Raw genomic sequence first — 115343 nt, forward strand, 5'->3', positions numbered from 1 at the left:
CCCAAAGGAACCTCGACCACCCACAGAATTGCAGGCGGACGGGGTATCAACATTTGGCGTTGACTTTTGGCACGCTGTTGAGTTCTCAAGGTACGGACGCTTCCTTCGAGCGGCTTTCACACCAGCCCTCCGGGCGCTTCCTTCGTTTTCTACTCTAGCAGACCGTTTCCGGCTTGCTTTCCGTCCTCCCGGCCCGTGAAGTGTTTGCTTCGCGGCCCGTTCCGACGAGTGAAACTCTAGCGGAATTCCTCGGCCGGAGCCAATTCCACCGCTTTCCCGATAAACGGCATGCCAAAGAAGAGCCATGCCGTCTCATCAGGGGTTTCGCCGCCACCGCTGTCCGCAGGGCAACTCGCAGAACGTTACGCGTCCGTCAAGACCGTGTCAAACCGAGAAGCGGGGAACCGGAGCCCGGAACGGAGAGGGCCCGTGCAGACCAGGTGTCTGCACGGCCGGGCAACGACGTCAGTCGTTGCCCGGCCGGCCTCAGTACTGCTACCTGTCAGGCGTTGGTCGGGAAGCCGAGGTTGATGCCGCCGTGGCTGGGGTCGAGCCAGCGGGAGGTGACGGCCTTGCTGCGGGTGAAGAAGTGGATGCCGTCCGGGCCGTAGGCGTGGCTGTCGCCGAAGAGGGACGCCTTCCAACCGCCGAAGGAGTAGTAGGCGACCGGGACCGGGATCGGCACGTTGATGCCGACCATGCCGACCTCGACCTCGTTCTGGAAGCGCCGGGCCGCGCCGCCGTCGTTGGTGAAGATGGCGGTGCCGTTGCCGTACGGGTTGCTGTTGATGAGCTCCAGCCCCTCCTCGTAGGAGGAGACCCGGACGACCGACAGCACCGGGCCGAAGATCTCGTCGTTGTAGACGGACATGCCCGGCTTGACGTGGTCGAAGAGGGTCGGGCCGAGCCAGAAGCCGTCCGTGGTCTCGGCGCCGTTCTTGTCCGCGCCGGTGATCGGGTGCTTGCGGCCGTCCACCGCGAGCTCCGCGCCGTCGGCGAGGCCGGACTCCAGGTAGGAGGTGACCTTGTCCCGGTGCACTCCGGTGACCAGGGGACCCATGTCCGAGTCGCCGTTGCAGCCCGGGCCGACCTTGAGGGTCGCCATCCGCTGCTTGATCTTCTCGACCAGCTCGTCGCCGATCGGGTCGACGGCCACCAGCACGGACACCGCCATGCAGCGCTCGCCGGCCGCGCCGAATCCGGCGTTGATCGCCGAGTCGGCGGCCAGGTCGAGGTCCGAGTCGGGCAGGACCAGCATGTGGTTCTTGGCGCCGCCGAGGGCCTGGACGCGCTTGCCGTAGCGGGTGCCGGTCTCGTAGACGTAGCGGGCGATCGGGGTGGAGCCGACGAAGGAGACGGACTTGACGTCCGGGTGCTCCAGCAGGCGGTCGACCGAGACCTTGTCACCGTGCACGACGTTGAAGACGCCGTCCGGCAGGCCGGCCTCCTTCCACAGTTCGGCGATGAACTGCGCCGCGGAGGGGTCCTTCTCCGAGGGCTTGAGGATCACCGTGTTGCCCGCCGCGATGGCGATCGGGAAGAACCACATCGGGACCATCGCCGGGAAGTTGAACGGCGAGATGATCGCGACCGGGCCGAGCGGCTGGCGGATCGAGTAGACGTCGACCCCGGTCGAGGCCTGCTCGGTGAAGCCGCCCTTGAGCAGCTGCGGGATACCGCAGGCGTACTCGACGACCTCCTGGCCGCGGGCGATCTCGCCCAGCGCGTCCGAGTGCACCTTGCCGTGCTCGGCGACGATGATCGCGGCCAGCTCGTCCTTTCGGGCGTTCAGCAGCTCGCGGAAGTTGAAGAGCACAGTGGTGCGCTTGGCCAGGGAGGAGTTGCGCCAGGCGCCGAAGGCCGTGACGGCGGCGCCCACGGCGGCGTCCACCTCCGCGATGGTCGCGAAGTCGACCTGGCCGGTGACCTTGCCCGTCGCCGGGTCGAAGATGTCACCGCGGCGCGGGGCGCTGCCCGCAGTGGCGACCTGCTTGCCGCCGATCCAGTGGGTGATGTGCTTGCTCAACGTCTGCCTCCGAGTCCGGGCGGGGCACAGGGATCTCACCATCGGGTGCCGCGCTCTCCACATTCTGTTGCGGCGCGGGCATCCGCTCAATCGGCAGGTTGTCGGGGGAAGCCGATTCGCCCTTACACCTCGTCGGACTCACACCTCGTCTGACTCTCCGGTGAGCAGTGCCGCCGCCTCGTGCATGGCGAGTTCCAGCATCACCGGGTCGTTGAGCGTGCCGCTGCCGTCGGGCGGCACCAGCCAGCGCAGGCCCCTACCCGCCCGGCCGGGGTGGGGGACGGCGAGCCAGGTTCCCGGGCCGGCGGTGCGGACCCCGGTGCCCACCCAGCGCGCCGCGGTACCCGGGGGGACGAAGAAGCCGACCCGGAAGTCTCCGAAGTCCGCGAGTACCGGGCCCGGTTCGGATTCGAGGCGCAGCAACACGTCGACGGTGATCCGCCCCAGCTCGCCGGGCACTATCAGCACGTCCCAGAGACGGCCGGCCGGCAGCAGCACGATCCCCAGGGAGCTGCGCTCCCACTCCCAGCGGCATGCCTCCGGATCGGGGGCGGCGGCGCTCAGCCACTCGACAGCGCCCCGTTCTTCCATGCTCTCCATCGCTCCTCGCCCTCCACGTCCTCCCGACGAGGCCCCGAAGTGGACTCGCTGGTAACAAGAGAGAGCGACATACGGCCCAGCTCTTACACGGTTGTCGGCAACATCCTCAATCCGTGGGAGCGAACACGGGGCGAAAAGGCGCGTACGGGTGCGAAGAGCGGGGCGTACCCGCTATTGGGTACGCCCCGCGAGGCCGGTCAACTGCCGGCTGTCAGCTGTCGAAGCCGAGGCCGAGGGCGTCCATGGCCTTGAGCCAGAGGTTCCGCTTGCCCTCGTTGTGGTCGGCCCGGTCCAGGGACCACTTGGTGATGCCGATCCCGGCCCACTTCACCGGCTCCGGCGGGAAGGGCATCGGCTTGCTCTTCACCATCTCCAGTTCGGTGCGCTCGGTCTGCCTGCCCGTCAGCAGGTCGAGCATGACCTCGGCGCCGAAGCGGGTGGCGCCGACGCCCAGGCCGGTGTAGCCGAGGGCGTAGGAGACCCGACCCTTGTGGGCGGTGCCGAAGAAGGCCGAGAAGCGGCTGCAGGTGTCGATGGCGCCGCCCCAGGCGTGGCTGAACTTCACCCCTTCGAGCTGCGGGAAGGCGGTGAAGAAGTGCCCGGCCAGCTTCTGGTAGGTCTCTGGTCGGTGGTCGTACTCGTCCCGCACCTGACCGCCGTAATGGTAGATCGCGTCGTAGCCGCCCCAGAGGATGCGGTTGTCGGCGGAGATCCGGAAGTAGTGGAACTGGTTGGCGCAGTCGCCCAGCCCCTGGCGGTTCTTCCAGCCGATGGACTCCAGTTGCTGCTCCGTCAGCGGCTCGGTCATCAGCGCGAAGTCGTAGACCGGGGCCAGGTAGGGCCGGACCCGCTTGACCAGGTTGGGGAAGATGTTGGTGCCCAGCGCCACGTGCTTGGCGAAGACCCGCCCGTACGGGGTGCGGACGGCCATCCCGGGCCCGCTCTCGGCGAGCCGGGTGGCGGGGGTGTGCTCAAAGATCCGCACGCCCTGCTCCAGGCAGGCGCGCTTGAGGCCCCAGGCGAGCTTGGCCGGGTGGACCATCGCCACGCCGTCCTTGTCCCAGAGCCCGGCCAGGAAGGTGGGCGAGTCGACCTCGGCGCGGATCGCGTCGGCGTCGAGGAAGTCAACCTCCAGGCCGTGCGCGGCCATCAGTTCGGCACCCTCGCGCAACTCCTCGACCTGGTAGGGCTCGGTGGCCACGTCCAGCTCGCCGCTGCGCTCCCAGTCGCAGTCGATGCCGTAGCGCTTGACGGTGTCCTCGATGGCCTGGAGGTTCTCCCGGCCGAGGCGCTCCAGGGTGTCGATCTCGTCGGGCCAGCGCTCCAGGCCGTTGAAGAAGCCGTGGGTGAGGCTGGCCGCGCAGAAGCCGCCGTTGCGACCGGAGGCGGCCCAGCCGACCTCCTTGCCCTCGACCAGGACGACGTCGAGGGAGGGGTCGCGCTCCTTGGCGATCAGCGCGGTCCACAGGCCGGAGTAGCCGCCGCCGACGACCAGCAGGTCGCAGGAGACGTCACCGACCAGGGCGGGCAGGGCTTCGGGCCTGGCCGGGTCGGCCAGCCAGAAGGAGGTGTACTGGACGTCGGCGAGGGAATGGGCCGGATCCATGTTCTCACTGCTCTCTGATGCACCCTCAGGGGTGCGGTAGGAGGGGGGTTGTCCGACGGACCGCGGCCTACTGCTCGCGGTCGCCGAAGATGGTGCGGTGCCAGTCCTTGCGGGCCACCGCGGTGATGTCCTGCATCACATGCTTGACCTGCGTGTACTCGTCGAGGGAGTACTGCGACATGTCCTTGCCGTAGCCGGAGGCCTTGTAACCGCCGTGCGGCATCTCGCTGATGATGGGGATGTGGTCGTTGACCCAGACGCAGCCAGCCTTGATCTCCCGGGTGGCGCGCAGCGAGCGGTAGACGTCGCGGGTCCAGGCGGAGGCGGCGAGGCCGTACGGGGTGTCGTTGGCGAGCCGCAGGCCCTGCTCGTCGCTGTCGAACGGGAGCACCACCAGCACCGGGCCGAAGATCTCGCTCTGGACCACCTCGGCGTCCTGGGCGATGCCGGTGATCAGCGTCGGGCGGTAGTAGGCGCCCAGGGTCAGGTCGGTGCCGTCGTGGCCCTTCTCCGGGGCGTAGCCGCCGGCCGCGATGGTGGCGCCGTAGCCGCGGGCCCGCTCGACGAAGCCCGCCACGCTGTCGCGCTGCCGGAAGGACACCAGCGGGCCGAGGTCGGTCTGCGGGTTGAACGGGTCGCCCAGCCGGACCTGCTCGAAGAGCTCGGCGACACCGGCCACAAAGGCGTCGTACAGCGGGCGTTGGACGTAGGCGCGGGTCGCGGCGGTGCAGTCCTGACCGGTGTTGATCAGTGCGGCGGCCACGGCGCCGTTGACGGCGGCGTCCAGGTCGGCGTCGTCGAAGACCACGAAGGGGGCCTTGCCGCCGAGTTCCAGGTGGGTGCGCTTGACGCTCTGCACCGCCAGCTCGCCGACGCGCTTGCCGACGCCGGTCGAGCCGGTGAAGGAGACCATCGAGACGTCGGGGTGCGAGACCAGGTGCTCGCCGGCGGTGCGGCCGGCGCCGGTGACCACGTTCACCACGCCGTCCGGGATCCCGGCGTCTGTGCAGGCCTGCGCGAACATCAGCGAGGTCAGCGGGGTGAGCTCGGCTGGCTTGAGGACGATGGTGTTGCCCGCGGCGATGGCCGGGAGGATCTTCCAGCCCGCCATCTGCAGCGGGTAGTTCCACGGCGAGATGGAGCCGACCACGCCGATCGGCTCGCGGCGGATCGAGGAGGTGTGGTCGCCGGAGAACTCTCCGGTGGCCTTGCCCTCCAGGTTGCGGGCCGCACCGGCGAAGAACGCGGTGTTGTCGATGGTGCCGGGCACGTCGAACTCGGTGGAGAGCTTGATCGGCTTGCCGGTCTGGGCGCTCTCCACCCGGGCGAAGTCGTCGGCACGCTCGGCGAGGATGCCGGCCAGCCTGGTGAGGGCATCGGAGCGGGTGCCGGGGGTGGCGTTCGACCATGCGGGGAAGGCAGCGCGGGCGGCTGCCACCGCGTCGTCGACGTCGGCGGTGGAGGCGAGGCGTACCCGCTGCACCAGGCTGCCGTTGGAGGGGTCGACGACGTCGAAGGTCTCCGTCCCGGTGCCTTCGCGCAGCGCTCCGGCCAGGTACTGGGCCCCGGCGTCGAAGCGGGAGCCGACGGTGTTCCGGGTCATGTGTTCCTCCAGCGACGGCGGGGTGCATGCGGCGCACCCGGTGTCGGGCGGCGGCTGCAGGGCGGGGCGCCCACTCTGCGTACGATGCCCCGGTTCGGACGAGAGCGGCAAGCAACAGTGCGCAAGGCAGATCGTTACTGGCATTACACCCTGCCAGCTACCCGAATCCGACACCTCGTTGCCCGCATGTCGGATCCGACTGACACTATGAAGGGATTCCACGATCGTTTCCGGAGGTCCCGTTGTTCCCCACCGTCGCCCGCGTCCTCGACCTGGACGTGGTCACCCGTGGCCTGCCGGAGGTCGTGGCCGGCCGGGAGCACCTGGAGCGCCTGGTGCGCTGGGTGCACGTCAGCGAGCTGCCGGACGTCGCGGGGGTGCTGCAGGGCGGTGAGCTGATCCTGACCACGGGCATCGCCCTGCCGGAGCACCGCGACGGCCTGGCGCAGTACGTCAGGGAGCTGGCCGAGGTGGGGGTGGCCGGCCTGGTGGTGGAGTTCGGGCGGCGCTACTTCGACAACCTGCCGCGGGCCCTGGTCCATGCGGCCGAGCAGCGCGGGCTGCCGCTGATCGTGCTCCGCCGCGAGCTGCGCTTCGTCGCGGTGACCGAGGCCGTGCACGCGCTGGTGGTCAACGCGCAGCTGGAGGAGTTGCGGTCGTCGGAGGAGATCCACCAGACCTTCAACGAGCTGGCGGTCGAGGGCGCCGAACCGGTCGAGGTGGTGCAGCAGGTGTCCCGGATGGCGGGGGCGCCGGTGGTGCTGGAGAACCTGTCGCACCAGGTGCTGGCGTACGACACGGCGGGCCAGAACGCCCAGGTGCTGCTGGCGGGCTGGGAGTCGCGCTCCCGCGGGGTCAGGCCCAAGGGCCGGACCGGGCACGATCCGCGGACCGGCTGGCTGGTCACCTCGGTGGGAGCGCGCGGGCACGACTGGGGGCGCCTGGTGCTGCTGGGCGCGCCGAGTTCGGCGCAGGAGGACGTCGCCCCCGCCGAGGCCTCGCACCGCCACACCATGCTGCTGGAGCGGGCCGCCGCCACCCTGGCGCTGAACCGGCTGCTGGTGCGCGACCGGGAGAGCCTGGAGCGGCAGACGCACCGCACCTTGCTGTCCGGGATCCTGACGCATGCGCTGACGGTGTCGGACGTGGCCCTGCGCGCCTCGGCGCTGGGCGTTCCGCTGGAGGGGCGGCGGCTGGTCGGGGTGGTGCTGCGGCAGCGCCGCGGGACCACCCCGGCGGCGCTGGAGGCACAGGCACGGCTGCGCGACTTCACCGAGACGGCGGCCGCCGCGGTGCGGGAGAAGCGGCTGACCGCGCTGGTCGGCGCGCTGGACGACGAGGCGGTGGGCCTGCTGGTCTCGCTGGGTCCGCGCGACGACGAGCACGCGGCACTGGACGGCTTCGCCTCGTCGCTGCGAAGGCTGGTCCTGGAGGCGGAGCAGCCCGAACCGGTGATCGCCGTGGGCTCCTCGGTCGGCGCGGTCCGCGACGCCCGGCGCACCCTGGTCGAGGCCACCCAGGTCGCCGACGCCGCCCTGCACGACGCCCCCGCCTCCGGTGCCCGCTCGGCCTCCTACTACCGCCTGCCCGACGTCCGGCTGCGCGGCCTGCTGCACCTGCTGCGCGACGACGCCCGGCTGCAGACCTACGTGGAGCGCGAGCTGGGGCCGCTGCTGGCGTACGACGCGGAGCACGGGAGCCAGCTGATCCAGATGCTGCGGATCTACCTGGAGCAGGGGCGCAACAAGTCCGCGGCCGCGGACGCGGCCCATCTGTCCCGGCCCTCGTTCTACGACCGGCTGCACAAGGTCGAGCGGGTGCTCGGGGTCGACCTGGACCAGGTCGAGTCCTGCCTGTCGCTGCACGTCGCGCTGCTGGCGCTGGACGCGGTGCGACGCTAGTCGGACATGCCGCAGGGCCGGACCCGACGGGGTCCGGCCCTGCGGTGTTCCGGGTTCAGCCCTCGATCGAGGTCATCACGTGCTTGATCCGGGTGTAGTCCTCGAAGCCGTAGGCGGAGAGGTCCTTGCCGTAGCCGGACTTCTTGAAGCCGCCGTGGGGCATCTCGGCGACCAGCGGGATGTGGGTGTTGATCCACACGCAGCCGAAGTCGAGCTTCTTGGCCAGCCGCATCGCACGGGCGTGGTCCTTGGTCCAGACCGAGGAGGCCAGGGCGTACTCCACGCCGTTGGCGTTGGCGATCGCCTCGGCCTCGTCGGAGAACTTCTGCACGGTGATGACCGGGCCGAAGACCTCGTTCTGGATGATCTCGTCGTCCTGCTTCAGCCCGGAGACCACGGTGGGGGCGTAGAAGTAGCCCACCTCGCCGACCCGGTGCCCGCCGGCCTCGACCTTCGCGTGCGCGGGGAGGCGCTCGATGAAGCCGGTGACCTGGGCCAGCTGGTTGGCGTTGTTCAGCGGGCCGTAGAGCACGTCCTCGTCGTCCGGCAGACCGGTCTTGGTGTCGGCGGCGGCCTTGGCCAGCGCGGTCACGAACTCGTCGTGGACGGACTCGTGCACCAGCACGCGGGTGGCCGCGGTGCAGTCCTGGCCTGCGTTGAAGTAGCCGGCCACGCTGATGCCCTCGACCGCGGCGGCGATGTCGGCGTCGTCGAAGACCACGACCGGGGCCTTGCCGCCCAGCTCCAGGTGGACCCGCTTGACGTCCTTCGCCGCGGAGCCGGCGACCTGGATGCCGGCCCGGACCGAGCCGGTGATGGAGGCCATCGCCGGGGTGTGGTGCTCCACCATCAGCCGGCCGGTCTCCCGGTCGCCGCAGACCACGTTGAACACACCGGCCGGCAGGATCTCACCGATGATCTCGGCGAGCAGCACGGTGGAGGCCGGGGTGGTGTCCGAGGGCTTCAGGACGACCGCGTTGCCGGCCGCGATGGCCGGGGCGAACTTCCACACCGCCATCATCATCGGGTAGTTCCACGGCGCGACCTGGGCGCAGACGCCGACCGGCTCGCGGCGGATGAAGGAGGTCAGCCCCTCCATGTACTCGCCGCCGGACTTGCCCTCCAGCAGGCGGGCGGCGCCGGCGAAGAAGCGGATCTGGTCGACCATCGGCGGGATCTCCTCCGAGGCGGTCAGCCCCAGCGGCTTGCCGGTGTTCCTGGACTCGGCCGCGACCAGCTCGTCCGCGCGGGCCTCGATCGCGTCGGCGATCTTCAGCAGGGCCAGCTGGCGCACCGAGGGGGTGGTGTCCCGCCAGCCCTCGAACGCGGCTGCGGCCGCGGCCATCGCCGCGTCCACGTCGGCCTGGGCGGACAGCGGCGCGGTGGCGTACGCCTCACCGGTGGTCGGGTCGACGACCTCGGTGGTTCGGCCGTCGGCCGCGTCGGCGAACGCGCCGTTGATGTAGTTGCGCAGCGTCTGAAGCTCGCTCACGGGGACCTCTCCTCGAATCCGGCTCTCCGGCTCCTTTGATGCTGGTGATGCCGGCGACGGCACCAGCCTAGCCCTGTCTCTGCGGTTATCGGCAGACCTGAGCGGAAGCAACGATGGAATCAGTACGTTTTCCGGCTTTGTGCAACGGAATCCCTTGCGAACGGGCGCACGATAGGGCAGGGTGAGGGCGTGGCCAACCGTGAACGGAACGGCAGCGTTCCCCTCGACTCCGTCTCCAAGGCGATCATCGAGCAGCTCCAGGAGGACGGCCGTCGGCCCTATGCCAGCATCGGCAAGGCCGTGGGCCTCTCCGAGGCTGCCGTGCGCCAGCGGGTCCAGAAGCTCCTCGACCAGGGTGTCATGCAGATCGTCGCGGTGACGGACCCGCTCACCGTCGGGTTCACCCGGCAGGCGATGGTCGGCATCACCGTCGAGGGCGACATGGAACCGGTCGCGGACGCCCTGGCCGCCATGGACGAGGTGGACTACGTCGTCGTCACCGCAGGATCGTTCGACCTGCTGGCCGAGCTGGTCTGCGAGGACGACGAACACCTCCTCGAACTGATCAACAAGCGGATCCGCGCGCTTCCCGGCGTGCGGAGAACCGAAAGCTTCGTTTACCTGAAGCTCCGGAAACAGACCTACACCTGGGGTACCCGATGAGCGCCGACCCGGCCACGAAGGACCTTTCGAAGACCGCCTACGACCATCTGTGGATGCACTTCACCCGGATGTCGTCGTACGAGAACAACCCGGTGCCGACGATCGTCAGCGGCGAGGGCACCTACATCTACGACTCCAACGGCCGCAAGTACCTGGACGGCCTGGCCGGTCTGTTCGTGGTCCAGGCCGGTCACGGCCGCGCCGAGCTCGCCGAGGTCGCCCGCAAGCAGGCCGAGAAGCTGGCCTTCTTCCCGATCTGGAGCTACGCGCACCCCTCCGCCGTGGAGCTCGCCGAGCGGCTGGCCAACTACGCCCCCGGCGACCTCAACAAGGTCTTCTTCACCACCGGTGGCGGCGAGGCCGTGGAGACCGCGTGGAAGCTGGCCAAGCAGTACTTCAAGCTGACCGGTGAGCACACCAAGTACAAGGTGATCTCCCGCGCGGTGGCCTACCACGGAACCCCCCAGGGCGCGCTGTCCATCACCGGCCTGCCGGCCCTGAAGGCCCCGTTCGAGCCGCTGGTCCCGGGCGCCCACAAGGTCCCCAACACCAACATCTACCGCGCCCCGATCTACGGCGACGACCCGGAGGCCTACGGCCGCTGGTGCGCCGACCAGATCGAGCAGGAGATCCTGTTCGAGGGCCCGGAGACGGTGGCCTGCGTCTTCCTGGAGCCGGTGCAGAACGCCGGCGGCTGCTTCCCGCCGCCGCCCGGGTACTTCCAGCGGGTCCGCGAGATCTGCGACCAGTACAACGTGCTGCTGGTGTCGGACGAGACCATCTGCGCCTTCGGCCGTCTGGGCACCATGTTCGCCTGCGACAAGTTCGACTACATCCCCGACATCATCACCTGCGCCAAGGGCATGACCTCCGGGTACTCCCCCATCGGTGCGGCGATCATCTCGGACCGGATCGCCGAGCCGTTCTACAAGGGCGACAACACCTTCCTGCACGGCTACACCTTCGGCGGCCACCCGGTCTCCTCCGCGGTGGCGCTGGCCAACCTGGACATCTTTGAGCGCGAGGGCCTCAACAAGCACGTCCTCGCCAACGAGGACGCCTTCCGCTCCACCCTGGAGAAGCTGCACGACCTGCCGATCGTCGGCGACGTCCGCGGCAACGGCTTCTTCTACGGCATCGAGCTCGTCAAGGACAAGGTCACCAAGGAGTCCTTCAACGACGACGAGTGCGAGCGCATCCTGTACGGCTACGTCTCCAAGGCGCTCTTCGAGAACGGCCTGTACTGCCGCGCCGACGACCGCGGTGACCCGGTCATCCAGCTGTCGCCGCCGCTGATCGCCGACCAGTCGACCTTCGACGAGATCGAGCAGATCCTGCGCACGGTGCTGACCGAGGCCTGGAACCGGATGTAGTTCGCTGCATTCCTCCTGCTCTCCGCCACTGGGCGGTCCTGACCTTGTAGGGTCGGGGCCGCCCAGCGGCGTTCCCGGACCACCGGAGCTCCTGGCGTTCGAGTGATCGACACGACAGTTCCAACCGTGCGGTGCGCAACCCCGAAGCGGATCACTCGTTCTAGTCTGTGAGCCACCATCACGACCGGGAGGACCCCAGTGACCGTCGCCCCGCCCGACAACGACGTGCTGTGGGCACGAGGGCTGGTGCACACCATCCGCGGCACCCCCGCACTGCGCGGTGTCTCCCTGGGCGTGCGCGAGGGCGAGGTCCTCGCCGTCACCGGACCGCGCGGCTGCGGGATGAGCACCCTGCTGGACTGCCTCAGCGGCGTGCTCCCCGCCGACGAGGGCGAGATCTGGTTCAACAGCTCCCCCGTGCACACTCTCGGCCGCACCGCCAGGGAGCGGCTGCGGCGCGAGCGCTTCGGCCACGTCGGGCCCCAGCCCCGGCTGGTCCCCGAGCTGACCGCGCGGGAGAACGTGGCACTGCCGCTGCTGCTGGCCGGCGCGGCGCGCAAGGACGCCACGGTCGCCGCCATGGAGTGGCTGGAGCGGCTCGACGTGGCCGACTGCGCCCGGCAGCGGCCGGCCGCGCTGCGGCAGGACCAGCGCCAGCGCATCTCCGTCGCCCGGGCCCTGGCCCACCAGCCCGCGGTGGTCTTCGCCGACGAGCCGACCGCTCCGCTGCACCGCGACGCCCGGGACCAGGTGATGCGGATACTGGTCACCGCATCGCGCTCGCACCGGATCACCCTGGTACTGGCCACCCACGACCCCGGGCTGGCCCGCTACGCGGACCGGGTGGCGACCATGGTGGACGGTCGGCTCGCCGCCCCGGTCCGTGCCCGCCAGGCGGCAGCGGCGACGGCAGCCGCGGAAGAACCGTCCGAGCTGCTGCGGAGGGATGAGGAGCAGTGTTCCCCTACCTCCGTCTAGCCCGCGGCTACGGCTTCCTGGACCTCTGCCGCTGCCTGCTCACCGCCGCCGCCTCGGCCACCGTGGGTGCCCTGCTGCTCAGCGCCCTGGGACGGGCGCTGAGCAGCCCGGACGACACCGGGGCCGCGGTCGAGCGGCTGCTGTGGTGCCTGCCCGCGCTGGCCGCCGTCGGCTACCTCTGCGCCGCCTGGGCCCGCTCGCTGCCGGTGCAGCGGCCCGAGCGCATCGCCGGCCTGGTCGCGGCGGGTGCCGGGCCGGTGCGGACCCGGCTGGTGCTGGCCGGGGAGATCGCGCTGATCTGCGCACTGGGCGCGGTGCTGGCCCTGTTCGGCTTCGTGGTGCTGCGTGAGCACTGGCTGGAGCTGACCCCCGGCGGCCAACTGGACCCGGCGCTGGGCGTCGGCGGGAATCTGCCCGCCGCCGGTACGGTCGCGCTGCTGGCGGTGGTCCCGCTGCTGGGCGGCCTCGCGGCCGGCATCGCGGTGCGGTCGGTCGATCTGCTGCCGGGCGACGACGCGGACCGGGTGCTGCGCCGGCCGCCGGCCGCCTACCTCGTCGCAGTGGGCGTACCCGCCCTGGCCGGTTCGGTGATCGCCGTGCTGGGGATGCGGGGCCATGCGAGCGCCGAGGCCTGGACCGGTGGCGTGCTGGGCCTGCTCGGGCTGGCGGGCGCCGTCCCCGTGCTGCTGTACCTGGTCGGCGGGCTGCTCGCGGCGGGCCGTCCGCGGGCCGTCCGGCTGCTCGGCGGACGCGCGCTGCAGGCCGAGTGCTGGCGGCTGGGCGCGCCGCTGGCCGTACTGGCGGTGGCCGGGGCCGTGGTGGCCACCCTGCTGCTGCGGGACGCCCCCGGCAGCCGCCCCGCGGGACCGCTGGTGCTGGTGGAGGTCCTGCTGCTCGGCGTCTGCGTGCTGGGCGCGCTGCTGGCCCGGCTGGTGGAGCTGGCGCGGGCCCGGCGGGGCTCCTACGCCTCGCTCAGCCGGATAGGAGCGCCGGGGGGACTGCTGGTGCGGTCCGCGGCGGTACGGGGCGGGGGCGCCGTCCTGGTCGCCGCCGCAGTCGCCGCTGCGGCGGCTGCGCTCACTGCGGCGGCGCTGGGCGCCTAGGCGGTTCTTTCAGGTGCGGACCGTAGGGGGTTGGTCGCGCAGTTCCCCGCGCCCCTGGTGGTGCAACTTGCCTGCAGTGGGCCAGTTGCAGCACGTCAGGGGCGCGGGGAACTGCGCGACCAACCAGGCACACGCGGCAGACAGCAGCGCGGGCCTGCGCTCAGCCCGCCGCGGCGAGCTGGCCGCAGGCGCCGTCGATCTCCTGGCCGCGGGTGTCGCGGACGGTGACCGGGACCCCGTGCAGCTTCAGCTGGCGAACGAACTCGCGCTCGTCCTCGGGGCGGGAGGCGGTCCACTTGGAGCCCGGGGTGGGGTTCAGCGGGATCAGGTTGACGTGCGCCCGGTGGTTCTTGAGCAGCCGCCCCAGCAGGTCGGCCCGCCAGGCCTGGTCGTTGATGTCCTTGATCAGCGCGTACTCGATGGAGATGCGGCGGCCGGAGCGCTCCGCGTAGTCCCAGGCCGCGTCCAGCACCTCGGCGACCTTCCAGCGGGTGTTCACCGGGACCAGGGTGTCCCGCAGCTCGTCGTCGGGGGCGTGCAGCGACACCGCGAGGCGGACGCTGAGCTCCTCGTCGGCGAGCCGGTTGATCGCCGGGACCAGGCCGACGGTGGAGACGGTGATGCCGCGCTGGGAGAGGCCGAAGCCGCCGGGGGCCGGATCGGTCAGCCGGCGGATCGCCGCGATCACGCGCTTGTAGTTGGCCAGCGGCTCGCCCATGCCCATGAAGACGATGTTGCTGAGTCGCACCGCGCCGGCCTCGCCCGAGGCGTCGGCGCCGAACTCGCCGGCCTTGATGGACCGCATCCCGGCCGCGATCTGCTCGACGATCTCGGCGGTGGAGAGGTTGCGGGTCAGCCCGGCCTGGCCCGTGGCGCAGAACGGGCAGTTCATGCCGCAGCCGGCCTGCGAGCTGATGCACATCGTCACCCGGTCGGGGTAGCGCATCAGCACCGACTCGACCAGCACCCCGTCGAAGAGCTTCCACAGCGTCTTGCGGGTGCTGTCGTCGTCGCAGGACACATTGCGGACCACGCTCATCAGCTCGGGCAGCAGCCCCTCGGCGAGCTTGGCGCGGGACGCCGCCGGGATGTCCGTCCACTCGTCCGGACCGGACGAGAGCCGGGAGAAGTACTGGCGCGAGAGCTGGTCGGCGCGGAACGGCTTCTCGCCGAGTTCGGCGACGGCCTCGCGCCGCTCGGCTGCGGTCAGGTCGGCGAGGTGGCGCGGGGGCTTGGCGCCGCGCGGCGCGGCAAAGGTGAGTTCACCGGGGAGTGGCTTAGGCATGATTCCTCCAGTGTCTCAGGTCGGCCGAGCAGCCACGCAAACGGCGAGGCCCCGGACCCCGTGGTGGGGGTCCGGGGCCTCGCGTCGGCGTTCGCGCTCAGCCCGCGCCGACGAAGCCGACCAGGACGAGCCAGACGATCGGGGCGGTGGGGAGGAGCGAGTCCAGCCGGTCCATCAGGCCGCCGTGGCCCGGGAGCAGGGTGCCCATGTCCTTGATGCCGAGGTCGCGCTTGATCATCGACTCGCCGAGGTCGCCCAGGGTGGCGCTGACCGCCACGCAGGCGCCCAGCACCAGGCCCTGCCACCAGCTGGCCCGGTCGATCATCAGGTTCATCCCGAGGGCGCCGACCAGCATGCACAGCAGCACCGCGCCGACCAGTCCCTCGCGGGTCTTGCCGGGGCTGATCCGGGGCGCGAGCTTGTGCCTGCCGAAGCGGGAGCCGGCCGCGTAGGCGCCGGTGTCGCTGCAGACGGTGAGCACCAGGAACAGCACCACCCGCTGCGGGCCGTCGTGGGCGGCCAGCATCAGCATCACGAAGGTCGCCAGGAACGGGACGTAGAAGGCGGTGAAGATGCCCGCGGTGACGTCCCGGAGGTAGTCCTCGGGCGGCTCGCTCATCCGCCAGACCAGCACCGCCAGTGCGGTCAGCGCCAGCGCCACCAGTGCCGACTCGGGGCCGCCCAGGTAGGCGGCGACCAGCATCCCGACCCCGCCGACGGCGAGCGGGGGCCGCGGCACCCGGATGCCCTTGCTCTCTGAGAGCCGGCTGGTGAGTTCCCACATGCCGATCACCACGACCGCCGCGACGACCCCGACGAACAGCCACTTCACGATGAAGAGCGAGGCGACCACGAGCGCGCCGAGCCCGAGGCCCACACCGATCGCGGCACGCAGGTCGCGACCGCCCTTGGGGGCCTTGCCGGTCGCGGCGGGCGGTACCGGCGCGGCTGGATCGGGGACCGGTGCTTGGTTGCTCATCGGCGGCGCCTCGGTACGGAGAGGGGGCAGCACCGCGGTCTCTTCCGCGGGCGCGACAGGCGCCGGCGCGGGTGCGTCGTCGCGGAACAGCGGCCCGCTCAGGCGGGCTGCCACCGGCTCGCCGACCGGATCGGCACTCGCCTGCGGCATCTGCCCGCCTTGGGTGAAATGTCCGGAGAAACGTTCCGGTGCGGGATGCTGGGCGGCCATGGGACGAGTCTGCGGCATGCCCCCGTTCCCGTGCATCGGGGACTGCTGCGAGTGGCCGACCGCCGGTCCCCCCCAGTACGGGGGGACCGGGTGGTCGAGCACCGGCGGCATCAGCGCGGTGGCCTCCGCCTCGCCGGGCTGCGCACCGGCGGCCAGTGGTCCGCCGGGGAGTACTCCCCCGTGAGGTCCGTTCGGGAAGGCAGCAGCGTCGTGGCCCTGCGTTCGGGCCCCGGCGCTGCTGTCGCCGGATTCGGGCCCCCAGTAGGAGTCGTCGTTCATCAGACCTCGAGGAGCTCGGCTTCCTTGTGCTTGAGCAGCTCGTCCACCTGCGCGACATAGCGCGCGGTGACGTCCTCGAGCTCCTTCTCGGCGCGGCGCACCTCGTCCTCGCCCGCCTCGCCGTCCTTGCTGAGCTTGTCCAGGGTCTCCTTGGCCTTGCGGCGCACCGCGCGGATGGAGATCTTGGCGTCCTCGCCCTTGCCCCGGGCGACCTTGATGTACTCCCGGCGGCGCTCCTCGGTGAGCTGCGGGAAGTTCACCCGGATGATGGACCCGTCGTTGGACGGGTTGACGCCCAGGTCGGAGTTGCGGATGGCTTCCTCGATCACCCGCAGCGAGCTCTTGTCGAACGGCGAGACGATCGCCATCCGGGGCTCCGGCACCGAGAAGGACGCCAGCTGGTTGATCGGGGTCACCGCGCCGTAGTACTCGGCGACGATCTTGCTGAACATCGCGGGGTGCGCACGGCCGGTGCGGATCGCGGCGAAGTCGTCCTTGGCGACGGCGACGGCCTTCTCCATCTTCTCCTCGGCCTCGAGGAGGGTCTCTTCAATCACCATGTGCTCCTGTCCGGTGCTACCCGGTCTCGACTCCTGCTGTGCGGGCACTACTACGCGTTACCGGGCACGTTCGCCGACGCCCGGTGGATTGTCCATCCCCTGCGAGGACCAACCCCACGGGAGGGTCAGTGCTGCGCCGACTCGCCACTGATCAGCGTGCCGATCTTCTCACTGCGCACGGCGCGGGCGATATTGCCCTCGGCGAGCAGCTCGAACACCAGCATCGGCAGGTTGTTGTCCTTGCACAGGGTGATCGCGGTGAGGTCCGCGATCCTGAGGTCCCTGGCGATCACCTCGGAGTATTCCAGGGTGTCGAACTTCACCGCGTCCGGGTTGGTGCGGGGGTCGGAGTCGTAGACGCCGTCCACCCCGTTCTTCCCCATCAGCAGCACCTCGGCGTGGATCTCCAGGGCGCGCTGGACCGCGGTGGTGTCGGTGGAGAAGTAGGGCATGCCCATCCCCGCACCGAAGATCACGACGCGGCCCTTCTCCAGGTGCCGGATCGCCCGCAGCGGCAGGTACGGCTCGGCGACCTGGCCCATGGTGATCGCGGTCTGGACCCTGGTCTCGATGCCCTCCTTGTTCAGGAAGTCCTGCAGCGCCAGGCTGTTCATCACGGTGCCGAGCATGCCCATGTAGTCGGAGCGGGCCCGGTCCATGCCGCGCAGCTGCAGTTCGGCGCCGCGGAAGAAGTTGCCGCCGCCGATGACGACGGCGACCTCGGTACCGCCGCGGACCACGGTGGCGATCTCGCGGGCGATCGCGTGGACGACGTCGGGGTCGACGCCCAGGCCGCCCCCGCCGGCGAACGCCTCACCGGAAAGCTTGAGCAGCACGCGGCGGCGCGAACTCTCCTCAGCGGTCATCTGCATCGACTCCTTCTGGTGGTGCATGAGCTGGTGCGAGCAGGCGTACGAGAGGAGGCCACCGCCGGGGGCATCGCTACGGATACCTCCACGGCTGTGGCCTCCTCGTCGTACTTCACGACTCACATCGTATGGGCGGACGCCCCGTCCGGGCGGCCACCGCAGACCCCGGTGGGGTCAGGCGCCGACGCGGAAGCGGGCGAAGCGGACCAGCTTGACGCCGGCCTCGTCCAGGACCTTCTGGACGGTCTTCTTGCTGTCCTTGGCGAAGGCCTGCTCCAGGACCGAGTTCTCCTTGACGAAGCCGCTGACGCGACCCTCGACGATCCGCGGCAGGGCGGCCTCGGGCTTGCCCTCCTCGCGCGCGGTGGCCTCGGCGATGCGGCGCTCGTTCTCCAGGGCCTCGGCCGGGATGTCCTCGCGGGAGAGGTACTTCGGGGCGAACGCGGCGATGTGCTGCGCGACGTCCTTCGCGATCTCCGCGTTCTCCTGGTCGAGCTCGACCAGCACGCCGATGGCCGGCGGCAGGTCGGGGTCGGTGCGGTGCATGTAGGCGGCGACGTAGGCGCCACCGGTGAACTGGGCGAAGCGGCGGAAGACGATCTTCTCGCCCAGGCCCGCGTTGGCCTCGTCCACGAACTGCTGGACGGTCTTGCCGGGCTCGATCTCGCTGGCCAGCGCGGTCTCGATGTCGGCCGGGGAGGTGGCGGCGACGTGGGCGGCCAGCGCGTTGGCGACCTCCACGAAGCGGCCGCCCTTGGCGACGAAGTCGGTCTCGCAGTTCAGCTCGACCAGGACACCGGAGTTGCCGCCCTGGAGCAGGGAGACGACGGCGCCGTTGGAGGCGTCGCGGCCCTCGCGCTTGGCAACGCCCTTCTGGCCCTTGATGCGCAGCAGCTCGACGGCCTTCTCGACGTTGCCCTCGGCCTCGTCCAGAGCCTTCTTGCAGTCCATCATTCCGGCGCCGGTGAGCTCACGGAGCTTCTTGACGTCCGCGGCGGTGGTGTTCGCCATTGTTCTTCAGTCTCTTCTCAACGATGTCGGTGGAGGGGGCCGTGCCGACGGCCGAGCACCGGGCTGTTGAGCCCGGAGCCCGGCCGTCGGACACGATGCGAGGGGTACGCCGGCGGTCGCCGCCGTACCCCTCGCCCTGAAGTCGTCAGGCCTGCTCGGCCTCGGCGGCGGGGGCCTCGACAGCGGGGGCCTCGGCGGGCGCCTCGACAGCGGCAGCGGCCTCGGCCGGAGCCTCGGCGGCGGGGGCCTCAACGGCGTCGGCGGCCACGGGGGCCTCGTCGGCCTTCTTCTCGCCCTCGACGAGCAGCTCGCGCTCCCAGTCGGCCAGCGGCTGGTCGGCGCCGGTCTCGACCTTGGCGTCGCCCTTGGCGGCACCGGAACGGGCCATCAGGCCCTCGGCCACCGCGTCGGCGATCACGCGGGTCAGCAGGGTGACCGAGCGGATGGCGTCGTCGTTGCCGGGGATCTTGTAGTCGACCTCGTCGGGGTCGCAGTTGGTGTCGAGGATCGCGACGACCGGGATGCGGAGCTTGCGCGCCTCACCGACGGCGATGTGCTCCTTCTTGGTGTCGACGATCCACACGGCGGAGGGCACGCGCTGCATGTCGCGAATACCGCCGAGGGTCTTCTCGAGCTTGGTGTGCTCGCGCTCGAGGACCAGGAGCTCCTTCTTGGTGAGGCCGGAGGCGGCCACATCCGTGAAGTCGATCTCGCCGAGCTCCTTCATCCGCTGGAGGCGCTTGTAGACCGTCTGGAAGTTGGTCAGCATGCCGCCGAGCCAGCGCTGGTTGACGTAGGGCATGCCCACGCGGGTGGCCTGCTCGGCGATGGCCTCCTGCGCCTGCTTCTTGGTGCCGACGAAGAGGACGCTGCCGCCGTGGGCAACGGTCTCCTTGACGAACTCGTAGGCGCGGTCGATGTAGTTCAGCGACTGCAGCAGGTCGATGATGTAGATGCCGTTGCGCTCCGTGAAGATGAAGCGCTTCATCTTCGGGTTCCAACGACGGGTCTGGTGACCGAAGTGGACGCCGCTCTCCAGCAGCTCCCGCATCGTGACGACGGCCATGGCCGTACTCCTAGGTTTCTCGGTTTCCGCGCCGGCCGGGAGGCCGCCGCGCCTGACGCCCCGACCGTGCCGGACCGTGATGGACCGAGTGGCACTTCACCGGGCGAGGGACTGGCCGAGGCACCGGTGGCGGGGCGTGCGAAGTCGACCCAGCACGCTGGGCCGCGAGTGAAGTGTACGGGAACCGCCGGACACCGGGCGACCTCCGCTGTCGGGGGCTGCTTCCGGCCCGTCCCCACCCGTGCGGGTGAGCGGGTTCTGCACACCCCCCGAGTTGTCCACAGGGGACGGTGCGCACGCTGAATCCCGCGGTGCGGACGAGGAGAGTCACCGCATGACCTCACTCCTCAGCTGTACGACGCGTCCCCCGTCGCCCGACAGCAGGCGGCTGTTGCTGCTCCTCGGCCTGCTGCTGTGGCTCGCCATGACCCTGGCGGGTCCGCCCGGAGGGCAGCGGGCGCTCGCCTGGGGCGGCATCCCGCCGTCGCCACGACTGCCCACCGGCGGCTCGCCGGCCCAGGTGCTGCGACGGTTCGACCCACCGCCGTCGCCCTGGCTGCCCGGCCACCGCGGAGTCGACCTGGCGGCGCCGGTGGGCACTGCGGTACGGGCGGTCCGGGGCGGGACGGTGTCCTTCGCGGGGACGGTCGCCGGCACCGGGGTGGTCGCGATCAGTCTGTCCGGCAGCGGCGACCCCCCGTTGCGGACCACCTTCCAACCGGTGACGGCGGAGGTGGAGCGGGGCGCTTCGGTGGCGGCCGGCACGGTGGTCGGCACGGTCACCACCGGTCCGATCGGCGGCGCCGCGGACCACTGTCCGGTGAGCTGCCTGCACTGGGGACTGCTGCGGGGGCACCGCTACCTGGATCCGTTGGCGCTGGTGGGTCCCGGACGGGCCAGACTGCTGCCGCTGTCGCGGGCTCAGGCCGCCGGTGCGTCCGCGACGCCGCGCAGCACCAGGGCGACGGTCGCCTCGGTGATGGCCTCCGGGTCCTCGGCCGCGCCCAGCTCCAGCCGCTTGACCGCGGCCTGGACGATGCCCTGCACCAGGGACGCGGTCAATCCGGGCCGCGCGTGCCCCAGTTCGGCCAGTGCGCTGACGACCAGGGCGACGAACTGGCCGTGCGAGGCGCGGATCCGCTCGCGGGCGGCGTCGTCCAGCTCGCCGGCCGAGATGGCGGCGAGGGCCCGGTGCCGGGGGTCACCGGCGAGCGCCAACTGGGCCCGCACATAGGCCTCGACCCGTCCAGCCGGGGTGTCGGCGAGGGCCACCGCGTCGACGATCTCCGCGGACCAGGCCGGGAAGTCCACCGCGCAGAGCTCCTCGACCACGGCGGCGCGCGAGCGGAAGTACTCGTAGACGGAGGAGCGGGCCAGACCCGTCCTGGCCGCGAGTGCGGGGAAGGTCAGCGCCTCCATGCCGCCTTCCGAGAGCAGCGCCCGGGCGGCCTCCAGCAGGGCGTCGCGCTGGAGTCGGCGATGCTCGACGAGGGTGGCGGCTCGGATCTTCGGCACGGCGAACAGCTTAGACCGACGGCACGGCGGCACGGACGGCGGTTCTCGGACGTCAGCGGGCGTCGGAGAGTTTGGCGCGGAGCTGCAGTACCGCCTTGGTGTGGATCTGGCTGACCCGGCTCTCGGTGACCCCGAGCACCTGGCCGATCTCGGCCAGGGTGAGGCCTTCGTAGTAGTAGAGGCTGACGACGGTCTTCTCCCGGTCCGGGAGGGTGTTGATGGCGCGGGCCAGCAGCCGTCGCAGTTCCCGGCTCTCGGCGACCTCCACCGGGTTGTCCGCGGCGGGGTCCTCCAGGGTGTCGAGCAGGCTGACCCGGTCGCTGCCCTCGCCGCCGCCGTGCGTCAACTCGTCGAGGGCGACCACGTTGGCGAGGGACAACTGGCTGAAGATGGTGTGCAGATCGTCCAGCGGGATCCCCATCTCCGCTGCCACCTCGGGGTCGTTGGGGGTGCGCCGCAGGGCGACCTCCAGCGTGGCGTAGGCACGTTCGACCGCCCTGGCCTTCTGCCGGACCGAGCGCGGGATCCAGTCCAGGGCCCGGAGTTCGTCGATGATCGCGCCGCGGATCCGGCTGATGGCGTACGTCTCGAACTTGATGGCGCGTTCCGGGTCGAACTTCTCGATGGCGTCGATGAGTCCGAAGACCCCGGAGGAGACGAAGTCGGCCTGTTCCACGTTGGCCGGCAGGCCGACGCTGACCCGGCCGGCCACGTACTTCACCAGCGGCGAGTAGTGCAGGATCAGTTGCTCGCGGAGCCGCGGGTCGCCGTCGGCCTTGTAGGCGCGCCACAGGGCGTCGAGCGCGCGCCGCGGCTGGTCGGCGGCGCTCTGCGCGGGGAGCTTCGCCACCACGGGTGCGGCCGGGACGGTGGTAGGCACGATCGGGGCCGGGGACGGGTTCGGGGACGGGTTCGGTGCAGCGGTCGGGGACGGGTTCCCGGACGGGCTCGGGTTCGGGGACACCGGTTCCGCGGACAGCGAGGCCGCATGCGGCGCCGGAGGCCGCGGTGCTGCCGAGGGGTGCGCGGTGGGCGGTGCCGTCGCGCCGGAACGGGCTCCCGGGATGCACTCGTTGTGGGCCTCCGCATGGGGTGCCGCCCGCCATGTCCGCACCGGCGCCGGGCGCTGGCCGGTGGTGAGCGGTTCGTCCCCAGGGAAGTTCGAGTACGTGGGCATTCGTTGTCTTGTGCCGTTCTGCTGATCCATCGGCCCCGTTCAGCCGAGCGGTTGTGAGCGTAGCGTGACCGGACGCTCTCTGAGTGCTATCCACAACGGGCGCTCGCTCGATCAGGTGGGTCGCAGTGAACATTCAGGAACGCGCCGGGGCGCTCACGCCAGGCGCCAGTGCGAGCCCTCCCGCTCGACCAGTCCCAGCGAACCGAGCTCGTACAGCCTGTGCAGCACGGTGTCGGGCGACAGGCCGGCTCCGCGGACCAGTTGCTCGACCGGGGCGCCGCACGGGCCGGCCGGGATCGCCTCCAGCACCAGCAGCGCCTCCCCTCCGATCGCGTCCAGCGGAACCGTCGGTCCTCGGCGCGTCGGCGCCAGGTCCACGCCGATCCCGCCGACCTGCTCGATGACTTCGGCGGCGTCGGTCACCAGGGCGGCCCCGGCCCGGACCAGTGCGTGCGCGCCCGCCGAGAGCTCCGAGGTGACCGGCCCCGGTACCGCCATCACCAGCCGGTTGAGGTCCCGGGCGCGACGCGCGGTGCTCAGGGCGCCGCTGCGCCGGGCCGCCTCCACCACCACCGTGCCGCGGGTCAGTGCGGCGATCACACGGTTCCGCAGCAGGAACCGGGGCTTGGTGGGGTGGGCGCCGAGGGGAAGCTCGCTCAACAGCAGCCCCTGGTCGGCGATCCGGGTCAGCAGCGCACCGTGCCCTCGCGGATAGACCTGGTCCACACCGCAGGCGAGCACCCCGACGGTGATGCCGGTGGCCGCGAGCGCGCCGCGGTGCGCCGCCGCGTCGATGCCGTAGGCACCGCCGGAGACGACGACCCAGGCGGCGTCGGCGAGGTCGGCGCTGAGCCCGGTGGCGACATGGGTGCCGTAGGCGGTGCAGGCCCTGGCCCCGACCACGGCGACCGAACGCAGGGCGAGCAGTCGCAGCGAGGCGCCTCCGCGCACCCAGAGCGCGATCGGACGGGCCGGACCGAGGTCGTCCAGCTGCGAGGGCCAGTCCTCGTCCCCGGGGCAGACCAGCCGGGCGCCGAGCCGCCCGGCCCGGTCGAGGTCGGCCGCCGGATCGACGCCGGCCGCGCGGGCCTGATAGCCCTCGCTGCGGCGGCGGAGCGCTGCCGGAAGGCCATCGCCCCGGGTGAGCCGCCGGGCGGTCTCGACCGGCCCGTGCTGCTGGATCAGCAGTCCGGCGGCCTCGTCGCCCGGTTCGACGATGCGGCACAGGGTGGCCCGGGCCAGCCGCTCGGCCTCGGGTACGACGCGGACGTCCGCGCGGGTGTCGGTCAGCACGGGCTGTCCTCCGATCGCAGGGTCAACGGGGCAGGCCGCGGCTGATACCGCTGCGCAGGGCGAGGGCGGTGCGGACCTCGTCGCGTTCGGGACGGTCCAGGCCGGCCAGGTCGGCGGCGGTCCAGGCGACCCGCAGCACCCGGTCCAGGCCGCGGGCGGTGAGCAGTCCGCGCTCCATGTCCCGCTCGGCGTCCCGCAGCGCGCCGGGGGCCAGCCGCCAGCGGGTACGGAGCTCGTGTCCGGGCACCTCGCCGTTGGTGCGCCAGGGCGTGTCCTTGAGCCTGGCCGCGGCGCGGTCCCTGGCTGCCAGTACCCGGGCGGCGACCGTCGCGGTGCTCTCGGCGGTGGCGTCGCGCTCCATGAGCTCGACCCTGGTGACCGCGTCGACCTCGACCCGCAGGTCCACCCGGTCCAGCAGCGGACCCGACAGCCGCCCCTGGTAGCGGCTGACCATGGTCGCGGTGCAGTCGCAGCCCTCGCCCCGTCGGGACCAGCGGCCGCAGGGGCAGGGGTTGGCCGCCAGCATCAGCAGGAACCGGGCGGGCAGCCGCAGCGATCCCGCCGAGCGCGCCACCACCACCTCACCGGACTCCAGCGGCTGGCGCAGCGCGTCCAGGACCCGGACCGGGAACTCCGGGGCCTCGTCCAGGAACAGCACGCCCCGGTGCGCCAGCGAGACGGCGCCGGGACGCGGCAGTCCGCTGCCGCCGCCGATGATCGCGGGCATGGTGGTGGAATGGTGCGGAGCGCAGTAGGGGGCCGCGCCGAGCAGCGGCTGTCCGGCGGGGAGCAGGCCCGCGACCGAGTGCACCGCGGTGACCTCCAGCGCCTCCTGCTGGGTGAGCGGCGGCAGGATGCCGGGGAGGCGCTCGGCCAACATGGTTTTGCCGGCACCTGGCGGCCCCTTCAGGTAGAGGTGGTGGCCGCCGGCGGCGGCCATCTCCAGGGCGCGGCGGGCCTCGTACTGCCCGGCGATGTCGGCGAGGTCGCGGTGGTCGGGTTCGTCGGCGGAGCGGCTGCGGACGCCGAGACCGGGGAGGGAGAGCCCGGCCAGGGCGTTGTCCGGGCGCTCGGCGCCGGCCCCGGCGGCGCCCTCGGCGGGCTCCTCCTCGCCCGTGAGGCGCCCGGTGAGCAGGCCGAGCAACTGCGCCAGGGTGCGGACCCCCAGCACGCTCATCCCGGGCACCAGGGCGGCCTCGGCCGCGGTCTGGCTGGGCACCACCACCCGCTCGTAGCCGGCGTCGGCGGCGGCGAGGACCGCGGGCAGCACCCCGCGGACCGGACGGACCCGGCCGTCGAGGCCCAGCTCGCCGATGAGCAGCAGCTTGGCGATGGCGGCGGGGTCGAGCACCTCGGCGGCGGCCAGCACCGCGCAGGCGATGGCGAGGTCGAAACCGCTGCCGCTCTTGGGCACCGAGGCGGGCGAGAGCCCCACGGTGAGCTTGCGCTGGGGCCACTTCTCGCCGGAGTTCACCACCGCCGCCCTGACCCGGTCCTTGGCCTCGCTGAGGGCCTTGTCGGGCAGCCCGACGATGGTGAAAGCGGCGACACCGGGCTCCAGGTCGGCCTGGACCTCGACCACCACGCCGTCCACCCCGAGCAGGGCCACCGAGCCGGTGTGGGCGAAGGCCATCTCAGCCCACCGCCCCGGGGATGTGGTCGACCCGGGCGGCTCCGCGCGGCGCGTGCACCACGCTGACCAGGTCGATCCGCACCCCGCCCGGGGGCGCGGGCGCCTGCCAGCGCTCGGCGAGCCAGCGCTCCGCGAGCAGCAGCAGCCGGTCCGCCTTGACCGGGTCGACGGCCTCGGCCGGGCTCTGGAAGCCGCGCTCGCTGCGGGTCTTGACCTCGCAGACGGCCAGGGTGTCGCCGTCCATGGCGACGATGTCCAGCTCCCCCTCGCGGCAGCGCCAGTTGCGGTCCAGCACGGTCAGTCCGGCGGCTGCCAGGGCGCGTGCCGCGGCGTTCTCGCCGTAGCGGCCCAGGGCCTGTGTGCGTGCGGTCATCACGATCACCTCCGGTCGGCAATCTGCCGGTTCCGGGGGCGCCGGGCCAGGGGCGGTCCGCAGCCTGTGGACAGCTCGGGGGGTGTGAAAAACTCCGCCGCCCGGCAGAGTGAACCGGACGGCGGAGTGTTGACGGGAGGCGGGACGGGCCGACCGTCAGGGGCCGAAACCGGCCTCGTCGGAGGGGAGTTCCAGGTCGCTCTTGGCCAGTTCCTCCACGTTCACGTCCTTGAAGGTCAGCACCCTGACCTTGCGGACGAACCGGGCCGGTCGGTACATGTCCCAGACCCAGGCGTCAGCCATGGACACCTCGAAGAACACCTCGCCCTGATCCGAGCGGACGTTCAGCTCGTAGTCATTGGTGAGGTAGAAGCGCCGCTCGGTCTCGATCACGAACTTGAACAGCCCGACGACATCGCGGTACTCCCGGTAGAGCTTGAGCTCCATCTCGGTCTCGTACTTCTCGAGGTCCTCGGCACTCATCCCCACGTTCCCCTCAGCTGTGCGTATGTTCGTCCATTGTGGACCACGGGGTGGGACACGGGAGCCGGACCGGACGGTCCGGCGGCCCAGCGGCGAGCAGTGAGGCCAGCAGCGACCCCAGGCCCTCCGGGTAGACGGTCTCGGTGCTGGCCAGCAGTTCCGGCAGCGACCACCACCGCATCTCGTCGACGGTGCGCAGCTCCAGCTCGGTCTGACCGGAGGCGTCCAGCGCCGTGGTGCCGGTCCTGGCCAGGTAGTACCACTCGTCCTGGTCGAAACTGCGTCCGTCGAAGCTGAAGACGCTGGAGCGGCGGGCCACCAGCGGTCCCAGCGCGATGCCGGTGATCCCGGTCTCCTCGGCGACCTCGCGACGGGCGGCGTCGGCGAGTTCCTCCTCGCCCTCCACTCCGCCGCCGGGGGTGAACCACCAGGTGCGCCCCGGCACCAGTGGGTCGAAGCCGTGCAGCAGCAGGATCCTTTCGGCAGGGTCCAGCAGCAGCACCCGGGCCGCCCTTCGGCGCAGCACCGCCACCGGTCACCTCCGTACGGTCAGGAGCTGCGGCCCCTCTTGGCGGACCGCTTCCGCAACTGTGCCACGACCGTACCCGCCGCCGCGCTCAGCAACACCAGTGCGGCGCCCCCGATGATCGTCCACTCCAGTTCGGGCAGCGGGCCGTGGGCGGTGGCGGCCGGCCCCGGCACTGCGTCGAAGGCGCTGGTGCGGCCGATGGTCCTGGCCGTCGACAGCGGCCAGACGGTGCCCTCGACCCTGGCCTTGACCTCGGACTCCGGGATGGTCCCCTCGGTGATCTCCAGATGCGAGCGCGAGTCCAGCGAGACCGAGCGGTTGTCGCCCATCAGGAACAGCCGGCCGGCCGGGACCTTGGCGCTGAACGGCTTGTCCCCCAGCAGCACCGCGCTCGAACTGGAGGTGTTGACGTAGGACTCGGTGACCGGCTTCCCGTTGACCGTGGTGCGCCCGGCCGAGTCGCAGCAGGCGACGGTGTCGCCGCCGACCCCGATCACCCGCTTGACCATCGCCGAGGTGCCCCAGACCGGGTCGTTGAAGACGATGATGTCGCCGCGGCCGACCTGGCTGCCCTTGACCGGGTGGGCGAGCACGGTGTCCCCGGGCTGCACCGTCGGCGCCATCGAGTCGGTAGGCACCGAGTACGGCCGGTACTGGACCGCCAGCAGGACGAACCCGCCGACCAGCGCCAGCAGGCCGACGGCTATCCCGATGCCCTGCAGCACTCCGTCGACCCGCAGTCGCCGTACCGCCATCTCGCCGCTCCCCAGCCTCGTTGCCCGAACCACCGGCACGGCACCCGTACCGCACCCGTACAAGCGGAAGGCCGCAGGACGTCCCAGCAGATTACTGGTCGGTACCGCGGCCTTCGCAAGGGCTGCCGGCGATCAATCCTGACCGCGGCGCCGGCGCAGCCGGATCCGGCGCTGCAGGTAGGTGAGCGGGACGGCGCCGATCAGCCCGGCCACGGCCGGCTCGTTCACCAGCAGGGCGCCGGCCTGGGTGCTGATGCCGGACTGGCTGAAGGTGGACGGGATGGGCAGGGTCGCCCAGTGCGAGATCGGCCAGGCGATGGTGAAGGCACGGCCGACGACGTCGGAGTCCGGCACCGAGCCGCCGCCCGGCTCGTCCATGTGGTACCGGGAGTCCAGCGAGTCGTTGCGGTGGTCGCCCATCACCCAGATGGAGTTGGCGGGGACCTTCAGCGGGCCGAAGTTCTTGTCGCCGCACGGCGTGGCGCCGGGATAGATGTAGGGCTCGACCAGGGCCTTGCCGTTGACGTACACCGGCCCGGTGCCCTGGCAGCTGACGGTGTCTCCGCCGACCGCGATGACCCGCTTGATCAGGTCCTTCTCATTGGCGGACGGCATCAGGCCGATCCAGCTGAAGACGTCCTGGATCCCGCGCACCAGCGAGTTGCTGCTCTGCTGCTGTGACGGCTCGTCGGAGAGCCAGTTGCCGGGGTCGTGGAAGACGACGACCTCGCCGCGCGAGGGCTTGCTGCCGAAGTGCGGGGTGAGCTTGTCCACCAGCACCCGGTCGTTGATCCGCAGGGTGTTCTCCATGGACCCCGAGGGGATGGAGAAGGCCTGCACCAGGAAGGTCTTGATGAGCAGGGCCAGGACCAGCGCGACCACGATCAGGATCGGCAGCTCCTTCCAGAAGGAGCGCTGCTTCTTCTGCTTGCCCGCCTTGAGCGGCCCGGGCTCTCCCTGTGTCCCGTTCTCCAAGAAATCGTCCGCGCCGTCCCCGTGGGGGTCCGCCGCTCCTGCGGTCTGATCGCTGCCCGCGTCTCCACGTCCGGTGTCGTCCACGGACCCAACGGTAGTGGCCGCCGAATCCTTGGGCTCGCCGACACCCGCGCGGGCACCGATCCCCAGTGGTCCTTCGGGCAAGACCGGCTCCCCCACGTCGTCTCCTCATGTCGCCAGGCGGGCGGGTCGCGCCCACGCGTGTCGCTGAACCGAACCCGTCACCGCTCGGGCCGGGTGCGGCCGCGGCGGCGTCCCGGGAAGCGGGGCACAGTCGCAGCCAAACCCATAACGAGCGGAAGTTCCCCAGGAAGCGGTCCGGACGCTGCTGCGGACGATACTTGACGAAGACTTTGATCTGACGCGGGGGCCGCCGCGGTCGGGGACGCCACCGGGAACGACTGCACCGGCAGGCTCCGCCAGTGCGAGATCGGCCAGATCACCGCGACGGCGCGGCCCACCACGTCGGATTCCGGGACGAACCCCCCGTCCGGATCGGACAGGTGGTAGCGCGAGTCCGCCGAGATGTCCCGGTGGTCGCCCATCACCCAGAGCTTGCCGGCCGGGACGGTCACCTTGAAGGCGATCCGGGAGGGGACCTCGCCGGCGAAGACGTAGGGCTCGTCCAGCGCGGTGCCGTTGACGGTCACCCGGCCCTTGCTGTCGCAGCAGGCGACGGTGTCGCCCGGGACGCCGATGACCCGCTTGATCAGGTCCCGGTCCGAGGGCAGCAGGCCGACGAAGGTGAACACGTTCTTCACCGCGGTCAGCACCGGTCCGCTCTTGGGGACCGGGTCGTCCTTCAGCCAGTTGTCGGGGTCCTTGAAGACCACCACCTCGCCGCGCTGCGGCTTGGCCCCGAACCAGGGTGAGAGCTTGTTGACGACCACCCGGTCGCCGATCCCGATGGTGGTCTGCATCGATCCCGAGGGGATCGAGAACACCTGCACGAAGAAGGTCTGCAGGGCCAGGGTTATCACCAGGGCCACCACGATGATCAGGGGTATCTCGCGCAGCAGCGAGCGCTTCCGGCGGCGCTTGGCACGCTTGGCGGCGCGACGGCGCTCCGCCCGCCCCCGCTCCGCGCGGTTGCCGCCCGCAGCTCCGGCGGGGGCCGCCTCGACCCTCGGTGCCTTGTTCTTACCCCTGCTGCCCATGACCGGCGCCCTTCCGCAGTTCCGACGCCAGCGTCGCGAACGCCGCGGGACGGTCCACCGAACGCCAGTGTCCGACCGGGAGGACCACCCAGTCGACCCTTCCGATCACTTTGTCGACAGGAACGAACCCGCCGCCGGGGTCGCCGAGATGGTCCCGCGAGTCGCTGGAGTCGGACCGGTGGTCGCCCAGGACGAACAGCCGCCCGGCCGGCACCTTGATCGAGAACGGCACCTGTGACGGGGCGTCACCCGGGTAGAGGTAGCCGCTCTCGTCCAGCGGTACTCCGTCGACGCTCAGCCGCCCCTTGCTGTCGCAGCAGGTCACGGTGTCGCCGCCGACACCGATCACCCGCTTCACGAAGTCGTCGCCGTTGGCGTCGCCGCTGCCGGACGCCCCGTCGTCGATGAAGGAGCCGCGGCCGTCGAACACCACCACGTCGCCGCGCTGCGGGCTGCCGAAGCGGTATACCGCCTTGTCGACGATCACCCGGTCACCGATCCGCAGAGTGCCCTCCATCGAACCGCTGGGAATCCCGAACGGCTGGGCCACGAACATGTTCACCAGGAACAGCACCACGGCGCAGACCACTGCCAGCAGGGCCACGTCCCGCAGCACTCCGCGCACAGCAGAGGACCGCGGCCGGGCCTCCGAACCCTCGGGTTCGGAGGAGCAGTCGCGGTCCTCGGGTGCTTCTTGGGTTTCCATCGCCGCAGCAGCCTAAGGCACCGCGGTATGAAGGAGACTCAGCGGTCGCGCTTCTCCTTGATCTTCGCGGCCTTGCCACGCAGGTCACGGAGGTAGTACAGCTTGGCGCGACGGACGGCGCCACGGGTCACGACCTCGATCTTCTCGACGATCGGGGTGTGCACCGGGAAGGTGCGCTCGACACCGACGTTGAAGCTGACCTTGCGGACCGTGAAGGTCTCGCGGATGCCGTCGCCCTGGCGGCGGATGACGACGCCCTTGAACTGCTGGACACGGGAGCGGTTGCCCTCGATGACGCGGACGTGCACGTTGACGGTGTCACCGGCGCGGAACGCGGGGATGTCGGTGCGCAGCGAAGCCGCGTCGACAGCGGTGAGCAGGTTGCTCATGATGTGTCTCCATCGCAGGCGCCACGGGCCACCCACGGAAATCGTGTGAAATGGTTGCGCTGTGTGCCGCTCGGTTGGCGGTGTCTCCCCCGTGGCAGGGGCACCGTGCCGGCTACTGCGACGGTTGGGTCGCGGGCCGGCCGAGGACAGGCAGCAATCGCCTATTGTTCCACACCGTCGGGGGTGCGGAGAAATCGGCCGTCGGACTCGCTCCAGCGCAGGCCCATCTCCTCCAGCGCCCGCAGGTCGTGCTTGTCCATGCCGTCGCGCCGCCAGCGCTCCACCAGGTCCGGACGCATCGCCAGGGTGCGGGCGAAGGCCTGCTCCCGGCGCCAGCGGGCGATCTTCCCGTGGTTGCCGCTGAGCAGCACCTCGGGGACCTCCCGACCGCGCCACTCGGCGGGCTTGGTGTACACCGGGCCCTCCAGCAGGTCGGTCATCCGCCCCGGTGCGAAGGAGTCGTCCTGGTGCGACTCGGCGTTGCCGAGGACCCCGGGCAGCAGCCGGGCCACCGCCTCCACGATCACCAGCACCGCGACCTCGCCGCCGGCCAGCACGTAGTCGCCGATGGAGACCTCGACCACCGGCATGGTCTCGGCGGCCTCCTCGATCACCCGGCGGTCGATGCCCTCGTAGCGGGCCGGGGCGAAGGCCAGCCAGGGGCGTCCGGCCAGCTCCTGGGCCAGCTCCTGGGTGAAGGGACGGCCGCTGGGGGTCGGCACCACCAGGGTCGGCACGGCGCCGTCCTCGGGGCCGGCCGAGGCCACGACGCCCTCCAGGGCGGCCGCCCAGGGCTCCGGCTTCATCACCATGCCGGGGCCGCCCCCGTACGGGGAGTCGTCGACAGTGCGGTGCACGTCGCTGGTGTGCTCGCGCAGCCCGTGCAGCCGCACGTCCAGCCGGCCGCTGGCGCGGGCCTTGCCGACCAGGGAGACGTTCAGCGGTTCGAGGTACTCGGGGAAGATCGTGACCACGTCGATGCGCACGGCGATCGCCCTACTCGGAGGCTTCGGCGTCGTCGCGGGCGGAGGCGACCTCGGCCTGGTCGGTGTCGATCAGGCCCGGGGGCGGGGTGAGCACGATCCGGCGCCGCTCCATGTCGATCTCAGGGACGATCTCGGTGACGAAGGGCACCAGCACCTCGGAGCCGTCCGGCCGCCGCACGGTCAGCAGCTCCTGCGAGGGCAGGTGCGCGATCTCGGTCAGCTCGCCGACCGGAGTGTCGTCGGCGAGCACCACGGCCAGGCCGATCAGCTGGTGGTCGTAGTACTCCTCCGGGTCGTCCGGACGGTCCTCGGGGTCGATCTCGGCGATCAGCATGGTGCCGCGCAGCGCCTCGGCCCCGTTGCGGTCGTCGACGCCCTTGAAGCTGAGCAGCAGCCGACCGCTGTGGTAGCGGCCGTCCGCCACGGTGAGCGGTCCGGCCGTGGCCGGCTCGGTCAGCAGCACGGCGCCGGGGGCGAGCCGCAGGTCCGGCTCGTCGGTGCGTACCTCCACCGTTACCTGGCCCTTGATGCCATGGGCACGGCCGATCCGGCCGACGACGAGCTGCACGGTGCGATCTCCTGTTTGGAACTGCGGATTGTCGGTGGAAAAGGCTCGGGGCCGGTCAGGACGATGTCCTGACCGGCCCCGAGTGGTGCCCTGTGCCTAGCGCACGCCGTCGACGTCGACCAGGTCGACGCGGACGCTGCGACCGCCGAGGGCGGTGACCACGGTGCGCAGAGCACGCGCGGTACGGCCGCCCCGGCCGATGACCTTGCCGAGGTCCTCGGGGTGCACCCGCACCTCGAGGATGCGGCCCCGGCGCAGTTCACGCGAACGCACCTGGACCTCGTCCGGATTCTCGACGATGCCCTTCACCAGGTGCTCGAGGGCTTCCTCGAGCATGATCAGGACTCGGTGGCCGGAGCAGCGTCGGACTCGGCGGCGGCCTCGTCCTTCTTGTCCGACTTCTTGGCCTTCGGGGTGATGGCCACACCGGTGGTGGAGTCCTCGAAGCCGGCGACGGCCTTCGCGAACAGGTGCGAGAAGTCGGTGACCTTGGGCTCGGCGACCTTGAGCGGCGCCGGGGCCGGCAGGCCCTTGAACTGCTGCCAGTCACCGGTCAGCTTGAGGATCGCGAGCACGGCCTCGGTCGGCTGCGCGCCGACACCCAGCCAGTACTGCGCGCGCTCGCTGTCGACCTTGATGATCGAGGGGTCGTAGGTCGGCTGGTAGATGCCGATCTCCTCGATCGCGCGACCGTCACGCTTGGTGCGGGCGTCGGCGACGACGATGCGGTAGTGCGGGGAGCGAATCTTACCGAGACGCTTCAGCTTGATCTTGACTGCCACGGGAGTGGTTCTCCTGGATTTGACGTGGGTGAGCAGCCGCGCATTCCACGTGGGGTTGCGGCTGCTGGCTGCTCGACGGACACGTCAGCCGGAGGAGAGAGGGGTCCTGCTCGGCTGCCGAGTACTCAGCTGTCCATTGTGCCATAGCGCGGCGGACCGGCTTACCGCCGGTGCCGCCCGCAGCTACGTACGGAAGCCTCAGCCCCGGGGTGCGACGTCGGCGATCCGGAACGGCTGGCCGCAGGCGCCGCAGACGATCGAGGCCTGGGCCAGGACCGACGGCACCACCCGGACGTTGCGCCCGCAGTCGCAGACCGCCTTCACCCGCACGCCGCCCCCGGAGGAGCCGTGCCTGGTGGCGGGGCCGCGGAAGTTGCGGGCCCGGTCCAGCACCGGACCGCTGGTCGCGGCGGCGTGGGCGCCGAGGGCGAGCTGCAGCCGCTCGATGGTGCCGGCGTACTGCTCACGCGTCTCCGGCCGCATCGTGACCAGCGAGAAGCCGCTGCTGGGATGGGGATCCGCGGTGTGGTCCAGGCCCAGCTCATCGGCGAGGGCCAGGAAACGGCGGTTGTGGTAGCGCCCTGCCCGCGAGGTGTCGCGGATGCCGCGCGCGGCGGCCAGGCCGTGGGCGGCCTCGTGGAGCAGTCGCTCAAAGCCCAGTTCAGTGCCGCAGGCCGAAGAGGATTCGCCGATGAGCGATTCCGGGGCCGCGAGACTGGGCAGGTCGGAGTGGTGGCGCTGGATGTCGCCCCAGGCGAGGGCCAGCTCGGCCGCGAGGACCAGTGGTTGTTGTGTCGTGCTCACGCAACGCCAACGAGGGAGAGCCCCTCGATGTTCCGGCGAATGCGGTTTCTCCAGGACACGGCTGGGTCACCGGCTTGGGAGCGCTCCGAGCGCGGTCCGCACCGGATCCCTGACGGATTGTCATCTTGCTGGTCAGAGAGGGAACTTGAGCGAGGACATACAGAAGTGAAAAGCCGGTCCGCCACTTCGCGGGGAAGCGGCGGACCGGTCGGACTACGTAAATTGACTTGCCCGAATCTCAACAGGCGAGACGAAGCGCTCTCCGCCCGGTACGTCAGGTGCTGTCTCGGGCGGCGCCTCGGGCACCGTCCCGGGCGGCGCCCCGGGCAGTGCTCAGTAGGCCCGGGCCACGATGGCGACGTTGCCCGGCTGGTCGTCGGCGTCCGGCACCGAGCCGTCCTCGGCGACGATGCAGCGCACCGACACCCCCTGCTCGGCCAGCTTGCGCTCGCCCTCGGGGCCGAGCTCGGCCCAGGAGATCCGGCCCCAGCCGGTGGCGGCCGCCTCGGCCGCCTCCTCGATGTTCTTCACCTCGACGGTGCGGGACTCGCGGCGCTCGCGGGACTGGCGCAGCAGCAGCGCCTGGTCCTCCTCCAGGATGCCGGGGACCAGCGCCGCCAGGGCGTCCACCGAGACCGGCTCCTTGCCGCCGGGGATGCGCCGGGCCAGCATCGCCGTCCCGCTCTCCAGGTCGCGCGGGCCGACCTCGATGCGGACCGGGACGCCCTTGAGCTCCCAGTCCACCGCGCGGCGGCCGAACGGGGTGTCGGTGCGGTCGTCCACGACCACGCGCACCCCGGCGGCCTCCAGGGCCGCTCCGATCTCGCGGACCTTGGCGATGACCGCGTCGTCGCCCTTGATCGCCAGCACGACCACCTGGGTGGCCGCCAGCCGCGGCGGGACCCGCAGGCCGTTGTCGTCGCCGTGGGACATGATCAGGCCGCCGACCATCCGGGTCGAGGTGCCCCAGGAGGTCTGCCAGACGTACTCCCGCTCGGAGCCGTTGGACAGGTACTGGGTGTTGAAGGCCTTGGCGAAGTTCTGGCCCAGCTCGTGGCTGGTGCCCATCTGCAGCGCCTTGCCGTCGCCCATCATCGACTCGAGGGTGAGCGTGTTGATCGCGCCGGCGAAGCGCTCCTTGGCGGTCTTGCGGCCCAGCACCACGTCGATGCCGAGGACGTTGGTCATGAAGTCGCCGTAGACCTCGGTGTGGATGTGCGAGGCGTACGCGCGGGCGTCCTCGTAGGTGGCGTGGGCGGTGTGGCCCTCCTGCCAGAGGAACTCGGTGGTGCGCAGGAAGACCCGGGGCCGCAGCTCCCAGCGGACCACGTTGGCCCACTGGTTGATCAGCAGCGGGAGGTCGCGGTGGCTCTGCACCCACTTCGAGAAGTACTCGTTGATGATCGTCTCGGAGGTGGGCCGGACCACGACCGGTTCGTCGAGCTCCTTGCCGCCGCCGTGGGTGACCACGGCGAGCTCGGGCGCGAAGCCCTCGACGTGCTCGGCCTCGCGGGTGAGGTAGGACTGCGGGATGAACATCGGGAAGTAGGCGTTCTGCGCGCCCGCCTTCTTGATGCGCGCGTCCATCTCCTGCTGCATCCGCTCCCACAGCGCGTAGCCGTACGGTCGGATGACCATGGTGCCGCGCACCGGACCGTTGTCGGCCAGCTCGGCCTTGTTGATCAGATCCTGGTACCAGCGGGGAAAATCGTCCGCCTGGGGTGTGAGAACGGGAGCCTTTGCCATGGGCGAATCGTACGGGTCGCACGGGCTTGACCCGTAATCCCGAGGGCGCCCGGAGGTAAGTGAGGGAATCTCGGAGTCAATACCCGCGCGCTCTGGACTCCGGGGCCTCGGCGGAGTTGGCTGTAGTCAGCCGGAGACTGTGAGTGATCATCATCGCCTGATCGCCCAGGCTCCCGGCGCGACCAAGCGCGGGGCGACCCTCACGCCCCGCGACAGGCCCGATCGAAGGAGCCTGGATGATGGCTTCCGTATCAGTGGCGAGTGGCGTGGCGAACGGCCCGGTGCCGGAGCGCACCCGGGCACGGCAGCGGGCACGGGACTGGGCGGAGATCCAGGAACGCATGCTCGTGCCGCTGTACGAGGCGGTGTACGAGCGGCTGGAAGTGGGGCCCGCGACCAGTGTGCTCGGCCTCGGCTGCCGCTCTGGGCTGGCACTGCTGCTGGCCGCCGGACGGGGAGCCGAGGTGGTCGGCCTGGAACCCGAGGCCGAGTTGCGCTCGCTGGCCCAGGACCGCTCGCTGCGGGTGATGAGCGACGTCTACCGGGACCTCGCCCCGGAGGGGCAGGCCGGGACGCAGCCGTCGGCGCACTCCCTGGTGACGGCCTTCGAGCACCTCTCCTGCACGGCCGATCCGCTGGCGCTGGTCCGTGACGCGGCCCGGCTCACCCTGCCCGGGGGGCATGTGGCGCTGGCCACCTGGGGCCCGCCGGAGCGGTGCGAGAGCGCGGGAGTCCTGCGGGTGGCACGGCGGTTGGCCGATCCGCTGCGGCGGGCGCCGTACGCGCCGTTCGCGCTGAGCGAGCCGGGCGCGGTGGAGCGGATGGTGGCACGGGCCGGGCTTCGCCTGGGCGGCGGCGGGCGGGTGCTGTGCCCGTTCGCCTATCCGGACCTGGAGAGTGCGGTGCGGGGGCTGCTGTCGATGGGCGTCTTCGACGCGGCGGCGGACTACTCCGGGCTGCGGCAGGTGGAGAAGGAGGTTGTGGAGGCGTTGCACCCGTACCGGCGGGGGGACGGGTCGGTGCGGATGCTGAACGTGTTCCGGTACACGGTGGCGGAGCGGGTGCGGTAGGGGCTCGGGGAGCGGTGCGTGCGGTCGGTGCGTCGGAGCGTGCGGGTAGTGGGTGGTTGGTCGCGCAGTTCCCCGCGCCCCTGGGGTGCCTGCACGGTGGCTGTCCGCGTCAGGTGCACCTGGGTGCGTGGCCTGTCGCGCAGTTCCCCGCGCCCCTGACGGGTGCTACGCCGGCTTGGGGAGGCGGGGCATGTCGGCGGCTCGGTAGGCGGCTTCCTCGTCGAGGGTCTCGTGCTCCATCAGGGCGTCGGCGAGGGCGTCCAGCCTGGTGCGGTGCTCGGCGAGCTTGTGGCAGGCCTCCTCGTAGCACTCGGCGACGATGCGGCGGGCCTCGCCGTCGACGGCGTCCAGGGTCGCCGGGGCGGCGGAGAGGCCGTAGGCGCCCTGGCTGTCGCTCGGGATCGCGGTGAGCCGGCCGACCACGCTGCTCATGCCCCAGCGTCCGGCCATGCCCCGGGCGATGTTGGTGACCTGCTCCAGGTCGCTCTCGGCACCGGTGGTGATCACCCCGTAGACCACCTGCTCGGCGGCCATGCCGCCGAGTGCCCCGATGATCCGGCCGCGCAGGTACTCCTCGGTGTAGGCGTAGCGGTCGGCGTCGGGGGTGGACAGGGTGACGCCGAGGGCCCGGCCCCGGGGCACGATGGTGATCTTGCGGACCGGGTCGGCGCCCGGCTGCAGCATGCCGAGCAGGGCGTGCCCGGACTCGTGGTACGCCGTGCGGCGGCGCTCCTCGTCCGGCATCACCAGCGCTCGGACCGCGCCCAGCTGCACCTTCTCCAGGGCCTCGGAGAAGTCCCCGGCGCTGACCTCCTTCGCCTTGTGCTTGACCGCGAGCAGCGCCGCCTCGTTGGCCAGGTTGGCCAGCTCCGCGCCGGTCATGCCCGGGGTGGTCCTGGCGACCTGCTCCAGGTCGACGTCGTCGGCGAGCGGGATCTCCCTGGTGTGGATCTTCAGGATGGCCTCGCGCCCGTCCCGGTCGGGCGGGCTGACCACCACGGTGCGGTCGAACCGGCCGGGGCGCAGCAGCGCCTTGTCGAGTACCTCGGCCCGGTTGGTGGCCGCCAGCACCACGACGCCCTCGGAACCGGAGAACCCGTCCATCTCGGTGAGGATCTGGTTGAGCGTCTGCTCGCGCTCGTCATGGCCGCCCATGGCGTTGCCGCCGCCGCGGGCCCGGCCGATGGTGTCGATCTCGTCGATGAAGATGATCGCCGGGGCGACCTTGCGGGCCTCGGCGAAGAGCTCGCGGACCCGGGAGGCGCCGACGCCGACGATCATCTCGATGAACTCGGAGGCCGAGGCGGAGAAGAAGGGCACCCCGGCCTCGCCGGCGACGGCCCGGGCCAGCAGCGTCTTGCCGGTGCCGGGCGGACCGGCCAGCAGCACCCCGCCGGGCATCTTGGCGCCCATCGCCCGGTACTCCTGCGGCCGCTTCAGGAAGTCGACCACCTCGGTCAGCTCGGCCTTGACCTCGTCGATGCCGGCCACGTCGTCGAAGCTGGTGCGCCTGCTCCCGGGCTCCGCGGTGACCGGCTTCGGCGGGGCCTTCCTGGCCAGCGCGCCCATCCCGCCGCCGCCCATCCTGCGGGCGATGAAGATCCACAGCACCACCAGGAGCAGCATCGGGGCCAGCGAGATCAGCAGGTTGGCGAGGAAGCTGCGCTCCTGCACCACCGGCTCGGCGTCGACGGTGACGCCCTGCTTGGTCAGCGTGGACCAGAGGCCGTCGTCGGCGAAGACCGGCCGCTGGGTGGTGAACTCGGTGTAAGTGCCCTTGCCGCCGTCGGGCTTGGGCTGGGCCTCCTTGAGCTTGCCCTGGATGCTGTCGCCCTTGGCGTAGATCTCGGAGACATGGCCCGCGTTCAGCTGCTTGCTGAACTCGGTGTAGGTGACATTGGTGCTGCCGCCGCTGCCGAAGATACTGAGCAGGGTGTCGACCAGCAGGAACACCACCACCGCGGTGAGCACCATGCTGACCCAGCCGCCGCCGGTGCGCTTGCGCCGGGGCGGGGGCGGCGGGGGCGCCCCCTCGGAACGCCAGATCTCGTCGGGGTTCTGACGGGGCGGCACAGGAGTAGTCACATTTTGGATGTTATGGACATATCGGGTCGGTCACCACCGCAGCTGAGCGTTGATCCCCCGTTAGATACCGGGCCACTCCTCGGCCGTCATCGCGAAGCGCTCATGGTCACGCCAGGCGTCCTGGAGGAAGAGCATCCGCGGGGTGTAGCCCTCGTGGCGGAAGCCGAGCCGCTTGGCCATCCGGATCGACGGCTCGTTCTCGGGCTGGACGTTGATCTCCAGCCGGTGCAGCCCCAGGCCGCCCGCGCTCTCCGGGGCGAAGCAGCGGTCCACCACCAGCCGCATCCCCTCGGTGGTACGGCCGCTGCCGTTGTAGGGGAGGTAGGCGTTGTAGCCGAGGCTCGCGTTGCAGAAGCGGCCCTTGACGATGTTGGCGACATTGCAGCTGCCGGCCAGCCCGCCGTCCTCGGTGTCGAAGAAGAGGAAGGTGCGCAGCCCCTCCCCCTGACGCCGCACCAGGTCGACCAGGCCGTCCGGCTCGACCGGGTTCCAGCGGCCGACGTGCTCGGCGGAGCGGCGGACGGCCGCGGCGTAGACGGCCGCGTCGGACAGTCGGGGGGCTCGGATCTCCACTCGCATGCACAACATCATCGCGCATCCGGGCGGGGCCCCGAGCCCGTTCCCCACAGAGAGTCCGTACAGGGAGCAGAGCCGACTACAGCAGGTCCTTGAACTCCTTGGGCAGCTCGAAGTTGTCCGGCAGCTTCGCCGCACCGGGGCCGAAGGCGGCCCCTTCCTGCGGTCCTGCGGCCTTGCGCTCCAGCGCCGCCTTCTGCTCGGCCGCCCGCTTCAGCGGGTTGCCGCTCTGCTTCCTGCCCTTGGCCTGCTTCTGCTGCTTGGCCTTGCGGGCCCCGCCGCCGCCCATGCCGGGCATGCCCGGCATCCCGGGGATGCCCTTGCCGCCGGCCATCGCCGACATCATCTTGCGGGCCTCGAAGAAGCGCTCGACCAGGCTGCTGACCTCGGAGACGTGCACCCCGGAGCCCTTGGCGATACGGGCCCGGCGGGAGCCGTTGATCAGCTTGGGGTCGTCCCGCTCGGCCGGGGTCATCGACTTGATGATCGCGCCGACCCGGGCGACGTCCCGGTCGTCGATGTTGTTGATCTGGTCCCGCATCTGCCCCATGCCGGGCATCATCCCGAGCAGCTTGGACAGCGAGCCCATCTTGGAGACCTGCTCCAGCTGGGACAGGAAGTCGCCGAGGCCGAACTCCTTGCCGCCCTTGCTGGCCAGCTTGGAGGCCATCTTGGCGGCCTCGTCCTGACTGAAGGTCTTCTCGGCCTGCTCGATCAGGCTGAGGATGTCGCCCATGCCGAGGATGCGCGAGGCCATCCGGTCGGGGTGGAAGGCGTCGAAGTCGGTCAGCTTCTCGCCGTTGGAGGCGAACATGATCTGACGGCCGGTGAGGTGCGCCACCGAGAGGGCCGCGCCACCGCGGGCGTCGCCGTCCAGCTTGGAGAGCACGACGCCGGTGAAGTCGACGCCCTCCAGGAAGGCCTGGGCGGTGGTGACCGCGTCCTGGCCGATCATGGCGTCAACGACGAACAGGACCTCGTCCGGGTTGACCGCGGCGCGGATGTCCGCGGCCTGCTGCATCAGCTCGGCGTCGATGCCCAGGCGGCCGGCGGTGTCGACGATGACCACGTCGTACTGCTTCTGCTTGGCGAACTCGATGGAGTCCTTGGCGACCTTGACCGGGTCGCCCACGCCGTTGCCCGGCTCCGGCGCGTAGATCGCGACACCGGCCCGCTCGGCCACCACGCTCAGCTGGGTGACCGCGTTGGGGCGCTGCAGGTCGCAGGCGACCAGCAGCGGGGTGTGCTTCTGCTCCTTGAGCCAGTGGCCCAGCTTTCCGGCCAGGGTGGTCTTACCGGCACCCTGGAGGCCGGCGAGCATGATCACGGTCGGGCCGGACTTGGCGTAGCGCAGCCGACGGGTCTCCCCGCCGAGGATGTTGACCAGCTCGTCGTTGACGATCTTGATGACCTGCTGGGCGGGGTTCAGCGCACCGGAGACCTCGGCGCCGAGGGCCCGCTCCTTGACCTGCTTGATGAACGCGCGCACCGCGGGCAGCGCGACGTCCGCCTCCAGCAGGGCGATGCGGATCTCCCGGCAGGTGGCGTCGATGTCCGCCTCGGACAGGCGTCCCTTGCCGCGGAGGTTCTTGAACGTCGCTGCGAGGCGGTCGGAAAGGGTATCGAACACGTCGGTCGCGGGTCCTCGTGGCTCGGGAACGGATGGAGTCGTCGCCCCCCAGGGTATCCGCCCGCGCGCACTCCTCGGCCTCGGCCGACGGGAACCGGTTCGCAACGGCCGGCGACGCCGGGTTTCGCGGGGGTACGGGGGGTCGCTCCCCGGGAGACCGGAGCGGGTTCACCCACGTCCCGGATCATCCGATGGACTGACGGCGGCGCGTCCGGCCCCCGCCGTCGGCCCGCAGTGCGCAGCATGGATCCATGTCGCTCGTCGCATCGCTGATCCAGCGCCGCCGCCACCCGCTGCTGCGCCGCGCCGTCCAGGAAGTCCTGGCCCTGTACGGGGTGGAGGTGCCCGCCGCCGCCGAGATCGGCCCCGGGCTGATCGTCTTCCACCGCGGCTTCGGCACGGTGCTGCACCCCTTCACCACCCTCGGCGCCGGGGTGACCCTCTACAACGGGGTCACCATCGGCCGCGCCGACCCCTGGGTCCCGCAGGAGCAGAGCCTGATGGAGCGGGTGGTGGTCGAGGACGGCGCGGTGATCTGCTCCGGGGCCAAGGTGCTCTGCAAGAAGGGCGTGCTCACCGTCGGCCGCGGCACCGTGGTCGGCGCCAACGCGGTGCTGCCCACGTCCACCGGCCCCTACGAGATCTGGGCGGGCGCGCCCGCGCGCCGGATCGGCACGCGGGCGCAGCTGCCGGGGCCGAGTCAGGAGAGCGCGCGCTCCACCGAGCGGGCCACCTCCACGGCGCGGGAGGGCGGCAGCGGCAGGTCGTCGGGCCCGGTGACGTAGAAGGCGTCGACCGCGTCCGCGCCGAGCGTGGAGATCCTCGCGGTGCGGACCCGTACGCCGGTGTCCTCCAGGGCGCGGCCGATCCGGTGCAGCAGCCCCGGGGCGTCATGGGCGCGCACCTCCAGGACCGTGGCGCTGGCCGAGCCGCCCTTGGCGACGGTCACCCGGGGCGGCGGGGCGGCGATGCCGCGGCGGCGCGGGGCGGCCGCGTCGCGCTCCGCCAGCCGGCGGGTGACGTCCATGCCGCCGTCCAGGGCCCGGCGGATGTCGGCGCGCAGCCTGGCCGCCTCCGGAACCTCCCCGTACTCCGCGGCCACCTGCCAGGTCAGCGCCAGCACGGCGCCCGCCCCTATCGGGTCCAGCTCGCGGATGGCGGCCGAACGGACCGTCAGCCGGTGCAGCGCCAGTACCCCGGCCACCGTCGGCAGCACGCCGGGACGGTCGTGCAGGGCCAGGGTCAGGGTGACCCCCATCGGCTCGGCGCCCGGGTCGGACGGGTGCTCGGCCTCGGCGTGGACGGAGAGCACCGGGCCGTTGGTCCGGGCCGCCTCCACCGCCAGCCGCTCCTCCTCGGCGGACGGCTCGGGCGCCGCGGTGTCCTGGTGGCCGCCGTCGCCGACCAGGGCGGCCGCGGCCCGGTCGGCCAGATCGGAGACCAGGGTGGCCCGCCAGCTGCTCCAGGCAGCCGGCCCGGTCGCCAGCGCGTCGGCCTCGGTGAGGGCGTGCAGCAGTTCCAGCACGCCGGTGCTGCCGACCACCGCGGTGATCGCGGCGACGGTGGCCGGATCGTCCAGGTCGCGCCGGGTCGCGGTCTCCACCAGCAGCAGATGGTGACGGACCAGCAGCGCCAGCGTCTCCACGTCCTCCTTGGGGAAGCCCAGCCGCACCGCGACATCACGGGTGATCACCTCGCCGGCCTCGGAGTGGTCCCCGGGCCAGCCCTTGCCGATGTCGTGCAGCAGCGCGGCGACCAGCAGCAGGTCGGGGCGGGCCACCCGGCGGGTGAGCGCGGCCGCCCGGACCGCGGTCTCGACCAGGTGCCGGTCCACCGTCCAGCGGTGCACGGCGTTGCGCTGCGGACGGCAGCGGACCCGGTCCCAGTCCGGCAGCATCCGGGCGATCAGGCCCTCGGCCTCCAGCGCCTCCCAGACCGGGACGGCGCTCTCGCCCGCGCCGAGCAGGGTGACCAGCTGGTCCCTGGCCTCGTCCGGCCAGGGCACCGGCAGCGGCCTGGTCTCGGCGGCCAGCCGGCGCACCGTGGACGGCGCCAGCGGCAGGCCGGCCTGGGCGGCTGCCGCCGCGGCGCGCAGCGGCAGCGCCGGATCGGTGGCCGGACGGGCGGCGTGCGCCAGCACCGCCTCGCCGTCCTGCTCCACCACGCCCTCGGCCAGCGGGCTGCGTTCGGCGGTGCCGCGGGCGACCGGGGTGTTGGAGCCGAAGCCGAAGCGGACCGTGCGGCGGATCTTGCTGCCGCTGCGGGAGCGCAGCACCCGGTCCACCTCGCGCCAGGTCACGTCCGAGGCGTAGGCCACCGTGCGGGCCGCCTCGTAGACCTGGCGCAGCAGGATGTCGGCGTCCAGGACCCCGAGTTCCAGGGCGACCGCGTCCTGCTCCTGCAGGCTGAGCCGGTCGGTGGCGCGCCCGGTGACCAGGTGCAGGGTGTCGCGGACGTCGCGGAGCCTGGCGCCGGCCTCGGCCAGTCCGGTGCGCGGGGCGTCGGCGATCCAGGATGCGGCCACGGCGTCCAGCGCGGTCAGATCGCGCAGGCCGCCGCGGGCCTCCTTCAGGTCGGGCTCCAGCAGGAAGGCCAACTCGCCGTGGCGTTCCGCGCGTTCGCGGCACATGGCGTGCAGTTCGGGCAGCCGCTTGGCGGCGTCGGCGCGCCAGTCGGCGAGGATCGCCGAGCGCAGGGCCGCGGTGAGGCCCGGGTCCCCCGCGATGTGGCGGGCGTCCAGCAGGCCCAGCTGCACCTTGAGGTCGTCGGCGGCGACCTTGCGGGCGGTGGCGAGGTCGCGGACCGAGTGGTCCAGCGCGATGCCGTTGTCCCAGACCGGGTACCAGAGCTGCTCGGCCAGGGCGGCGACACCGGACTTGGCGCTGCCGTCGTGCAGCAGCACCAGGTCCAGGTCGCTGCGCGGGGACAGCTCGCCCCGGCCGTAGCCGCCGACGGCGACCAGGGCGACACCGGTCATCGAATCGGCGGCGGTGGAGAACAGGCCGGCCAGCCAGCGGTCGGTGAGTTCGGCCAGCGCGGAGCGCCGGGCGGCACCGGTGCGGCCGTCCTCGCGGAGCAGGTGCAGCCGCTGGGCCGCGTAGCCACTGGGCTCGGGCTGGGCCGAGGGTCGGGGTGACGGTTCGGTAGGGGTGTGGCCGGGCGTTGCCTGCTGCCGATCCGTCAACGGTGCTCCCTGATACGAAGATGAACGCCGGAAGGGGAAGCCGGGCCAGAGCCCGACTCCCCCGCCCCTTGCGAGTTGTCTCGTTGTCGTTGCGCCTTGCTTGTCCGTCGTGCTGCTGGATCCGCCGCGCTGCAGGTCGCCTTACAGCGCGTCGGGCCCGCGTTCCCCGGTGCGCACCCGGACGGTGGTCTCCACCGGGACGCTCCAGACCTTGCCGTCACCGATCTTGCCGGTTCTGGCGGCCTTGACCAGCACATCTATCAGGCCTTCGGCGTCGTCGTCCTCGACCAGGACCTCGACACGAACCTTGGGCACCAGGTCGACGGTGTACTCCGCGCCCCGGTAGACCTCGGTGTGGCCGCGCTGCCGACCGTACCCGCTGGCCTCGGTGACGGTGAGTCCGTGGACTCCGAAGGCCTGCAGGGCCTCCTTGACGTCGTCCAGACGGTGCGGCTTGATCACTGCGGTGATGAGCTTCATGCCTCGACCTTCGTTCCTGCGTCGGCCGCCTCGGCCTCGGCCTCATCCTCGGACACGGTCGCCGACGGCGCCAGGGCCTTCGACAGGGCCGCGCCCACCGCGCTGAAGTCGTAGGCGGACTCGGCGTGCTCGGCCTGGTCGATACCGGCGACCTCGACGTCCTCGGCGACCCGGAAGCCCATGGTCTTCTCGATCCCCTTGCCGATGACCCAGGCACCGATGAAGGAGAAGGCGCCGACGACACCGACGCCGACCGCCTGCTTGCCGAGCTGCTCCAGGCCTCCGCCGTAGAACAGGCCCTTGGCCGGGGAGTAGAGGTGGCCGGTGGAGAGCAGGCCGATCAGCAGGGCGCCCAGGGCACCGCCGACCGCGTGCACCCCGACGACGTCCAGGGAGTCGTCGAAGCCCAGCTTGTACTTGAGGCCCACGGCCCAGGCGCAGACCGCGCCGCAGGCGATACCGAGGAAGATCGAGCCGAGCGGGCTGATGAAGGCACAGGCGGGGGTGATGCCGACCAGACCGGCCACCGCGCCGGAGGCCGCGCCCAGGGTGGTGAAGGAGCCGTGCCTGATCTTCTCGAAGGCCAGCCAGCCGATCATGGCCGAGGCCGTGGCGATCTGGGTGTTGATGAAGGCGACGCTCGCGATGCCGTCAGCGGCCAGCTCGGAGCCGGCGTTGAAGCCGAACCAGCCGAACCACAGCAGACCGGAGCCGAGCATCACCAGCGGGAGGCTGTGCGGACGCATCGGGTCCTTCTTGAAGCCGACCCGCTTGCCCAGCACCAGGGCCAGCGCCAGACCGGCCATACCGGCGTTCAGGTGGACCGCAGTACCGCCGGCGAAGTCGAGCACGCCCACGGTGGTGCCGAGCCAGCCGCCCGGGCCCCAGACCATGTGCGCGACCGGGAAGTAGACGATGGTGACCCAGAGCGCCACGAACAGCGCCCAGGCCGAGAACTTCGCGCGGTCGGCGATGGCGCCGGAGATCAGCGCCGGGGTGATCACCGCGAACATCAGCTGGAAGGCCGAGAACGCCAGGATCGGGATGCTCCCGTGCAGGGCGTCGGTGCCGATGCCCCGCATGCCCAGCCAGTCCAGGTTGCCGATCAGGCCGATGCCGCCGGCGTCCTTCCCGAAGCTGAGGGCGAAGCCGTAGAGCACCCACAGCACCGTGACGATGCCGAGAGCGATGAAGCTCATCATCAACATGTTCAGTGTGCTCTTGACCCTGACCATGCCGCCGTAGAAGAAGGCGAGGCCTGGGGTCATCAGCATGACCAGTGCCGCACTTATGAGTACAAAAGCGGTGTCCCCGCCGCTGAAGCCGGTAGGCATCGGCGTCTCCTCGGTTGTTGTGCCGCTCCGTCCCCCGGGTATCCGTCCCGTGCCCCCGGAGGCGTCGGCTGTTGTTGAGGAGATTGACGGAGACCGGTTTCGGCCGATGCGTGAGCATGTTTCGCGGGGGTGACGAACCTCACGAGCGTGTTACACCCCGGTGAACGCCCGAACCAGGACGCACACGTATGGCTACGCTGGCGCCCCACACCAGCACCGACCGCGGAAACCCCGTGCAGATCTGGCGTGGGGGAGCCGAGTGCGGGGGGTTTCCGCGGTCGGAGTCACTGCCGCCGAGCGGCGGATGGCCGGAAACCGTCGGTCAGACGGCCTGCGGGCGGGTGAATTCGGGAAGCTCGGTGTCGATGCGGTCCCGCAGCCGGACCACGTCGCCGACGTCGCGGAACTCGCCGAGGGCGGCCTCGGCGGTCTTGCGGATCCGGGTGTTGACCCGCTCGGAGCGGATCCGGGTCGCGATGTCCACGGCCTGCTGCGCCGAGGAGGCGGCGGCCTCCGGCTCCTTCTGCAGCAGATGGACGCTGGCCATGCCGATCAGGTTCAGCGCGTAGGAGCGCTGGTGCTTCTCGTCGTGCGAGAAGAGTTCGACGGCGCGCTCCATCACCGGTTGTGCCTGCAGCGCGTACACCTCGCTGCGGCCGGCGTGGTAGCTGAGGTCGCGGTAGGAGTGCGCGTTCTCGGCGTTCAGCTCGGCCTCGGAGAAGAAGCCGAGCCAGTCGGGCTCCTCGGCCGAGGTGGTGGCGATGTCGCCGAAGGAGTCCTCGGCCAGCCGGGCCGCGCGGTAGCACTTGTTGACCTCGCCCAGGTTGGCGTAGGCGCGGGCCTCCATGGCGTGCAGCAGGGCCTGCTGCCGTGGTCCCGCGGACTCGCGGCTGCCGTACTGGGCGAGGTGGATCAGCTCCAGCGCGTCGCTGCTGCGGTTGAGGTGGATCATCTGCCGGCACATGTCGGAGAGGATCAGCGCGCCGAAGGGCCGGTCGCCGGCCTCCTTGGCGGCGTGCAGCGCCAGCACGTAGTACTTCTGCGCACTGGGGTGCATGCCGATGTCGTAGGACATCCAGCCGGCCAGGTGGGCCAGTTGCGAGGTGGTCTGGAAGAGCCGGCGGGTGGTGTCCGCGGGGTAGGTCTCCTGCAGCAGGTCGCAGACCTCGTGCAGCTGCCCGACCACGGCCTTGCGGCGCAGCCCGCCGCCGTTCTGGGCGTCCCACTCGCGGAACATCCGCACGGTGGACTCCAGCAGGGCGAGTTCGGGGCCGGAGATCCTGCCGGTGGGCGCGCGGCCCTCGCGGGCGGCGGTGAGGGCGGTGGTGGGCATGGAACTGGGGGTGGGGGCGAGCCACCGCTGCATGGGCTCGATCAGGGCGGAACCAGCGGTGAGTGCGAGCGAGGTGCCGAGGAAGCCCCGGCGGTTGAGCATCAGGTCGCTGCGGGAGTAGTCGGAGATCAGCTGGACGGTCTGGCTGCCGTTCCAGGGGAGGTCCACCCCGGAGCCGGGGGCGAGGTTGGGCACCGCCTTCAGGCCCAGGTCCTCGATGGCGACCAGGGAGCCGAAGCGCTCGGAGAAGAGGTCGGAGAGGATCTTCGGGATGGGTTCGCGCGGACTCTCGCCGTCCAGCCAGCGCCGCACCCGCGAGGTGTCGGTGCTGATGTGGCTGGCGCCGATCTGCCGGGCCCGCCGGTTGACCTGCCGGGCGAGTTCGCCCTTGGACCAACCGCTTCTCACGAACCACGTCGTCAACTGCTCGTTGGGTTGCTTCTCGCCCACCGGAACGCCCCCATCCCGGGCTCACCCGCTTGTGGTGCCCTTCACGGCCCGGCTGACCGGGACGCCCAAGGCCTGCTCCTGCCAGCCGGTCGAACTTCCGAACGATCCGTCCGAACTCCCGGACGATCCGTCAGGGATCTTGCCCCGTAAGCGGATTGCCATTGGCATAACCGCTCGGACGGCGAGTCGACCGCCTGCGGAGCGAACGTAGCGCGGTTTCCGCCATCCGGGGGAGTAAGCCCGGGGAAACGCCACCCTTCGCCACCCCTGAGGGTGAACTTCGGCTCTCTCCCAGGCGCTTCACTGGATCTCGGAGCCCTTCCGCTCCCGGACACGACCATCCCCCATTCCCGGGGCACCGGCAATCGAATCCACGATTCCCGCCCCCGGGAGCGGGCGCACGACCGACAACTGCACGCCCCGCCGCGCCCCGCGGCGTAACCATCGGGACCTGATTCTGGTTGGTGGTGAGTGGACTTGGACAGCCTGTTCGGAAACCCGATCTTCAACGGACGGTCGCTCGGCCCGCGCGGACGGTCCCGCGCCACCCGGTGCCAGACCGCTGCCGAGTACACCCTGCGCTGGGGCTGGACCGTGGCCCTGACCGACGCCGGGGCCGGCCCCGGCGTCGGTCCCGGATCCGGTTCCGTCGAACTCCCGCCCGGCAGCGGCCCCACCGAGCTGCGCGACGCCTGGCTGCGGCGGCCCGGCGCGGAGCTGCGGCTGCGCACCGGCCTGCGGTTCGACGCGCTGGACGTCCCCGAGACGGCCGGCTACCAGGCGCTGGTCCGGCTGGAGCGGATGGGCGTCAGGCCGGGACCGGTGCTGCTGACCCCGAACGCCCGGGCGCTGTTCCTGGTCGCGCCGCAGACCGCCGAGGCACTGCCCGACCTGCTGTACCGCACCGGCTGGGACGACGCCCAACTCGACCTGGTCTGCCACGGCTCCGGCGGGTCGGTACCGGCGCCGCCCACCCCGCAGACCCGCTGGCTGCGCCGTCCCTCGCTGGACACGGCGGCCCGGCCGCCGGAGGGCCGGCTGCTGCTGGGCACCCTGGCCTACGCCTGCCACCGGGGCGTGGCGGAGCTGGTCGGACGGCACTGACGGTCGGACGGCACTGACGGTAAGGCAGCACTGACGGTCGGGCCGGAACGACTGTGGCCGCCGCCCCCGAAGGGCGGCGGCCACAGCACCGGTTCCTCGACCTGCCCGGACGTCAGCCGATGAGCGCGTCCACGAAGCCGGCCGGGTCGAACGGCGCCAGGTCGTCCGCGCCCTCGCCCAGGCCGATCAGCTTCACCGGGACGCCCAGCTGCCGCTGGACCGCGACCACGATGCCGCCCTTGGCGGTGCCGTCCAGCTTGGTCAGCACGATGCCGGTGATGTCCACCACCTCGGCGAAGACCTTCGCCTGCACCAGCCCGTTCTGGCCGGTGGTGGCGTCCAGCACCAGCAGCACCTCGTCCACCGGGCCGTGCTTCTCGACCACCCGCTTGACCTTGCCGAGCTCGTCCATCAGGCCGGTCTTGGTGTGCAGCCGTCCGGCGGTGTCCACCAGTACGGTGTCGGCGCCCTCGGCGATGCCCTGCTTGACGGCGTCGAACGCCACCGACGCCGGGTCGCCGCCCTCGGGGCCGCGCACGGTACGGGCGCCGACGCGCTCGCCCCAGGTCTGCAGCTGGTCGGCGGCGGCGGCCCGGAAGGTGTCGGCGGCGCCGAGCAGCACGGTGCGGCCGTCCGCGACCAGCACGCGGGCCAGCTTGCCGCTGGTGGTGGTCTTGCCCACCCCGTTGACCCCGACCACCAGCACCACGGCGGGACGCGGGGCGTCCCCCTCGGTGTGCCGGGCGGTGTGCAGGGTGCGGTCCAGGGTCGGGTCGACCAGGGTGGTCAGCTCCTCGCGGAGCAGGGCGCGCAACTCGTCCGGGGTGCGGGTGCCGAGCACCTTCACCCGCGAGCGCAGCCGCTCCACCAGCTCCTGGGTGGGGGCGACGCCCACGTCGGCGGTGAGCAGCACCTCCTCGATCTCCTCCCAGGTGTCCTCGTCGAGGTGGTCCCGGGAGAGCAGTGCCAGCAGGCCCTTGCCCATGGAGTTCTGCGAGCGGGAGAGCCGCGAGCGCAGCCGGACCAGCCGTCCGGCCGTGGGCTCCGGCACGTCCAGTTCGCGGACGGCGGGTGCCTCGGGGGCGGCGACCTCAGCGGCGGCCTCCGGTAGCGGGACCTCCTCGACGGTCCTGGTCGGCGCCTCGCGCGGGGCCGCAGCGTCCTCGCCGACCTGCGGCTCACCGATCCGGGCCGGGGTGGACGGCGGCGGCAGCTGCCGGCGCCGCCTGCCGTTGACGACGAGACCGCTGGCGGCTCCGAGGAGCACCACGGCGATGACTACAGCGATGATGATGTATTCCATGACGCTCCCAGTATCGGGTACGGCTGTGCGAAGACGTGCGAAGACCGGGGGACAGCGCCCAACCGGGGACATTTGTCACTGAATGTCACCGGCCGGAACCGGTATGCCCGCAACCGGCATCATCTCCGTCATGCCGACCTCCTCCGTACACGGCGCTCTGCGCCACCGGCTCCTGCTGCTGCGCTCCGTCCGCGCGGCCGGGACACCGGTGGTGGCGTCCCTGGCCGCGGTCCGGCTGCTGACCGCGGTGGCACCCGCGCTGACCGCGGCCGTGCTGGGGATGCTGGTCGGCCGGGTCGACGGGGCGTCGGGCGGCGGCGTCTTCCGGGCCGCGCTTCTGCCGCTGGCGCTGTTCGGCGCCGTACTGCTGCTCGGCTACCTGGCCCAGTCGGCCACCGCCCCGCTGGAGTACCTGCTGCGCTGGCGGGTGGACGGCGCGCAGCGGACCAGGATCGCCCGGCTGGCGCTGGCCGGTCCCACCGTCGGCGCGCTGGAGAGCCCCGAGGTGCAGACCCTGCTGCGCGGCGCCGTCGGCGACCCCGACCACGGCCCGGACCGCACCGTCGGCACGGGCGCGCTCGCCCTGGTGCAGCAGCTGGCGCAGCTGACCGGAGCCGCTGCCGCCTGTGCCGTGCTGGCCCGCTACGCCTGGTGGACCGTGCCGCTGCTGCTGATGACCGCGGCCGGCTGCGGCGCGCGGCACTACCTGACCGGCCGCACGGCCAACGGCACCTGGCGCTTCGCCGACCGGGAGGAACTGCACGCGGACATGTGGCGCCGGGCCGTGGTGTCGCCGAGCGAGGGCAAGGACATCCGGGTCTTCGGCCTCGCCGACTGGCTGGTGCGACGACTGCGGCACCACATCGACGTCGCCAACGCGCCGCTGTGGTCCTGCACCGACCGGATGCTGCGCGGCGAGTGGATCACCCTGCTGCTGGTCTGCGCCGGCCTGGGCCCCGCCTACGTCGCGGTCACCCTGGACGCGGTGCACGGCCGCACCTCGGTGGCGGTGCAGACCGCGGTGCTGGCCGCCGGCTACGCGCTCTACCAGGCCCTGGGCAGCGGTTCGCAGCTGCTGCGGATCTCCGGCGCGCTGAACGCGGTCCGCTGCTTCGAGGAGGTGCGGGACCTGCTGGCGTCCGTACCGCAGACCGGCCCGGACCTCCCGCGCACCGCGGAGCCCCCGCTGGTCCGCTTCGAGCGGGTCGGCTTCCACTACCCGGGCAGCGAGCGCACCGTGCTGGACGGCCTCGACCTGGAGATCCGTCCCGGCGAACTGCTGGCCGTGGTGGGCCTCAACGGGGCCGGCAAGTCCACCCTGATCAAGCTGCTCGCCGGTCTGTACCGGCCGTCCTCGGGGCGGATCACCGCGGACGGCGTGCCGCTGACCGCCGCCGGCAGCGCCGCCTGGCGCGAGCGGCTGACCGTGGTGTTCCAGGACTTCGTCCGCTACCAGCTGTCCGCCGCCGAGAATGTGACGCTGCGTCCGGTCGACCGCGCGGCGCTGGGGGCGGCGGCCGACGACGCCGGGTTCACCCCGGTCCTGGAGCGGCTGCCTGCCGGCTGGGACACCCCGCTGGCCCGGGCCAGGAGCGGCGGGGTGGACCTCTCCGGCGGCCAGTGGCAGCAACTGGTGCTCACCCGCGCCCTCTACGCGGTACGGACCGGCGCCCAGCTGCTGGTGCTGGACGAGCCGACGGCCCATCTGGACGTCCGTACCGAGTTCGAGGTGTTCCGGCGGCTGGCCGAGCACCGGGGCCGCACCAGTGTGGTGCTCATCTCGCACCGGCTGTCGACGGTGCGTCAGGCCGACCGGATCGTACTGCTGGACGGCGGCCGGATCACCGAGTCCGGCACCCATGACCAGCTGATGGCGCTGGGCGGCGGTTACGCCGGTCTGTTCACCGTCCAGGCGGAGCGGTTCGCCGCGGCGGGGGCGGCCGAATGAACCGGATCAGCAGGTACCCGGCGCTGTGGTGGGAGTTCATGGCGCTGTCCTGGCGCCGGATGCCGGGGCTGACCCTCGCGTCGCTGGCGTCCGTGGCCGGATCCGTGCTGGTGGTGGCCGCGACCGGGCTGACCCTGCGGGCCGCCGTGGACGCCACCGTGCGCGGCGCGGCGGGCACGGCCGTGGCGGCCGCGGCCGGTGCGGCGCTGGCGTACGCGCTCAGCCATGTGCTGGCCGGCACCACCCTCCAGCTGACCAGCACCACGGCCGACCGGCTCGGGCGGCTCGTGCTCAAACCGGAGGTGCACCGGGAGATCGCCGCACTGGAGGGGCTGGAGCACCTGGAGCGCAGCGACTTCCTGGACCGGCTGTCCCTGGTCGTCACCGGGACCTCCCGGCTGGCCCAGTCGCCCTGGAACGCGCTGATGACCCTGGCCGGGGTGCTCCGGCTGGGCACCACCCTGCTGCTGCTCGGCACGGTCAGCCCCTGGCTGCTCCTGCTGCTGCCACTGGCCGCCGGGCTGACCTGGGCCGACCACCGGGGCCAGCGGCTGGTCCGGGCCGCCGACGCCGCCTCCGCCGAGGGGTACCGGCTGCAGCAGCACCTGCTGGAGCTGGCGGTGCAGCCGGCCGGGGCGAAGGAGGTGCTGACCGCCGGGTCCGCCGCCGAGCTGATCGACCGCCAGGCGCAGGAGTGGGACCGGGCGATCGCGCTGCGGGCCGGTGCCCGGGCCCGGGCCGCGCTGTGGAAGGCCGGCGGCTGGTCGCTGTTCTCGGCCGGCTTCGTCGCGGCGCTGGCGCAGGTGGCCTGGCTGACCGCGCACGGCCGCGGCTCGATCGGCGACCTGGTGCTCACCGTCACGGTGGCGGCGACCGTCAAGGACAGCCTGCAGACCCTGGTCGGCGCCACCGCCGAGACCGCGGGATCCGCGCAGGTGATCGAGCCCTACCTGTGGCTGCGCGACTACGCGGCCGGGGTACTGGCCCGGGCGTCCGGCAGCCTGCCCGCCCCTTCCGAGCTCCGGGACGGGATCACCCTCACCGACGTCGTCCACACCTACCCCGGCACCGACCGCCCGGCCCTGGACGGGTTGAGCGTCCGGCTGCCGGCCGGCTCGGTGGTGGCCGTGGTCGGCGAGTACGGGTCCGGCAAGAGCACCCTGGTCAAGCTGCTGGCGAAGTTCTACCGCGCCGACAGCGGCTCCATCCTGGTGGACGGCACCGAGCTCGCCGATCTGGACACCGAGGGCTGGCGGGCCCGCTCCAGCGCGGCCTTCCAGGACTTCGGGCGGTTCCGCACCACCTTCGCCGACACCGTCGGCCTGGGCGACACGGGTGCGCTGACGGACCGTGAGCGGATCGCCGAGGCGGTCGCGTCGGCCGACGCCGCCGGGATCGTCGCCGGCCTGCCCGACGGCCTGGACACCCAGCTCGGCGTGGAACTGGGCGGTGTGGAGCTGTCCGAGGGGCAGTGGCAGCGGGCCGCGCTGGCCCGCGCCTCGATGCGCCGCGATCCGCTGCTGTTCGTCCTGGACGAACCCACCGCCTCCCTGGACGCCCCCAGCGAGCAGGCCATCTTCGAGCGCTACATGGCCAGGGCCCGCGAGCTGGCCGCGCGGAGCGGCGCGGTCACGGTGATCGTCTCGCACCGCTTCTCCACGGTGACCGGGGCCGATCTGATCCTGGTGCTGCACCAGGGCCGGCTGGTCGAGTCCGGGGACCACCACCAGCTGACCGCCCTCGGCGGCCGCTACGCGGAGCTCTACGGACTGCAGGCCACCGCCTACGCGCTCGACGGGCCCGCTACGGCTGCGCCCCCGCGCGGAAGGCCCCTGGGGTGATGCCGTAGCAGCGCAGGAACCAGCGGTTGAGGTGGCTCTGGTCGGTGAACCCGGTCGCCGTGGCCACCTCGGCCAGGCCCTCGCCGCGCAGGATCAGCCGCCGGGCCTCGCGCAACCGCAGCTGCCGCTGGTAGTCGCTGGGCCCGAGCCCGTACGCGGCCTTGAAGCCCCGGTAGAGCGCGAAGCGGCTGCAGCCCGCCGCGGCCGCCAGTTCCTCGGGCGACACCGCGCGCGGGCCCGCATCGACCAGCAGCGCCCGGGCCCGGGCCAGGGCTCCCCCGGCGGCGCCGACGCTGATCCGCTGCCCGGTGCCGCGGCCGACCAGCGCCAGCACGGCCTCGGTCAGCCGCTCGTCGCGCACCAGGGCGTCGGCCCCGCCGGTGAGGCCGTGGTGCAGCCTGCGGATGGCACGGGCGGCCCGGACGTCGTCCAGGACCGGTTCGGTGAACAGCGGCAGCGGTCCGCTCCCCCGCCCCGCCGCGTCGGCCAGCACCTGGCCGACCAGCTCGGGGCCGATGTGGACGATCCGGTAGGTGAAGCCGAGCTCGTCGGCGGTGCGGCCGTCGTGCGGCTCGTCCGGGTTGAAGGTCATCACCAACCCGGTGGCGCTGGTGTGCGCTCCGCCGCGGCAGCTGAAGCTCTGCGCGCCCTCCTCGGTCACGCCGAAGGAGTACGCCTCGTGGCTGTGGCGGTGGTAGACGTGCTCCCGCAGGTGCGCGTGCATGGCCTCCAACGGCCGCTGTCCGTCCCGCCAGTAGCTCACCCAGTCGCCACGACCGATCACAAAGTCGCTCACGCCCGCCATTCTGCCGCGCACCAGCGTCCAAGACAGCGGGACGACGGTGGGCGCAGGCTGGTCCAGGGCCTGCCGCTGCTGCACCCCTGATCCGCCGTCAACCACCGTCGACCACCGGGAGAAGAAGGCACATGATCGACCTCGACGCCGCACTGGACGCCATCCCCGACCACTGGTCGCCGCACATCGCCGCGACCGTCAACGACTACGACGTGAAGATCGCCAAGCTGGAGGGCGCCTTCGTCTGGCACTCCCACCCGGAGACCGACGAGTTCTTCCTGGTCCTGGCCGGCAAGCTGACGCTCGAACTGGAGGGCAGGGATCCGGTGGTGCTCGGCCCGCACCAGGCGTTCACGGTGCCGCGCGGCCTGCAGCACCGCCCGGTCGCCGACCCCGGGACCAGGGTCGTGCTGCTGGAGCCGCAGGGCACCACCAACGCCGGCGACGCCGGCGAGGTGCCGGGCATCCCGACCACCACCGGTTTCACTCTGCCGGAGTGACGTCGGGCAGCGCCTCCGGCGCCGGGGACGGCACGGACTCGGCGGGCACGGCCTCGGCGGCCACCGTCTGCTGGGCCGGCAGTATCCGGCGCGGGGGCCGCCGCGGTTCGTCCCGCAGCCGCTGGCTGATCACTTGGGAGATGCCGTCGCCGCGCATGGAGACCCCGTAGAGCGCGTCGGCGCACTCCATGGTGAGCTTCTGATGGGTGATCACGATCAGCTGGGAGCTGTCCCGCAACTCCTCCATCAGACCGATCAGCCGGCGCAGGTTGGTCTCGTCCAGGGCCGCCTCGACCTCGTCCATCACGTAGAACGGGCTGGGCCTGGCCTTGAAGATGGAGACCAGCAGCGCGACGGCGGTGAGCGAGCGCTCGCCGCCGGAGAGCAGCGACAGCCGCTTCACCTTCTTCCCCGGCGGCCGGGCCTCCACCTCGATGCCGGTGGTCAGCATGTTGTCGGGGTCGGTGAGGACCAGCCGGCCCTCGCCGCCCGGGAACAGCCGCGAGAACACGCCCTCGAACTGCGCGGCGGTGTCGTGGTAGGCGGCGGTGAAGACCTGCTCCACCCGCTCGTCCACCTCCTTGACCACGGTGAGCAGATCGCGCCGGGTGGACTTCAGGTCCTCCAGCTGCTCGCTGAGGAACTGGTGCCGCTCCTCCAGCGCCGCGAACTCCTCCAGCGCCAGCGGATTGACCTTGCCGAGCTGGGTGTAGGCCTTCTCGGCGGCGCGCAGCCGCTTCTCCTGCTCGGCCCGGTCGTACGGGCGCGGCTCCGCGCCCTCGGCCTGGTCCGTCGGCGGCACCGGCTGGTCCGGGCCGTACTCGGCGAGCAGCCCGTCGGCCTCGATGCCGTGCTCCTCCAGCGCCTTGGCCTCCAACTGCTCTATCCGCAGCCGCTTCTCCGCGCGCAGCACCTCGTCGCGGTGCACCGAGTCGGTCAGCCGGTCGAGTTCGGCCTTGAGCTCGCGGCTGCGGACCCGCTGCTGGGACAGCTCGGTGTCGTGGACCGCGCGCTCCTGCTCGGCCTGCTCGCGCTCGCGGGCCGCCGTCCCCAGCGACAGCTCGACGGCAGCGAGCAGCTGCCGGGCACCGTCGCCGACCGCGGTGGCGACCAAGGCCTCGGCCTGCAGCCGCTGCTGCCGCTGGGCGGCGCGGGCCCGCGCCTCGCGCTCGGCGCGGGCCCCGCGGTCCAGCGAGTCGGCCCTTCCGGCGAGGCCGCGCACCCGCTCCTCATGGGTCCGGACCGAGAGCCTGGCCTCCATCTCGGCCTGCCGGCACTGAGCTGAGGCCTCGGCGAGCCGGTCCCGCTCGCCGGTGTCGGGCTCCTCGTCGGCCGGCACCTCCTCGGCGGTCAGCAGCCGCTCGCTGAGTTCGGCGAGCTCGGCCTCGGCCTGCTCCAGCGCGGACTCGGCCTTGTCCGCGGCGGCTCCGAGCCGCTCGGCCTCGCCGGCCGCGCCGCGGGCCTGCCCGCCCAGCCGCCCCAGCTGCTGGGCCACCGCGGACTTCTCCTTCTCCGCCGCCCGGCGGCGCGCGGTCAGCGCCTCCAGCGCGGACGCCAGCTCCCGACGGCGCGCGGTGGCCTGCTCCAGCGCGGCCGCCAGTGCCTCCCGACGCCCGGACAGCTCCTCCAGCGCGGCGCTCGCCTCGTCCACCGCGGCCTGGGTCTCCAGCAGGCTCGGCGCGGCGGCGGAGCCCCCGTAGCCGAACCCCCGTCCCAGCAGATCGCCCTCGGCGGTCACCGCGGTCAGCCCCGGGCGGGCGGCGACCAGCGCCTCGGCCTCCGCCAGGCCGGCGACCAGCAGATAACCGCGCAGCAGCCCGCGCACCACGCCGACCAGCTCGGCCGGACCGTCCACGCACTGCGCCAGTCCGTCCGCCTCCTCGTCCCCCACTACCTCTGCTGCGCCTGCCTCGGCGGCGATCAGCAGACCGGCCCGGCCGGCGTCCTCCTTGCGCAGCAGCCGCAGCGCCTCGACCGCCGTCGCGACCCCGTCCACCGCGACCGCGTCGGCCGCGTGCCCCAGCGCCGCCGCGACCGCCGCCTCCGCGCCCGGACGCACCGACAGCAGCGAGGCCGCCGAGCCGAGCACGCCGACCAGCCCGCCGCCGGCGCCCCGCTCCCCCGCCGCGAGCAGCGCGCCGCTGCCGTCCTTGCGGCGCAGTCCCAGGGCCAGCGCCTCCCGACGCGCCGTCAGCCCGGCCCGCTCGCGCTCCACCGAGGCCAGCTCCTCGCGGGCCCGCGACTGCGCCTCCTCCGCCGCGGCCAGCTCCGCCCGTACCTCGCCCAGCTGCGCCTCGGCCTCCTCGTCGCCCGCGTCGAGCCCGTCGACCTGTGCCTTGAGCAGCTCGTACTCCTCGGCGGCGGCCTCGGCCCGCTCCCGGGCGGCGTCCCTCGCCTCGGCCAGCCTGCCGATCTCCTCGCCCGCACCGACCGCGCGCGAACGCGCCGCGGCGACCTTGCCCTGCAGCCGGGCCAGCCCCTCCCGGCGGTCGGCCAGCGCCCGCGCGGCCGCGCGCAGCCGCTGCTCCTCCCCCGCCAGCTCCCGCTCCAGCTCCCCGCGCCGTTCCACCGTCTCGGCGAGCGCGTAGGACGCCTCCTCCAGCGCCTCCTTGAGTTCGGCCTCCTCCTCGCGGATCCGGGCCGCCTCGCGCTCCATCTCCTCCGGGTCCCGGCCGCGCCGCTCCTCGGTCTGCGGGCTGCGGGCGTGCCGGACCCGGGCCTCGGCCAGACCGACCGTGCCGCGGACCCGCTCAGCCAGCGAGGACAGCTCGAACCAGGTCTGCTGGCACTGCTCGACCCGCGGGCCCAGCTGGGCGACCTGCGCCTCCAGCACCGCCTCGCGCTGCTGAACCGCCGTCAGCTCCTGCTCGACCCCGGAGCGCCGCAGCCGCAGCGCCATCTCGTCGGCGACCTCCTCCTCGACCGCCCGGCGCAGCGTCACCAGGTCGTCGGCGAGCAGCCGCAGCCTGGCGTCGCGCAGGTCGGCCTGGATGGTCGCGGCCCTGCGGGCGATCTGGGCCTGCCGGCCGAGCGGCTTGAGCTGCCGCCGCAACTCGCCGACCAGGTCCTGCACCCGGGTCAGGTTGGCCTGCATCGCGTCCAGCTTCCGCAGCGCCTTCTCCTTGCGCTTGCGGTGCTTGAGGACGCCGGCGGCCTCCTCGATGAAGGCGCGCCGGCCCATCGGATCGGCGTGCAGCACCGAGTCCAGCTGGCCCTGGCCGACGATGACGTGCATCTCGCGGCCGATGCCGGAGTCGGAGAGCAGTTCCTGGATGTCCAGCAGCCGGCAGGTGCTGCCGTTGATGGCGTACTCGCTGCCGCCGTTGCGGAACAGCGTCCGCGAGATGGTGACCTCGCTGTACTCGATGGGCAGCGCGCCGTCGGCGTTGTCGATGGTGAGCGCGACCTCGGCGCGGCCCAGCGGGGTGCGCCCGCTGGTGCCGGCGAAGATGACGTCCTCCATCTTGCCGCCGCGCAGCGACTTGGCGCCCTGCTCGCCCATCACCCAGGACAGCGCGTCGACGACATTGGACTTGCCGGAGCCGTTGGGGCCGACCACGCAGGTGATGCCGGGCTCGAAGCGGAGCGTGGTCGCCGAGGCGAAGGACTTGAACCCACGCAGCGTGAGGCTCTTGAGATGCACGCCCTGAACCTTCCGCCGGGAGAACCACGCTTCTGCCTGTCCGAAACTCTATCCGGGCGCACTGCCCCGACCGGAGGACGCGCCAGCTGGTTTCACCTGCGCAGGCAGGGGGCATCCCAGAATCACGAGGGAACGGGCAGCGGGGGTACGGGGTCGGAACATGACGAAGGGACGCCACGATGGGCGTCCCTTGCACTATCTGTCAGCGGTGCCGCCGGATCGGACCGGACCGGGGAGTTGCGGACCCTGGGCCGGAAAGAGGATCAGGAGTAGGCGGGCACCGGCTGGGCTGCGTCGATGCTGCGGAGCAGCTGCTCGTGGTCCGCGACGGCAGACAGCGCGTCGTTCTCGGCCTGCATCCGAACAAGCTCGGATTCCAGGTCCTGGACTCGCTGCTGGAGACGTCGCATCTCGGAGAGCACGCGGGGGTCGGGGCCACCGACGTAACCGAGAAGCGCCTTTGCCATGATGGATGGTCCTCCACGCTGAGTGACCGACCGATGAAGGTGGGGTCGTGGTTGGGTTCACGCACTCGATGCCAGCCCTAGCAAGGCGGAACGGGGCCGAACGCCTTGGGCTGTACGTGCGGGTGCGCGGGTTTCCAGCGTCTCACCAAACGCGAAAAGGGTCAACACGATCACAGCGTGCTACGCCGACCACATCGCCGGGGCAGTGGATTTACCACACTGCGCGCTGTGGTGCCGGTCGAGTGACCGCCGGTGGCCGGTCGATCACTGCTCGGTGCGGAGTCAACCACGGACCGGCCGCGAACGCAACCACATGACGGCGGCACGTGCGTCTTTCCGGCAGCGCCGGGAAGCCGTCGGCGTCAGCGGATGGCGAAGCCGGGGTAACCGCCCTCGGCGCCGCCCCATATCTCGGTGACCCCGTCGACCCTTCCGGGCGTGTCGCCGTGGCGGAGCAGTTCGAGCAGTCGCTCGCAGTCCTCCCGGCTGCCCTCCGCGACCACCTGCACCCGGCCGTCGCCCAGGTTGGAGGCGTATCCGAGGAGTCCGATCTCCAGCGCCCTGGACCGCGTCCACCAGCGGAATCCGACCTGCTGCACGGCGCCGCGCACCCAGGCGGTCATCCGGACGTCCTCGCTCATATGCGTGATTCTCTCACCGCCGTCTGCACGCACTTCCCACGCGACGCACCCCTATGCTCTACGCTCCCCATCATCACCCGTTCGGGTGAGCAGTACCGCAAGCCGCAAGTCCAGCATCCGGTCGGGGGGCCGAGGAAGAGGGACGGCACCTGCCATGCCCCGTCACGCCCAGGGATCCCAGACATCAGGATCCCAGACACCGGGACCTCAGACGCAGAGCCCTGAGCCGGCTTCGCACCGCCGCGGTGCGCACGCGGCGAGATCGCACCGCCGGGCCGCGCCCGCGTCGCGCAGGCGGCGGAACAGCGGGGTGCCGCGCGCCCTGTTCGCCGTCAGCGCCACCGCCCTGGCGGTCGGAGCAGGCGGGGTGTTCAGCGGCGTGCTGCCGCTGCCGCCCGGTATGCCCGCGAGCCTGGTGGTGGCCGGCGATCCGGCCAGTGCCAAGCCGCTGGCCACCATCGGCGCCGCACGGACCCCGCAGCCGTCCGGCAGCAGCTTCCGGGCGACCGGCGGGACCAGCACCCGGGACACCGCGCGGCCGTCGCTCTCGGCCGGCACCGGCAGCCCCTCGGCGAGCGCCTCCGCCAAGGCGTCGGCCCCGGCCAGCGCCACGGCATCGGTGAGCCCCAGCGCCTCGGCGACGCCGTCGGCCTCCGCCAGCCCCTCCGCGTCGGCCAGTGCCTCCGCCTCCGCCTCGTTCCCGGTCGCGGCCGCCACCGGTGGCGCGACCTCGGCCATGGCGACCGCCGAGGCCCAGGTCCTCTCCCTGGTCAACGTGCAGCGCGCGGCCAACGGCTGCGACGCCCTCAGCTACTCCGGTCCGCTCACCGTGCTGGCCCAGAACTTCAGCGCGGAGATGGCCACCCGCGACTTCTTCGACCACACCGACCCGGACGGCAAGACGCCCTGGGACCGGGCCGCGGCTCTGGGCATCACCAACCTCGGCGGCGAGAACATAGCCATGGGGCAGCAGACCCCGCAGGACGTGATGACCGCCTGGATGAACAGCGCCGGCCACCGCGCCAACATCCTCAACTGCTCCTACCACTCGCTGGGCGTCGGGGTGTACTACGGCACCAGCGGCGGCCCGTGGTGGACCCAGGACTTCGGCTACTGAGACCGGCTGCGGATTCCTCCGAGCACCCCGTCGCATGAAAGGCTGGGCGCGGGTCGACAGCTGACGGAGGAACGGTGCAGATCAGTCACACCAGTGAGGCGAGTCCGGACGCCGCCGCGAACGAGGACTTCGTCATCGCCTCGGAGCGGTTCGCGGTGGTCCTGGACGGTGCCACCGACAGCGGGCTGCCCAACGGCTGCGTGCACGGCGTGGCCTGGCTGGCCCAGCGGCTCGGAACACAGCTGGCCGCGGTGCTGGTCACCGAGCCGGAGTCGGACCTGCGCGGGGTGCTGCGCCGCGCGATCCTCGACACCCGCGCGCTGCACGCCGACTGCGATCTGAGCAATCCCAACAGTCCGTCCGCGACGGTCGCGATCGTCCGGGAGCGCGGCGGGATGCTGGACTGCCTGGTGCTCGCCGACGCCGCCGTGCTGGTGGAGCGGCGCGACGGCGAGGTGGTCGAACTCACCGACGACCGGGTGGACCACCTCCCCGCGTACGACCGCGAGTCGGTCAGCCGGCTGCGCAACACCGAGGGCGGCTTCTGGGTGGCCGGCGCCGAACCCGCCGCCGCCGAACAGGCCCTGACGATGAGCCTGCCGCTGGCCGGGATCAGCCGCTTCCTGCTGGTCAGCGACGGGGTGTCGCGACTGGTGGAGCGCTTCGGCTGGGGCCGGCGGGATCTGCTGGACCTGGTCGAGAAGCAGGGCCCGGCCGCCGCCGTGCGCGCCGTGCGGGAGGCCGAGCGGGCGATGCCCGAGGGCGGCTTCCGCGGCAAGCGGCACGACGACGCCACCGCGGCGTTCGGGACGACGTGGACGCGGCCGTTCGCGGCGTGAAAACGTGGGGCACGCGCACCCCGGCCCCCTCACGGCAGGTGCCGCGAGACCGGATCAGGAGTCCTGCCCTTGCTGTCCTCAGCCCAGCCCCAGTCGTCCCAGCCGCACGCCCCGGTGCGCGAGAGCTTCGGCGCCCTCGCGGACGGCACCCCGGTGCACCGGTGGATCCTCACCGACGCCCGCGGTACCAGCGCCGCCGTCCTGGAGTACGGCGCGGTGCTGCACACCGTGCACCTGCCCGATCCGGACGGGGGCACGGGGGAGGCGGTGAACGTCGTGCTCGGCCACCCGGACCTCGACGGCTATCTCGCGGAGCGGCCGCCCTTCTTCGGCGCGACCATCGGCCGCTTCGGCAACCGCATCGCCGACGGCCGGTTCACCCTGGACGGCCGCACCCACCAGGTGCCGCTGAGCGACACCCCTCGCGCCAACGCCCTGCACGGCGGCGACCAGGGGTTCGACGCCCGGCTGTGGTCGGCCGAGCCGGTCGAGGTGGTCGGCGGCAGCGGCGTGGAGCTCTCCCTGGTCAGCCCGGACGGCGACCAGGGCTTCCCCGGGACGCTGCGGGCGACGGTGCGCTACAGCCTGGCCGAGGGGCGGCTGCGGATCGACTACCGCGCCACCACCAGCGCGCCCACCGTGGTCAACCTGACCAACCACTCCTATCTGAACCTGGCCGGCGAGGGCTGCGACAGCGTCCTCGACCATGAGCTCACCCTGGCCGCCGCGGGCTACCTGCCGGTGGACCAGGAGCTGCGCCCGCTCGCGGGGCCGCCGGCCCCGGTCGCCGGGACGCCGTTCGACTTCACCGCGCCCCGGCTGCTGGGCGAGCGCATCCACGACGAGGACGGGCAGCTCGCCATCGCCGGCGGCTACGACCACTGCTGGGCGCTGGAAGGCGGCCGCACGGACGCTCCGCGGGTGGTCGCCGTACTGCGGCACCCGGGCTCGGGGCGGGTACTGACGCTCTCCACGACCGAGCCCGGAATCCAGGTCTACAGCGGGAACGGCCTGGACGGCAGCCTGACCGGCCCCTCCGGGCGCGGCTACGGCAGGTACTCGGGCGTGGCCCTGGAGACCCAGCACTTCCCGGACTCCCCCAACCGCGGGGACTATCCGTCCACGGTGCTGCGGCCGGGCGAGGAGTACCGGTCCTGCACGGTGTACGACTTCGGTGTGGGTGGTTACTGACGAGCGTTCGACTGCGGACCGTAGCTGGCTGGTCGCGCAGTTCCCCGCGCCCCTATCCAACTGCAACTGACCCACAGCGGTTCAGTTGCAGCACCTCAGGGGCGCGGGGAACTGCGCGACAAGCCATGCAGGAGCCGCAGCCGAACAACCGGCAGAAGGGCTAGCCTCGGGGGCGGGGAAGGCGCTGGCAGCGGGGGCAGAAGTAGCTGGAGCGGTTCATCCAGGCGGCCCGGCGCATCGGGGTCGCGCAGCGGTTGCAGGGTTCGTTCTCGCGGCCGTAGGCGTCCAGTGCACGGGAGAAGTAGCCGGACTCGCCGTTGACGTTGACGTAGAGGCTGTCGAAGCTGGTGCCGCCCACCGCCAACGCCGCGCCCATCACCTCGCGGGCCGAGGCCAGCAGCAGTGCCGCCTGGGCCCGGGAGAGGGTGTCGGCGGGGCGTTCGTAGTGCAGCCTGGCGCGCCACAGCGCCTCGTCGGCGTAGATGTTGCCGACGCCGCTGATCAGGGTCTGGTCCAGCAGCGCGCGCTTCACGCCCGAGCTGCGGCGCCGCAGTGCGGCGAGGAAGGCGTTGTCGTCGAAGCGGGGGTCCATCGGGTCGCGGGCGATGTGCGCCAGCGACAGCGGGGCCGCCTCGGGATCGCTGGGGTCGGCGTCCTCGACCGCCAGGCCGCCGAAGGTGCGCTGGTCGACGAAGCGCAGCTCGGTGTCGACCGCGTCGGCGAAACGGATCCTGACCCGCAGGTGGGTCTCGGCGGGGGCGGCCTCGGGCTGGATCAGCAGCTGGCCGCTCATGCCGAGGTGGCCGATCAGCGAGCTGCCGGTGCCGGGCATGGGCAGCCACAGGTACTTGCCGCGGCGCTGCGCCGGGCCGAGGGTGCGGCCGGCCAGCTGCGCGGCGAAGTCCTCGGCGCCCGCGGTGTGCCGACGCACCGCGCGCGGGTGCAGGACCGTGACCGAGCTGACGGTCCGTCCACTGACCCACTGGTCGAGGCCGCGGCGGACCACCTCGACCTCGGGGAGTTCAGGCACCTGCGGCGGGGTCCGCGGGAGTGGTCGCGGTCTGCTCCGGAGCCGGCTGCGGCTCGGCCAGACCGTGCTTCTCGCGGATCGAGTGCCAGGCGTTCTGCGCGGCCTTCTGCTCCGCTTCCTTCTTGGAGCGGCCGGTGCCGGTGCCGTAGTCGTCGCCGGCGACCCGGGCCGCGGCGATGAAGGTCTTCTCGTGGTCGGGACCGGACTCGGAGACCACGTACTCGGGGACGCCGATGCCGACGGAGGCGGTGAGCTCCTGCAGGCTGGTCTTCCAGTCGAGCCCGGCGCCGAGGTTGGAGGACTCCTCGATCAGCGGGTCGAACAGCCGGTGCACCAGCTCGTCGGCCGCCTGCAGGCCCTGGTCCAGGTAGACCGCGCCGATGATCGCCTCAAGGGTGTCGGCGAGGATGGAGGACTTGTCGCGTCCACCGGTACCCTCTTCGCCGCGCCCGAGGCTGATGAAGGAGCCGAGCTCCAGACCGCGGGCCACTCCGGCGAGGGCGCGCGAGTTGACCACCGCGGCGCGCAGCTTCGCGAGCTGCCCCTCCGGGAGGTCGGGGTGGATCCGGTACAGAGTGTCCGTGACCACCAGGCCCAGCACCGAGTCGCCCAGGAACTCCAGGCGCTCGTTGGTGGGCAGGCCACCGTTCTCGTACGCGTACGAGCGGTGCGTGAGAGCACGTACCAGGAGGGCCGGCTCGAGTTCGTACCCGAGCCGCCCCTCCAGGACGGCATACCCGGTGTCGGCGTGTTGCAGCGCAGACGCTGACATCGTGTGTGTCACCAGCCGATCAGACCGAGAGGACCTGACGGCGGTTGTACGTGCCGCAGCTCGGGCACGCGATGTGGCCCAGCTTGGGCTCGTGGCAGCGGTCGCAAGCCACCAGGGCGGGGACCGCAGCCTTCCACTGCGAACGGCGGTGGCGCGTGTTGCTGCGCGACATCTTCCGCTTCGGAACAGCCACGGCTACTTCTCCTGGTTCTCGGCAGCACCCTCACGGGTACCGCTGTCTTCGCTACCGGCCTCAGATGCGAGAGCCGAGAGTCCCTGCAGAGCCGCCCACCGGGGGTCGACGGCCTCGTGATGGTGGTCCGGGTCGTCCGTGAGCCGCGCCCCGCATTCGGAGCAGAGGCCCAGGCAGTCTTCCTGGCACACCGGCTGCAGCGGCAGTGCGAGCACCACCGCGTCACGCAGCACCGGCTCGAGGTCGAACAGGTCGCCCTCGAGTCGGGAAGCTTCTTCGTCCTCGTCGTCGTCCTCGGAGGTCTTGGACGTGCCACCGAAACGGTCCGCGGCCTCCGGGTAGTAGTACAGCTCCTGGAAGTCCGCTTCGAGCTCCTGCTCGATCGGCTCCAGGCAGCGCACGCACTCGCCCTTGAGATCCGCCTCGACCGTACCCGTGACGAGTACGCCCTCGACCACCGACTCCAGTCGGAGGTCCAGCTCGACAGCGCTGCCTACGGGGACGCCGATCACCTCGATGCCGAGGCCCTCCGGCGCCGGGAGGGAACGGGAAACCTTGCGCATCGACCCAGGCCGACGTCCCAGCTCGTGTGTGTCAAACACAAGCGGATCGCGGTGGTCGAGGCGGTTCAGGGTTTCCTGCTCTCTACGGCGCACGTCGTCTGCCACGACTGCGGTGATCTGCGCATCGGCTACGCACGCGAACGTACGGGACGTTCGGGGCAGCCGACACTCCCCGGCGCTGAACAGGCCGGAGAGGTCAGACTACCGGAGGTCGGGCCCAGGTCCCAATCCGCCTGCTCGGCGCCTGCTCAGTGGTGCTGTCCGCCGCCGAGCTCGCGCAGCTTGCTGACGTCGATGAAGCCGGTGTCGAAGAAGCTGGTCTCGTCCAGGCCGGCCTGCTGCGGCACGTACTGCGGCGGCACCGGCTGCCCGTAGGCGTCGTACTGCTGCACCGGCTGCGGGGCGTACCCGGTGTACGGGTCGTACTCCTGCGACTGCTGCTGCGGGACCTGGGGCTGGTAGCCGTACTGGTCGTACTGCGGCTGCTCCTGCTGGTACACCCCGGGCTGGACGTAGGGGTAGCCGTTGGCGTCCACCTCGACCGGCTGCCAGTACTGCGGCTCGGCCTGCTGCTGGTGCTGCGGGTCGAAGTGCTGCTGGTCGTACTGCGGCTGCTGGTGCGACTGGTGCTGCTGCTCCGGCGGGAGCAGGCCGGCCTGGGCCAGCTCGGCGGCGACCGCGGCCTGCCGCTCGGCGCCCTGGTTGACCCCGGTGGCCTCGTCGGCCGCGGCCAGGTAGGCGCCCAACTCGTCGATGGGGCGCTTGCCGAGGAGCTTGTCCCGGCCCCGGCCGACCGCGTCCAGGGTCTTGCTGAGCGCGGTCTCCAGGGCGGCGAGCTTGACGTCGACGTACTCGTCCACCTCCGGGCTGGGCGAGCGGAACTGGTCCTGCTCGAACTCCTCGCCGTCCTCGCCCTCGACCGGGGCGCCACCGGTGCGCAGCTTCGCCCTGCCGCGGCCGATGGCACCGAGCGTCTTGGTGAGCACCACCTCGAAGTTGGCCAGCTTGCTGTCGACGTAGTCGTCGGCCTCCCGGCGCTCCTCCTCGGACTCGGCCTTGGCCTCGGCCAGGATCCGGTTCGCCTCCGCCTGGGCCCGCATGGCCACCTCGGTGCCGGAGATCAGCCTGGCCCGCTCCCCCTGCGCCTCCTGGACGATCCGCTCCGCCTCACGGCGGGCGTCCTCGACCACCTGGTCGCCCTGCTGCACGGTCTGCTGGGCCTGCGCGAGCTCGGTCGGCAGCGCCTCCCGCAGTTCGGTGAGCATGGCGATCAGCTCGGCCTTGTTGACCACGATCGACGCCGACATGGGCATCGAACGGGAGTTCTCGACCGTCGTGGCGATCTCGTCGAGCTTCTGCTGCACGTCCACCTGAGCTCACCTGTTCGCGGGTGCGGGGGTCGCCCCCCGAGGAGTGGAGCCAGGAGGCAATGGACCGGAGCTAGGAACTCTACTGCCCGTCACTTCCGTTCGGCGATCCTGGCGACCAGACGACGGTGCACCAGCGCGGGCACCAGGTGCGAGACGTCGCCCCCGTAGGCGGCGACCTCCTTGACGAGGGAGGAGGACAGGAAGCTGTAGGTCGGGCTGGTGGGCACGAACAGGGTCTCCACCCCGGACAGGCCGATGTTCATCTGGGCCATCTGCAGCTCGTAGTCGAAGTCGCTGACCGCGCGCAGGCCCTTCACGATCGCCGGGATGCCGCGGTCGCGGCAGTAGTCGACCAGCAGCCCGTGGTGGGACTCCACCACCACGTTGCCGTACCCGGCGGAGACCTCCTCGATCATCTGGATCCGCTCCTCCACCGTGAACAGGCCCTGCTTGGACTTGTTGATCAGCACGGCGATGTGGACCACGTCGTAGAGGCGCGAGGCCCGTTCGATGATGTCCAGGTGCCCGTTGGTGATCGGGTCGAAGGAACCCGGACAGACAGCACGGCGAACAGTGGTCTTCTCTTGCACGGCCATACCTCACTCGCTCCCGACGTCGCTGGCGGCGGCGCGACCGTACCAGAGAGTAGCCTCGCCGTAACGGCGCTCCCTGAGCGGTGTGAAGCCCTCGGGCCACCCGAACTCCCCGCCCCTGGTGCCGCGCTCCACGGTGGCGAGGGTGCCCTCGGCGAGCCAGCCCCCGGTCCGGAGTGTGATCAGGATCTCGCCCAGTTCGGCGTCGGCGACGGCGTACGGGGGGTCCATGAAGAGCACGTCGTACGGGCGCGTCGGGGCGCCCGCGGCGAGCACCTTCTCGACCTGTCCGGAGCGGACCTCGGCGCCGGGGAGGGAGAGGGTGCGGACATTGGCCAGGATCGTCTTCACGGCGGCCTGGTCGGCCTCGACCAGCAGGGCGGCGGCCGCACCGCGGGAGAGCGACTCCAGGCCGACGGCGCCGGATCCGGCGTAGAGGTCGAGCACGCGCGCGCCCGCGAGGGAGCCGCGGAGGGATTCCCAGGTGGAGAAGAGGCCCTCGCGGGCGCGGTCGGAGGTCGGGCGGGTGCCCTCGCCGGGCGGGACGGCCAGGCGGCGGCCTCGGGCGGAGCCGGCGATTACGCGGGTCATTGCGGGGTCCTTCGTGGCGTGGATGTTGTGGACAACGCTAGCCGCCCGGGGGCTGGAGCACTGTTCGCGGAGGGCTCTACCACGTGGGGGGCTTGTCGCGCAGTTCCCCGCGCCCCTGTGGGGCTGCGTGGTTCAGCCCTTTTCCAGGTACTCCGCTCGGTCGTCGTCGACGAGGGCGCGGAGGGCGGCGGCGAGGGCGGGGTGGTCGGTGAGGTCCGGGTCGTCGGCGACCAGGTGGGCGGCCTCGTCGCGGGCCTCGGTGATGACGTCCTCGTCCTCCAGGACGGAGAGCAGCCGGAGCGAGGACTTCACGCCGGACTGGGCCGCGCCCAGGACGTCGCCCTCGCGGCGCTGCTCCAGGTCGATCCGGGAGAGTTCGAAGCCGTCCAGGGTGCCGGCCACCGCGTCCAGCCGCTGCCGGGCCGGGCTGCCGCCGGGCATTTCGCTGACCAGCAGGCACAGCCCGGGGGCCGAGCCGCGGCCGACCCGGCCGCGGAGCTGGTGCAGCTGGGAGACGCCGAAGCGGTCGGCGTCCATGATGACCATCACGGTGGCGTTGGGGACGTTCACGCCGACCTCGATGACGGTGGTGGCGACCAGGACGTCCACCTCGCCGGCGGTGAAGCGGCGCATCACGTCGTCCTTGGCGTCCGGCTGCATCCGCCCGTGCAGCACCTCGACCCGCAGCCCGGACAGCGGGCCGCCGGACAGTTCCTCGGCGACGTCGAGAACGGCGAGCGGGGGGCGGCGTTCGTCGTCGGCGGAGGGCTTCTTCTTCTGGTCCTCGGCGTCGCCGATGCGTGGGCAGACCACATAGGCCTGGTGGCCCTTGGCGGTCTCCTCGCGGATCCGCTCCCAGGCCCGGGCTAGGAAGTTGGGCCGTTCCAGGGCCGGGACCACGTGCGAGGCGATGGGCGAGCGTCCGGCCGGCAGCTGGTCCAGCACCGAGGTCTCCAGGTCGCCGAAGACCGTCATGGCCACCGTGCGCGGGATCGGGGTGGCGGTCATCACCAGCAGGTGCGGCGGGCGTTCGGCCTTGGCGCGCAGGGCGTCGCGCTGCTCCACGCCGAAGCGGTGCTGCTCGTCCACGACCACCAGGCCCAGGTCGCGGAACTGCACCTTGTCCTCGATCAGGGCATGGGTGCCGATGACGATCCCGGCGTCCCCGGTGACCATGTCCAGCATGGCCTGCCGCCGCGCCGGGACGCCCATCGAGCCGGTGAGCAGCACCACTTTGGTGCCCAGATCGGATCCGCCGAGCATGCCGCCCTCGGCGAGGTCGCCCATCATCTCCACGATGGAGCGGTGGTGCTGCTGGGCCAGCACCTCGGTGGGCGCCAGCATCACCGCCTGGCCGCCGGTGTCCACCACCGCGAGCATGGCCCGCAGCCCGACCAGGGTCTTGCCGCTGCCGACCTCGCCCTGGAGCAGCCGGTGCATCGGGTGGGCGGTGGCCAGCTCGGCGAAGATCTCGGCGGAGACCGTCTGCTGACCCTCCGTCAGCGTGAACGGCAGCCGGGCGTCGAAGGCGTCCAGCAGGCCGTCCTTGACCGGGACCCGGGGGACGGCGGGCTGGGCGGAGTCGGCGGCGCGGCGGCGGGCCAGGGCGACCTGGAGCACGAAGGCCTCGTCCCACTTGAGCCTGGACTGCGCGGCGACGCGCTCGGCGTGGTTGGCCGGGCGGTGGATCTGCCGCAGCGCGTCGGCCAGCGGCAGCAGTCCGCGCTGCAGCCGCAGCGGGTCCGGCAGCGGGTCCTCCAGCGCCTCCCAGTCCAGGCCGCCGAGGAGGGTGTCGACCGCCAGCGAGACCTTCCAGGAGGGCAGCTTGGTGCTGGCCGGGTAGACCGGGATCAGCCGCCCGGCGAAGGCCGCCGCCTGGTCGGGATCCTCCTCGTCCATCAGCTGGTAGTCGGGGTTGATCAGCTGGCGGACCCGGTTGAAGACGCCGACCTTGCCGGCGAACAGGCCCTGGCGTCCGGGGCGTAGCTCGTGCACCCGGTGCGCCTGGTTGAAGAAGGCCAGGGTGAGCCGGCCCCGGCCGTCGGTGACCACGACCTGCAGCCGGTTGCCCTTGCGGCCCTTGAACGGGATGACCTCGGCCTTCTCGATCCTGGCCATCACCGTGACGTGCTCGTCGAGTTCCAGCTCGTCCAGGCTGGTGAGCTCGCCTCGTTCGACGTAGCGGCGCGGGTAGTGGTGCAGCAGGTCACCGGTGGTGTGCAGGTCGAGGCTGTCGGCGAGCGCCTTGGCGCTGTTGCCGCCGACCAGCTTCTTCAGTGGTTCGTCGAGCGTGGACACGGTCGCCGGTCTCCCTTCCGCGTCAACCTGTACACCGCGGCACTGACAGCACGGCTCATTCGACACCGATGAGCAGCGGTGATGTCGGCTGGCCGCCCCGGTAGACGACGGTGTCGACCACCGGGTGGGCCCGTCGCACATGCGCCACCAGCCGGTCGGCGACGGCGTCCTCGGCGCCCGTGCCGAGGATCAGGGTGACCATCTCGCCGCCGGCCGCGAGCATCCGGTCCAGCACCACGGCCGCGGTCTCCCCGGTGTCGGTGCCGATCACCGCGACGTCCCCGTCGATCAGGCCGAGCACGTCACCGGCCTGGCAGACCCCGGCCATGGTCCAGGACTCGCCCTCGGCCACCGCGATCTCGGCGTAGCGGGTGGCCCCGGCGGCGGAGGTCATCGCGACGACGTCCTCGTCGAAGCGCCGGCCCGGCTCGTGCACGGCGAGCGCGGCGAGGCCCTGCACCGCGGAGCGGGTGGGGATGACGGCGACCCGCACGCCCTCCTTGCGCAGCTGCTCGGCGGCGGCCCCGGCGGCGGCGCGCAGTTCGGTGTCGTTCAGCAGCACCACCACCTCGCGCGCGTGCGCCCGGCGGACCGCGGCGGCCAGTTCGGTGCTGGAGGGCGCCCGGTCGGGGTCGGCGTGCAGGACGGTCGCGCCGGACTCGGCGCAGAGCCCGGCCATCCCCTCGCCGTGGACCACGCTGACCACGCCCCGCGACCTGGCCGGGGCGTCCTCGTCCGGGCCGGAGGCGGCGGTGGCCGTCGCGGCGGCCGAGGCGAAGTGGGTGATCCTGATCCGGTGCGGACGGCCCGCCACTATGCCGGCCTCCACCGCGGCGCCCGGGTCGTCCACATGCACGTGGACGTTCCACAGGCCGTCGCCGCCGACCACGACCAGCGAGTCGCCCAGGGCCCCCAGCGACTCCCGGAGCGCCGGCAGGGTGCCGTCCTCGGCGTCCAGCAGGTAGATCACCTCGAAGGCCGGGCCGCCCTCGACCGCGACGTGCTCGCCGTGCGGCCCGGGCTCGGCGGCCCTGGTGCCGGCCAGCGCGAGCGGACCCATCGGTGTGTGCCCGGTCACGGCGTCGGCCAGCGCGCCGAGCACGGTCACCAGCCCGCGGCCGCCGGCGTCCACGACGCCTGCCCTGGCCAGCACGTCCAGCAGCAGCGGGGTGCGGATCAGCGCGGTGCGGGCGGCCTCGTAGGCGGCCTCGGCCACGGCGGCCAGCGCGATCCGCGGGTCCGCCCGCAGCGCTGCCTCCGCCGCCTCGGCGGCCGCGGCGGCGACGGTGAGCACCGTCCCCTCCACCGGTTTGGCGACCGCCTCGTAGCCGGCGTCGGCGGCGCGGCGCAGCGCCCGGCAGAGCGCCGGGCCGTCGGCGGGGCCGGCGCCGATGGCGGAGGCGATGCCGCGCAGCAACTGGGCCAGGATCACCCCGGAGTTGCCCCGGGCGCCGAGCAGGGCGCCATGTGCCATGGCCCGCAACGCCTGCGGCAGCGAGGGGGCTTCGGCCCCGGCCCCGAACAGCCCGTCGACCTCCTCGGCGGCGGACTCCACGGTGAGGTAGAGGTTGGTGCCGGTGTCCCCGTCCGGCACCGGGTACACGTTGAGCGCGTCGATCTCCTCGCGGGCCTGCCCGAGCGCGGCCAGCGACAGCCGGCACCAGGTGCGCACGGCGGGAGCGTCGAGGGTGTCCAGCACCGTGGTGTCTCCTTGGCTGCGCGAGGGGTGTGCAGGCAGGTTACTCGGCTTCACCCGACGGATTCCGTTCCGTGACCCCCGCCGCCTCGCAGGTTGGAGCTCGGCGCCGGTTCCCGGACGGATGCGGAGCCTGCGGTGGTCACGTGGTAGTTTCGTTGTACGGAGTGAGCCGATGTATGCTGCTCCGGTTGCCTGGATCCCTCCGGGCCACCCCTGGGTAAGCAGCGCAGTCGTCAGACGGCACTGCCATCACACGGCCACTGCGCCTCCGGGGTTGTCAACGTAAGTGCATCTGAAGTCTTTGGAGTGACTCCCGTGGCTGCCAACTGCGACGTCTGCGGCAAGGGGCCGGGCTTCGGCAACAACATCTCCCACTCGCACCGCCGTACCCGTCGTCGTTGGAACCCCAACATCCAGACGGTGCGCGCTGTGGTTGGGCGGACGCCGAAGCGGCTCAACGTCTGCACCTCGTGCATCAAGGCCGGCAAGGTGTCGCGCTGACGCGGCCACCTGCAGGCTTCCAGAAGGCCGGTCCACCTCACGGTGGGCCGGCCTTCTGCATGCCTCAGCGCAGCCGCCAGCCGTGGTCGACCGGGCCGATGCCCGCGCCCAGGGCGAAGCCGCCGGCGATGGCGCCGGTGACGTACTCCTTGGCGGCGGCCACGGCCTCGGGCACGTCCAGGCCCAGGGCCAGCTCCGAGGCGATGGCGCTGGCCAGGGTGCAGCCGGTGCCGTGGGTGTGCCGGTTGTCGTAGCGGGCGGCCCGGAACCAGTGCTCGCTGCCGTCGGGCCCGCGCAGCAGATCGGCGGCCTCGCCCTCCAGGTGGCCGCCCTTGATCAGGGCCCAGGACGGACCCAGGTCCTGCAGCGCCCTGGCCGCGTCCGGCATCTCGCTCTCGCGGCTCACCTCGAGGCCTGTGAGCTGCGCCACTTCGTGCAGGTTGGGCGTGGCGACGGTGGCCACCGGCAGCAGCCGGTCCCGCAGCACCGAGACCGCGGAGTCGGCCAGCAGCGCGTCGCCGTGCTTGGAGACGCCCACCGGATCGACCACGACCGGCGCGTCCACGCCCGCGAGCAGTTCGGCGACGGTGCGCACCAGTTCGGCCGAGGCCAGCATCCCGGTCTTCACCGCCTGGACGCCGATGTCGTCGACCACACTGCGGAACTGGGCCCGCACCGCCTCCGCCGGTAGCTCCCAGTAGCCCTGCACCCCGACCGAGTTCTGCGCGGTGACGGCGGCGATCACGCTCATGCCGTGCACGCCCAGCGCCAGCATGGTCTTGAGGTCGGCCTGGATGCCCGCGCCGCCGCCGGAGTCGGATCCGGCGACGGTGAGCACCCGCGCCGGTGCGGCGGCCCGCGGTGAGGTGGCCTGCGGTGCGGTGGTCGGTGTCGGCATGGGACCAACCTATCCGGCGCCCGCTAGAGCACCGCCTCGGCCTCCGACCAGCGGTCCTCGGGGACGGTCTTCAGCCGGGTCACCGCGTCCACGATGGGGACCAGCCGGATCTCGGTGCCGCGCAGCGCCGTCATGTGGCCGTAGGCGCCCTTGTGGACGGCCTCCACGGCGTGCCAGCCGAAGCGGGTGGCGAGCACCCGGTCCTGGGCGGTGGGGGTGCCGCCGCGCTGGACGTGCCCCAGGATCACCGGCTTGGACTCCTTGCCGAGCCACTGGGCGATCTCGCCGGCCAGCCGGGTGCCGATGCCGCCGAAGGTCTGGTGGCCGTAGGCGTCGGTCTCGCCGTGCTCGAAGCGCATGGTGCCCGGGCGGGGGGCGGCGCCCTCGGCGACGGCCACGATGGCGAACTTCTTGCCGCGGGAGAACCGCTCCTCGACCATCCGGCAGACCTCCTCGACGTCGAAGGGCCGCTCCGGGATGAGGATGCCGTGGGCGCCGCCGGCCATTCCGGCGTGCAGGGTGATCCAGCCGGTGTGCCTGCCCATGAGTTCGACCACCATCACCCGTTGGTGTGACTCGGCGGTGGTCTTCAGCCGGTCGATGGCCTCGGTGGCGACGTGGACGGCGGTGTCGTGGCCGAAGGTGACGTCGGTGGCGTCGATGTCGTTGTCGATGGTCTTGGGCACCGCGACGACGGGCAGCCCGGCGTCGCTGAACAGCTGGGCGGCGGTGAGGGTGCCCTCGCCGCCGATGGTGATCAGGGCGTCGATGCCGAGGGTCCCGGCCAGCTCGGCGGCGCGGGCCACCCCGTCCCGCATCCGGTCCCTGGCCACCCGGGCCGAGCCGAGGATGGTCCCGCCGCGGGTGAGGATGCCGTGGACGTCGTCCAGGGCGAGCGGGCGGCCGCGGCCCTCGATCAGCCCCAGGAAGCCGTCCTCGATGCCGACCACGGTGTCCTGGTGGTCGGCGACCGCGCGGTGCACCACCGAGCGGATCACCGCGTTGAGTCCCGGACAGTCGCCGCCGCTGGTCAGCACACCGATTCGCATGGATCAAGCCTATGCAGAAACCGGCGGTCGACGCCGCTCCGTCCAGCTCCTGACACGCCCGGAATCAGGCGCCGAAGTGGTCCCAGCCGCCGACCCGGTCCCAGACGGCGCCGTCGACGGTGACCGTCCCGGTCTTGGAGAGCCCGGCCGGCCGGGTGACCTCACCGACGATGCGCCAGCGCGAGGGGAGGTGGGTGTCCGGCGGGAAGGTGGCGACCAGGGCGTGGTCCTCGCCGCCGGAGAGCACCCAGGTCAGCGGGTCGACGCCGACCGCCTGGCCGATGTCGGCCATCTGCGCCGGGATGTCGAAACCGGCCGCCCGCAGGTCGATGTGCACGCCGCTGGCCTCGGCCACGTGCCCCAGGTCGGCGACCAGGCCGTCGCTGACGTCGATCATCGAGGTGGCGCCGAGCTGCGCCGCCGCCGGGCCCGCGTGGTACGGGGGTTCCGGGCGCCGGTGCGCCTCAACGAAGGCGCGCGGCGAGCGGAAGCCCCGGGAGAGCACCGTGAAGCCCGCGGCGGACCAGCCGAGCCAGCCGGTCACCGCCACCACGTCGCCGGGGCGGGCGCCCGAGCGGGTCACCGCGGCGCGACCCTGGAGGTCGCCGAGGGCGGTGATGGCCACGGTGATGGTGTCGCCGCGCACCACGTCGCCGCCGACCACGGCGGCCCCGGCGACCTGGCACTCGTCCCTGATGCCGTCCATCAGCTCCAGCGCCCAGGTGGCCGGCAGTTCGGCCGGCGCGACCAGGCCCAGCAGCAGGGCGGTCGGCGCGGCGCCCATGGCGGCGATGTCGGCGAGGTTCTGCGCGGCCGACTTGCGGCCCACGTCGTAGGCGGTGGACCAGTCGCGCCGGAAGTGCCGGCCCTCCAGCAGCACGTCGGTGGTGGCGACGACCCGTCCGTCCGGGGTCGAGACCACGGCCGCGTCGTCGCCAGGGCCGAGTTCCACGGCCCTGGTCCGGGGCAGCCTCGCGGTCAGCTCACGGATCAGCCCGAACTCGCCGAGCTCGCCGACGGTGCCCTGCATGTGTGTCCTTCCGGCGCGGTGATGGATACTCCCGCGCGCAGCGTACGCCCTCGGCTGCGGCCGCACGCCTCCCCCTCGCGGTGGTGTGCGTGACAACATGCGGCTCCGCCGGGGATTCAGCGGGGCGCTCGCGGGGAACCACAGCCCTCGCACCGTCCCCACTCGCACGATCGCCGTCATACCCGCAATTGCAGAGCCGCCGGGAGGTCCACCGTGGTACACGCCTACATCCTTGTGCAGACCGAAGTCGGAAAAGCGTCCGCAGTCGCCGGCGTGATAGCCGGCATCACGGGCGTACTGCAGGCAGAGGACGTCACCGGGCCCTACGACGTCATCGTCCGGGCCGAGGCCGGGACCATGGACGACCTGGGCCGGATGGTCGTCGCCCAGATCCAGCAGGTCGAGGGCATCACCCGAACCCTGACCTGCCCGGTGGTCAATCTGTAGCCGCGTCTAGCATCACGGGGTGACCACTCGCCCCGTACGCCGTGCCCTGGCGGCGCTGCTGCCTGCGGCGGCCCTGCTGCTGGCGGGCTGCTCCTCCGGCAGCGGCGCCGTGCGTGTGGCCGCGCCCACGCCGAGCGGGAGCGCGGCGGCGCAGTGCGGGGCGCTGGTGGCGGCGCTGCCCGGGACGCTGCTGGGGCAGCGCGCACGCGCCGTCTCGCCGGCGTCCAGGACCACCGCGGCCTGGGGGGATCCGGCGATCACGCTGCGGTGCGGGGTGGGCGTCCCCGGCGCACTGGACCCGTCCTCCGGCGAGTACGACCCGGACCTGGCCCACCACGACGCCCAGGACGTCAACGGCGTGTGCTGGCTGATCGGCACGACCGGGGGCGGGGGGTATGAGTTCACCACGATCGTCCAGAGGACGTACGTCGAGGTGACCGTCCCGGGGTCCTACGCGGGGCAGCAGTCGCCGCTGGGGGGGCTGGCGTCGGCGGTGCTCGCGCATGATCCTGCGGATCCGGCGCGGGCGCGGTTCAACTGCATCTAGGGATTCTTTGCTGCGGGCCGTAGGTGGCTTGTCGCGCAGTTCCCCGCGCCCCTGAGGTGCTGCAACTGAGCCAGTTGCAGACCCATAGGGGCGCGGGGAACTGCGCGACAAGCCATGCAGACGCGGAAGCTACCGCAGGCCCGTGCTGCGCCGGAGCGCCGCCTTGATCAGACGGTCGATCAGTTCCGGGTAGGCGACGCCGGTCGCCTCCCACATCCGCGGGAAGGCCGAGATCGGGGTGAAGCCCGGCATCGTGTTGATCTCGTTGACCACGAAGGTCCCGTCGGCCAGCAGGAAGACGTCCACCCGGGCCAGGCCCTCGCAGGAGAGCGCCTCGAACACCTCGACCGCCAGCGCGCGCAGCCGCGCGGTCTCGTCCTCGGTGAGCGCCGCGGGGATCTGCACATCGCTGGAGTCGATGTACTTGGCCTCGAAGTCGTAGAAGTCGTAGCCCTCGCCGACCATCACCTCGGCCGGCAGGCTGGCCCGCGGGCCGTCCTCGAACTCCAGGACCCCGCACTCCAGTTCACGGCCGACCAGCCCGGCCTCGATGATCAGCTTGGGGTCGTGCCGGCGGGCCTCCGCCATCGCGGCGTCCAACTGCTCCGGGCCGGCGACCTTGGTGATGCCCATGCTGGAGCCGGCCCGGGCCGGCTTCACGAACACCGGGAAGCCCAACTCGGCGATCCTGGCCCGGACCGCGGGCCGGTTGGCCTCGTCCGCCCACTCCCGCGGGCGGACCACGGTGTACGGGCCGACCGGCAGGCCGAAGGCCTGCAGCACCCGCTTGGTGTACTCCTTGTCCATGCCCACCGCGCTGGCCAGCACGCCGGAGCCGACGTAGGGCACCCCGGACAGCTCCAGCAGGCCCTGGACGGTGCCGTCCTCGCCCCAGGGGCCGTGCAGCAGCGGCAGGACCACGTCGACCTCGCCCAGCGCCTTGGGGACGGAGCCGGGTTCGGTGTAGACCAGCTCGCCCTTGGAGACCGGGTTCACCGGCAGGGTGACCTGTCCCTCGGTGGACTCGGCCACCTGCTCGACGCTGGGGAGGTTCCCGTCGGTGATGGCCATCCTGGCCGGCTCGTCGGCGGTCAGCGCCCAGCGGCCGTCGGTGGTGATGCCGATCGGCAGCACCTCGTACGCCTGCCGGTCGATGGCGCGCAGCACGCTGCCGGCCGTGATCGTGGACACCGCGTGCTCGGAGCTGCGACCGCCGAAGACGATCGCCACACGCGGCTTGCGGACGGAGGCTGCGGCGAGGGAGGAGTCGGCAGCCGGGACTGGGGAGGAGGACTCAGTGCTCATATCCCCATGGAGACTACCGTTCGGTCGTTTCGGTTGCGCTCCCGCCTCCGCCGACCGGGCGCAACCGCGGCACCCGGGCTAACGGCGCTCGGGCTTCGCCGAACGGGACATCAGTTCCTTGACGGCGACCAGCGGGGGCTTCCCGCCGTGCACGATGTCCACCACCGTCTCGGTGATCGGCATGTCCACCCCGTGCCGCCGGGCCAGGTCCAGCACCGACTCGCAGGACTTGACGCCCTCGGCGGTCTGCTTGGTGGCCGCGATGGTCTCCTGCAGCGTCATCCCCCGGCCCAGGTTGGTGCCGAAGGTGTGGTTGCGGGACAGCGGCGAGGAGCAGGTGGCGACCAGGTCGCCCATGCCCGCCAACCCGGCGAAGGTGTACGGGTCCGCGCCCATCGCGAGGCCCAGCCGGGTGGTCTCCGCCAGCCCGCGGGTGATCAGCGACGCCTTGGTGTTGTCGCCCAGGCCCATGCCGTCGGCGATGCCGACGGCCAGTCCGATCACGTTCTTCACCGCGCCGCCGAGCTCGCAGCCGACCACGTCGGTGACGGTGTACGGGCGGTAGTAGCCGGTGTGGCAGGCCGCCTGGAGCCGCCGGGCCACCTCCTCGTCCTGGCAGGCGACCACACCGGCCGCGGGCTGCCTGCGGACGATCTCCCCGGCCAGGTTGGGCCCCGACACCACGGCGATCCGCTCCGGACCCGCCTCGGCGACCTCGGCGATGACCTCGCTCATCAGCTTGGCGGTGCCGAGTTCGACCCCCTTCATCAGGCTGACCAGCACCGTCCCCGGCTCGATCGCGCCGCGCCAGGCCCGCAGGTTGGCGCGCAGCGTCTGCGAGGGCACGGTCAGCACCGCGAACTCGGCGCCGGCGGCGGCCTCTGCAGCGTCACTGGTCGCGGTCACCCCCGGCGGGAGCTCCAGGTCGGGGAAGTAGTCCGGGTTGGAGCGGGTCCGGTTGATGGTCTCGGTCAGTTCGGGGCGGCGGCCCCAGAGGGAGACCTCGCAGCCCGCGTCGGCGAGGATCATGGCAAAGGCGGTTCCCCAGGACCCGGCTCCGAACACGGCACAACGGGTCGTCACCGACCGGCCTCCCTCTCCTTGCGCTGCTCCGTCGCGGCGCGCTGCACGTCGTAGCGTACGGGCGGAGCCTTCTCGTCGCGCAACTGCTCCAGCAGCGCGGTGATGGCGTCCATGATCGCTTCGGTGGCCTCGCGGAGCACCGGGCCGGTGATCGGCTTGCCCTGAAAGGCGCTCAGGTCCACCGCGGGGCCCGCGGCGACCTTGACCGTGTGCCGGGGGAAGGGCTGGAACCTGCGGTCGCCCTTACCGCCCTTGGCATAGCGCGGGATGATCTCGTGCGCGCCCCACTGCGCCACCGGGATGACCGGCGCACCGGTCATCAGGGCGACCCTGGCCGCACCGGTCTTGGCCGTCATCGGCCACAGGTCGGGGTCGCGGGTCAGCGTGCCCTCGGGGTAGAACGCCACGCACTCGCCCTTGTTCACGGCCTCGACGGCGGCCCGGAAGGCGTGCGCGGCGTCCGCCGAGCCCCGGTAGACCGGGATCTGTCCGGCACCGTGCAGGATCCGGCCGATGACCGGCACCTTGAAGACGCCGGCCTTGCCGAGGAAGCGGGCCGGGCGCCCGGAGTCGTACTGGAAGTGGCCGTAGACCAGCGGGTCCAGGTAGGAGTTGTGGTTGATCACGGTGAGGAATCCCCCGGTCTCCGGGAAATTCTCCATTCCGCTCCAGTCGCGCTTGGTCAGCAGGAACAGCGGCGGCTTTCCGATGGCCGCCGCGAGGCGGTACCAGAATCCGTATCTGCGACGGGCCGCCTTCGTACTCCTGCCGGGCACGCGCACTCCTCCTTGCACAGTTTCTGCTGATCCTGACCGTACAAGTGTCTCCCGCGGCCGGACAGGCTGTCGAGGCACCCCCCGTACCGGGCGGCGCGAGCGGGCAGAATGGCGTGCTGTGAGCCCCCTCCGCTGGACCCTGGTCGTGCCGCTGAAGCCGCTGGCGCGCGCCAAGAGCAGGCTGGCCGACGCCACCGGGGCGCTGCGGCCCGAACTCGCCATGGCCTTCGCCCAGGACACCGTGGCGGCGGCACTGGCCTGTCCGTCGGTGGCGCGGGTGCTGGTGGTCTCCGACGACGCGGTGGCCGGCGCGGCGCTGGCCCTGCTCGGCGCGGAGTTGCTGCCGGACCTCCCCGGGGCGGGACTCAACGCCGCACTGGCCCACGGCGCCGAGGCGGCCCGCAGGCACTTCGGGGCGGGGCGGGTGGCCGCGCTGTCGGCCGATCTGCCCGCGCTGCGCCCGGAGGAGCTGGACCGGGTGCTGCGCGCCGCCGCCGGGCAGCGGCGGGCCTTCCTGGCCGACGCCCAGGGCGTCGGCACCACCCTGCTGGCGGCCGCCGCGGGCGTGCCGCTGCAGCCGGGCTTCGAGGGCGGCTCCCGGCTGCGCCACGCCCGTTCCGGCGCCCACGAGCTGACGCTCCCTGACGTCCCCTCGGTCCGCCGGGACGTGGACACCCTGGACGACCTCCGCGAGGCGCTGGCGCTGGGCACCGGGCCGCGTACGGCCGCCCTGGCGGCGCTGGTCGGCCGCTCCGGCGGGACGCCCGGCTGATCTAGGCTGAGGCCATGCAGGCAACGGCGTTCACGTACTCCCCGGAGACCCGCAGCGGTTCGGTGCTGCTCGACGACGGCACCCCGCTGGCCTTCGACGCCCCGGCGTTCGACGCCGGCGGGCTGCTGCTGCTCCGGCCGGGGCAGCGGGTCAGGATCGAGACCGAGGGCGACGGGGACGCGCGCCGCGTGGTGTTCCTGACGCTGCAGACCTTCTGAGGGTCCTTCGGGAGCCTCCCGGAACGGCTGCGCTCGGAGCGCATCCGCACGGAAGACGACGGACGGGCCGGGCGCCAGGGGGATGGTCCCTGGTACCCGGCCCGTCGGCCAGCGCCTGCGGGTACTGCTCGGCCTGCGGTCAGGCCTTCTTGACGGCCCGCTTTGCGGGGGCCTTCTTGGCGACGGCCTTCTTCGCCGTGGTGGCCTTGACGGCCGTCTTCTTCGCCGCGACGGCCTTCTTGGCCGTGGTCGCCTTCTTGGCGGCCGGACGGGTCGCCGAGGCGGTGACCGTCTTCTTCGCCGGGGCCTTGGAGGCGGCCGAGGTCTTCTTGGCCGTGGTGGTCTTCTTGACGGCGGCCTTCTTGGCGGTCGTCTTCTTCGCCGGGGTCGTCGCCTTCACGGCCGTGACCTTCTTGGCAGCCGCGGCGGCGGAGGTCTTCTTGGCCGCTGCCTTCTTCACCGTCGCGGTGGCCTTCTTGGCGGTGGTCTTCTTCGCCGCCGCCTTCTTGGCCGCCGGGGAGCCGGCCGGGGCCGCCATCCCGCTCTTGCCCGGGGTCAGCGAGCCCTTGGGGGCCTTCTTGACCGACGGGCCGGTCTTCGGAAGCTTCTTCGAGCCGCTGACCAGGTCCTTGAAGCCCTGACCCGGACGGAAGCGGGGCACCGCGGTCTTCTTGACCTTGACCCGCTCGCCGGTCTGCGGGTTGCGGGCGAACCGCGCGGAGCGGTCCACCTTCTCGAAAGTGCCGAACCCGGTGACGGATACGCGGTCTCCCGCGGTCACCGCACGGACGATGGTGTCGAGCACAGCGTCCACTGCTTCTGCGGCGGCCCGACGGCCACCCAGCTGCTCGGCCACCGCTTCAACAAGCTGCGCCTTGTTCACGTCTTCCCCTTCGGAAACCAGTGCCCGGATGATTCTTTTTCGATCCGGGCTTTTCGCACGTTAGGCATGTATATGCGGCAATTCAAATACCAAACCTGCGAATCACCCTTGTGTCGCAATGGATTCGGCGTTCAGGACCCGGGTGGCAGCGGGAGCTCCCCACTGTCCAACGCGTCCGTGAAACGGGCCAACCTCCGTGCCGCTTCCGGGAGATCGCGCTTCGCCGCCTCGGTTACCAGGAGCAACGAACGGGTCAGCGCGGCCCGGATGGGCTCCGACACGTCCAGGGCACGCACCTGGGCGTGTGCCACCTTCAGCCGCGTGGCCACAAGCCTGTAGAGCTCGGCCTCGACAGCCTCCATCGCGTCTCCCGGGTCGGGGTCGCGAGGGGGTTGGTCGGCCGGACTCATGTGCTGATTGTGCCATCTGCGGGGAGTTGCACCTTCCGGAGCCTCAGTTCGACCTTACACAGAGTCACCGGAGGCAAGCCAACGGCCCCCCGGTTCGGTCGCTTGGACCGTTCCGGGGGGCCGTTGTGACGAACGCTCAAACTTCAGCCGTACGGCCGCGAGGTGGGCCGCGACTTGGGCCGCAGGAGTGGCTAGCCGACGGGCTGGGTGCGCGGCTTGAAAGCGGGCCGCTCGGACTCGAACGCGGCGATCTCGGACTCCTGCTGGAGCGTGATGCTGATGTCGTCCAGGCCGTTGAGCAGCCGCCAGCGGACGTTCTCGTCCAGGTCGAACGAGGCGGTGACGCCCTCGGCGCGGACCTCGCGGGCCTCCAGGTCGACGGTGATCTCCGCGGTCGGGTCGGCCTCGACCAGGGCCCAGATCCGCTCCACGGTCTCCTGCGGGAGGATGACCGTCAGCAGGCCGTTCTTCAGCGAGTTGCCCCGGAAGATGTCGGCGAAGCGGGAGGAGATGACGGCCCGGAAGCCGTAGTTCTCCAGCGCCCAGACGGCGTGCTCGCGGGACGAGCCGGTGCCGAACTCGGGTCCGGCGACCAGGATGCTGGCCCCGGCGTACTGCGGCTGGTTGAGGACGAAGCCGTCGTCCTTGCGCCAGGCCTCGAACAGGCCGTCCTCAAAACCGGTGCGGGTGACCTTCTTCAGCCAGTGCGCCGGGATGATCTGGTCGGTGTCGACGTTGCTGCGGCGCAGCGGGACGGCCCGGCCGGTGTGGGTGGTGAACTTCTCCATGGTGCTCAGGCCTCCACGAGCTGCTGGGCGTCGGTCAGGTCGGACGGCGAGGCCAGGTGGCCCAGGACGGCGGTGGCGGCGGCCACCTGCGGGGAGACCAGGTGGGTCCGCCCGCCCTTGCCCTGGCGGCCCTCGAAGTTGCGGTTGGAGGTCGAGGCGCAGCGCTCGCCCGGGGCCAGCTGGTCCGGGTTCATGCCCAGGCACATCGAGCAGCCCGCGTGCCGCCACTCGGCGCCGGCGGCGGTGAAGACCTTGTCCAGGCCCTCCTCGATGGCCTGCAGGGCGACCCGGACCGAGCCGGGGACGACCAGCATCCGCACCCCGTCGGCGACCTTGCGGCCCTCGACGACGGCGGCCGCGGCGCGCAGGTCCTCGATCCGGCCGTTGGTGCAGGAGCCGACGAACACCGCGTCGACCTGGACCTCGCGCAGCGGGGTGCCGGCGGTGAGGCCCATGTAGCGCAGGGCGTTCTCGGCGGCGATGCGCTCCTGCGGGTCCTCGTAGGAGGCCGGGTCGGGCACGTTGGAGCCCAGCGGGGCGCCCTGGCCGGGGTTGGTGCCCCAGGTGACGAAGGGGGTGAGCTCGGCGGCGTCGATGAAGACCTCGGCGTCGAACACCGCGTCCTCGTCGGTGGCCAGCGTGTTCCAGTAGGCCACCGCGTCGTCCCAGTCGCCGCCCTTGGGGGCGTGGTCGCGGCCCTCCAGGTAGGCGTAGGTGGTCTCGTCGGGGGCGATCATGCCCGCCCGCGCGCCGGCCTCGATCGACATGTTGCAGATGGTCATCCGGGCCTCCATGGAGAGGCTGCGGATGGCCGAGCCGCGGTACTCCAGGACGTAGCCCTGGCCGCCGCCGGTACCGATCTTGGCGATCACCGCCAGGATCAGGTCCTTCGCGGTGACGCCCTCGGCCAGCTCGCCCTCGACCGTGATCGCCATGGTCCTGAACGGGGCCAGCGGCAGGGTCTGGGTGGCCAGCACGTGCTCGACCTGGCTGGTGCCGATACCGAACGCCAGTGCGCCGAAGGCGCCGTGGGTGGAGGTGTGCGAGTCGCCGCAGACCACCGTGGTGCCGGGCTGGGTCAGTCCCAGCTGCGGGCCAACCACGTGCACCACGCCCTGCTCGACGTCGCCCAGCGAGTGCAGCCGGACGCCGAACTCCGCGCAGTTGGCGCGCAGCGTCTCCAGCTGGACCCGGGAGACCGGGTCGGCGATGGGCTTGTCGATGTCCAGGGTGGGGGTGTTGTGGTCCTCGGTGGCGATGGTGAGGTCGGTGCGGCGGACCTTGCGGCCGGCCAGGCGCAGCCCGTCGAACGCCTGCGGGCTGGTCACCTCGTGGAGCAGGTGCAGATCGATGAAGAGAAGGTCGGGCTCGCCCTCGGCTCGCCTGACGACATGGTCGTCCCAGACCTTCTCCGCGAGTGTGCGTCCCATCACTGTCCCTCCGACCGGCTGCATCGTCGGTCTACGTGTTGTCATTGCGTGCCCCTGACGGGGTCCTGGGGGCTGCTGTTCCCAAGAGTGGCGCAGATCCCAGAGAATTGAACTTGCGTCTCGCGATCTGAGACTGCAATATCAGCGCATGGACAACTCTAGTGGCGTCGGCGTTCTCGACAAGGCTGCTCTGGTGCTGAGCGCGCTGGAGTCAGGCCCCGCAACCCTGGCCGGACTGGTGGCCGCGACCGGACTGGCGCGGCCGACCGCGCACCGGCTGGCCGTCGCGTTGGAACACCACCGACTCGTGACCCGTGACATGCAGGGTCGTTTCATTCTCGGCCCGCGACTGTCGGAACTCTCGGCGGCGGCCGGCGAGGACCGGCTGCTGGCGACGGCGGGACCGGTGCTCACGCATCTGCGCGACGTCACCGGCGAGAGCGCGCAGCTCTACCGCCGCCAGGGTGACCTGCGCATCTGCGTGGCCGCGGCGGAGCGGCTCTCCGGGCTGCGGGACACCGTGCCGGTCGGCTCCACGCTGCCGATGAAGGCCGGCTCCGCGGCCCAGGTGCTGCTGGCCTGGGAGGAGCCGGAGCGGCTGCACCGCGGCCTGCAGGGCGCGCGGTTCACCGCGACGGCGCTGTCCGGGGTGCGGCGGCGCGGCTGGGCCCAGTCCATCGGCGAGCGCGAGCCGGGGGTGGCCTCGGTCTCCGCGCCGGTGCGGGGGCCCTCCAACCGGGTGGTGGCCGCGGTGTCCGTGTCCGGACCGATCGAGCGGCTGTCCCGGCACCCCGGGAGGCTGCATGCGCAGGCCATCATCGAGGCCGCCGGACGGCTGACCGAGGCGCTCCGTAGGGCTTGAAGCCCAGCGGCGTCTGTCGGATTTCGACTGCAGACCGTAGGTGGTTGGCCGCGCAGTTCCCCGCGCCCCTGGCGGGCTGCAACTGGCTCAGTTGCAAACGTGCAGGGGCGCGGGGAACTGCGCGACAAGCCAGGCACAGCGTCAGGACGGTGCGCCGCCGTAGAAGACCACGAACGCCCCGTACAGGCCCGAGACCAGGGCTGCGGCGGCGAGTACCACCAGCAGGGTGGCCCGGGAGCGCAGTCGGGACAGTGAGGCCGCCAGCGGGAAGAGGAGCGGGATCGCCGGCATCAGGAAGCGGGCCAGTGGGGGGTACGGCGAGCCGTTGCCGAGGTCGATGGCCAGCAGGCCCGCGCTGAACACCAGCAGCACCAGCGGCTGCCGCTGCAGCACGGCGATCGCGAAGAGCAGCAGGTAGGCGAAGACCGTGAGCGCCATCACGGCGTAGGCCAGCGGGATCCCGGTGGCCGCCCGGTGGCTCAGGAACACCTGCTCGAACCACTTCACCGTGGCCGCGCCGCCGTCGAAGCTGGAGCCCCAGGCCCGCTGTATCCGGAAGTACGCGCCCCAGGAGTGCTCCACCCGGCCCACGTACAGGATGTAGCCGACCCAGCCGAGCGGCGCCAGCACCGCGGCGGTCAGCGGCCGCCACCAGCGCACCGAACCACGGCCGCGCAGGCAGCGGTACAGCTCCACCGCAGCCGCCGCGGCCACCGCCGCGGTGAGGGCCATCGCACTCGGCCGGCTCAGCCCGGCGAGCAGGCACAGCAGTCCGGCCGTCAGCCAGCGCCGGTCCAGCACCGCGTACAGGGTCCACACCGCGAGGCAGCTGAACAGCGCCTCCGAGTAGGCCGTGTTCTCCAGCACGGCCAGCGGCAGCACCCCCCAGAGCACCGCGGCGACCACACCGGCCCGGTGCCCGTGGCAGCGCGCGGCCACCGCGTACGCGCCCCAGGCCGCGCCGATCCCGCTCAGCGAGGCGACCAGCACCAGCGCGGTGCCCGGCGCCACCGGGAGCACCGCCCTGACCGCCTCGGCCAGCCAGGGGAACAGCGGCAGGAAGGCACGCGTGCTGTAGGCGATCCCATGACTGCCGACCAGCCCGTTGGTCGACCCGTACCCGTGCTCGACGATGCGGACGTACCAGCCCGCGTCCCACAGGGTTCCGAGCCGGTGCAGCACGGGGCGGTGCCGGCTCGACCCGACGCCCAGCAGCATCAGCACCCCGAGCACCCGGACCGCGCAGTAGCCGAGCAGGGCCGGCGCGGCGGCGCGGAGCAGCGGGAACGACCGGACCGCGGTCCGCGGCGAGAGCCACTGACGGGGGATCTGCGGTCGGGTTCCGGCCGGGGCGGTCGCTGTCATGGTCGACAACGCTAAGCGAATGCTGTTCGAATTCAGGGAAGATTCTGGGACTCAGCCCGAATTCTTGTCCGGCTCGTGATTTCTCAGTCCTTCGGGCGATGCCTGCCCGACAGGGTGAGCGCCCGCTGGTAGGCCCAGTAGAGCAGCACCGCGGCGAACACCAGGCACCAGCTGACGGCCAGCGGCGCGCTGGGTCCACGGCCCAGGCCGAACACCAGGGCGAGGGCCGGGACCAGGGTCACCGGCCCGGCGGCGTACCAGGCCAGGAAAATGAACGGCCCCATGCTGCCCATCCCGGTCGGCGAGTACATCAGCTCCTGCCGGGACGGGCCGCGGCAGGCGTTCACCATCGCGGCTGCGGTGAGCGGCAGCGCGACCAGCGGCGCCAGCCACACCGCCGCGCCGGCCCCGGCGAGCACGGCCACCGCGGCGCCGACCGCTCCCAGGCCCACGCTCGCCAGCGCCGGGACCACCGCGTGACGGAGCATCAGCTCGCCGTACGGGTACGGCGACCAGCCGGCCCGGCGCGGATCGTCCGCCTCCACCCGGGCCGGTTCCGCGAGTTGGGCCGCCGCCAGGTAGCCGAAGGACACCGAGCAGGCGGTGATCAGCAGCCGGTCCACACCGCTCGCCGCCACCGCCGCGGGCGCCAGCAGCAGGGCCGGCGCCGAGAACAGCACCGCCCGGCCGAGCCGCGACGGCGCCCGGAGCAGGGCGGTGAGGTCCCGCCAGGGGACGGCCAGCCAGGGCCGGGTGGGCGGCGGGATCCGCAGCCTGACCCGGCGGGCCCGCTGGTCGGACTGCGCCATCACCATCCGGGCCGAGCGCAGTTCGGCGGTGCGCAGCGCCGCCGCGACACCGGCCGCGGTACGGGCCCGGTGCCGCAGGCTGCTCAGCGGGATGTACGCGGCCGCCCGGTAGGCCAGCACCATGGCCACCGCCGTCAGCAGCACCAGCGGGACCAGCGCCGCCCAGCCGCCGGGGACCGCGGCCGTGGTGGGGGTGAGTCCGACCAGCGCCGGCCAGCCCCAGGGGCCGGACCACATCTCGACCCGCTCCAGCGGCGTGAAGCGGTGCCCGTTCCAGGCCAGGGCGCTCTGTGCGGCCAGCAGCAGCACCAGCACCGCGACCACCGGGGTCGCCCGGCGGACGAAGCGCGCCACCCGCTCGTAACGCTCGACGGCCACGGCGCAGCAGGTCGCCAGCAGCGGCACGCACACTCCGCCGCCCAGCGCCCAGCCGAAGGCGGGCAGGAAGCCGGTCCGGTCCATCAGCCCCAGCGCCACCCCCGACGCGGCGGCCGCCAGCATTCCGGGGACCAGCGCGACCGCGCAGGAGGTCCAGAGCCAGGGCCGCAGCACCGGCCCGGGCCGCAGCGGCTGCGCCAGCAGCCAGTCCACGGTGGCCCTCGGGGCGACCACCGGGCCGCGCCACAGCGCGTCCCTGGCCACCACCAGGATCAGGCCGAGGCTCAGCGCGCACACCCCGGCGGGCAGCGCTGCGAGCAGTTGGGCGCCGTGGGCGGTGTAGTCGGTGCCCATCGAGGCGTTGGCGAAGGCGCCGATGGAGAACATCCCGCCCCAGGCGAGGACGATCATCATGCCGACATAGACGGTGTAGCCGATCTGGCCCGCCCGCGAACGGCGGTGCGGGGCGCGCAGGGCGCGCAGCAGGGCCAGGGTGTCGCCGGTCCAGTCGACCCACTCGCTCTCGGCGGACTCCGGCGGGGCGCCCCCGTCGGCGAGGCTCACCGCGCTCCCCCGACGGCGGTCCCCGGGAAGGCCGTCGGCAGCACGGCCTCCGGGGTGCCCTGGGCCAGCAGCACGCCGTCCTCCAGCAGCAGCACCCGGTCGGCGACGTGCATCGCCAGGTCGGGGTGGTGGGTGGCGAGCAGGACCGCCACCCCGTCCGCGAGTTCGGCCTTGAGCAGGTCGGCCAGCCGCTGCCGGGCGCCGGGGTCGAGCCGCTGCTCGGGCTCGTCCAGGATCAGCAGGTCGCGCGGGCGGACCAGGGCCGAGGCCAGCAGCAGCGACTGCAGCTGGCCGGAGGAGAGCGATCCCGGCAGTGCCTCGGCGTGTTCGGCCAGGCCGCGGTCGGCCAGGGCGCGGTCCACCCAGTGCAGCGGCTCCTCCACCCCGTGCGCCACGGCCACGAGGGCCAGGTGCTCACGCACCGTCAGATCCGGGTAGCAGGCCGAGACGTCGCCGACGACCGCGAGCCTGGCCCGGACCCGGGGGTCGTTCTCGTCCATGGGAACGCCGTCGAGCTTCACCGTCCCGCTGGTGGGGGTGTCCCGTCCGGCCGCCAGCCGCAGCATGGTCGACTTGCCCGAGCCGTTGTGGCCGACCAGGGCGACGCACTCACCGGCCGCCAGGTCCAGGTCGACCGGCTGCAGGGCGACCCTGCCGCCGTAGCGCCGGCTGACCTGATGCAGCGCCAGCAGCGGCGGACGTGCGGCTTTCCTGCTGCTCTGCTTCTTCGCCTGAGCCATGCGCGCTGCCGGCCTCTCAGAATGCGCTCGCAGGCATACGCTCGCCTGCATACTCTCGCCCGGATACAAAAAATGGCCCTTTCGGGCCTTCAGTTTGCCTTGCTGGGGTACCAGGACTCGAACCTAGACTAAGTGAACCAGAATCACTCGTGCTGCCAATTACACCATACCCCAAGGGGGGTTCAACCAGTTCCCCGGTGAACACTCCGGGGAGAACAATACCTGACCAGCGGCATGATCCACACCAGCAACGCAGCAGGCCCCCGGCCGGAGCCGGGGGCCTGCTGTGACGTACCCCCGACCGGATTCGAACCGGCGCTACTGCCGTGAGAGGGCAGCGTGCTAGGCCGCTACACAACGGGGGCAAGCGTTGGTGATCCTGCTTCGTCGCCTCGGGGACCGGAGCCTTCCGGACCGTGTCCGGTGCGCTGGGTCGACCCGATGGTGAGGGTGGAGGATCTGGTACCCCCGACCGGATTCGAACCGGCGCTACTGCCGTGAGAGGGCAGCGTGCTAGGCCGCTACACAACGGGGGCTTGATCTTCTTCAACTCGGTGGTGCGTACCCCCGACCGGATTCGAACCGGCGCTACTGCCGTGAGAGGGCAGCGTGCTAGGCCGCTACACAACGGGGGCTCACGAGAACGGATCTCGTAAGGGAACTGCGCTGGGGTACCAGGACTCGAACCTAGACTAAATGAACCAGAATCACTCGTGCTGCCAATTACACCATACCCCATTGGCTGTCCAGGTGATCTTGGTGAGAGTTTCTGGTTCTCTCCCCGTCCCTCCCGGGCGGCGCAACAAGAAGAACGTTACCCGATGGGGGGCATCGCACCAAAATCGATAAGCCCAGCCCCCGGCGGCGGTCGCTCCGCCGGGGGCGGGACCCGGATCAGGCCCGGGTGCGCTCCAGCGCGGCCCGCAGCCGGCGCAGGGTCTCCTCCCGGCCCAGCAGTTCCATCGACTCGAACAGCGGCGGCGAGACCCGGCGGCCGGTGACCGCGACCCGCAGCGGGGTGAAGGCGAACTTGGGCTTGATGCCCAGGCCGTCCACCAGGGCGGCGCGCAGGGCGGCCTGGATGTCGTCCGGGTCGAAGCCCGGCAGCGCCTCCAGCGCCGCGATGCTGGCCTCCAGCACCGGGGCGGCGTCGGGGGTGAGCACCTTCTCGGCGTCGGCCGGGTCGAGCGCGAAGTCCTCGGGGGCGACGAAGAGGAAGCCGAGCATGCCGACCACCTCGCCGAGCACCACCATCCGCTCCTGGGTCAGCGGGGCGGCCGCGATCAGCAGGTCCAGCTGGGCGTCGGTCGGGCCCTCGGCGGCGAACAGGCCGGCCGCGGTGAGGTAGGGGACCAGCCGGCGGACGAACTCGGCGGGGGCCAGCGCGCGCAGGTGCTCGGCGTTGATCGCCTCGGCCTTCTTCAGGTCGAACCGCGCCGGGTTGGCGTTCACCTTGGCGATGTCGAAGGCGGCGACCATCTCCTCCATGGAGAAGCGGTCCCGGTCCTCGGCCAGCGACCAGCCCAGCAGCGCCAGGTAGTTGAGCAGCCCCTCGGGCAGGAAGCCGCGCTCGCGGTAGAGGTTGAGCGAGGCCTGCGGGTCGCGCTTGGACAGCTTCTTGTTGCCCTCGCCCATGACGTAGGGCAGGTGCCCGAACTGCGGGGTGGGCCCGGTGGCGATGCCCAGCTCGGCCAGTGCGGCGTAGAGCGCGATCTGACGGGGGGTGGAGGAGAGCAGGTCCTCGCCGCGCAGCACGTGGGTGATCCCCATCAGCGCGTCGTCCACCGGGTTGACCAGGGTGTAGAGCGGGGCGCCGTTGGCCCGGACGATGCCGTAGTCGGGCACGTTCTCCGGGGTGAAGGTCAGCTCGCCGCGGACCAGGTCGGTGAAGGTGATCGGCGCGTCGGGCATCCGGAAGCGGACGATCGGGCTGCGCCCCTCGGCCTGGTACGCCGCGATCTGATCGGCGCTCAGGTCACGGCAGTGGCCGTCGTACCCGGAGGGCTTCCCGGCCGCGCGGGCGGCCTCGCGGCGGGCGTCCAGCTCCTCGGTGGAGCAGTAGCAGTGGTACGCGCGGCCGGACTCCAGCAGCCTGGCGGCCACGTCGGCGTAGATGTCCATCCGCTGCGACTGCCGGTACGGCGCGTGCGGCCCCCCGACCTCGGGCCCCTCGTCCCAGTCGAAGCCCAGCCAGCGCATGGCGTCCAGCAGCTGGTTGTAGGAGTCCTCGGAGTCCCTGGCCGCGTCGGTGTCCTCGATCCGGAACACCAGGGTGCCGCCGTTGTGCCGGGCGAAGGCCCAGTTGAACAGGGCGGTGCGGACCAGGCCGACATGCGGGTTGCCGGTCGGGGAGGGACAGAAGCGGACCCGGACGGTGGGGTCGAGCTCGCTTGCGGTGTTAGCCACGCTTGATCACCTTGTTGGTGAGAGTGCCGATGCCTTCGATGGAGACGGCGACCTCGTCGCCGACGTTCAGGGGTCCGACGCCCGCGGGGGTGCCGGTGAGGATGACGTCGCCGGGCAGCAGCGTCATCGCCTCGGTGATGTGGACGATCAGGTCCGCGACCGAGCGCACCATCTGCGAGGTGCGGCCGGCCTGGCGCAGCTCGCCGTTGACGGTGCAGGTCACCGCCAGGTCGGCCGGGTCGAGGTCGGTCTCGATCCAGGGGCCGAGCGGGCAGGAGGTGTCGAAGCCCTTGGCCCGGGCCCACTGGCCCTCGCGCTGCTGGACGTCGCGCGCGGTGACGTCGTTGGCGCAGGTGTAGCCGAAGACCACCTCGGGGACCCGCTCGTGCGGCACGTCGCGGCACATCCGGCCGATGACCACGGCCAGCTCGGCCTCGTACTGGACGTCGGAGGAGAACGGCGGGTAGGCGATGTTCTCGGTGGGGCCGACCACTGCGGTCGAGGGCTTGAAGAAGGTGAGCGGGACCTCGGGGACCTCGTTGCCGAGCTCCGCCGCGTGGGCGGCGTAGTTGCGCCCCACCGCGACGATCTTGTTGGGGAGCATCGGCGGCAGCAGCCGCACGTCCTTCAGCGGCAGCACCTGGCCGGTCGGCTGCAGGTCGCCGAAGGGGTGGCCGGAGAGCACGTGCAGGGTCAGCGACTCCGGTCGGGCGGCGTCCCCTTCCACCACACCGAAGGAAACGGTCCCCTCACTGGAAAACCTGGCGATACGCACGGTGGCTGCTGTCCTCTTCGGGCTCGCGGATGCTGACTCCGCCAGCCTATCCGCCGATACGCCGAGGGCCCCGCCGGTTCCTGGCCGGCAGGGCCCTCGGTGTGCTCGGTCCGCTACTCCTGGTCGGTCCGGACCGGTGCGACCATCAGATTGGTGCGCCGCGGGTTGGCGGTCTGCTGGGGCAGTTCGGCCTGCTCGGTCGCGGAGCTGCGGAGCGCGGGGGCCCCGTCGACGGGCAGGGAGGCGAGAGTCGTCCGGCGCGGGTTGGCGGTCGGACGGAAGCTCATCGTCGTCTTGGTGGACACGCGGACTACCTCACAGGGGCAGAAGGACGGAAGATCGGATGCGCATCAGGATCTCATTCCACACAGGAGCCTCTTCGCACTACCTCAACTCCTGTGAGTTTGCTCACTTCTGGCTCGCGAAGTTCCGACAGTTACGACATTGTGCCCTGTTGAGACAAACAGACATCCTGTGGCAGACCGGACAAAATCATCACGGGGCGTGACACTGTTCGAACACGCGGCACGCTACTCCTGTCCGAAACGTGCGGTATTCCAGGGGGATCGACCCACAATCTGTCAAGAGGAAGCGGCAGAGAGTAACCAAAATGGCTACCCTGTGTCGCCCCTTGTTGCACGTGCGGCACTGTGCTGAAATTCCACGGACCGCCGGAGGCCGCCCCTCCACTGCGCTACTGCCAGCGCCGGGGCCCACTCCTACGGCGGCACGGGCACACAACAGGGTCTGTTGAAACAGGACCCGGGCCCGCCCGAAACTCGACACCGTCCTGCTTCCGCGTACGCGTGGACAGGGCGCCTGGTCCAGAGGTTGCGACGCTAGTGCAGGGACGTATCAAGAGGGGTGGCGGCGGCCCGGGCGACCCGGCGGACCGCGAAGCAGCCGTTCGTCAGCAGCAGGCGCCCCCGGCGCCGGCTGGTGACCCGGGCCGGGAGGGCGGCGGTTCCACGAGCAGCCGACAGCGGACCGCGGACGCCGCGAAGGCCCGAATAGGACGGCTCACGCCGACCCGGGTCACCGGTATGCGGCGGTACGCGCTGAGCAACTGGCGCATCCGGACCAGGCTGACCGCACTGCTGATCCTCCCGGTGATCGCGGCCATGGTGCTGGGTGGATTCCGCATCCAGGCCTCGCTGCAGACCCAGCAGCAGCTCTCCAAGGCCTCCCAGCTCGGTGAGCTCGCCCAGAGCGCGACCCTGCTGGCGACCGCGCTGGAGGACGAGCGCGACACCTCGGCGGGTATCGCCACCGCCAAGGGGGACAAGACCGCTGACGCCATCGCGGCGGCGTTCAAGATCACCACCACCCGGCAGATCAACTTCACCAAGCTGACCAACAACCTGAACTTCGCCGACCTGCCCGGCAACGGCGTCGACATCAAGAGCATCGACAAGAACCTGGACGGGATCGCCCTGATCCGGCAGGAGTCGTTCGCCCACGGCGGCAGCAACATCCTGCAGTCGGTCAACGCCTACGACGGCCTGATCAAGCCGCTGCTGACGCTCAGCCAGGACATCGCCCTGGCCTCCAGCAACTCCGCGCTGATCCAGAGCACCCGTGCGCTCCAGGAGTTCTCGCAGTGGAAGGAGGACCAGTCGATCATCCGGGCGGTGATCAGCGCCTCCCTCGCGTCGAACCCGGTGGCACTGCAGCCCGGCGACCGGGCCTACGCCGCCGCCGCGCAGACCGACGCCCAGAACGCGGAGAGCACCTTCGAGGGCCTCTACAGCGGTGGCGTGGCAGCCGCCAAGACGTTCTCCGCGACCTGGGCCAACAACATCAACGTCAAGCGGGCGACCGCGTTCTCGAACACCGTCCTCTCGACCGGCGAGGGCTTCGCCGCCGTCCAGAACGTCCCGCAGTACAGCGACTGGGACGCTGAGGCCACCACCCAGATCAGCCTCATGGGTCAGGCCGAGAACGTCCTGGTCCTCGGCCTGAACGCGCAGACCAGCAGCCTGTCCAGCGCGGCCAAGACCGACGCCATCGTCAACTCGGTGCTGATCGGCCTGGTCCTGCTGGTCGCCATCGTCGGCGCCGTGATCGTGGCCCGGTCCATGGTCCGCACGCTGAGCCGGATGCAGCACGCGGCCGAGGACGTCGCCGAGAACCGGCTGCCGGAACTGGTCCGCACGCTCTCCGAGTCGGACCCGCAGGACGTGGACACCTCGGTCGCACCGATCGGCATCAACACCACGGACGAGATCGGCCACGTGGCCCGGGCGTTCGACCAGGTGCACGCGCAGGCCGTCCGTCTGGCCGCCGAGCAGGCCCTGCTGCGAGGCAACATCAACGCGATGTTCACCAACCTCTCGCGCCGCTCCCAGGGCCTGATCCAGCGCCAGCTGTCGATGATCTCCGAACTGGAGAGCCGCGAGGCCGACCCGGACCAGCTGGCCAGCCTCTTCAAGCTGGACCACCTCGCCACCCGTATGCGCCGCAACGGCGAGAACCTGCTGGTCCTCGCGGGCGAGGACCCCGGCCGCCGGTGGACCCGCCCGGTCCCGCTGGTCGACGTGCTCCGCGCCGCCGCCTCCGAGGTGGAGCAGTACGAGCGCATCGAGCTGGCCTCGGTGCCCACCGCCGACGTGGCCGGACGAGTCGTCAACGACCTCGTCCACCTGCTGGCCGAGCTGCTGGAGAACGCGACCTCGTTCTCCAGCCCGCAGACCCGGGTCCGGGTCACCGGCCACGCGCTGCCGGACGGCCGGGTGCTGGTCGAGATCCACGACACCGGCATCGGCCTCTCCCCCGACGACCTGGCCGAGATCAACGAGCGCCTGGCGAACCCGCCGGTGGTGGACGTCTCCGTCTCCCGCCGCATGGGCCTCTTCGTGGTCGGTCGACTCTCGCTGCGTCACGGCATCCGGATCCAGCTGCGCCCCAGCGACTCCGGCGGCACCACCGCGCTGGTCATGCTGCCCGTGGACGTCACCAACGCGGCCGAGCGCCGCGGCGGTGCGGCCGGCCCCGGCCAGCAGCGTCCGCAGGGCGCGCCCGGCCAGAACCCCGGCGGTCCCGGCGGCGTGGGCATGCAGCAGCAGCGCGGCGCGATGCCGCAGACCCCCGGTCGTGCGCCGCTGAGCGGCGGCCCGGCCGGCGGTCCCGGTGGACGGCCCTCGCTTCCCCCGCAGCCCGCTCCGCAGCCGGGCCTGCCCCGGCGCAGCGACACCCCCGGGCTGCCCCAGGGCTCCTCGCCGATGGGCGCCCCGGCACCCGGCGGCCGCCCCGGCGGCCAGCAGCAGCCCGCGCACGCCCAGCAGGACCCGACGCTGCAGAGCATGGCGCAGCAGGGCGGCCCGCAGCAGCGCGGTCCGCAGGGACCCTTCGCGCCGCAGCAGCCGCAGCAGCAGGGCATGCAGTCCCAGGGCCTGCAGCCGCCGGTCCCGCTGGACGAGCAGGGCCTGTGGGCCGAGCAGCCGCAGCACGGCTCGCCCGCCCCGACCGGCCGCCCGGCCGCACGGCCCCAGGGCCCGGACGCCATGGACAGCACCGCGCAGTTCGCCCGGCCGCACTTCGACGAGGAGCCGGCCCGGCCGATCCCGCCGCAGCCGACGCCGCCGCGACCGGTCGAGCCGCAGTCCTTCGCCCCGCAGCAGCCGCAGCAGCCCCAGCGGCCGCCGCAGGCCCCGTCCCAGCCGGTCCCGCCGCAGCAGCAGGTCCCGTCGCAGCCGGCGGCGCTTCCCGTCCCGGACGCGGCGAGCCACCCGCTGACCCGGGCGCTGCCGCCGGCCGAGGCCGGTGCGGGCAGCTCGCCGATCTTCGAGGCGATGGAGTCCAACTGGTTCCGCAGCGGTCGTGCCGACCGGATGCGGGCGGTGCAGGTCACGCCGACCGGCCCGGACAGCCCGGAGCAGGCGCCCGCGCAGGCCCCGGCACCGCAGCGGCCGTCGCAGAACCGCTTCCAGCGCCCCGGCACCTCGGCGCCGCAGCCCCCCGTCCAGCAGGGGCCGGGCTCGGTCCAGCCGCCGCAGCAGTCCCAGTACCCCCAGCGTCCGGGGACCTCCGCCCCGTCCGTCGACGCGCCGTTCGGTGCGCCGCCGCAGCGGCCGATGCCGCAGCGCGGAGTCGGCGAGGGTATGCCCTCGGGCGCCAGCGCCACCGGCCAGTGGCGGACCTCCGCCAACGACGAGGTGTGGCGCCGGGCCGAGCAGGTCCGCGAACCCAGTGCCGGCGGGGTGCTCCCCTCCGGCCTCCCCCGCCGGGTGCCCAAGGCCAACCTGGTCCCGGGCACCGCGGAGTCCGCCCCGGCGGAAGGTCCCCAGCCCCAGGTCTCCCGTTCCCCCGAGGAGGTGCGCGGCCGGCTCACCAACCTGCGCCGCGGCATCCAGCAGGGACGCCAGGCCGGAGCAGGCGGCTCGAACCAGCCCAACCCCGGCGGCAACGCGGGCCCGTACGGCACCAACCCCCAGGAGCGTTGATTCAGATGAGTCAGATGTCCCAAGCGGCACACAATCTGAACTGGTTGATCACCAACTTCGTGGACAACACCCCCGGGGTGTCGCACACGGTGGTGGTCTCCGCCGACGGCCTCCTGCTCGCGATGTCCGAGGGCTTCCCGCGCGACCGCGCCGACCAGCTGGCCGCGGTAGCCTCCGGGCTGACCTCGCTCACCCAGGGCGCCTCCCGCATCTTCGAAGGCGGCCGGGTCACCCAGACCGTCGTCGAGATGGAACGCGGCTTCCTGTTCATCATGGCCGTCTCCGACGGATCCTCCCTCGCCGTCCTCGCCTCCCCCGACAGCGACATCGGCCTGGTCGGCTACGAGATGGCCCTCCTCGTCGACCGCACCGGTGACGTGCTGACCCCGGCACTCCGGACGGAGCTCCAAGGCAGCCTGCTCCACTGAGGCCTGACGGCACCCCCTCGCACCATCACCACGCCGCGGAGAGGCACGACGGACCGCTGCAGCTCAAGGAGGACAGATGACCCCGCCCCAAGGCTCCACCGGTCCGTACGGCAGTAGTCCGTACGGCGGCGGCTCGTACGGCGGCCAGCAGGGACCGCACGGCTCACAGCCGCCCCAGGGCGGCGCCAGGCAGCCACTCGTGCGCCCGTACGCCATGACCGGCGGACGGACCCGGCCGCGCTACCAGCTCGCCATCGAGGCGCTGATCTCCACCACGGCCCAGGCGGACCGGGCAGGAACGCTGCTGCCCGAGCACGCCCGGATCGTCCAGCTGTGCCACGAGGTCAAGTCGGTCGCGGAGGTCAGCGCGCTGGTCCCGATGCCGCTGGGCGTGGCCCGCATCCTCGTCGCCGACCTGGCCGAAGCCGGCCTGGTCGCCATCCACCAACCGGCCGCCGCCTCCGATTCGGGCGGCACCCCGGACGTCACACTGCTCGAAAGGGTGCTCAGTGGACTTCGCAAGCTCTAGGCCCGCGGCGCCCTTCGCGCCGGCCCCGCCCGCCCCGCACCGGGCCACCACCTCGGCGAAGATCGTTGTGGCCGGCGGCTTCGGGGTGGGCAAGACGACCCTGGTCGGTGCGGTCTCGGAGATCAACCCGCTGCGCACCGAGGCCGTCATGACCAGCGCCTCCGCCGGCATCGACGACCTGACCCACGTCAGTGGGAAGACCACCACCACGGTGGCCATGGACTTCGGCCGCATCACCCTGGACGAGGACCTGATCCTCTACCTCTTCGGCACCCCCGGCCAGGACCGCTTCTGGTTCATGTGGGACGACCTCGTCCGCGGCGCCATCGGCGCCGTCGTCCTGGTCGACACCCGCCGCCTCGCCGACTGCTTCCCCGCCATCGACTACTTCGAAAACAGCGGACTCCCCTTCGTCGTCGCCCTCAACGCCTTCGACGGCAACCAGACCCACAACCCCGACGAAGTCCGCGAAGCCCTCCAACTCGGCCCCGACACCCCCGTCATCACCACCGACGCCCGCCGACGCGACAGCGCCAAATCCGCCCTCATCACCCTCGTCGAACACGCCCTACTCGCCCGACTCCGCTGAGGGTCTGCATAACAGTTCGACACGCAATTCATTCACAAGAATCACCACGGGTGAGCGGATGCACACGGAACGCCTACCGGCAGTTGAGCATTCGCCGCAATGGGGTTCTTATGTCCCATTTATCGTCAGTAAGCGGACCCACCAGGGGTGTTTGGCCCGTACCGCGCGTACGTGCTGAAATTCCAGCGATCCGCGCAGATCAGTAGCACGTCAGAAATGGCCGCCCCGGCCGAGAGGTTGTTGTCGAGTGAGGCAGAAGCAGGCAGACCCAGGACCGCGGCAGGCCGAGTCCCAGCCCGTGGACGGCGGTGGCTCCAGCTGGGCCTTCCGCCACTGGCGCGTGCCCACCCGGCTGACCGCGATCGTGCTGGTCCCGGTGGTCACCGGACTGGTCTTCGCGGGACTGCGCGTCAAGGACCAGCTGGACCTCGCCAGCACGGCCGGCCAGAACGAGAAGATCGCCGTCCTGGTCCGCGACGCCACCACGGTGGCCGAGGACATGCAGAACGAGCGCGACCTCGCGGTCATCCCGCAGATGCAGGGCATCCAGAACGACGCCAAGGTGCTGGCCGCGCGCAAGCAGACCGACACGGACATCGCGGTGATGGACGCCGACGCCGCACAGGTCAAGCCCGACCTGCAGATCACCACCGACCTCAAGAACTTCCACGACCAGGCCGCCAAGAACCTGGCCACCCTCCGGGCCAAGGGCAACGACGTCCGGAGCACGACGTTCGACCCGGTCTCCACCGAGGTGGCGTACTCCAACATCTACCTGGGCCTGCTCGGGCTGGACAACGAACTCGCCTTCGGCGACAAGAACATCAACAGCCGCGGCCGTGAGCTCTTCGCGCTGAGCCTGGAGAAGGAGTCCACGGCCACCGAGCGCAACCTGGTCACCATCGCGCTGATGTACGACAAGATGCCGTCGCAGCTCGCCGACGCGATCCAGGTGGCCGCCCGGCTCACCCAGGTCAGCGAGGGGCAGGTGCTGCTCTCCGGTGTGCCCGCGGACCTCAAGCTCTACCAGCAGACCGTGATCGGCCAGGGCGTCTCGGCGGCCGAGAACACCCTGCTGGGCATGGCCGGCAAGTCCTCGCTCAAGTCGTCCGGGATCACCCCGGCGAGCTGGTACTCCCTGGCCAGCCAGAAGACCAGCGAGGAACGCAAGGTCGAGACGACCATCACCGACCAGGTCGTCGCCGATGCCCACCAGGCCAAGCAGGACGCCAACCAGCAGGCCATCACCATCAGCGCCGAGGCGCTGGCGCTGGTCCTGATCGCCGGCGCGCTGGCCTACCTGATGGGCCGCTCGATGGTGCGCGGTATGCGCACCCTGCGCGACAGCGCCACCGACATCGCCTCCGAGCGGCTGCCGGACCTGGTCCGCAAGCTCTCCAAGACCGACCCCGAGCGCGTCGACACCACCGTCCGGCCGATCCCGCTGAGCGGCCGCGACGAGATCGGCGAGGTCGCCCGGGCCTTCGACGACGTCCACCGCGAAGCCATCCGACTGGCCTCCGAGCAGGCCATGCTCCGCGGCAACGTCAACGCGATCTTCACCAACCTGTCGCGCCGCTCCCAGAGCCTGATCGAGCGTCAGTTGTCGCTGATCACCGACCTGGAGAACAACGAGGCCGACCCGGACCAGCTGGAGAACCTGTTCAAGCTGGACCACCTCGCCACCCGTATGCGCCGCAACGGCGAGAACCTGCTGGTCCTCGCGGGCGAGTCGGCCGGACGCGAGTGGAGCGACCCGATCCCGCTGGTGGACGTGCTCCGCGCGGCCGCCTCCGAGGTGGAGCAGTACGAGCGCATCGAGCTCAGCGGCATACCCGAGACCGACGTCATCGGCCCGGCCGTGACCGACCTGGTGCACCTGCTCGCCGAGCTGCTGGAGAACGCCACCACCTTCTCCAGCCCGCAGACCCGGGTGAAGGTCACCGCCACCCGGCTGCCGGACCAGCGGGTGCTGGTCGAGATCCACGACAAGGGCATCGGCCTCACCGCCGCCGACTTCGCCGAGATCAACGCCAAGCTGGCCGACCCGCCCACGGTGGACGCCTCGGTCTCCCGCCAGATGGGCCTGTTCGTGGTCGGCCGGCTGGCCGAGCGCCACGCCATCAGGGTCCAGCTGCGCCCGTCCGGCGAGTCCGCCGGAACCACCTCGCTGGTCATGGTCCCGGACCACCTCACCCAGCTGCCCCGGGCCGCCGAGCCCGAGGAGCAGTTCACCGTCTCCCGGATCTACGGCGAGCCCGAGGCCGGTCCGTACGCCGAGACCGACCAGCGCACCGCCAGCGAACTGGGCTTCGACGACAGCCGCTACGACCGCCCCGCCGTGGGCGCTCCGGGCGCCGGCGCCCCCGACCTGATGCAGCGCACCATGCGGCTCGGCCAGCGGCGCGAGCAGGCGGCGCTGGAAGGCCCGGCCGAGGGCGCACCGGCCGCGCAGCAGCCCCAGCAGCCGACCGCGCCGCAGCAGCCGGCCGCCCAGCAGCCCGGCCCCGCGCCGCAGCCCGCGGGGGCGTACGAGCCCTACCCGGACTCCTACGTCCCCGAGTTCGACGGCTTCGACTCCCGGCCGACCGCGGCCTCCTACCCGGCGCCGGACGCCGGCTACGAGGCCGGCAGCTACACCGCCGCCGACTTCGACTCGTACGGCCCCGGGAACGGCGCCGTGAACGGCCAGCAGTACCAGCCGGAACCGTCGTACGACACCTCGCAGTTCAGCACCGCCCAGTACGGCCAGGACCCGTACGTCCCCGAGCAGTACCCGGCGTACCAGCAGGACCAGTACGGTCACCAGCAGTACCCTGACAACCCGTCCGAGACCCAGTACGGGCACCCGTACTACTCGGAGACCCCGCAACCCGCCCCAGCACCTGCCCCCGAGGCGCCCGTGGCCCCGCTTCCCCCCACGTCCCGTCCAGACGCAGCCCGCCCGGCAGCGGCCAACGCACCGGCGGCCCTGCCCCAGCGACCCACCTCCCCGGTGCCGTCCCCCTCGGCCAACCCCGCGAACGGCGCGCTTCCCACCCGCCGTCCCGGCCAGGCCCTGGGCGGCGGCCGGGCGATCGGCGACCGCGAGGCCGGCGAACGCCCCAACTGGTTCACCGGAGCCCGCGAGGACGGCGAGCCGGGCGCACCGGCCATGCCCAGCGCCCCGCTGCCCCCGGTCACGCCCGCGGAGCCGGTCGCCGGGGGCACCACCCCGGCCGGCCTCCCGCGCCGCGTACCCCGCCAGAACCTGCTTCCCGGCAATGTCCAGGAGTCCAGCAGTGCAGCACCGGATGCCTCCCCGCAGCTGTCCCGTTCCCCCGAGGAGGTGCGCGGCCGGCTCACCAACCTGCGCCGCGGCATCCAGCAGGGACACAACGCAGGCGACACCCCTTCCCCCGACCAGCACGGGGCAGCCGGACTCTTCGGCGGCCCGAACCACCCGGAGCGTTAGATGAGCCAGATGTCCCAGGCGGCACAGAACCTCAACTGGTTGATCACCAACTTCGTGGACAACACCCCCGGGGTGTCGCACACGGTGGTGGTCTCCGCCGACGGCCTCCTGCTCGCGATGTCCGAGGGCTTCCCGCGCGACCGCGCCGACCAGCTGGCCGCGGTAGCCTCCGGGCTGACCTCGCTCACCCAGGGCGCCTCCCGCATCTTCGAAGGCGGCCGGGTCACCCAGACCGTCGTCGAGATGGAACGCGGCTTCCTGTTCATCATGGCCGTCTCCGACGGATCCTCCCTCGCCGTCCTCGCCTCCCCCGACAGCGACATCGGCCTGGTCGGCTACGAGATGGCCCTCCTCGTCGACCGGGCGGGGACCGTACTCACCCCGGCACTCCGGGCCGAGCTCCAAGGCAGCCTGCTCCACTGACTGCGCACCACAGCACCGCCCCTGCACCGCCCGCACCGCCCGCACACGTTCAGCAAGAGCTCCGAAAGCCCCTGTCGCTCAACTGTGAGGAGGACCCGTGACACCGCCCGAGGACCAGAACGGCCAGTACGGCACCGGCTATCCCGGTACAGGCCACGATGCGTTCGGTGGTCCCGGCGGCGGCTACGCCCCCGGCTACCCCGGCTATGAGCAGGAGCAGCGCAACGGCTACGGCGGCAACCCGTACCAGGAGAACCCCTACTCCAACGGCTCGGGTCCGGCACCTCGGGGCAACCCCGAGCCCAACGCGCCCACCACCAGCGGCACCGGCTCCGGCTACAACAGCCGTCCGTCGTACGCCGACGACTGGAGCCGGCCGCCGGCCCAGGAGCCGGAGATGGACGAGGAGCCGCTGATCCGGCCCTACGCCATGACCGGCGGACGGACCCGGCCGCGCTACCAGCTCGCCATCGAGGCCCTGGTCTCCACCACCGCGGCGCCCGAGCGGATCGGCTCGCTGCTGCCCGAACACCAACGGATCTGCGGTCTCTGCCTGGAGATCAAGTCCGTCGCCGAGATCTCGGCTCTGCTCTCCATGCCCCTGGGCGTGGCCCGCATCCTCGTCGCAGACCTGGCCGAATCCGGCCTGGTCGCGATCCACCAACCCGCTGCCGGAGGCGAATCCGGCGGCACGCCAGACGTGACACTGCTCGAAAGGGTGCTCAGTGGACTTCGCAAGCTCTAGGCCCGCGCCGCCGGCGGCCGCCACCGGAGCCCGCACGACCACCTCGGCGAAGATCGTCGTGGCCGGCGGCTTCGGGGTGGGCAAGACGACCCTGGTCGGTGCGGTCTCGGAGATCAACCCGCTGCGCACCGAGGCCGTCATGACCAGCGCCTCCGCCGGCATCGACGACCTCAGCCACGTGGCGGACAAGACCACCACCACGGTGGCCATGGACTTCGGCCGCATCACCCTGGACGAGGACCTGATCCTCTACCTCTTCGGCACCCCCGGCCAGGACCGCTTCTGGTTCATGTGGGACGACCTCGTCCGCGGCGCCATCGGCGCCGTCGTCCTGGTCGACACCCGCCGCCTCGCCGACTGCTTCCCCGCCATCGACTACTTCGAAAACAGCGGACTCCCCTTCGTCGTCGCCCTCAACGCCTTCGACGGCAACCAGACCCACAACCCCGACGAAGTCCGCGAAGCCCTCCAACTCGGCCCCGACACCCCCGTCATCACCACCGACGCCCGCCGACGCGACAGCGCCAAATCCGCCCTCATCACCCTCGTCGAACACGCCCTACTCGCCCGACTCCGCTGATCCCACCGATCATCCGGAGCCGGACGAACTGAGGGGCCGTCACGCAGTGCGTGACGGCCCCTCAGTTGTCGCCCCGGCCTCAGCGGTCAGGGCTCCAGGCCGGCGCGGAGCAGGCCGAAGGTGTAGGCGTCCTCCAGCGCCTGCCAGGAGGCGCCGATCACGTTCTCGGCCACCCCGACCGTGGACCACTCGTCCTGGCCGTTGCTGGTGGTCACCAGGACCCGGGTCTGCGAGCGGGTGCCGTGCTCGCCCTCCAGGATGCGGACCTTGTAGTCCACCAGCTCCAGTGCGGCCAGCTGCGGGTAGAACCGCTCCAGCGCCGCGCGCAGCGCCATGTCCAGGGCGTGCACCGGGCCGTTGCCCTCGCCGGTGGCGATGATCCGCTCGCCCTTGGCGTGCAGCTTCACCGTGGCCTCGTTGGCCTGGCTGCCGTCCGCGGCCTGCTCGACGATGGCGCGCCAGGACTCCAGGGCGAAGAAGCGCTCCCGGTTGCCGTTGATCTCGTCCCGCAGCAGCAGCTCGAAGGAGGCGTCGGCGGCTTCGTAGGTGTAGCCCTGGAGCTCGCGGGCCTTCACCGTGTCGACCACCCGGCCGACCGTCTCCCGGTCGGCGGAGACGTCGTAGCCGAGCTCCTTGGCCTTGAGCTCGACCGAGGCGCGGCCGGCCATGTCGGAGACCAGCATCCGCATGGAGTTGCCGACCAGGGCCGGGTCGGTGTGCTGGTAGAGGTCGGGGTCGACCTTGATGGCGGAGGCGTGCAGCCCGGCCTTGTGGGCGAAGGCGGAGACCCCGACGTAGGGCTGGTGGGTGGAGGGCGTGAGGTTGACCACCTCGGCGATGGCGTGCGAGATCCGGGTCATCTCGGCGAGCCGGCCTGCGGGCAGCACCCGGCGGTCCAGCTTCAGCTCCAGCGCGGCGGCCACCGGGAAGAGGTTGGCGTTGCCGACCCGCTCGCCGTAGCCGTTGGCGGTGCACTGCACATGGGTGGCCCCGGCGTCGACCGCGGCGAGGGTGTTGGCCACCGCACAGCCGGTGTCGTCCTGGGCGTGCATGCCCAGGCGGGCTCCGGGCTTGTAAGTGTCGCAGTCCGCGAGGACGTCCGCGACGATGTCGCGCACCCCGGCCGGGAGCATCCCGCCGTTGGTGTCGCAGAGCACCACCACGTCGGCCCCGGCCTGGTGCGCGGTGCGGACCACGGCGAGGGCGTACTCGCGGTTGGCCTTGTAGCCGTCGAAGAAGTGCTCGCAGTCGATGAAGACCCGGCGGCCCTGGGCGCGCAGGTACTCGACGCTGTCGCGGACCATCTCCAGGTTCTCGTCCAGGGTGGTGCGCAGGGCCAGCTCGACATGGCGGTCGTGCGACTTGGCGACCAGGGTCACCACGGGTGCGCCGGAGGCGACCAGGGCGGCGAGCTGGGCGTCGGTGGCGGCCTCGCCGCCGGCCCTGCGGGTGGCGCCGAACGCCACCAACTGGGCGTGCTGCAACTGCAGCTCGTCGGCGGCGCGGGCGAAGAACTCGGTGTCACGGGGGTTGGCGCCGGGCCAGCCGCCCTCGATGAAGCCGACGCCGAAGTCGTCCAGATGCCGGGCGATGGTCAGCTTGTCGGCGACGGTGAGGTTGATGCCCTCGCGCTGCGCGCCGTCGCGCAGGGTGGTGTCGAAGACGTGGAAGTCGTCGCTGAGGGTCATTGCCTGGGGTCTCCTGTCCGGGGGCTGGTTGGCCCCCAGCAGGGTCTGCCTGCTGGGGGATCCGACTCCACTGTCCACCATCGCCGCGAGCTGCTCGCTTGTCGGTGTGCTCCCGGTGGGGAGCGCGTCGGCAAATAAAAAGACCCCTCGCGGGTGCGAGAGGTCTGCGCGCGGGTCATGTGACACGGTGTCCGTTCCTGCCACGGGTCTTACGTGGTGGAGCGGTCACTGCGGACCGGCGCGCCTGCTGCCAATAATGAGCGCGAGCGAGGACACCTGTGCAGTCTGGCACAGCACGGGGCCCTCCGGGGTACAGGTCTCAGCATTCGGGACCCCCCTCACTACCAAGGGGCGCGGGGAACTGCGCGACCAGCCCTCTACGGAGGTGCATGGTTGGCAGCGCAGTTCCCCGCGCCCCCATGGATCCCTAGGCGATTCGGTGCATCCAGTTGTGGGTGTCCTCGCGGTGGCCGGTCTGGAGCGCCAGCAGGGACTCGCGGAGGCGCATGGTGACCGGGCCCGGGGTGCCGTCGCCGACGGTCCAGTCACCGCGGGCGGACTTGACCGAGCCGACCGGGGTGATCACTGCGGCGGTGCCGCAGGCGAAGACCTCGGTGAGGGTGCCGTCGGCGTTCCCGTCGCGCCACTCGTCGGTGGAGATCTTCCGCTCCTCGGTCGCGTAGCCGAGGTCGGCCGCGATGGTGAGCAGCGAGTCCCGGGTGATGCCGGGCAGCAGCGAGCCGGACAGCTCGGGGGTGACGATGCGGGCGTCCTCACCCTCGCCGAAGACGAAGTAGAGGTTCATCCCGCCCATCTCCTCGATCCAGCGGCGCTCGATCGCGTCCAGCCAGACCACCTGGTCGCACCCCTGCTGCGCGGCCTGGGCCTGGGCCACCAGCGACGCCGCGTAGTTGCCGCCGCACTTCGCCGCGCCGGTGCCGCCGGGCGCCGCGCGGACGTACTCCTCGGAGAGCCAGACCGAGACCGGCTCGACGCCGCCGGGGAAGTAGGCCCCGGCCGGGGAGGCGATCAGCATGAACAGGTACTCGCTGGCGGGGCGGACGCCCAGCCCCACCTCGGTCGCGATCATGAAGGGGCGCAGGTAGAGGCTGGCCTCTCCCCCGGTCGGGACCCAGGCCTGGTCCTGCTGGACCAGGGCCTCGACGGCGGCCACGAAGGTCTCCTGCGGCAGCTCGGCCATGGCCAGGCGGCGGGCGGAGGCCTGGAAGCGGGCGGCGTTGGCGTAGGGGCGGAAGGTCTGGATGCCCCCGTCCGCGGTGCGGTACGCCTTGAGGCCCTCGAAGATCGACTGGCCGTAGTGCAGGATCGCCGTGGCCGGGTCCAGCTCGATCGGTCCGTACGGGACGAGCTGGGCGTCGTGCCAGCCGCGGCCCTCGGTCCAGCGGATGGTCACCATGTTGTCGGTGAAGTAGCGACCGAAGCCCGGGTTGGCCAGGCGGGCCTGGCGCTCGGCGTCGGAGAGCGGGTGGGCCGAGGGCTTCAGCTCGATCTCGATGTGCTCGTTGGGGGAGGTCATGGCCGTTACGTCCTTCACCGTGTCGTCATGGCGGACATCCCCCATTGTCCGATGAGGGCGTCCAAGGTTGATAGTCGCATGTCCTTGTATCTCGCAGCCGAGCCGGTCCGGCGGTCCGGATACGCCGAAGCGGCCCGGAAGGCTCGTGCCGGTGTTGACCGGCAGTGCTGCTTCCGGACCGCTCGTGGAGGTCCTGCGCTGTGCCGGCGGGTCAGCCGGCTACTCGCGCCGCGAGGGCGTCGCCGACCTCGCTGGTGGATCGGGCCGGCTTGCCGACGCGCTCGGCGAGGTCCGCGGCGACCGCGGTCTCGATCCTCGCTGCCTCGTCGGTCAGGCCGAGGTGCTGCAGCAGCATGGCGACGGACAGCACGGTGGCGGTCGGGTCGGCCTTGCCCTGTCCGGCGATGTCCGGGGCCGAGCCGTGGACCGGCTCGAACATCGACGGGAATGCGCCGCTGGGGTTGATGTTCCCGCTGGCGGCGAGGCCGATGCCGCCGGTGACGGCCGCGGCCAGGTCGGTGATGATGTCGCCGAAGAGGTTGTCGGTGACGATCACGTCGAAGCGCTCGGGCTGGGTCACGAAGAAGATCGTGGCCGCGTCGACGTGCAGGTAGTCGGTGCTGACCTCGGGGAACTCGGTCGCGACCTGGTTGAAGATCCGGGTCCACAGGTGGCCGGCGTGGACCAGCACGTTGTTCTTGTGGACCAGGGTGAGCTTCTTGCGCGGACGGGCCTGCGCGCGGGCGAAGGCGTCGCGGACGACGCGCTCGATGCCGAACGCCGTGTTCAGGCTGACCTCGGTGGCGATCTCCTGCGGCGTACCGGTGCGCAGGGTGCCGCCGTTGCCGACGTAGGGGCCCTCGGTGCCCTCGCGGACCACCACGAAGTCGATGACCGGGTCGCCGGCGAGCGGGGAGGCGACGCCCGGGAAGAGCTTGCCGGGGCGCAGGTTGACGTGGTGGTCGAAGGCGAAGCGCAGCTTCAGCAGCAGCCCGCGCTCCAGCACCCCGGAGGGCACGGACGGGTCGCCGATGGCGCCGAGGAGGATGGCGTCGTTGTTCTTCAGCTCCTCCAGCACGCTGTCCGGCAGGGTCTCGCCGGTGGCGTGGTAGCGGCGTGCGCCGAGGTCGTACTCGGTGCTCTCCACCTTGGTGTCGGCGGGAAGGACGGCGGTCAGGACCTTGAGCCCTTCGGCGACGACTTCCTGGCCGATGCCGTCACCGGGGATCACTGCGAGGCGGAGTGTGCGAGACATGCCTGCGACCCTACTCCGGAGCCCAACAGGTGGGCAGTTGCCGTCCGGAATGTGGACTTCGCTACTGGTGGCCGGTGACGCCGCCGTTGTCGCGGCGGTCCAGGGCCCGCTGGAGGGCGGCCATGGCCTTGGCCCGGTCGCTGGTCGGGGAGGGGCGGTTCTGCTGGGGGCGCGGCTGGTCCATGGGGGACTCCGTTTCGTGCGCGGAGGTTTCATGCGCGGAGAAAGGCGATGGAGGGCCGCGCGGGGATCACCCGCGACAGGGGCCGGTCGGAACTGGCCGAGGATACGGCGGATCGTCCGACACCCTCACGGTACGACAGTGGGCCGCGACTGTCTGCAGAACTACTTGGATTTCCTACTATCTGAGACGGAGCTCACCCGGACATACCAAAGCCCCGTCCGTCGCGGACCGCGACGGACGGGGCTTTGCGCAGCTCAGGGCTCAGGAGGCGCTGAGGTTCACCGAACGGGCGAACTTGGCGCCGATCTCAGCGGCGATCTCGGTCAGCAGCGGCTGCGGGATCTCGCTGTCGACGGTGAGCGACACCAGGGCGTCGCCGGCCTCGTCGTCACGGGAGACCTGCATGCCCGCGATGTTGATACCGGCCTCGCCGAGGATCCGGCCGAGCGAGCCGACCACCCCCGGGCGGTCGTCGTAGCGGAAGAAGGCCATGTGGTCGGTGAGCACCACGTCGACGTCGAAGGTGTCCACGCCGACGATCTTCTGGACCCGCTTGGGGCCGGTGAGCGTCCCGGAGACGGCGACCTCGCGGCCGTCGGTCAGGGTGCCCTTCACGGTGATGACGTTGCGGTACTCGGGGCTCTCGCTGGTGGTGGTCAGCCGGACCTCGAGGCCGCGCTCCTGGGCGAACAGCGGAGCGTTGACGTAGGAGACCGTCTCGGCGACGACGTCCTCGAAGACGCCCTTGAGGGCCGACAGCTCCAGCACCTTGACGTCGTGCTGGGTGATCTCGCCGCGCACCTCGACGTCGAGGCGGACCGCGACCTCGCCGGCCAGGGCGGTGAAGATCCGGCCGAGCTTCTCGGCCAGCGGCAGGCCGGGACGCACGTCCTCGGCGATGACGCCGCCCTGGACGTTGACCGCGTCCGGCACCAGCTCGCCCGCCAGCGCGAGGCGGACCGACTTGGCGACCGAGATGCCGGCCTTCTCCTGCGCCTCGTCGGTGGAGGCGCCCAGGTGCGGGGTGCAGACCACGTTGTCGAAGGAGAACAGCGGGGAGTCGGTGCACGGCTCCTTGGAGTAGACGTCGAGGCCGGCGCCGGCCACCCGGCCCTCCTTGAGGGCGGCCGCGAGGGCCTCCTCGTCCACGATGCCGCCGCGGGCGGCGTTGACGATGCGGACGGTCGGCTTGACCTTGTGCAGCGCCTCGTCGCCGATCAGGCCGATGGTCTCGGGGGTCTTCGGGAGGTGCACGGTGATGAAGTCGGAGACCTCCAGCAGCTCGTCCAGCGACATGAGCTTGACGCCCATCTGCGCGGCCCGGGCTGCCTGGATGTAGGGGTCGTAGGCGACGATCTTCATGCCGAAACCGGACATCCGCTGCGCGACCAGCACGCCGATGCGGCCGAGGCCGACCACGCCGAGGGTCTTCTCGGCCAGCTCGACGCCGGTGTACTTGCTGCGGGCCCACTTGCCGGCCTTGAGCGCGGTGTTGGCGGCCGGGATGTGCCGGGCGGTGGAGATCAGCAGACCGCAGGCCAGCTCGGCGGCGGTGACGATGTTGGAGGTCGGGGCGTTCACGACCATCACACCCGCCTTGGTCGCGGCGGGTACGTCCACGTTGTCCAGGCCGACGCCGGCGCGGGCGACGACCTTGAGCTTCCCGGCGGCGGCGATGGCCTCGGCGTCGACCTTGGTGGCGGAGCGGATCAGGATCGCGTCGACGTCGGCGATGGCGGGCAGCAGCTGGGCCCGGTCGGCACCGTCGCAGTGGCGGATCTCGAAGTCGGGGCCCAACGCGTCCACGGTCGCGGGGGAGAGCTCTTCCGCGATGAGAACGACAGGCTTGTGGGTGGGTGCAGCGCTCACGACAGTTGTCCTTACTGTCCGGATCTCCCCTGCCGCATGGGTGTGGGTGGCACCCGTGTAGGGGCGGCATGGTGGGAACGGTGGCATGCCGCGTTGGAGACGCACGACGCTGTGGGCCTGACGCGCAATCGGGAGTCTAGCGAGGGTTGGGCCTGTACCACGCGCCCCTGCGGAGGAATCACCCGCACGGGACCTTACGAACCGTACAAAGATGCGGGGGCGCCCCGTCCGGGACACCCCCGCAGCAGAGGTGGGGGGAAGCTTACGCCTCCTCGTCCACCCAGCTCATCAGCTTGCGGAGCTTCTTGCCGGTGGTCTCCAGCAGGTGCTCGCTGTCGGCCTTCTTGTACTCGTTGTACTTCGGCAGGCCGTTCTTGTACTCGGCGATCCAGGCGTTGGCGAAGGTGCCGTCCTGGATCTCGGCCAGGACCTGCTTCATCGCGGCCTTGGTGTCGGCGGTGATGATGCGCGGGCCGGTGATGTAGTCGCCCCACTCGGCGGTCTCGGAGACCGACCAGCGCATCTTCTCCAGGCCGCCCTCGTACATCAGGTCGACGATGAGCTTCAGCTCGTGCAGGCACTCGAAGTAGGCGATCTCCGGCTGGTAGCCGGCCTCGACCAGGGTCTCGAAGCCCGCCTTGACCAGCGCGGAGGTGCCACCGCAGAGGACGGCCTGCTCACCGAACAGGTCGGTCTCGGTCTCCTCGGTGAAGGTGGTCTTGATGACGCCGGCGCGGGTGCCGCCGATGCCCTTGGCGTAGGAGAGCGCCAGCTCCAGGCCCTTTCCGGTGGCGTCCTGCTCGACGGCCACGATGCAGGGCACGCCGCGGCCCTCCTCGTACTGACGGCGGACCAGGTGGCCCGGGCCCTTGGGGGCGACCATGCAGACGTCGACGTCGGCCGGGGGCTTGATGAAGCCGTAGCGGATGTTCAGGCCGTGGCCGAAGAACAGGGCGTCGCCGGCCTTGAGGTTGGGCTCGACGACCTCCTTGTACACGTCGCCCTGGATGGGGTCCGGGACCAGGATCATGATGACGTCGGCCTCGGCGGCCGCCTCGGCCGGCGTGACCACGCGCAGGCCCTGCTCCTCGGCCTTGGCGCGGGACTTGGACTCCGGCAGCAGGCCGACGCGGACGTCGACGCCGGAGTCGCGCAGGGAGAGGGCGTGGGCGTGGCCCTGGCTGCCGTAGCCGAGGATCGCGACCTTGCGGCCCTGGATGATGGACAGATCGGCGTCGTCGTCGTAGAACAGCTCGGCCATCGCTGGCTTCTCCTTGCGGGGGGTTGCTTCGGTTAGGGACACCGTACGCCGGTCGGCGGCGCGCGGGTTTGCTTCTCGGATGCTGAGATTAGCGTCTCAGGGACGGTGCACGTGGGCGCGGGGTTCTCGCGCAGTTCCCCGCGCCCCTATGGGTCTGCAACTGGCTCAGTTGCACTCAGCCAGGGGCGCGGGGAACTGCGCGAGAACCAGCTACGGAGGACCAGTCAGGCGCTGCGGTCCAGCGCGCGGAGGGAACGGTCGGTAATCGACCGTGCGCCGCGGCCCACGGCGACCATCCCGGACTGGACGAGTTCCTTGATGCCGTACGGTTCCAGCATCTTGAGCATCGCCTCCAGCTTGTCGCTGCTGCCGGTGGCCTCGACCGTCACCGCGTCCGGGGAGACGTCCACGGTCTTGGCGCGGAAGAGCGTGACGATCTCGGTGATCTGGGAGCGGGTCTCGCTGTCCGCGCGCACCTTGACCAGGACCAGCTCGCGGCGGACCGCCGCGTCCGGGTCCAGCTCGACGATCTTTATGACGTTGACCAGCTTGTTGAGCTGCTTGGTGACCTGCTCCAGCGGCAGGTCCTCCACGTTGACGACGATGGTCATCCGGGAGATGTCTGGGTGCTCGGTCGGTCCGACCGCGAGCGAGTCGATGTTGAACCCGCGGCGGGAGAACAGCGCGGCGATGCGGGCGAGCACGCCTGGCTTGTTCTCGACCAGGACGGAGAGGGTGTGCTTGGACATGGTTCCTATTCCCTTGGTCGCTGGTCTAGTCGAGCTGGTCGCCGAAGTCCGGGCGGACGTCGCGCGCCGCCAGGATCTCGTCGTTGCTGGTTCCGGCGGCGACCATGGGCCAGACCATGGCGTCCTGGTGGACGATGAAGTCGATGACGACCGGGGCGTCGTTGATCGCCATCGCCTGCTGGATCACCGCGTCAAGGTCCTCGGGGCGCTCGCAGCGCAGCCCGACGCAGCCCATCGCCTCGGACAGCTTGACGAAGTCCGGGATCCGGGTGCCCTGGGCGGGCTGGGCGACGCCGTCGTGCTCGGGACCGCTGTGCAGCACGGTGTTGGAGTAGCGCTGGTCGTAGAAGAGGGTCTGCCACTGGCGGACCATCCCCAGCGAGCCGTTGTTGATGACCGCGACCTTGATCGGGATGTTGTTCAGGGCGCAGGTGACCAGTTCCTGGTTGGTCATCTGGAAGCAGCCGTCGCCGTCGATGGCCCAGACCGGGGTGTCCGGCATCCCGGCCTTGGCCCCCATCGCCGCCGGGACGGCGTAGCCCATGGTTCCCGCGCCGCCGGAGTTCAGCCAGGTCGCCGGCTTCTCGAAGGTCAGGAACTGGGAGGCCCACATCTGGTGCTGGCCCACGCCCGCCGCGTAGATCGCGTCCGGGCCGACCAACTGGCCGATCCGCTCGATCACCTGCTGCGGGCTCAGCATGTTGTCGGGGGCGGCGTCGTAGCCGACCGGGTAGGTCTTGCGCCAGCCGTTGAGCTGCTGCCACCACTCCGTGTAGTCCGCTGTGGTGCCGCCGGCGAACTCGGCCTGGACGGCCTGGATCAGGTCGGCCAGGATCTCCCGGGCGTCACCGACGATCGGCACGTCGGCGGTGCGGTTCTTGCCGATCTCGGCCGGGTCGATGTCGGCGTGGACGATCTTGGCGTGCGGGGCGAAGGTGTCCAGCCGACCGGTGACCCGGTCGTCGAAGCGGGTGCCGACCGCGAACAGCAGGTCGGCCTTCTGCAGCGCGGTGACGGCGGCGACGCTGCCGTGCATGCCGGGCATGCCCAGATGCTGGTCGTGGGTGTCGGGGAAGGCGCCCAGCGCCATCAGCGTGGTGACCACCGGGGCACCGGTCAGCTCGGCCAGGATCCGCAGTTCCGCGGTCGCGCCGGACTTGATGACGCCGCCGCCGATGTAGAGGACCGGGCGCTTGGAGGTGGTCAGCAGCCGGGCGGCCTCGCGGATCTGCTTGGCGTGCGGCTTGGTCACCGGGCGGTAGCCGGGCAGCTGGTGCTCCGGCGGCCACCGGAACACGGTCCGGGCCTGCAGCGCGTCCTTGGCGATGTCGACCAGCACCGGTCCCGGGCGGCCGGTGGCGGCGATGTGGAACGCCTCGGAGATCACCCGCGGGATCTCGGCCGGGTCGGTGACCAGGAAGTTGTGCTTGGTGATCGGCATGGTGATGCCGCAGATGTCCGCCTCCTGGAAGGCGTCGGTACCGATCGCGGCGCTGGCGACCTGCCCGGTGATGGCGACGATCGGCACCGAGTCCATGTAGGCGTCGGCGATCGGGGTGACCAGGTTGGTGGCGCCCGGGCCCGAGGTGGCCATGCAGACCCCCACCTTGCCGGTGGCCTGCGCGTAACCGGTGGCCGCGTGGCCCGCGCCCTGCTCGTGGCGGACCAGGATGTGACGGACCTTGACGGAGTCCATCAGCGGGTCGTAGGCGGGGAGGATGGCACCGCCGGGGAGGCCGAACATGGTCTCGACACCGACGGCTTCGAGCGAGCGGATGAGCGACTGGGCCCCGGTCATGGGCTCGGCGACGGGGGACGTCTCGCCTCGCTGCGGGGCGGCGGCTGCCTGCTCAGTCATCTGCTGATTCCTTCTCGGAGGGGTACGTGGCGGGGTTGCGGACTTCGGGGCGTGGGCAACAAAAAACCCCTCGTGCCCGTGGGCATGCGAGGGGTGGCGCGTCGACCTGAGTGATTCCGTGGACCGGGTGAGACCGGATTCCTGCGGATCAGCCGACGCGCCCGCCAAGTACGAGAATTCGGGTGCTCATGGCTCGACCTTCCTCCGGCGGTGACCGGGGTGTCAAGCCGGTGGGATCGATGTCTCATCATGCGGACCGAGGCCGAGATGACTGCCACGGGAGCGTCCTTGCTGGTCAGAGTTGGTGCGGGGGTGGCCGGGGCGGTGAAGCCGCAGGTCACTGCGGGACTCACCCGAAGGGTGGACGAGCCGCTGCGACCCCTCCGCCGGGGCATCGGGAACGTCGAATCCGGGGCCGCAGAGTACCGCGTCCAACTCCTCCTCGGGGAGCGGGCCGGAGAAGTACCGGCCCTGGCCGCGTTGGCAGCCGAGCCGGCGCAGCAGCGCCGCCTGGGCCGCCTGGTCGACGCCCTCGGCCGCCGTGGTGAGGCCCAACTCCTGTCCCAGCCGGAGCACCGAGGTGGTCAGGGTCTGCAGGAACGCCGACTCGACCAGCCCCTCGACCAGACCGCGCTCCACCTTGATCATGTCGACCGGCAGCAGCCGGAGCCCGCTGAGCGGGGCGCCCGGACCGCCGAACCCGTCCAGGGCGAGCCCGATGCCGAGCTTGCGCAGCGCGGTGAGCCGACGGACCAGCTCGTCGGAGTGGTGCGGCCGGCCGTCCGCGGCCTCACCCTCGGTGATCTCCAGGAGTAAGGACTCCGCGGGCAGACCGCTGCGCAGCAGCATGGCCTCGATGGTCTCGCACAACCCCGGAACGGCCAGTCTGCGGGCCGAGAGCCGGACCGCCACCGGGAGCTGGGACACCGTGGCGCCCAGCCGCTCCCGGCGCTCCCTGGAGAGCTGCAGCGCCTGCTCGACCATCCAGCGGGTGAACCGCGCCGCCCGGTCGCCGCCCTCCGAGGCCCGCTGGAACTCGGCCGGGGTGAGCAGCAGCCCCTGCGCCGAGCGCCAGCGGGCCTGCGCGGACAGCGCGACCACCTCACCTGACCCGAGGTCGACCACGGGTTGGTGCAGCAGGGCGAACTGGCCCTCGCGCACGGCGAGCCTGAGCCGCTGCTCCAGCTCGGTGCGGCGGTGCAGCTCGGTGCGCAACTGGGGGTCGTAGACGGCGACCCGGCCCTTGCCGTTCTTCTTGGCCCGGTACATCGCCAGGTCGGCGTTGCGCAGCAGCCGGGCCGGGGTGATGCCGGGCTCGGCGAAGGCGATGCCGATGCTCGCGGCCACGCCGAGCTCCTCGCTGCCGATCCAGTACGGCGCGGACAGTGCCGCGCGCAGCCGCTCGGCGACCTCCGCCGCCTGCTCCTGGTCGAGCCCCACCAGCAGTACGGCGAACTCGTCGCCGCCCAGCCGGGCGACGGTGTCCCCGGAACGGACCGTGTCCTGCAGCCTCCGGGCCGCCTGGACCAGCAGCTCGTCGCCGACCTGGTGCCCCGCCGTGTCGTTGACGGCCTTGAAG

At 71.7% G+C, this 115343-nt stretch carries 103 protein-coding genes, 5 tRNA genes and 2 pseudogenes (1 of these 110 running past the window's edge); 29 read left to right on the forward strand and 81 right to left on the reverse strand.

Features of this window, described 5'->3' with window-relative positions; translation table 11 throughout:
• Positions 1-502 precede the first annotated feature (502 nt).
• The 4 genes from ABUW04_RS22260 to ABUW04_RS22275 form a co-directional block, all read right to left on the reverse strand.
• Complete coding sequence (locus tag ABUW04_RS22260; protein ID WP_051726418.1) at positions 503-2068, reverse strand: CoA-acylating methylmalonate-semialdehyde dehydrogenase; 1566 nt, start codon at positions 2066-2068, stop codon at positions 503-505.
• Positions 2069-2164: 96 nt separating this feature from the next.
• Complete coding sequence (locus ABUW04_RS22265) at positions 2165-2626, reverse strand: hypothetical protein (protein ID WP_030263770.1); 462 nt, start codon at positions 2624-2626, stop codon at positions 2165-2167.
• A 211-nt stretch (positions 2627-2837) separates the two neighbouring features.
• Positions 2838-4232 carry an NAD(P)/FAD-dependent oxidoreductase gene (locus ABUW04_RS22270; protein ID WP_380566374.1) on the reverse strand — a complete coding sequence of 465 codons (1395 nt, stop codon included), beginning with the start codon at positions 4230-4232 and terminating at the stop codon, positions 2838-2840.
• 67 nt (positions 4233-4299) lie between these two features.
• Positions 4300-5835, reverse strand: coding sequence for a gamma-aminobutyraldehyde dehydrogenase (locus ABUW04_RS22275; RefSeq protein WP_380566375.1), 1536 nt, complete (start codon positions 5833-5835; stop codon positions 4300-4302).
• A gap of 242 nt (positions 5836-6077) precedes the next feature.
• Between ABUW04_RS22275 and ABUW04_RS22280 the strand changes: the two genes are divergently transcribed.
• Positions 6078-7736, forward strand: coding sequence for a PucR family transcriptional regulator (locus ABUW04_RS22280; protein ID WP_380566376.1), 1659 nt, complete (start codon positions 6078-6080; stop codon positions 7734-7736).
• 55 nt (positions 7737-7791) lie between these two features.
• On the opposite strand, the gene ABUW04_RS22285 is transcribed toward ABUW04_RS22280, so the two are convergent.
• Positions 7792-9228 (reverse strand): gamma-aminobutyraldehyde dehydrogenase, encoded by a 1437-nt coding sequence (locus tag ABUW04_RS22285; protein ID WP_030263781.1) that lies wholly within the window; start codon positions 9226-9228, stop codon positions 7792-7794.
• Positions 9229-9417: 189 nt separating this feature from the next.
• Here ABUW04_RS22285 and ABUW04_RS22290 point away from each other — a divergent pair, with 189 nt between their 5' ends.
• The 4 genes from ABUW04_RS22290 (at position 9418) to ABUW04_RS22305 (ending at position 13345) form a co-directional block, all read left to right on the forward strand.
• On the forward strand, positions 9418-9891 hold the full coding sequence (locus tag ABUW04_RS22290) for an Lrp/AsnC family transcriptional regulator (RefSeq protein WP_030263784.1): 474 nt from the start codon (positions 9418-9420) through the stop codon (positions 9889-9891).
• Complete coding sequence (locus ABUW04_RS22295) at positions 9888-11264, forward strand: aspartate aminotransferase family protein (RefSeq protein ID WP_030263787.1); 1377 nt, start codon at positions 9888-9890, stop codon at positions 11262-11264. The genes ABUW04_RS22290 and ABUW04_RS22295 overlap by 4 nt, the downstream gene beginning before the upstream one ends.
• Positions 11265-11462: 198 nt before the next feature.
• On the forward strand, positions 11463-12242 hold the full coding sequence (locus tag ABUW04_RS22300; protein WP_380566377.1) for an ABC transporter ATP-binding protein: 780 nt from the start codon (positions 11463-11465) through the stop codon (positions 12240-12242).
• On the forward strand, positions 12221-13345 hold the full coding sequence (locus ABUW04_RS22305; protein WP_380566378.1) for a hypothetical protein: 1125 nt from the start codon (positions 12221-12223) through the stop codon (positions 13343-13345). The genes ABUW04_RS22300 and ABUW04_RS22305 overlap by 22 nt, the downstream gene beginning before the upstream one ends.
• Before the next feature lie 160 nt (positions 13346-13505).
• Here the strand turns inward: ABUW04_RS22305 and rlmN are convergent, their stop codons facing one another.
• From rlmN to rpsB, 6 genes are all read right to left on the reverse strand, one after another.
• Entirely contained in the window at positions 13506-14630 is a 1125-nt protein-coding gene (gene rlmN / locus ABUW04_RS22310) for a 23S rRNA (adenine(2503)-C(2))-methyltransferase RlmN (RefSeq protein ID WP_030263803.1), read from the reverse strand.
• Between the two features lie 97 nt (positions 14631-14727).
• Complete coding sequence (locus ABUW04_RS22315; protein ID WP_380566551.1) at positions 14728-15930, reverse strand: phosphatidate cytidylyltransferase; 1203 nt, start codon at positions 15928-15930, stop codon at positions 14728-14730.
• 167 nt (positions 15931-16097) lie between these two features.
• Positions 16098-16655: a ribosome recycling factor gene (gene frr, locus ABUW04_RS22320; protein WP_030263808.1), complete on the reverse strand. Its 558-nt coding sequence runs from the start codon at positions 16653-16655 to the stop codon at positions 16098-16100.
• A 128-nt stretch (positions 16656-16783) separates the two neighbouring features.
• Complete coding sequence (gene pyrH, locus ABUW04_RS22325) at positions 16784-17524, reverse strand: UMP kinase (RefSeq protein ID WP_232242717.1); 741 nt, start codon at positions 17522-17524, stop codon at positions 16784-16786.
• A gap of 177 nt (positions 17525-17701) precedes the next feature.
• Positions 17702-18538, reverse strand: a complete 837-nt coding sequence (gene tsf / locus ABUW04_RS22330; RefSeq protein WP_030263814.1) for a translation elongation factor Ts — start codon at positions 18536-18538, stop codon at positions 17702-17704.
• Positions 18539-18683: 145 nt separating this feature from the next.
• Positions 18684-19604, reverse strand: a complete 921-nt coding sequence (gene rpsB, locus ABUW04_RS22335; protein WP_380566379.1) for a 30S ribosomal protein S2 — start codon at positions 19602-19604, stop codon at positions 18684-18686.
• 424 nt (positions 19605-20028) lie between these two features.
• Between rpsB and ABUW04_RS22340 the strand changes: the two are divergent.
• Positions 20029-20415: pseudogene (locus tag ABUW04_RS22340) on the forward strand (peptidoglycan DD-metalloendopeptidase family protein); the annotation flags it as partial.
• A gap of 110 nt (positions 20416-20525) precedes the next feature.
• Here the strand turns inward: ABUW04_RS22340 and ABUW04_RS22345 are convergent.
• From ABUW04_RS22345 to proS, 18 genes are all read right to left on the reverse strand, one after another.
• Positions 20526-21119 (reverse strand): TetR/AcrR family transcriptional regulator, encoded by a 594-nt coding sequence (locus ABUW04_RS22345; RefSeq protein ID WP_030263823.1) that lies wholly within the window; start codon positions 21117-21119, stop codon positions 20526-20528.
• 52 nt (positions 21120-21171) lie between these two features.
• Entirely contained in the window at positions 21172-21972 is an 801-nt protein-coding gene (gene whiG, locus ABUW04_RS22350) for an RNA polymerase sigma factor WhiG (RefSeq protein WP_051726431.1), read from the reverse strand.
• A 477-nt stretch (positions 21973-22449) separates the two neighbouring features.
• Entirely contained in the window at positions 22450-23589 is a 1140-nt protein-coding gene (dprA, locus tag ABUW04_RS22355; protein ID WP_380566380.1) for a DNA-processing protein DprA, read from the reverse strand.
• 22 nt (positions 23590-23611) lie between these two features.
• A complete protein-coding gene (locus ABUW04_RS22360) occupies positions 23612-25222 on the reverse strand; it encodes a YifB family Mg chelatase-like AAA ATPase (protein WP_380566381.1) in 1611 nt (536 codons plus the stop codon).
• A gap of 1 nt (position 25223) precedes the next feature.
• Entirely contained in the window at positions 25224-25595 is a 372-nt protein-coding gene (locus tag ABUW04_RS22365; protein ID WP_380566382.1) for a YraN family protein, read from the reverse strand.
• 156 nt (positions 25596-25751) lie between these two features.
• Positions 25752-26078 (reverse strand): DUF2469 domain-containing protein, encoded by a 327-nt coding sequence (locus ABUW04_RS22370; protein ID WP_030263837.1) that lies wholly within the window; start codon positions 26076-26078, stop codon positions 25752-25754.
• Between the two features lie 13 nt (positions 26079-26091).
• Positions 26092-26601, reverse strand: coding sequence for an NUDIX hydrolase (locus tag ABUW04_RS22375; protein ID WP_380566552.1), 510 nt, complete (start codon positions 26599-26601; stop codon positions 26092-26094).
• Between the two features lie 26 nt (positions 26602-26627).
• On the reverse strand, positions 26628-27362 hold the full coding sequence (lepB, locus tag ABUW04_RS22380) for a signal peptidase I (protein ID WP_380566384.1): 735 nt from the start codon (positions 27360-27362) through the stop codon (positions 26628-26630).
• Between the two features lie 132 nt (positions 27363-27494).
• Entirely contained in the window at positions 27495-28421 is a 927-nt protein-coding gene (lepB, locus tag ABUW04_RS22385; protein WP_380524863.1) for a signal peptidase I, read from the reverse strand.
• Positions 28422-28579: 158 nt separating this feature from the next.
• Positions 28580-29515 (reverse strand): signal peptidase I, encoded by a 936-nt coding sequence (lepB, locus tag ABUW04_RS22390; protein WP_380566385.1) that lies wholly within the window; start codon positions 29513-29515, stop codon positions 28580-28582.
• Positions 29499-30221 carry a signal peptidase I gene (gene lepB, locus ABUW04_RS22395; protein ID WP_030263850.1) on the reverse strand — a complete coding sequence of 241 codons (723 nt, stop codon included), beginning with the start codon at positions 30219-30221 and terminating at the stop codon, positions 29499-29501. Before lepB (ABUW04_RS22395) ends, lepB (ABUW04_RS22390) begins: the two co-directional genes overlap by 17 nt.
• Positions 30222-30259: 38 nt before the next feature.
• A complete protein-coding gene (gene rplS / locus ABUW04_RS22400; RefSeq protein ID WP_030263853.1) occupies positions 30260-30610 on the reverse strand; it encodes a 50S ribosomal protein L19 in 351 nt (116 codons plus the stop codon).
• 161 nt (positions 30611-30771) lie between these two features.
• The gene (gene trmD / locus ABUW04_RS22405; RefSeq protein ID WP_030263855.1) at positions 30772-31596 is read right to left on the reverse strand and encodes a tRNA (guanosine(37)-N1)-methyltransferase TrmD; all 825 of its coding nucleotides are present in this window, start codon (positions 31594-31596) and stop codon (positions 30772-30774) included.
• A gap of 10 nt (positions 31597-31606) precedes the next feature.
• Complete coding sequence (gene rimM, locus ABUW04_RS22410; protein ID WP_380566386.1) at positions 31607-32164, reverse strand: ribosome maturation factor RimM; 558 nt, start codon at positions 32162-32164, stop codon at positions 31607-31609.
• Positions 32165-32260: 96 nt separating this feature from the next.
• Complete coding sequence (locus ABUW04_RS22415; protein WP_030263860.1) at positions 32261-32500, reverse strand: RNA-binding protein; 240 nt, start codon at positions 32498-32500, stop codon at positions 32261-32263.
• Positions 32501-32502: 2 nt separating this feature from the next.
• A complete protein-coding gene (gene rpsP / locus ABUW04_RS22420) occupies positions 32503-32946 on the reverse strand; it encodes a 30S ribosomal protein S16 (protein ID WP_030263863.1) in 444 nt (147 codons plus the stop codon).
• Between the two features lie 198 nt (positions 32947-33144).
• A complete protein-coding gene (locus ABUW04_RS22425) occupies positions 33145-33750 on the reverse strand; it encodes a hypothetical protein (RefSeq protein ID WP_030263866.1) in 606 nt (201 codons plus the stop codon).
• A gap of 333 nt (positions 33751-34083) precedes the next feature.
• Positions 34084-35496 (reverse strand): proline--tRNA ligase, encoded by a 1413-nt coding sequence (proS, locus tag ABUW04_RS22430; RefSeq protein WP_030263869.1) that lies wholly within the window; start codon positions 35494-35496, stop codon positions 34084-34086.
• A 239-nt stretch (positions 35497-35735) separates the two neighbouring features.
• Here proS and ABUW04_RS22435 point away from each other — a divergent pair, with 239 nt between their 5' ends.
• The gene (locus ABUW04_RS22435) at positions 35736-36566 is read left to right on the forward strand and encodes a class I SAM-dependent methyltransferase (RefSeq protein ID WP_030263871.1); all 831 of its coding nucleotides are present in this window, start codon (positions 35736-35738) and stop codon (positions 36564-36566) included.
• Positions 36567-36731: 165 nt separating this feature from the next.
• On the opposite strand, the gene ftsH is transcribed toward ABUW04_RS22435, so the two are convergent.
• The 3 genes from ftsH to ffh all read right to left on the reverse strand — a co-directional run bounded on the left by ftsH (position 36732) and on the right by ffh (position 40857).
• Positions 36732-38651: an ATP-dependent zinc metalloprotease FtsH gene (gene ftsH, locus ABUW04_RS22440; RefSeq protein ID WP_380566387.1), complete on the reverse strand. Its 1920-nt coding sequence runs from the start codon at positions 38649-38651 to the stop codon at positions 36732-36734.
• 60 nt (positions 38652-38711) lie between these two features.
• Positions 38712-39230, reverse strand: a complete 519-nt coding sequence (locus ABUW04_RS22445; RefSeq protein WP_232242718.1) for a GNAT family N-acetyltransferase — start codon at positions 39228-39230, stop codon at positions 38712-38714.
• A gap of 76 nt (positions 39231-39306) precedes the next feature.
• Positions 39307-40857, reverse strand: coding sequence for a signal recognition particle protein (gene ffh, locus ABUW04_RS22450; protein WP_030263878.1), 1551 nt, complete (start codon positions 40855-40857; stop codon positions 39307-39309).
• Between the two features lie 251 nt (positions 40858-41108).
• Here ffh and ABUW04_RS22455 point away from each other — a divergent pair, with 251 nt between their 5' ends.
• On the forward strand, positions 41109-41642 hold the full coding sequence (locus ABUW04_RS22455) for a serine O-acetyltransferase (protein ID WP_380566388.1): 534 nt from the start codon (positions 41109-41111) through the stop codon (positions 41640-41642).
• Here ABUW04_RS22455 and ABUW04_RS22460 read toward each other — a convergent pair.
• The 4 genes from ABUW04_RS22460 to nsdA all read right to left on the reverse strand — a co-directional run bounded on the left by ABUW04_RS22460 (position 41558) and on the right by nsdA (position 47638).
• Positions 41558-43942 carry a [protein-PII] uridylyltransferase gene (locus tag ABUW04_RS22460; RefSeq protein ID WP_232242721.1) on the reverse strand — a complete coding sequence of 795 codons (2385 nt, stop codon included), beginning with the start codon at positions 43940-43942 and terminating at the stop codon, positions 41558-41560. The genes ABUW04_RS22455 and ABUW04_RS22460 overlap by 85 nt on opposite strands.
• Before the next feature lie 240 nt (positions 43943-44182).
• Positions 44183-44521 carry a P-II family nitrogen regulator gene (locus tag ABUW04_RS22465; RefSeq protein WP_030263887.1) on the reverse strand — a complete coding sequence of 113 codons (339 nt, stop codon included), beginning with the start codon at positions 44519-44521 and terminating at the stop codon, positions 44183-44185.
• On the reverse strand, positions 44518-45855 hold the full coding sequence (locus tag ABUW04_RS22470; RefSeq protein WP_030263890.1) for an ammonium transporter: 1338 nt from the start codon (positions 45853-45855) through the stop codon (positions 44518-44520). The genes ABUW04_RS22465 and ABUW04_RS22470 overlap by 4 nt, the downstream gene beginning before the upstream one ends.
• A gap of 322 nt (positions 45856-46177) precedes the next feature.
• Positions 46178-47638, reverse strand: coding sequence for a transcriptional repressor NsdA (nsdA, locus tag ABUW04_RS22475; protein WP_030263893.1), 1461 nt, complete (start codon positions 47636-47638; stop codon positions 46178-46180).
• A 486-nt stretch (positions 47639-48124) separates the two neighbouring features.
• Between nsdA and ABUW04_RS22480 the strand changes: the two genes are divergently transcribed.
• Positions 48125-48742, forward strand: a complete 618-nt coding sequence (locus ABUW04_RS22480) for a bifunctional DNA primase/polymerase (protein WP_449341755.1) — start codon at positions 48125-48127, stop codon at positions 48740-48742.
• A 112-nt stretch (positions 48743-48854) separates the two neighbouring features.
• Here the strand turns inward: ABUW04_RS22480 and ftsY are convergent, their stop codons facing one another.
• Complete coding sequence (ftsY, locus tag ABUW04_RS22485; protein WP_380566390.1) at positions 48855-50045, reverse strand: signal recognition particle-docking protein FtsY; 1191 nt, start codon at positions 50043-50045, stop codon at positions 48855-48857.
• Positions 50046-50175: 130 nt separating this feature from the next.
• Here ftsY and ABUW04_RS22490 point away from each other — a divergent pair, with 130 nt between their 5' ends.
• A complete protein-coding gene (locus ABUW04_RS22490) occupies positions 50176-51993 on the forward strand; it encodes an ABC transporter ATP-binding protein (protein WP_380566391.1) in 1818 nt (605 codons plus the stop codon).
• Positions 51990-53834 (forward strand): ATP-binding cassette domain-containing protein, encoded by a 1845-nt coding sequence (locus ABUW04_RS22495; protein WP_380566392.1) that lies wholly within the window; start codon positions 51990-51992, stop codon positions 53832-53834. Before ABUW04_RS22490 ends, ABUW04_RS22495 begins: the two co-directional genes overlap by 4 nt.
• On the opposite strand, the gene ABUW04_RS22500 is transcribed toward ABUW04_RS22495, so the two are convergent.
• A complete protein-coding gene (locus ABUW04_RS22500) occupies positions 53797-54558 on the reverse strand; it encodes a helix-turn-helix transcriptional regulator (protein ID WP_380566553.1) in 762 nt (253 codons plus the stop codon). The genes ABUW04_RS22495 and ABUW04_RS22500 overlap by 38 nt on opposite strands.
• A gap of 203 nt (positions 54559-54761) precedes the next feature.
• On the opposite strand from ABUW04_RS22500, the gene ABUW04_RS22505 reads away from it, so the two are divergent.
• Positions 54762-55130, forward strand: coding sequence for a cupin domain-containing protein (locus ABUW04_RS22505; protein ID WP_380566393.1), 369 nt, complete (start codon positions 54762-54764; stop codon positions 55128-55130).
• Here ABUW04_RS22505 and smc read toward each other — a convergent pair.
• From smc to ABUW04_RS22525, 4 genes are all read right to left on the reverse strand, one after another.
• Positions 55114-58773: a chromosome segregation protein SMC gene (gene smc / locus ABUW04_RS22510; protein WP_380566394.1), complete on the reverse strand. Its 3660-nt coding sequence runs from the start codon at positions 58771-58773 to the stop codon at positions 55114-55116. The two genes, ABUW04_RS22505 and smc, sit on opposite strands and share 17 nt — an antisense overlap.
• Before the next feature lie 263 nt (positions 58774-59036).
• Entirely contained in the window at positions 59037-59240 is a 204-nt protein-coding gene (locus tag ABUW04_RS22515; protein ID WP_030263916.1) for a hypothetical protein, read from the reverse strand.
• 362 nt (positions 59241-59602) lie between these two features.
• The gene (locus tag ABUW04_RS22520) at positions 59603-59881 is read right to left on the reverse strand and encodes an acylphosphatase (RefSeq protein ID WP_030263919.1); all 279 of its coding nucleotides are present in this window, start codon (positions 59879-59881) and stop codon (positions 59603-59605) included.
• Positions 59882-60088: 207 nt separating this feature from the next.
• Positions 60089-60619, reverse strand: coding sequence for a hypothetical protein (locus ABUW04_RS22525; RefSeq protein ID WP_380566395.1), 531 nt, complete (start codon positions 60617-60619; stop codon positions 60089-60091).
• Between ABUW04_RS22525 and ABUW04_RS22530 the strand changes: the two genes are divergently transcribed.
• The 3 genes from ABUW04_RS22530 (at position 60618) to ABUW04_RS22540 (ending at position 63028) form a co-directional block, all read left to right on the forward strand.
• The gene (locus tag ABUW04_RS22530; protein ID WP_380566396.1) at positions 60618-60998 is read left to right on the forward strand and encodes a CAP domain-containing protein; all 381 of its coding nucleotides are present in this window, start codon (positions 60618-60620) and stop codon (positions 60996-60998) included. The genes ABUW04_RS22525 and ABUW04_RS22530 overlap by 2 nt on opposite strands.
• Before the next feature lie 74 nt (positions 60999-61072).
• A complete protein-coding gene (locus ABUW04_RS22535) occupies positions 61073-61837 on the forward strand; it encodes a protein phosphatase 2C domain-containing protein (protein WP_380566397.1) in 765 nt (254 codons plus the stop codon).
• Between the two features lie 69 nt (positions 61838-61906).
• Positions 61907-63028: an aldose epimerase family protein gene (locus ABUW04_RS22540; protein ID WP_380566398.1), complete on the forward strand. Its 1122-nt coding sequence runs from the start codon at positions 61907-61909 to the stop codon at positions 63026-63028.
• A gap of 160 nt (positions 63029-63188) precedes the next feature.
• Here the strand turns inward: ABUW04_RS22540 and mutM are convergent, their stop codons facing one another.
• The 9 genes from mutM to ABUW04_RS22585 all read right to left on the reverse strand — a co-directional run bounded on the left by mutM (position 63189) and on the right by ABUW04_RS22585 (position 72137).
• Positions 63189-64058 carry a bifunctional DNA-formamidopyrimidine glycosylase/DNA-(apurinic or apyrimidinic site) lyase gene (gene mutM / locus ABUW04_RS22545; protein ID WP_380566399.1) on the reverse strand — a complete coding sequence of 290 codons (870 nt, stop codon included), beginning with the start codon at positions 64056-64058 and terminating at the stop codon, positions 63189-63191.
• Positions 64051-64830 carry a ribonuclease III gene (gene rnc, locus ABUW04_RS22550; protein WP_030263931.1) on the reverse strand — a complete coding sequence of 260 codons (780 nt, stop codon included), beginning with the start codon at positions 64828-64830 and terminating at the stop codon, positions 64051-64053. The genes mutM and rnc overlap by 8 nt, the downstream gene beginning before the upstream one ends.
• Before the next feature lie 19 nt (positions 64831-64849).
• A complete protein-coding gene (gene rpmF, locus ABUW04_RS22555; protein ID WP_030263933.1) occupies positions 64850-65023 on the reverse strand; it encodes a 50S ribosomal protein L32 in 174 nt (57 codons plus the stop codon).
• Between the two features lie 2 nt (positions 65024-65025).
• Positions 65026-65691 carry a YceD family protein gene (locus ABUW04_RS22560; protein WP_380566400.1) on the reverse strand — a complete coding sequence of 222 codons (666 nt, stop codon included), beginning with the start codon at positions 65689-65691 and terminating at the stop codon, positions 65026-65028.
• A gap of 143 nt (positions 65692-65834) precedes the next feature.
• On the reverse strand, positions 65835-66956 hold the full coding sequence (locus ABUW04_RS22565; RefSeq protein WP_380566401.1) for a cell division initiation protein: 1122 nt from the start codon (positions 66954-66956) through the stop codon (positions 65835-65837).
• 89 nt (positions 66957-67045) lie between these two features.
• Positions 67046-67552, reverse strand: coding sequence for a pantetheine-phosphate adenylyltransferase (coaD, locus tag ABUW04_RS22570; protein WP_030263939.1), 507 nt, complete (start codon positions 67550-67552; stop codon positions 67046-67048).
• Between the two features lie 3 nt (positions 67553-67555).
• Positions 67556-68140, reverse strand: coding sequence for a 16S rRNA (guanine(966)-N(2))-methyltransferase RsmD (gene rsmD, locus ABUW04_RS22575; RefSeq protein ID WP_030263942.1), 585 nt, complete (start codon positions 68138-68140; stop codon positions 67556-67558).
• 132 nt (positions 68141-68272) lie between these two features.
• Positions 68273-70438, reverse strand: coding sequence for an ATP-dependent DNA helicase RecG (recG, locus tag ABUW04_RS22580; RefSeq protein ID WP_380566402.1), 2166 nt, complete (start codon positions 70436-70438; stop codon positions 68273-68275).
• A gap of 55 nt (positions 70439-70493) precedes the next feature.
• Positions 70494-72137, reverse strand: coding sequence for a DAK2 domain-containing protein (locus ABUW04_RS22585; RefSeq protein WP_380566403.1), 1644 nt, complete (start codon positions 72135-72137; stop codon positions 70494-70496).
• A gap of 315 nt (positions 72138-72452) precedes the next feature.
• Between ABUW04_RS22585 and rpmB the strand changes: the two are divergent.
• Positions 72453-72563, forward strand: a pseudogene (gene rpmB / locus ABUW04_RS39720) (50S ribosomal protein L28); the annotation flags it as partial.
• Positions 72564-72702: 139 nt separating this feature from the next.
• Here the strand turns inward: rpmB and thiD are convergent.
• From thiD to ABUW04_RS22605, 3 genes are all read right to left on the reverse strand, one after another.
• Complete coding sequence (gene thiD / locus ABUW04_RS22595; RefSeq protein WP_380566404.1) at positions 72703-73536, reverse strand: bifunctional hydroxymethylpyrimidine kinase/phosphomethylpyrimidine kinase; 834 nt, start codon at positions 73534-73536, stop codon at positions 72703-72705.
• 23 nt (positions 73537-73559) lie between these two features.
• On the reverse strand, positions 73560-74585 hold the full coding sequence (locus ABUW04_RS22600) for an ATP-dependent 6-phosphofructokinase (RefSeq protein ID WP_380566405.1): 1026 nt from the start codon (positions 74583-74585) through the stop codon (positions 73560-73562).
• Positions 74586-74649: 64 nt separating this feature from the next.
• Positions 74650-75615: a thiamine-phosphate kinase gene (locus ABUW04_RS22605; RefSeq protein ID WP_030263956.1), complete on the reverse strand. Its 966-nt coding sequence runs from the start codon at positions 75613-75615 to the stop codon at positions 74650-74652.
• Positions 75616-75828: 213 nt separating this feature from the next.
• Here ABUW04_RS22605 and ABUW04_RS22610 point away from each other — a divergent pair, with 213 nt between their 5' ends.
• Positions 75829-76062 carry an Lrp/AsnC family transcriptional regulator gene (locus ABUW04_RS22610; protein ID WP_030263959.1) on the forward strand — a complete coding sequence of 78 codons (234 nt, stop codon included), beginning with the start codon at positions 75829-75831 and terminating at the stop codon, positions 76060-76062.
• Positions 76063-76081: 19 nt separating this feature from the next.
• Positions 76082-76609, forward strand: coding sequence for a DUF3515 domain-containing protein (locus tag ABUW04_RS22615; RefSeq protein ID WP_380566406.1), 528 nt, complete (start codon positions 76082-76084; stop codon positions 76607-76609).
• A gap of 129 nt (positions 76610-76738) precedes the next feature.
• Here ABUW04_RS22615 and ABUW04_RS22620 read toward each other — a convergent pair whose 3' ends face one another.
• From ABUW04_RS22620 to ABUW04_RS22630, 3 genes are all read right to left on the reverse strand, one after another.
• The gene (locus tag ABUW04_RS22620; RefSeq protein ID WP_030263963.1) at positions 76739-77914 is read right to left on the reverse strand and encodes a D-alanine--D-alanine ligase family protein; all 1176 of its coding nucleotides are present in this window, start codon (positions 77912-77914) and stop codon (positions 76739-76741) included.
• A 78-nt stretch (positions 77915-77992) separates the two neighbouring features.
• Complete coding sequence (locus ABUW04_RS22625) at positions 77993-78997, reverse strand: NAD(P)H-dependent glycerol-3-phosphate dehydrogenase (RefSeq protein WP_030263966.1); 1005 nt, start codon at positions 78995-78997, stop codon at positions 77993-77995.
• Positions 78994-79773 (reverse strand): lysophospholipid acyltransferase family protein, encoded by a 780-nt coding sequence (locus ABUW04_RS22630; protein WP_030263969.1) that lies wholly within the window; start codon positions 79771-79773, stop codon positions 78994-78996. Before ABUW04_RS22630 ends, ABUW04_RS22625 begins: the two co-directional genes overlap by 4 nt.
• 118 nt (positions 79774-79891) lie before the next feature.
• Between ABUW04_RS22630 and cofC the strand changes: the two genes are divergently transcribed.
• Together cofC and ABUW04_RS22640 are read left to right on the forward strand one after the other, a co-directional pair.
• Positions 79892-80545: a 2-phospho-L-lactate guanylyltransferase gene (cofC, locus tag ABUW04_RS22635; protein WP_380566407.1), complete on the forward strand. Its 654-nt coding sequence runs from the start codon at positions 79892-79894 to the stop codon at positions 80543-80545.
• 14 nt (positions 80546-80559) lie between these two features.
• Positions 80560-80763, forward strand: a complete 204-nt coding sequence (locus ABUW04_RS22640) for a hypothetical protein (RefSeq protein WP_030263975.1) — start codon at positions 80560-80562, stop codon at positions 80761-80763.
• A 139-nt stretch (positions 80764-80902) separates the two neighbouring features.
• Here the strand turns inward: ABUW04_RS22640 and ABUW04_RS22645 are convergent, their stop codons facing one another.
• The 4 genes from ABUW04_RS22645 to leuC form a co-directional block, all read right to left on the reverse strand.
• Positions 80903-81646 carry an HU family DNA-binding protein gene (locus ABUW04_RS22645; RefSeq protein ID WP_030263978.1) on the reverse strand — a complete coding sequence of 248 codons (744 nt, stop codon included), beginning with the start codon at positions 81644-81646 and terminating at the stop codon, positions 80903-80905.
• 131 nt (positions 81647-81777) lie between these two features.
• The gene (locus ABUW04_RS39725; protein WP_449341754.1) at positions 81778-82056 is read right to left on the reverse strand and encodes an SCO5555 family protein; all 279 of its coding nucleotides are present in this window, start codon (positions 82054-82056) and stop codon (positions 81778-81780) included.
• A 191-nt stretch (positions 82057-82247) separates the two neighbouring features.
• Entirely contained in the window at positions 82248-82844 is a 597-nt protein-coding gene (gene leuD, locus ABUW04_RS22650; protein WP_030263987.1) for a 3-isopropylmalate dehydratase small subunit, read from the reverse strand.
• A 5-nt stretch (positions 82845-82849) separates the two neighbouring features.
• On the reverse strand, positions 82850-84274 hold the full coding sequence (gene leuC / locus ABUW04_RS22655) for a 3-isopropylmalate dehydratase large subunit (protein ID WP_030263990.1): 1425 nt from the start codon (positions 84272-84274) through the stop codon (positions 82850-82852).
• 148 nt (positions 84275-84422) lie between these two features.
• On the opposite strand from leuC, the gene ndgR reads away from it, so the two are divergent.
• Complete coding sequence (ndgR, locus tag ABUW04_RS22660) at positions 84423-85136, forward strand: IclR family transcriptional regulator NdgR (RefSeq protein WP_030263993.1); 714 nt, start codon at positions 84423-84425, stop codon at positions 85134-85136.
• A 141-nt stretch (positions 85137-85277) separates the two neighbouring features.
• Here ndgR and ABUW04_RS22665 read toward each other — a convergent pair whose 3' ends face one another.
• The 11 genes from ABUW04_RS22665 to ABUW04_RS22715 form a co-directional block, all read right to left on the reverse strand.
• Positions 85278-86501 (reverse strand): hypothetical protein, encoded by a 1224-nt coding sequence (locus ABUW04_RS22665; protein ID WP_380566408.1) that lies wholly within the window; start codon positions 86499-86501, stop codon positions 85278-85280.
• 83 nt (positions 86502-86584) lie between these two features.
• Positions 86585-88252 (reverse strand): DUF6297 family protein, encoded by a 1668-nt coding sequence (locus ABUW04_RS22670; RefSeq protein WP_380566409.1) that lies wholly within the window; start codon positions 88250-88252, stop codon positions 86585-86587.
• A complete protein-coding gene (locus ABUW04_RS22675) occupies positions 88249-88992 on the reverse strand; it encodes an ABC transporter ATP-binding protein (protein WP_051726429.1) in 744 nt (247 codons plus the stop codon). The genes ABUW04_RS22670 and ABUW04_RS22675 overlap by 4 nt, the downstream gene beginning before the upstream one ends.
• A 102-nt stretch (positions 88993-89094) precedes the next feature.
• Positions 89095-89166: transfer RNA gene (locus ABUW04_RS22680), tRNA-Gln, on the reverse strand.
• Between the two features lie 118 nt (positions 89167-89284).
• Positions 89285-89357, reverse strand: a tRNA-Glu gene (locus ABUW04_RS22685).
• 95 nt (positions 89358-89452) lie between these two features.
• A tRNA-Glu gene (locus ABUW04_RS22690) sits at positions 89453-89528 on the reverse strand.
• 26 nt (positions 89529-89554) lie between these two features.
• A tRNA-Glu gene (locus ABUW04_RS22695) sits at positions 89555-89627 on the reverse strand.
• A 31-nt stretch (positions 89628-89658) separates the two neighbouring features.
• Positions 89659-89730 (reverse strand) — tRNA-Gln (locus tag ABUW04_RS22700).
• A gap of 156 nt (positions 89731-89886) precedes the next feature.
• Entirely contained in the window at positions 89887-91398 is a 1512-nt protein-coding gene (gltX, locus tag ABUW04_RS22705) for a glutamate--tRNA ligase (protein WP_380566410.1), read from the reverse strand.
• Positions 91391-92173 carry a fumarylacetoacetate hydrolase family protein gene (locus ABUW04_RS22710; protein ID WP_030264004.1) on the reverse strand — a complete coding sequence of 261 codons (783 nt, stop codon included), beginning with the start codon at positions 92171-92173 and terminating at the stop codon, positions 91391-91393. Before ABUW04_RS22710 ends, gltX begins: the two co-directional genes overlap by 8 nt.
• A 113-nt stretch (positions 92174-92286) precedes the next feature.
• Complete coding sequence (locus tag ABUW04_RS22715; RefSeq protein WP_037597731.1) at positions 92287-92478, reverse strand: hypothetical protein; 192 nt, start codon at positions 92476-92478, stop codon at positions 92287-92289.
• Positions 92479-93216: 738 nt separating this feature from the next.
• On the opposite strand from ABUW04_RS22715, the gene ABUW04_RS22720 reads away from it, so the two are divergent.
• The 8 genes from ABUW04_RS22720 to ABUW04_RS22755 all read left to right on the forward strand — a co-directional run bounded on the left by ABUW04_RS22720 (position 93217) and on the right by ABUW04_RS22755 (position 103363).
• On the forward strand, positions 93217-96615 hold the full coding sequence (locus ABUW04_RS22720; protein ID WP_380566411.1) for a sensor histidine kinase: 3399 nt from the start codon (positions 93217-93219) through the stop codon (positions 96613-96615).
• A 5-nt stretch (positions 96616-96620) separates the two neighbouring features.
• Positions 96621-97043 carry a roadblock/LC7 domain-containing protein gene (locus ABUW04_RS22725; RefSeq protein WP_123500222.1) on the forward strand — a complete coding sequence of 141 codons (423 nt, stop codon included), beginning with the start codon at positions 96621-96623 and terminating at the stop codon, positions 97041-97043.
• A 76-nt stretch (positions 97044-97119) separates the two neighbouring features.
• Entirely contained in the window at positions 97120-97572 is a 453-nt protein-coding gene (locus tag ABUW04_RS22730; RefSeq protein ID WP_380566412.1) for a DUF742 domain-containing protein, read from the forward strand.
• On the forward strand, positions 97553-98161 hold the full coding sequence (locus tag ABUW04_RS22735; protein ID WP_380524834.1) for a GTP-binding protein: 609 nt from the start codon (positions 97553-97555) through the stop codon (positions 98159-98161). Before ABUW04_RS22730 ends, ABUW04_RS22735 begins: the two co-directional genes overlap by 20 nt.
• Positions 98162-98408: 247 nt before the next feature.
• Complete coding sequence (locus ABUW04_RS22740) at positions 98409-101615, forward strand: sensor histidine kinase (protein WP_380566413.1); 3207 nt, start codon at positions 98409-98411, stop codon at positions 101613-101615.
• Positions 101616-102038 carry a roadblock/LC7 domain-containing protein gene (locus tag ABUW04_RS22745; RefSeq protein WP_042392407.1) on the forward strand — a complete coding sequence of 141 codons (423 nt, stop codon included), beginning with the start codon at positions 101616-101618 and terminating at the stop codon, positions 102036-102038.
• A gap of 97 nt (positions 102039-102135) precedes the next feature.
• Positions 102136-102783: a DUF742 domain-containing protein gene (locus ABUW04_RS22750; RefSeq protein WP_030267650.1), complete on the forward strand. Its 648-nt coding sequence runs from the start codon at positions 102136-102138 to the stop codon at positions 102781-102783.
• Positions 102764-103363, forward strand: a complete 600-nt coding sequence (locus ABUW04_RS22755) for a GTP-binding protein (protein ID WP_134000587.1) — start codon at positions 102764-102766, stop codon at positions 103361-103363. Before ABUW04_RS22750 ends, ABUW04_RS22755 begins: the two co-directional genes overlap by 20 nt.
• An 86-nt stretch (positions 103364-103449) precedes the next feature.
• Here ABUW04_RS22755 and cimA read toward each other — a convergent pair whose 3' ends face one another.
• The 9 genes from cimA to ABUW04_RS22800 form a co-directional block, all read right to left on the reverse strand.
• On the reverse strand, positions 103450-105051 hold the full coding sequence (cimA, locus tag ABUW04_RS22760; protein ID WP_380566414.1) for a citramalate synthase: 1602 nt from the start codon (positions 105049-105051) through the stop codon (positions 103450-103452).
• Between the two features lie 427 nt (positions 105052-105478).
• A complete protein-coding gene (locus ABUW04_RS22765; RefSeq protein WP_380566415.1) occupies positions 105479-106588 on the reverse strand; it encodes a branched-chain amino acid aminotransferase in 1110 nt (369 codons plus the stop codon).
• Positions 106589-106799: 211 nt separating this feature from the next.
• Positions 106800-107843 (reverse strand): 3-isopropylmalate dehydrogenase, encoded by a 1044-nt coding sequence (locus ABUW04_RS22770; RefSeq protein WP_030262288.1) that lies wholly within the window; start codon positions 107841-107843, stop codon positions 106800-106802.
• A gap of 61 nt (positions 107844-107904) precedes the next feature.
• A complete protein-coding gene (locus tag ABUW04_RS22775; RefSeq protein WP_269665057.1) occupies positions 107905-108027 on the reverse strand; it encodes a hypothetical protein in 123 nt (40 codons plus the stop codon).
• A gap of 261 nt (positions 108028-108288) precedes the next feature.
• Positions 108289-109896 carry a phosphoglycerate dehydrogenase gene (gene serA / locus ABUW04_RS22780; protein ID WP_030262291.1) on the reverse strand — a complete coding sequence of 536 codons (1608 nt, stop codon included), beginning with the start codon at positions 109894-109896 and terminating at the stop codon, positions 108289-108291.
• A 262-nt stretch (positions 109897-110158) separates the two neighbouring features.
• On the reverse strand, positions 110159-111157 hold the full coding sequence (gene ilvC / locus ABUW04_RS22785; RefSeq protein ID WP_030262294.1) for a ketol-acid reductoisomerase: 999 nt from the start codon (positions 111155-111157) through the stop codon (positions 110159-110161).
• Positions 111158-111381: 224 nt separating this feature from the next.
• Positions 111382-111906, reverse strand: coding sequence for an acetolactate synthase small subunit (gene ilvN / locus ABUW04_RS22790; RefSeq protein ID WP_030262304.1), 525 nt, complete (start codon positions 111904-111906; stop codon positions 111382-111384).
• A gap of 25 nt (positions 111907-111931) precedes the next feature.
• Positions 111932-113764: an acetolactate synthase large subunit gene (locus ABUW04_RS22795; RefSeq protein ID WP_380566416.1), complete on the reverse strand. Its 1833-nt coding sequence runs from the start codon at positions 113762-113764 to the stop codon at positions 111932-111934.
• 222 nt (positions 113765-113986) lie between these two features.
• Positions 113987-115343: the 3' portion of a putative bifunctional diguanylate cyclase/phosphodiesterase gene (locus ABUW04_RS22800; RefSeq protein WP_051726298.1), read on the reverse strand. The gene runs 1658 nt beyond the window's last position; only the last 1357 of its 3015 coding nucleotides appear in the window; the start codon falls outside the window, past its right edge — the gene reads right to left on this strand; the stop codon is at positions 113987-113989.

The organism is Streptacidiphilus jeojiensis, from assembly GCF_042510965.1.
GTDB lineage: Bacteria > Actinomycetota > Actinomycetes > Streptomycetales > Streptomycetaceae > Streptacidiphilus > Streptacidiphilus jeojiensis.

Coding starts and splice junctions, on each gene's coding strand:
- rnc (WP_030263931.1), bottom strand. CDS start 64,830: ATGTCAGCGTCTGCGCTGCAACACGCCGACACCGGGTATGCCGTCCTG.
- ABUW04_RS22275 (WP_380566375.1), bottom strand. CDS start 5,835: ATGACCCGGAACACCGTCGGCTCCCGCTTCGACGCCGGGGCCCAGTAC.
- ABUW04_RS22465 (WP_030263887.1), bottom strand. CDS start 44,521: ATGAAGCTCATCACCGCAGTGATCAAGCCGCACCGTCTGGACGACGTC.
- ABUW04_RS39725 (WP_449341754.1), bottom strand. CDS start 82,056: ATGAGTCCGGCCGACCAACCCCCTCGCGACCCCGACCCGGGAGACGCG.
- ABUW04_RS22600 (WP_380566405.1), bottom strand. CDS start 74,585: ATGCGAATCGGTGTGCTGACCAGCGGCGGCGACTGTCCGGGACTCAAC.
- leuD (WP_030263987.1), bottom strand. CDS start 82,844: ATGGAGAAGTTCACCACCCACACCGGCCGGGCCGTCCCGCTGCGCCGC.
- cimA (WP_380566414.1), bottom strand. CDS start 105,051: ATGACCCTCAGCGACGACTTCCACGTCTTCGACACCACCCTGCGCGAC.
- tsf (WP_030263814.1), bottom strand. CDS start 18,538: ATGGCGAACACCACCGCCGCGGACGTCAAGAAGCTCCGTGAGCTCACC.
- lepB (WP_380566385.1), bottom strand. CDS start 29,515: ATGGGCAGCAGGGGTAAGAACAAGGCACCGAGGGTCGAGGCGGCCCCC.
- ABUW04_RS22500 (WP_380566553.1), bottom strand. CDS start 54,558: ATGCACGCGCACCTGCGGGAGCACGTCTACCACCGCCACAGCCACGAG.
- ABUW04_RS22725 (WP_123500222.1), top strand. CDS start 96,621: ATGAGTCAGATGTCCCAAGCGGCACACAATCTGAACTGGTTGATCACC.
- ABUW04_RS22270 (WP_380566374.1), bottom strand. CDS start 4,232: ATGGATCCGGCCCATTCCCTCGCCGACGTCCAGTACACCTCCTTCTGG.
- coaD (WP_030263939.1), bottom strand. CDS start 67,552: ATGGCCGTGCAAGAGAAGACCACTGTTCGCCGTGCTGTCTGTCCGGGT.
- ABUW04_RS22675 (WP_051726429.1), bottom strand. CDS start 88,992: ATGGCTCAGGCGAAGAAGCAGAGCAGCAGGAAAGCCGCACGTCCGCCG.
- ABUW04_RS22765 (WP_380566415.1), bottom strand. CDS start 106,588: ATGACCTCCCCCAACGAGCACATCGAGATCGAGCTGAAGCCCTCGGCC.
- ABUW04_RS22640 (WP_030263975.1), top strand. CDS start 80,560: ATGCAGGCAACGGCGTTCACGTACTCCCCGGAGACCCGCAGCGGTTCG.
- ABUW04_RS22470 (WP_030263890.1), bottom strand. CDS start 45,855: ATGCCTACCGGCTTCAGCGGCGGGGACACCGCTTTTGTACTCATAAGT.
- ABUW04_RS22745 (WP_042392407.1), top strand. CDS start 101,616: ATGAGCCAGATGTCCCAGGCGGCACAGAACCTCAACTGGTTGATCACC.
- thiD (WP_380566404.1), bottom strand. CDS start 73,536: ATGCCGACACCGACCACCGCACCGCAGGCCACCTCACCGCGGGCCGCC.
- ABUW04_RS22525 (WP_380566395.1), bottom strand. CDS start 60,619: ATGGCCGAGGTCGCGCCACCGGTGGCGGCCGCGACCGGGAACGAGGCG.
- ABUW04_RS22620 (WP_030263963.1), bottom strand. CDS start 77,914: ATGAGCACTGAGTCCTCCTCCCCAGTCCCGGCTGCCGACTCCTCCCTC.
- ABUW04_RS22315 (WP_380566551.1), bottom strand. CDS start 15,930: ATGCCGCCGGTGCTCGACCACCCGGTCCCCCCGTACTGGGGGGGACCG.
- rpsB (WP_380566379.1), bottom strand. CDS start 19,604: ATGGCCGTCGTCACGATGCGGGAGCTGCTGGAGAGCGGCGTCCACTTC.
- rlmN (WP_030263803.1), bottom strand. CDS start 14,630: ATGCCTAAGCCACTCCCCGGTGAACTCACCTTTGCCGCGCCGCGCGGC.
- ftsY (WP_380566390.1), bottom strand. CDS start 50,045: ATGGAATACATCATCATCGCTGTAGTCATCGCCGTGGTGCTCCTCGGA.
- ABUW04_RS22605 (WP_030263956.1), bottom strand. CDS start 75,615: ATGCAGGGCACCGTCGGCGAGCTCGGCGAGTTCGGGCTGATCCGTGAG.
- ndgR (WP_030263993.1), top strand. CDS start 84,423: ATGGACAACTCTAGTGGCGTCGGCGTTCTCGACAAGGCTGCTCTGGTG.
- ABUW04_RS22770 (WP_030262288.1), bottom strand. CDS start 107,843: ATGTCTCGCACACTCCGCCTCGCAGTGATCCCCGGTGACGGCATCGGC.
- ABUW04_RS22520 (WP_030263919.1), bottom strand. CDS start 59,881: ATGAGCGAGGACGTCCGGATGACCGCCTGGGTGCGCGGCGCCGTGCAG.
- ABUW04_RS22665 (WP_380566408.1), bottom strand. CDS start 86,501: ATGACAGCGACCGCCCCGGCCGGAACCCGACCGCAGATCCCCCGTCAG.
- rsmD (WP_030263942.1), bottom strand. CDS start 68,140: ATGACCCGCGTAATCGCCGGCTCCGCCCGAGGCCGCCGCCTGGCCGTC.
- ABUW04_RS22295 (WP_030263787.1), top strand. CDS start 9,888: ATGAGCGCCGACCCGGCCACGAAGGACCTTTCGAAGACCGCCTACGAC.
- proS (WP_030263869.1), bottom strand. CDS start 35,496: ATGGCAAAGGCTCCCGTTCTCACACCCCAGGCGGACGATTTTCCCCGC.
- ABUW04_RS22415 (WP_030263860.1), bottom strand. CDS start 32,500: ATGCTCGAGGAAGCCCTCGAGCACCTGGTGAAGGGCATCGTCGAGAAT.
- ABUW04_RS22445 (WP_232242718.1), bottom strand. CDS start 39,230: ATGCGAGTGGAGATCCGAGCCCCCCGACTGTCCGACGCGGCCGTCTAC.
- ABUW04_RS22530 (WP_380566396.1), top strand. CDS start 60,618: ATGGCGACCGCCGAGGCCCAGGTCCTCTCCCTGGTCAACGTGCAGCGC.
- ABUW04_RS22515 (WP_030263916.1), bottom strand. CDS start 59,240: ATGGCAAAGGCGCTTCTCGGTTACGTCGGTGGCCCCGACCCCCGCGTG.
- ABUW04_RS22265 (WP_030263770.1), bottom strand. CDS start 2,626: ATGGAGAGCATGGAAGAACGGGGCGCTGTCGAGTGGCTGAGCGCCGCC.
- ABUW04_RS22720 (WP_380566411.1), top strand. CDS start 93,217: ATGCGGCGGTACGCGCTGAGCAACTGGCGCATCCGGACCAGGCTGACC.
- leuC (WP_030263990.1), bottom strand. CDS start 84,274: ATGGGACGCACACTCGCGGAGAAGGTCTGGGACGACCATGTCGTCAGG.
- ABUW04_RS22505 (WP_380566393.1), top strand. CDS start 54,762: ATGATCGACCTCGACGCCGCACTGGACGCCATCCCCGACCACTGGTCG.
- ABUW04_RS22360 (WP_380566381.1), bottom strand. CDS start 25,222: ATGGCCTTCGCCCACACCGGCTCGGTGGCCCTGCTCGGGGTGGACGGC.
- lepB (WP_030263850.1), bottom strand. CDS start 30,221: ATGGAAACCCAAGAAGCACCCGAGGACCGCGACTGCTCCTCCGAACCC.
- ABUW04_RS22455 (WP_380566388.1), top strand. CDS start 41,109: ATGTCGCTCGTCGCATCGCTGATCCAGCGCCGCCGCCACCCGCTGCTG.
- ABUW04_RS22435 (WP_030263871.1), top strand. CDS start 35,736: ATGGCTTCCGTATCAGTGGCGAGTGGCGTGGCGAACGGCCCGGTGCCG.
- ABUW04_RS22370 (WP_030263837.1), bottom strand. CDS start 26,078: ATGAGTGCCGAGGACCTCGAGAAGTACGAGACCGAGATGGAGCTCAAG.
- ABUW04_RS22490 (WP_380566391.1), top strand. CDS start 50,176: ATGCCGACCTCCTCCGTACACGGCGCTCTGCGCCACCGGCTCCTGCTG.
- ABUW04_RS22365 (WP_380566382.1), bottom strand. CDS start 25,595: ATGACCGCACGCACACAGGCCCTGGGCCGCTACGGCGAGAACGCCGCG.
- ABUW04_RS22260 (WP_051726418.1), bottom strand. CDS start 2,068: ATGGTGAGATCCCTGTGCCCCGCCCGGACTCGGAGGCAGACGTTGAGC.
- ABUW04_RS22775 (WP_269665057.1), bottom strand. CDS start 108,027: ATGGACCAGCCGCGCCCCCAGCAGAACCGCCCCTCCCCGACCAGCGAC.
- ilvC (WP_030262294.1), bottom strand. CDS start 111,157: ATGGCCGAGCTGTTCTACGACGACGACGCCGATCTGTCCATCATCCAG.
- ABUW04_RS22795 (WP_380566416.1), bottom strand. CDS start 113,764: ATGACTGAGCAGGCAGCCGCCGCCCCGCAGCGAGGCGAGACGTCCCCC.
- lepB (WP_380566384.1), bottom strand. CDS start 27,362: ATGGCGGTACGGCGACTGCGGGTCGACGGAGTGCTGCAGGGCATCGGG.
- ABUW04_RS22730 (WP_380566412.1), top strand. CDS start 97,120: ATGACCCCGCCCCAAGGCTCCACCGGTCCGTACGGCAGTAGTCCGTAC.
- pyrH (WP_232242717.1), bottom strand. CDS start 17,524: ATGACCGCTGAGGAGAGTTCGCGCCGCCGCGTGCTGCTCAAGCTTTCC.
- ilvN (WP_030262304.1), bottom strand. CDS start 111,906: ATGTCCAAGCACACCCTCTCCGTCCTGGTCGAGAACAAGCCAGGCGTG.
- ABUW04_RS22495 (WP_380566392.1), top strand. CDS start 51,990: ATGAACCGGATCAGCAGGTACCCGGCGCTGTGGTGGGAGTTCATGGCG.
- rplS (WP_030263853.1), bottom strand. CDS start 30,610: ATGAGCAACCTGCTCACCGCTGTCGACGCGGCTTCGCTGCGCACCGAC.